106 protein-coding genes, 2 tRNA genes, 1 other RNA gene and 1 riboswitch (2 of these 110 cut by a window edge) are annotated in these 114779 nt (G+C 56.6%); of the genes, 73 read left to right on the top strand and 36 right to left on the bottom strand.

From position 1 onward, the window contains the following. Positions 1-247 carry the end of a helix-turn-helix domain-containing protein gene (locus ACO6TI_RS01050; RefSeq protein WP_055113880.1) on the top strand. The gene continues 698 nt to the left of window position 1, outside the view, so the window shows 247 of its 945 coding nt (coding positions 699-945); the start codon falls outside the window, past its left edge; its stop codon occupies positions 245-247. A gap of 169 nt (positions 248-416) precedes the next feature. Here the strand turns inward: ACO6TI_RS01050 and ACO6TI_RS01045 are convergent, their stop codons facing one another. Next, entirely contained in the window at positions 417-2069 is a 1653-nt protein-coding gene (locus ACO6TI_RS01045) for a tetratricopeptide repeat protein (protein WP_422384175.1), read from the bottom strand. An 81-nt stretch (positions 2070-2150) separates the two neighbouring features. Next, positions 2151-3101 (bottom strand): AEC family transporter, encoded by a 951-nt coding sequence (locus ACO6TI_RS01040; RefSeq protein ID WP_055113876.1) that lies wholly within the window; start codon positions 3099-3101, stop codon positions 2151-2153. 243 nt (positions 3102-3344) lie between these two features. On the opposite strand from ACO6TI_RS01040, the gene ACO6TI_RS01035 reads away from it, so the two are divergent. Further along, positions 3345-4748 carry a metallophosphoesterase gene (locus ACO6TI_RS01035; protein ID WP_422384174.1) on the top strand — a complete coding sequence of 468 codons (1404 nt, stop codon included), beginning with the start codon at positions 3345-3347 and terminating at the stop codon, positions 4746-4748. A gap of 76 nt (positions 4749-4824) precedes the next feature. On the opposite strand, the gene ACO6TI_RS01030 is transcribed toward ACO6TI_RS01035, so the two are convergent. From ACO6TI_RS01030 to ACO6TI_RS01015, 4 genes are all read right to left on the bottom strand, one after another. Then, a complete protein-coding gene (locus tag ACO6TI_RS01030; RefSeq protein WP_055113872.1) occupies positions 4825-5859 on the bottom strand; it encodes a peptidoglycan -binding protein in 1035 nt (344 codons plus the stop codon). A 6-nt stretch (positions 5860-5865) separates the two neighbouring features. Continuing rightward, positions 5866-6855, bottom strand: a complete 990-nt coding sequence (locus ACO6TI_RS01025; protein WP_055113870.1) for a hypothetical protein — start codon at positions 6853-6855, stop codon at positions 5866-5868. Between the two features lie 191 nt (positions 6856-7046). Further along, positions 7047-8801, bottom strand: coding sequence for an alpha/beta hydrolase (locus ACO6TI_RS01020; RefSeq protein WP_422384173.1), 1755 nt, complete (start codon positions 8799-8801; stop codon positions 7047-7049). Positions 8802-8899: 98 nt separating this feature from the next. Next, positions 8900-9787, bottom strand: a complete 888-nt coding sequence (locus ACO6TI_RS01015; RefSeq protein ID WP_422384172.1) for a phytanoyl-CoA dioxygenase family protein — start codon at positions 9785-9787, stop codon at positions 8900-8902. Positions 9788-10056: 269 nt separating this feature from the next. Between ACO6TI_RS01015 and ACO6TI_RS01010 the strand changes: the two genes are divergently transcribed. Next, on the top strand, positions 10057-10734 hold the full coding sequence (locus tag ACO6TI_RS01010) for a hypothetical protein (protein WP_196896538.1): 678 nt from the start codon (positions 10057-10059) through the stop codon (positions 10732-10734). An 83-nt stretch (positions 10735-10817) separates the two neighbouring features. Here the strand turns inward: ACO6TI_RS01010 and ACO6TI_RS01005 are convergent, their stop codons facing one another. The 9 genes from ACO6TI_RS01005 to tkt all read right to left on the bottom strand — a co-directional run bounded on the left by ACO6TI_RS01005 (position 10818) and on the right by tkt (position 20459). Further along, a complete protein-coding gene (locus ACO6TI_RS01005) occupies positions 10818-11618 on the bottom strand; it encodes an inositol monophosphatase family protein (RefSeq protein WP_055113862.1) in 801 nt (266 codons plus the stop codon). A 71-nt stretch (positions 11619-11689) separates the two neighbouring features. Next, positions 11690-12253, bottom strand: coding sequence for an elongation factor P (efp, locus tag ACO6TI_RS01000; RefSeq protein ID WP_055113860.1), 564 nt, complete (start codon positions 12251-12253; stop codon positions 11690-11692). A gap of 160 nt (positions 12254-12413) precedes the next feature. Further along, positions 12414-13520: a tetratricopeptide repeat protein gene (locus tag ACO6TI_RS00995; protein ID WP_196901169.1), complete on the bottom strand. Its 1107-nt coding sequence runs from the start codon at positions 13518-13520 to the stop codon at positions 12414-12416. A gap of 38 nt (positions 13521-13558) precedes the next feature. Continuing rightward, positions 13559-14200 (bottom strand): thiamine phosphate synthase, encoded by a 642-nt coding sequence (locus ACO6TI_RS00990; protein ID WP_196999999.1) that lies wholly within the window; start codon positions 14198-14200, stop codon positions 13559-13561. Positions 14201-14320: 120 nt separating this feature from the next. Then, complete coding sequence (fba, locus tag ACO6TI_RS00985) at positions 14321-15388, bottom strand: class II fructose-bisphosphate aldolase (protein ID WP_029064595.1); 1068 nt, start codon at positions 15386-15388, stop codon at positions 14321-14323. A 234-nt stretch (positions 15389-15622) separates the two neighbouring features. Then, positions 15623-15991, bottom strand: a complete 369-nt coding sequence (locus tag ACO6TI_RS00980; RefSeq protein ID WP_196896540.1) for a VOC family protein — start codon at positions 15989-15991, stop codon at positions 15623-15625. 25 nt (positions 15992-16016) lie between these two features. Next, entirely contained in the window at positions 16017-17210 is a 1194-nt protein-coding gene (locus ACO6TI_RS00975; RefSeq protein WP_197000000.1) for a phosphoglycerate kinase, read from the bottom strand. 107 nt (positions 17211-17317) lie between these two features. Continuing rightward, positions 17318-18328: a type I glyceraldehyde-3-phosphate dehydrogenase gene (gene gap / locus ACO6TI_RS00970; RefSeq protein ID WP_055113850.1), complete on the bottom strand. Its 1011-nt coding sequence runs from the start codon at positions 18326-18328 to the stop codon at positions 17318-17320. A 142-nt stretch (positions 18329-18470) separates the two neighbouring features. Continuing rightward, on the bottom strand, positions 18471-20459 hold the full coding sequence (gene tkt, locus ACO6TI_RS00965) for a transketolase (RefSeq protein WP_104700888.1): 1989 nt from the start codon (positions 20457-20459) through the stop codon (positions 18471-18473). A 443-nt stretch (positions 20460-20902) separates the two neighbouring features. On the opposite strand from tkt, the gene ACO6TI_RS00960 reads away from it, so the two are divergent. The 7 genes from ACO6TI_RS00960 to ACO6TI_RS00930 all read left to right on the top strand — a co-directional run bounded on the left by ACO6TI_RS00960 (position 20903) and on the right by ACO6TI_RS00930 (position 24612). Then, positions 20903-21181 (top strand): DUF4164 domain-containing protein, encoded by a 279-nt coding sequence (locus ACO6TI_RS00960; RefSeq protein ID WP_055114310.1) that lies wholly within the window; start codon positions 20903-20905, stop codon positions 21179-21181. 21 nt (positions 21182-21202) lie between these two features. Beyond that, positions 21203-21583, top strand: a complete 381-nt coding sequence (locus tag ACO6TI_RS00955; protein ID WP_055113847.1) for a cell division protein ZapA — start codon at positions 21203-21205, stop codon at positions 21581-21583. Positions 21584-21674: 91 nt separating this feature from the next. Continuing rightward, positions 21675-21829: non-coding RNA, 6S RNA (gene ssrS, locus ACO6TI_RS00950), on the top strand. Between the two features lie 52 nt (positions 21830-21881). Continuing rightward, on the top strand, positions 21882-22460 hold the full coding sequence (locus tag ACO6TI_RS00945; RefSeq protein ID WP_104700889.1) for a 5-formyltetrahydrofolate cyclo-ligase: 579 nt from the start codon (positions 21882-21884) through the stop codon (positions 22458-22460). A gap of 14 nt (positions 22461-22474) precedes the next feature. Further along, positions 22475-23305, top strand: a complete 831-nt coding sequence (locus ACO6TI_RS00940) for a TIGR00282 family metallophosphoesterase (RefSeq protein ID WP_055113842.1) — start codon at positions 22475-22477, stop codon at positions 23303-23305. A gap of 101 nt (positions 23306-23406) precedes the next feature. Next, positions 23407-24153, top strand: coding sequence for a YebC/PmpR family DNA-binding transcriptional regulator (locus ACO6TI_RS00935; protein ID WP_055113840.1), 747 nt, complete (start codon positions 23407-23409; stop codon positions 24151-24153). 144 nt (positions 24154-24297) lie between these two features. Beyond that, the gene (locus ACO6TI_RS00930) at positions 24298-24612 is read left to right on the top strand and encodes a MazG-like family protein (RefSeq protein ID WP_055113838.1); all 315 of its coding nucleotides are present in this window, start codon (positions 24298-24300) and stop codon (positions 24610-24612) included. Here the strand turns inward: ACO6TI_RS00930 and ACO6TI_RS00925 are convergent. Continuing rightward, positions 24601-25362: a TSUP family transporter gene (locus tag ACO6TI_RS00925; protein WP_104701299.1), complete on the bottom strand. Its 762-nt coding sequence runs from the start codon at positions 25360-25362 to the stop codon at positions 24601-24603. The two genes, ACO6TI_RS00930 and ACO6TI_RS00925, sit on opposite strands and share 12 nt — an antisense overlap. A 199-nt stretch (positions 25363-25561) precedes the next feature. On the opposite strand from ACO6TI_RS00925, the gene ruvC reads away from it, so the two are divergent. The 18 genes from ruvC (at position 25562) to serA (ending at position 45388) form a co-directional block, all read left to right on the top strand. Then, positions 25562-26077 (top strand): crossover junction endodeoxyribonuclease RuvC, encoded by a 516-nt coding sequence (gene ruvC / locus ACO6TI_RS00920; RefSeq protein WP_055113836.1) that lies wholly within the window; start codon positions 25562-25564, stop codon positions 26075-26077. Continuing rightward, complete coding sequence (gene ruvA, locus ACO6TI_RS00915; RefSeq protein WP_029064607.1) at positions 26074-26691, top strand: Holliday junction branch migration protein RuvA; 618 nt, start codon at positions 26074-26076, stop codon at positions 26689-26691. The genes ruvC and ruvA overlap by 4 nt, the downstream gene beginning before the upstream one ends. Further along, complete coding sequence (locus tag ACO6TI_RS00910) at positions 26688-26933, top strand: hypothetical protein (protein ID WP_055113834.1); 246 nt, start codon at positions 26688-26690, stop codon at positions 26931-26933. Before ruvA ends, ACO6TI_RS00910 begins: the two co-directional genes overlap by 4 nt. Further along, positions 26923-27963 (top strand): Holliday junction branch migration DNA helicase RuvB, encoded by a 1041-nt coding sequence (gene ruvB, locus ACO6TI_RS00905; RefSeq protein WP_055113832.1) that lies wholly within the window; start codon positions 26923-26925, stop codon positions 27961-27963. The genes ACO6TI_RS00910 and ruvB overlap by 11 nt, the downstream gene beginning before the upstream one ends. A gap of 118 nt (positions 27964-28081) precedes the next feature. After that, positions 28082-30193: a methyl-accepting chemotaxis protein gene (locus ACO6TI_RS00900; RefSeq protein WP_055113830.1), complete on the top strand. Its 2112-nt coding sequence runs from the start codon at positions 28082-28084 to the stop codon at positions 30191-30193. Positions 30194-30274: 81 nt separating this feature from the next. Beyond that, positions 30275-30742, top strand: a complete 468-nt coding sequence (gene ybgC / locus ACO6TI_RS00895; protein ID WP_055113828.1) for a tol-pal system-associated acyl-CoA thioesterase — start codon at positions 30275-30277, stop codon at positions 30740-30742. Positions 30743-31009: 267 nt separating this feature from the next. After that, positions 31010-31717, top strand: a complete 708-nt coding sequence (tolQ, locus tag ACO6TI_RS00890) for a protein TolQ (RefSeq protein WP_029064612.1) — start codon at positions 31010-31012, stop codon at positions 31715-31717. Between the two features lie 3 nt (positions 31718-31720). Next, positions 31721-32173 carry a protein TolR gene (gene tolR, locus ACO6TI_RS00885; RefSeq protein WP_055113826.1) on the top strand — a complete coding sequence of 151 codons (453 nt, stop codon included), beginning with the start codon at positions 31721-31723 and terminating at the stop codon, positions 32171-32173. A 6-nt stretch (positions 32174-32179) separates the two neighbouring features. Beyond that, complete coding sequence (locus ACO6TI_RS00880; protein ID WP_422384171.1) at positions 32180-33124, top strand: energy transducer TonB; 945 nt, start codon at positions 32180-32182, stop codon at positions 33122-33124. A gap of 43 nt (positions 33125-33167) precedes the next feature. Then, complete coding sequence (tolB, locus tag ACO6TI_RS00875; RefSeq protein ID WP_055113816.1) at positions 33168-34517, top strand: Tol-Pal system beta propeller repeat protein TolB; 1350 nt, start codon at positions 33168-33170, stop codon at positions 34515-34517. A 154-nt stretch (positions 34518-34671) separates the two neighbouring features. Beyond that, the gene (gene pal / locus ACO6TI_RS00870) at positions 34672-35157 is read left to right on the top strand and encodes a peptidoglycan-associated lipoprotein Pal (RefSeq protein WP_196916627.1); all 486 of its coding nucleotides are present in this window, start codon (positions 34672-34674) and stop codon (positions 35155-35157) included. A gap of 267 nt (positions 35158-35424) precedes the next feature. Continuing rightward, a complete protein-coding gene (ybgF, locus tag ACO6TI_RS00865; RefSeq protein WP_029064617.1) occupies positions 35425-36387 on the top strand; it encodes a tol-pal system protein YbgF in 963 nt (320 codons plus the stop codon). Beyond that, positions 36371-37747, top strand: a complete 1377-nt coding sequence (gene tilS, locus ACO6TI_RS00860; protein WP_422384170.1) for a tRNA lysidine(34) synthetase TilS — start codon at positions 36371-36373, stop codon at positions 37745-37747. The genes ybgF and tilS overlap by 17 nt, the downstream gene beginning before the upstream one ends. Positions 37748-37915: 168 nt before the next feature. Then, positions 37916-39835 carry an ATP-dependent zinc metalloprotease FtsH gene (gene ftsH, locus ACO6TI_RS00855; RefSeq protein WP_055113810.1) on the top strand — a complete coding sequence of 640 codons (1920 nt, stop codon included), beginning with the start codon at positions 37916-37918 and terminating at the stop codon, positions 39833-39835. Positions 39836-40005: 170 nt separating this feature from the next. Beyond that, positions 40006-41349: a phosphoglucosamine mutase gene (gene glmM, locus ACO6TI_RS00850; RefSeq protein WP_422384169.1), complete on the top strand. Its 1344-nt coding sequence runs from the start codon at positions 40006-40008 to the stop codon at positions 41347-41349. Between the two features lie 220 nt (positions 41350-41569). Then, positions 41570-42388 carry an outer membrane protein gene (locus tag ACO6TI_RS00845; RefSeq protein WP_035899980.1) on the top strand — a complete coding sequence of 273 codons (819 nt, stop codon included), beginning with the start codon at positions 41570-41572 and terminating at the stop codon, positions 42386-42388. Between the two features lie 159 nt (positions 42389-42547). After that, positions 42548-43726 carry a phosphoserine transaminase gene (locus ACO6TI_RS00840; protein WP_422384168.1) on the top strand — a complete coding sequence of 393 codons (1179 nt, stop codon included), beginning with the start codon at positions 42548-42550 and terminating at the stop codon, positions 43724-43726. Between the two features lie 75 nt (positions 43727-43801). Then, positions 43802-45388 carry a phosphoglycerate dehydrogenase gene (gene serA / locus ACO6TI_RS00835; RefSeq protein ID WP_422384167.1) on the top strand — a complete coding sequence of 529 codons (1587 nt, stop codon included), beginning with the start codon at positions 43802-43804 and terminating at the stop codon, positions 45386-45388. A 152-nt stretch (positions 45389-45540) separates the two neighbouring features. On the opposite strand, the gene ACO6TI_RS00830 is transcribed toward serA, so the two are convergent. Beyond that, the gene (locus ACO6TI_RS00830; RefSeq protein WP_196896549.1) at positions 45541-46446 is read right to left on the bottom strand and encodes a DMT family transporter; all 906 of its coding nucleotides are present in this window, start codon (positions 46444-46446) and stop codon (positions 45541-45543) included. A 172-nt stretch (positions 46447-46618) separates the two neighbouring features. On the opposite strand from ACO6TI_RS00830, the gene ACO6TI_RS00825 reads away from it, so the two are divergent. The 5 genes from ACO6TI_RS00825 to ACO6TI_RS00805 all read left to right on the top strand — a co-directional run bounded on the left by ACO6TI_RS00825 (position 46619) and on the right by ACO6TI_RS00805 (position 53600). Then, positions 46619-47890, top strand: coding sequence for an MFS transporter (locus ACO6TI_RS00825; protein WP_422384166.1), 1272 nt, complete (start codon positions 46619-46621; stop codon positions 47888-47890). A 196-nt stretch (positions 47891-48086) separates the two neighbouring features. Next, the gene (locus tag ACO6TI_RS00820) at positions 48087-49379 is read left to right on the top strand and encodes an adenylosuccinate synthase (RefSeq protein ID WP_055113796.1); all 1293 of its coding nucleotides are present in this window, start codon (positions 48087-48089) and stop codon (positions 49377-49379) included. 253 nt (positions 49380-49632) lie between these two features. Further along, positions 49633-51456, top strand: a complete 1824-nt coding sequence (locus ACO6TI_RS00815) for a hypothetical protein (protein WP_422384165.1) — start codon at positions 49633-49635, stop codon at positions 51454-51456. A 73-nt stretch (positions 51457-51529) separates the two neighbouring features. Continuing rightward, positions 51530-51636: riboswitch (TPP riboswitch) on the top strand. 244 nt (positions 51637-51880) lie between these two features. Beyond that, positions 51881-52636, top strand: coding sequence for an ABC transporter permease (locus ACO6TI_RS00810; protein ID WP_422384164.1), 756 nt, complete (start codon positions 51881-51883; stop codon positions 52634-52636). Positions 52637-52658: 22 nt separating this feature from the next. Beyond that, entirely contained in the window at positions 52659-53600 is a 942-nt protein-coding gene (locus tag ACO6TI_RS00805) for an ABC transporter substrate-binding protein (protein WP_055113792.1), read from the top strand. Between the two features lie 98 nt (positions 53601-53698). On the opposite strand, the gene rpoH is transcribed toward ACO6TI_RS00805, so the two are convergent. Both rpoH and ACO6TI_RS00795 read right to left on the bottom strand, forming a co-directional pair. Then, the gene (rpoH, locus tag ACO6TI_RS00800; protein WP_029064627.1) at positions 53699-54589 is read right to left on the bottom strand and encodes an RNA polymerase sigma factor RpoH; all 891 of its coding nucleotides are present in this window, start codon (positions 54587-54589) and stop codon (positions 53699-53701) included. A gap of 176 nt (positions 54590-54765) precedes the next feature. Then, a complete protein-coding gene (locus ACO6TI_RS00795; RefSeq protein ID WP_422384163.1) occupies positions 54766-55791 on the bottom strand; it encodes an RluA family pseudouridine synthase in 1026 nt (341 codons plus the stop codon). Here ACO6TI_RS00795 and ACO6TI_RS00790 point away from each other — a divergent pair. Next, a complete protein-coding gene (locus tag ACO6TI_RS00790; protein WP_029064629.1) occupies positions 55790-56146 on the top strand; it encodes a hypothetical protein in 357 nt (118 codons plus the stop codon). The genes ACO6TI_RS00795 and ACO6TI_RS00790 overlap by 2 nt on opposite strands. A 156-nt stretch (positions 56147-56302) precedes the next feature. Then, positions 56303-56378 (top strand) — tRNA-Glu (locus ACO6TI_RS00785). Positions 56379-56443: 65 nt separating this feature from the next. On the opposite strand, the gene ACO6TI_RS00780 is transcribed toward ACO6TI_RS00785, so the two are convergent. The 3 genes from ACO6TI_RS00780 to ACO6TI_RS00770 form a co-directional block, all read right to left on the bottom strand. Beyond that, positions 56444-57226, bottom strand: a complete 783-nt coding sequence (locus ACO6TI_RS00780; protein WP_029064630.1) for a DeoR/GlpR family DNA-binding transcription regulator — start codon at positions 57224-57226, stop codon at positions 56444-56446. Between the two features lie 61 nt (positions 57227-57287). Beyond that, the gene (locus ACO6TI_RS00775; RefSeq protein WP_209003417.1) at positions 57288-58670 is read right to left on the bottom strand and encodes a hypothetical protein; all 1383 of its coding nucleotides are present in this window, start codon (positions 58668-58670) and stop codon (positions 57288-57290) included. A 127-nt stretch (positions 58671-58797) separates the two neighbouring features. Next, the gene (locus ACO6TI_RS00770) at positions 58798-59403 is read right to left on the bottom strand and encodes a DUF1134 domain-containing protein (RefSeq protein ID WP_055113786.1); all 606 of its coding nucleotides are present in this window, start codon (positions 59401-59403) and stop codon (positions 58798-58800) included. A gap of 155 nt (positions 59404-59558) precedes the next feature. Here ACO6TI_RS00770 and ACO6TI_RS00765 point away from each other — a divergent pair, with 155 nt between their 5' ends. From ACO6TI_RS00765 to ACO6TI_RS00735, 7 genes are all read left to right on the top strand, one after another. Continuing rightward, positions 59559-60014, top strand: coding sequence for a YHS domain-containing (seleno)protein (locus tag ACO6TI_RS00765; protein WP_196896553.1), 456 nt, complete (start codon positions 59559-59561; stop codon positions 60012-60014). Positions 60015-60187: 173 nt separating this feature from the next. Next, entirely contained in the window at positions 60188-60832 is a 645-nt protein-coding gene (chpT, locus tag ACO6TI_RS00760; protein WP_055113784.1) for a histidine phosphotransferase ChpT, read from the top strand. Between the two features lie 133 nt (positions 60833-60965). Further along, a complete protein-coding gene (locus ACO6TI_RS00755; protein ID WP_055113782.1) occupies positions 60966-63764 on the top strand; it encodes a chemotaxis protein CheW in 2799 nt (932 codons plus the stop codon). Continuing rightward, positions 63761-64252, top strand: coding sequence for a chemotaxis protein CheW (locus ACO6TI_RS00750; protein WP_055113780.1), 492 nt, complete (start codon positions 63761-63763; stop codon positions 64250-64252). Before ACO6TI_RS00755 ends, ACO6TI_RS00750 begins: the two co-directional genes overlap by 4 nt. 33 nt (positions 64253-64285) lie before the next feature. After that, on the top strand, positions 64286-64651 hold the full coding sequence (locus ACO6TI_RS00745; RefSeq protein ID WP_029064636.1) for a response regulator: 366 nt from the start codon (positions 64286-64288) through the stop codon (positions 64649-64651). Positions 64652-64672: 21 nt separating this feature from the next. Continuing rightward, complete coding sequence (locus ACO6TI_RS00740; protein WP_055113778.1) at positions 64673-65890, top strand: protein-glutamate methylesterase/protein-glutamine glutaminase; 1218 nt, start codon at positions 64673-64675, stop codon at positions 65888-65890. Further along, a complete protein-coding gene (locus ACO6TI_RS00735) occupies positions 65887-66771 on the top strand; it encodes a CheR family methyltransferase (RefSeq protein ID WP_055113776.1) in 885 nt (294 codons plus the stop codon). The genes ACO6TI_RS00740 and ACO6TI_RS00735 overlap by 4 nt, the downstream gene beginning before the upstream one ends. A gap of 36 nt (positions 66772-66807) precedes the next feature. On the opposite strand, the gene ACO6TI_RS00730 is transcribed toward ACO6TI_RS00735, so the two are convergent. Next, complete coding sequence (locus ACO6TI_RS00730) at positions 66808-67731, bottom strand: LytTR family DNA-binding domain-containing protein (RefSeq protein WP_422384162.1); 924 nt, start codon at positions 67729-67731, stop codon at positions 66808-66810. A 305-nt stretch (positions 67732-68036) separates the two neighbouring features. Here ACO6TI_RS00730 and ACO6TI_RS00725 point away from each other — a divergent pair, with 305 nt between their 5' ends. Next, positions 68037-69005 (top strand): MBL fold metallo-hydrolase, encoded by a 969-nt coding sequence (locus tag ACO6TI_RS00725; RefSeq protein ID WP_197000012.1) that lies wholly within the window; start codon positions 68037-68039, stop codon positions 69003-69005. Between the two features lie 272 nt (positions 69006-69277). Here ACO6TI_RS00725 and ACO6TI_RS00720 read toward each other — a convergent pair whose 3' ends face one another. Continuing rightward, on the bottom strand, positions 69278-69964 hold the full coding sequence (locus ACO6TI_RS00720; RefSeq protein ID WP_082442654.1) for a helix-turn-helix transcriptional regulator: 687 nt from the start codon (positions 69962-69964) through the stop codon (positions 69278-69280). A 139-nt stretch (positions 69965-70103) separates the two neighbouring features. On the opposite strand from ACO6TI_RS00720, the gene ACO6TI_RS00715 reads away from it, so the two are divergent. Beyond that, complete coding sequence (locus ACO6TI_RS00715; RefSeq protein WP_104701301.1) at positions 70104-70598, top strand: RidA family protein; 495 nt, start codon at positions 70104-70106, stop codon at positions 70596-70598. 162 nt (positions 70599-70760) lie between these two features. Here ACO6TI_RS00715 and ctrA read toward each other — a convergent pair whose 3' ends face one another. Further along, on the bottom strand, positions 70761-71453 hold the full coding sequence (gene ctrA, locus ACO6TI_RS00710; RefSeq protein ID WP_029064643.1) for a response regulator transcription factor CtrA: 693 nt from the start codon (positions 71451-71453) through the stop codon (positions 70761-70763). A 372-nt stretch (positions 71454-71825) separates the two neighbouring features. Here ctrA and fliI point away from each other — a divergent pair, with 372 nt between their 5' ends. The 3 genes from fliI to ACO6TI_RS00695 all read left to right on the top strand — a co-directional run bounded on the left by fliI (position 71826) and on the right by ACO6TI_RS00695 (position 74238). After that, positions 71826-73151, top strand: a complete 1326-nt coding sequence (fliI, locus tag ACO6TI_RS00705) for a flagellar protein export ATPase FliI (protein WP_029064644.1) — start codon at positions 71826-71828, stop codon at positions 73149-73151. Positions 73152-73179: 28 nt separating this feature from the next. Further along, entirely contained in the window at positions 73180-73587 is a 408-nt protein-coding gene (locus ACO6TI_RS00700; protein ID WP_029064645.1) for a flagellar FliJ family protein, read from the top strand. A 216-nt stretch (positions 73588-73803) separates the two neighbouring features. Next, positions 73804-74238, top strand: coding sequence for a paraquat-inducible protein A (locus ACO6TI_RS00695; protein ID WP_029064646.1), 435 nt, complete (start codon positions 73804-73806; stop codon positions 74236-74238). A 16-nt stretch (positions 74239-74254) separates the two neighbouring features. Here ACO6TI_RS00695 and ACO6TI_RS00690 read toward each other — a convergent pair whose 3' ends face one another. Continuing rightward, positions 74255-75358, bottom strand: coding sequence for a DUF2336 domain-containing protein (locus ACO6TI_RS00690; protein WP_055113764.1), 1104 nt, complete (start codon positions 75356-75358; stop codon positions 74255-74257). Positions 75359-75651: 293 nt separating this feature from the next. Between ACO6TI_RS00690 and ACO6TI_RS00685 the strand changes: the two genes are divergently transcribed. The 13 genes from ACO6TI_RS00685 to ACO6TI_RS00625 all read left to right on the top strand — a co-directional run bounded on the left by ACO6TI_RS00685 (position 75652) and on the right by ACO6TI_RS00625 (position 90672). Next, positions 75652-77943, top strand: coding sequence for a mechanosensitive ion channel domain-containing protein (locus tag ACO6TI_RS00685; RefSeq protein WP_350185142.1), 2292 nt, complete (start codon positions 75652-75654; stop codon positions 77941-77943). A 531-nt stretch (positions 77944-78474) separates the two neighbouring features. Then, a tRNA-Gln gene (locus ACO6TI_RS00680) sits at positions 78475-78549 on the top strand. 307 nt (positions 78550-78856) lie between these two features. Continuing rightward, on the top strand, positions 78857-80377 hold the full coding sequence (glpD, locus tag ACO6TI_RS00675) for a glycerol-3-phosphate dehydrogenase (RefSeq protein ID WP_422384161.1): 1521 nt from the start codon (positions 78857-78859) through the stop codon (positions 80375-80377). A 74-nt stretch (positions 80378-80451) separates the two neighbouring features. Next, positions 80452-81945: a glycerol kinase GlpK gene (gene glpK, locus ACO6TI_RS00670; protein ID WP_422384160.1), complete on the top strand. Its 1494-nt coding sequence runs from the start codon at positions 80452-80454 to the stop codon at positions 81943-81945. A 296-nt stretch (positions 81946-82241) separates the two neighbouring features. Next, positions 82242-83846, top strand: a complete 1605-nt coding sequence (locus ACO6TI_RS00665; RefSeq protein ID WP_055113754.1) for an ABC transporter substrate-binding protein — start codon at positions 82242-82244, stop codon at positions 83844-83846. Positions 83847-83962: 116 nt separating this feature from the next. Continuing rightward, on the top strand, positions 83963-84970 hold the full coding sequence (locus ACO6TI_RS00660) for an ABC transporter permease subunit (RefSeq protein ID WP_029064651.1): 1008 nt from the start codon (positions 83963-83965) through the stop codon (positions 84968-84970). Positions 84971-84985: 15 nt separating this feature from the next. Continuing rightward, entirely contained in the window at positions 84986-85915 is a 930-nt protein-coding gene (locus ACO6TI_RS00655) for an ABC transporter permease subunit (protein WP_029064652.1), read from the top strand. Between the two features lie 4 nt (positions 85916-85919). Beyond that, a complete protein-coding gene (locus tag ACO6TI_RS00650; protein ID WP_055113752.1) occupies positions 85920-86756 on the top strand; it encodes an ABC transporter ATP-binding protein in 837 nt (278 codons plus the stop codon). A gap of 1 nt (position 86757) precedes the next feature. Continuing rightward, positions 86758-87588 carry an ABC transporter ATP-binding protein gene (locus ACO6TI_RS00645; protein ID WP_104700908.1) on the top strand — a complete coding sequence of 277 codons (831 nt, stop codon included), beginning with the start codon at positions 86758-86760 and terminating at the stop codon, positions 87586-87588. Positions 87589-87671: 83 nt separating this feature from the next. Continuing rightward, entirely contained in the window at positions 87672-89027 is a 1356-nt protein-coding gene (locus ACO6TI_RS00640) for an MFS transporter (protein ID WP_104700909.1), read from the top strand. Between the two features lie 85 nt (positions 89028-89112). Next, positions 89113-89466 (top strand): ArsR/SmtB family transcription factor, encoded by a 354-nt coding sequence (locus ACO6TI_RS00635; protein ID WP_108875915.1) that lies wholly within the window; start codon positions 89113-89115, stop codon positions 89464-89466. 28 nt (positions 89467-89494) lie between these two features. Continuing rightward, on the top strand, positions 89495-89983 hold the full coding sequence (locus ACO6TI_RS00630; RefSeq protein WP_281929308.1) for an arsenate reductase ArsC: 489 nt from the start codon (positions 89495-89497) through the stop codon (positions 89981-89983). A 14-nt stretch (positions 89984-89997) separates the two neighbouring features. After that, on the top strand, positions 89998-90672 hold the full coding sequence (locus ACO6TI_RS00625) for an MIP/aquaporin family protein (protein WP_196878638.1): 675 nt from the start codon (positions 89998-90000) through the stop codon (positions 90670-90672). A 31-nt stretch (positions 90673-90703) separates the two neighbouring features. Here the strand turns inward: ACO6TI_RS00625 and ACO6TI_RS00620 are convergent, their stop codons facing one another. Together ACO6TI_RS00620 and ACO6TI_RS00615 are read right to left on the bottom strand one after the other, a co-directional pair. Next, on the bottom strand, positions 90704-91141 hold the full coding sequence (locus ACO6TI_RS00620) for a GNAT family N-acetyltransferase (protein ID WP_422384159.1): 438 nt from the start codon (positions 91139-91141) through the stop codon (positions 90704-90706). Between the two features lie 78 nt (positions 91142-91219). Next, a complete protein-coding gene (locus tag ACO6TI_RS00615; RefSeq protein ID WP_055113740.1) occupies positions 91220-91867 on the bottom strand; it encodes a GntR family transcriptional regulator in 648 nt (215 codons plus the stop codon). A gap of 197 nt (positions 91868-92064) precedes the next feature. Between ACO6TI_RS00615 and ACO6TI_RS00610 the strand changes: the two genes are divergently transcribed. After that, positions 92065-92490, top strand: a complete 426-nt coding sequence (locus ACO6TI_RS00610; protein WP_196896558.1) for a hypothetical protein — start codon at positions 92065-92067, stop codon at positions 92488-92490. 72 nt (positions 92491-92562) lie between these two features. Here ACO6TI_RS00610 and ACO6TI_RS00605 read toward each other — a convergent pair whose 3' ends face one another. Then, positions 92563-93249 carry a DUF2270 domain-containing protein gene (locus tag ACO6TI_RS00605; protein ID WP_196896559.1) on the bottom strand — a complete coding sequence of 229 codons (687 nt, stop codon included), beginning with the start codon at positions 93247-93249 and terminating at the stop codon, positions 92563-92565. 278 nt (positions 93250-93527) lie between these two features. On the opposite strand from ACO6TI_RS00605, the gene ACO6TI_RS00600 reads away from it, so the two are divergent. The 5 genes from ACO6TI_RS00600 (at position 93528) to ACO6TI_RS00580 (ending at position 97801) form a co-directional block, all read left to right on the top strand. Further along, positions 93528-94133 (top strand): hypothetical protein, encoded by a 606-nt coding sequence (locus ACO6TI_RS00600; RefSeq protein WP_422384158.1) that lies wholly within the window; start codon positions 93528-93530, stop codon positions 94131-94133. Between the two features lie 163 nt (positions 94134-94296). Then, positions 94297-95043, top strand: coding sequence for a hypothetical protein (locus ACO6TI_RS00595; protein WP_196896561.1), 747 nt, complete (start codon positions 94297-94299; stop codon positions 95041-95043). A gap of 222 nt (positions 95044-95265) precedes the next feature. Then, positions 95266-95931, top strand: a complete 666-nt coding sequence (locus ACO6TI_RS00590; protein ID WP_422384157.1) for a hypothetical protein — start codon at positions 95266-95268, stop codon at positions 95929-95931. 227 nt (positions 95932-96158) lie between these two features. Then, positions 96159-96872, top strand: a complete 714-nt coding sequence (locus tag ACO6TI_RS00585; protein WP_422384156.1) for a hypothetical protein — start codon at positions 96159-96161, stop codon at positions 96870-96872. A 167-nt stretch (positions 96873-97039) separates the two neighbouring features. Then, positions 97040-97801 (top strand): hypothetical protein, encoded by a 762-nt coding sequence (locus tag ACO6TI_RS00580; RefSeq protein WP_422384155.1) that lies wholly within the window; start codon positions 97040-97042, stop codon positions 97799-97801. A 3-nt stretch (positions 97802-97804) separates the two neighbouring features. Here ACO6TI_RS00580 and ACO6TI_RS00575 read toward each other — a convergent pair whose 3' ends face one another. Continuing rightward, entirely contained in the window at positions 97805-100252 is a 2448-nt protein-coding gene (locus ACO6TI_RS00575; protein WP_422384154.1) for a Tex family protein, read from the bottom strand. Positions 100253-100655: 403 nt separating this feature from the next. Here ACO6TI_RS00575 and ACO6TI_RS00570 point away from each other — a divergent pair, with 403 nt between their 5' ends. Continuing rightward, on the top strand, positions 100656-101306 hold the full coding sequence (locus ACO6TI_RS00570; RefSeq protein WP_055113728.1) for a TetR/AcrR family transcriptional regulator: 651 nt from the start codon (positions 100656-100658) through the stop codon (positions 101304-101306). Here the strand turns inward: ACO6TI_RS00570 and ACO6TI_RS00565 are convergent. Together ACO6TI_RS00565 and ACO6TI_RS00560 are read right to left on the bottom strand one after the other, a co-directional pair. Next, entirely contained in the window at positions 101290-102411 is a 1122-nt protein-coding gene (locus ACO6TI_RS00565; protein WP_108875923.1) for an ATP-dependent DNA helicase, read from the bottom strand. The two genes, ACO6TI_RS00570 and ACO6TI_RS00565, sit on opposite strands and share 17 nt — an antisense overlap. Positions 102412-102511: 100 nt before the next feature. Continuing rightward, the gene (locus ACO6TI_RS00560; protein WP_055113725.1) at positions 102512-103843 is read right to left on the bottom strand and encodes an NAD(P)/FAD-dependent oxidoreductase; all 1332 of its coding nucleotides are present in this window, start codon (positions 103841-103843) and stop codon (positions 102512-102514) included. 282 nt (positions 103844-104125) lie between these two features. On the opposite strand from ACO6TI_RS00560, the gene ACO6TI_RS00555 reads away from it, so the two are divergent. After that, a complete protein-coding gene (locus ACO6TI_RS00555; RefSeq protein ID WP_209016662.1) occupies positions 104126-105043 on the top strand; it encodes a fatty acid desaturase in 918 nt (305 codons plus the stop codon). Continuing rightward, positions 105040-105867: a phosphate/phosphite/phosphonate ABC transporter substrate-binding protein gene (locus tag ACO6TI_RS00550; protein WP_422384153.1), complete on the top strand. Its 828-nt coding sequence runs from the start codon at positions 105040-105042 to the stop codon at positions 105865-105867. The genes ACO6TI_RS00555 and ACO6TI_RS00550 overlap by 4 nt, the downstream gene beginning before the upstream one ends. 26 nt (positions 105868-105893) lie before the next feature. Here the strand turns inward: ACO6TI_RS00550 and ACO6TI_RS00545 are convergent, their stop codons facing one another. Beyond that, positions 105894-106775: a LysR family transcriptional regulator gene (locus ACO6TI_RS00545; RefSeq protein WP_409857789.1), complete on the bottom strand. Its 882-nt coding sequence runs from the start codon at positions 106773-106775 to the stop codon at positions 105894-105896. 151 nt (positions 106776-106926) lie between these two features. Between ACO6TI_RS00545 and ACO6TI_RS00540 the strand changes: the two genes are divergently transcribed. The 3 genes from ACO6TI_RS00540 to ACO6TI_RS00530 all read left to right on the top strand — a co-directional run bounded on the left by ACO6TI_RS00540 (position 106927) and on the right by ACO6TI_RS00530 (position 108921). Then, positions 106927-107964, top strand: a complete 1038-nt coding sequence (locus tag ACO6TI_RS00540; protein WP_422384152.1) for a haloalkane dehalogenase — start codon at positions 106927-106929, stop codon at positions 107962-107964. A 27-nt stretch (positions 107965-107991) separates the two neighbouring features. Next, positions 107992-108468, top strand: coding sequence for an SRPBCC family protein (locus ACO6TI_RS00535; protein WP_055113718.1), 477 nt, complete (start codon positions 107992-107994; stop codon positions 108466-108468). A gap of 147 nt (positions 108469-108615) precedes the next feature. Further along, positions 108616-108921: a hypothetical protein gene (locus tag ACO6TI_RS00530; RefSeq protein WP_029064726.1), complete on the top strand. Its 306-nt coding sequence runs from the start codon at positions 108616-108618 to the stop codon at positions 108919-108921. 21 nt (positions 108922-108942) lie between these two features. Here the strand turns inward: ACO6TI_RS00530 and ACO6TI_RS00525 are convergent, their stop codons facing one another. The 3 genes from ACO6TI_RS00525 to ACO6TI_RS00515 are packed head-to-tail and all read right to left on the bottom strand — an operon-like array spanning position 108943 to position 114442. After that, positions 108943-110319: a M24 family metallopeptidase gene (locus ACO6TI_RS00525; RefSeq protein WP_422384151.1), complete on the bottom strand. Its 1377-nt coding sequence runs from the start codon at positions 110317-110319 to the stop codon at positions 108943-108945. Between the two features lie 53 nt (positions 110320-110372). Continuing rightward, positions 110373-112808, bottom strand: a complete 2436-nt coding sequence (locus tag ACO6TI_RS00520) for a GcvT family protein (RefSeq protein ID WP_422384150.1) — start codon at positions 112806-112808, stop codon at positions 110373-110375. 53 nt (positions 112809-112861) lie between these two features. After that, positions 112862-114442: a trimethylamine methyltransferase family protein gene (locus ACO6TI_RS00515; RefSeq protein ID WP_104701302.1), complete on the bottom strand. Its 1581-nt coding sequence runs from the start codon at positions 114440-114442 to the stop codon at positions 112862-112864. Between the two features lie 262 nt (positions 114443-114704). On the opposite strand from ACO6TI_RS00515, the gene ACO6TI_RS00510 reads away from it, so the two are divergent. Continuing rightward, positions 114705-114779, top strand: the start of a protein-coding gene (locus ACO6TI_RS00510) for a phosphotransferase (protein ID WP_422384149.1). The gene runs 843 nt beyond the window's last position; 75 of the gene's 918 nt are visible here — the first part of the coding sequence; its start codon is at positions 114705-114707; its stop codon lies off the right edge, out of view.

The following is a 114779-nucleotide window of genomic DNA, read 5'->3' as shown; positions in this document are numbered from 1 at the left end:
TGCGGAATTGGGGCTTTCGCTGCGCCGCCTGTCGGAAATCTATCAAAGTGACCAGAGGTCGATAGCATCGACGATCCGCGACATGCGGCTGAGCCGGATCGCCGCCGATCTCAGGGACGCCCGCTATGCCCGCCAGTCGATCAGCGACATTGCCTTCAGATGGGGTATCGAGAACCAGCAGAGCCTGACGCGAATGTTCAAAACGCGCTTCGGAACGGCCCCCCGGGATTATCGCTCACACGGATAAAGCATCAGCCAGAACCACGGTGCTTCACGCCCGGAGGCACCGGGAGCGAGGCGTCGCAAGGCGGAACCTTGCCCGGATTGTACGCAGCTGTTCCTGCCGGAAAGGCATGTCTTTGCCCATCAAGCGCCTGCAGCTGTCTTGCCAACCGTATTGCGAGAGTGCTTCAGCGTTATTGCGGGGAGTGTGTTCTCCGGCAGAAACAGGATGCGGTGATCGGCACATCCGCGCGGGCTGCTGCAATTTCCAGCCTCTGCGCGACAAGGGTTACTTCCAGGGTATCCCCGCGGCGCTTCAGGCACTCATGCAGGCCATGCAGGCTCCAGGGATTGTCTGGATGTTGGCAGGCACGGCTGAGCTCGCCATCCAGGCCGAGGTCAGCCCTGTAGACCGCTTCCGCCTCTTCAACCTGTCCCTGTTCAAGCAACAGAGCGCCCAGTGCGTGACGGGTAGGCTGCATCCAGCCCCAGGGTTCGTCATAAGGCAACGCGTCGTCAAGCGCGACTGACCGGCGCAGATGGGCGAACGCCTCCTCATGATTGCCCCGTCGATACTCGAGCTCTCCATCCAGCATTGCTTCGGCAATGGCCAGCAAATCCTGAAAGGTATTGTTGTGAACAAGGCGGGTATCGGGGACGCGTGCCTTTGCCTCCAGAAAGTGGGCGCGCGCGGCTTCAGCTTCCGGAATCTGGCCCAATGCGGAGTGCGCGACGCCCTTGGCGTAACAGGTCATCGCTGTGGTGCAGCTGTAAAGGTCGGCGTCGGCGGGCAGTTCCTGATCGATGATCTCCTGCCACTTTCCGAAACGCACAAGTACGTGCTGTTTCATTGCCAGGTAACCTTCCAGATAGTCCGCCATGGGCGGAGAAGGTGTTCGCAAGAGTTCTTCCGGTACGGTTCTGATCAGTTCCTCTGCAGCGCTCATGGCAGGTTCTAACTGACCCAGGAACATCGCGCCGAAAATGGCAAAATGATAGTTGTGGATCCGGTAGGCCGAGTAGAAATTCATCGGCCCTTCCAGCTCAAGATATTTACGGTCGGCCTCGATCGCTTTCTGATTCCAGTGCAGAACATTGCTGTATTGTCCGCAAAGCACGTCGATATGGGTCGGCATGTGGATCAAGTGGCCTGCATCGGGTACCAGCTCCCGCAGTTGATCACCGGCACGTAACGCCCGTTGCGGAAACGGTGACATTTCCATCAAGTGGACATAAAGGTGCAACAGGCCCGGGTGCTCCCAGGATGCCGGAATTTCGGCAAATGCACTTTCCAGAACATTCATTGCCTCGGCGGTACCAGCGCCTTCCGCGATACTCCCCGAGGCCAGATCCCACATTTTCCAGGGGGTCAGGTTCATGATGGCCTCGACAAAGAACGACCTGACATTCAGGTCGTCAGGATGCGCGGCATGAACCCTACGCATTGCGTCCGCAAAATCCCTGTCCCAGCCTCTCTGGTCCTCGATCGGTTCGCGTTGGGGGTAGCGTGCCGTCAACGCTTCGGCCAATTCCCTTTCGACTGGGGACAGGTTGCCGGCGCAGGCCGCCCGGCTCTCGTCATACGCACGCGCGAGCGCCTGGCCCTTGGCTTCCGGATCGAACAGGACCCAGGGCATGTTGTAATTGGGTCCGACCGCATAGGCGATGCCCCAATGCGCCATGGCGCAATCAGGATCTAGCTCAAGTGCCTTTTCAAAGCAGGCGATTGCTGCTTCATGATTGTATCCGAAACACCATATGAGGCCACGATCGAACCAGACCTGCGCTTCGGGGTTGCTGACGGAAACCTGCCAGGAAAACGTGCCAAGATCGTAGTATTCGGACATTCCAGACCTCACTTCTTTATGCGCGTTACGTTGCGTATCTTAGTATTTTCCAGCGCTTGAATCCTGTTTTGCATGCAAATCCTACATGACGAAGGTCAATACCAGCGGCAGGGCAATGAGACTTAGAAGATATGTCGCGACCACGAGCGTTGATGCCACAGCGCCGTCGCATCCATAGCGGACCGCCAGGACTGCAGCAATCGTTCCCGATGGCATAGCCGCTTCGATGACCAGCAATTCGCGATTGATCTTCGGCAGACTGAGCGCGTCCGCGATAGTCAGTGCCAGGGTCGGTTCAAGCACGAGTTTCAGGCCGACGACAACGGCAATGAGGGGGACAAGTTTCTTGAAATCAATTGGCCGAAGCATCAGACCAACAGCAAAGGCCACCAGGACATCCAGAGACGAGGCGATGACCTTGAGCAGGGAATATAGGAACTTCATCAACCAGGCATTCTGATCGAAGCCCATATGTGAGAATACGATCCCCAGGACCGTGGCAAGGAAGATCGGTGAGCGGAAAAACCTGACAAAAGATGCACCGAAACTGACCTCATCATCTTCCTTGCGGCCGAAATAAATGGCGATCATGATGCCGAAAGTAAAAAGCGGCAGCACGACGCCGAATTCGCCCATTGTCACAACCTGGTTCATCACTTCGTGGTTGTTGTTGAAGACGTTGCGAATGATCGAGTAGCCAAGCGTCGAGGAACTGCCAACACCTGCGACGAGGATCAGTGACCCGAGCACAGGCCGACTAAGTCTCATGGCGCGTCCGATCAACCATGCTACCAGCATCACGACGGCAATCGAAACAAACATCGACAAGGCGGGGAGGAGCCGGCTGACTGTGAACGGTTCGAGGCTGATTGTGCAAAATATCAGCGAAGGGAGTGCAAACTCGGTAACAAGCCGAGCAAATACGTCTTGTTCTTGCTTTAGTATTGATCCGCGGCCCCGCAAAATAATTGCCAGGCCACTCAAGCAGATTAGAACAAGAAACTGCTCCAGTGTCTTGTCGAATACAGACACGTTCAGTGCTCTCCTCAAAATGAAATAATCAATTTTACTAATGTAAATTAACGCAAATACGACGACGATTTACAATAGAAAACATCGTATGAATTGGCCATGCTTATAGGTATTCAAAAACGCATTGAAATGTGGGCAGCCGGTCGTAATGTCGTAGTCCGTTGCTGTCCAATGTCTGGGTATGCAGGTCAATGCAAGCGCATCCACAGGAGTTGAAGAATGGCATGTTGCAGGATTCCGCGGTTGCGCAGCAAAATTTTCGCTGCCCTCATTGCCATTGGATCGGCTGGCACTCTTTCCGCTGAAACTGTTGCCAATCCGCCATTTGAAATCGGGGAAAATCAGGGTGTCTTCCTGATTGTGACCGACATTCACTTTGATCCGTTCACAACGCCCTCCCTTGTCCCGGAACTTGATCGGAGTCCGGTAACAGACTGGCCGCATATCTTTGCGCAAGGATCGGGACAGAAGTTTCAGGGCTATGGCTCGGACGCGGGGTATCCCCTGACCCATTCGGCGCTTCGTGCGGCTGCGAAAACCGGGATAGCTTTTGACTATGTGCTTTACACCGGTGACTACCTGAGCCACGGGTTCGGCCGGAACTACCGCCGCCATGCCGGTCCGGGTGCAAAGGGCCTGGACAGTTTTTCGATCAAAACCGCCCGATTTGTTTCCAACGCACTTGAAAGTCATTTTCCGCACGTGCCAATTTTTGGTGCCCTCGGAAACACGGATGCGGTTTGCGGAGATTACATGATCGCACCTGGGAGCGACTTTACCGCCGGTTTGAAGCGTCAATGGCAAGGACTGAGCGGGCAGCCGGGCGCGTTCGAGAATTTTGACGCAGGTGGCTACTACAAGGTGGCGCATCCGACCGTGCCATCACACGACATCATTGTTTTGAACGACATATTCTGGTCCATCAAGTATGACGACCGCTGTGAACCGAAGGGAGGCAATCCTGGCAGGACTATGATGTCTTGGCTCGAGCGTGAACTTATGCAGGCGCACGCGAGCGGACGGAACGCACAAATCATCATGCATGTTCCTCCCGGAATAAACGCTTACTCAACTTCGGATCAGGGCGGAAAGTGCCCGGACCGGATTACGCCCTACTGGAAAGAGGAATATTCGAACGGCTTCATTGCGCTGATGCAGAAATATCCGGACGTCGTGAAATTCACCTTCTCCGGTCACACCCACATGGACAGCTTTGTCATCCTCAGGGACAAGGATAATCAGCCGGCGATTGCTGCTCACATTTCCCCATCCGTCAGCCCGGTTTTTGGGAACAATCCCGCCTTCACGGCGTATCTGTACGATCGCAAGGACGGGACAATTCTCGATGCTGCGACCTGGTATCTGACCAATCTTGCGGCGACACAGGCTGGCAAAGCCGCAAATTGGGCACTGGAATATTCTTTTGCTGCCGCCTACGCCGTGCCTGACATGACGGCGGGAAGCCTTATGAAGACAGCTCAGAAGATCAAATCCGACGATGCGGCGAAATCGCTGTTTACCCGATATTATGCCGTATCGGCCGGAACGACCAATCCGATCGACATTTCGAATTTTCGTGCTTTTTCGTGTGCACAGTCCGCCGTGACGAAACAGGCATATGCGGATTGCTATTGCACAGAAGACTGACGGTGAAAACGGGCGGGCAAAACAACGCAGGCTGCAGATCTCCTGACCCGGTTTCTTCCGGCTGGGCAGCTGCTCGTCATCGTTCGGTCAGCTTCAGCTCGATCCGGCGGTTCTTTGCAAGTGCGTCAGGGGTCTCGCCTTCTTCCAGCGGCTGGAATTCTCCGAAACCGGCGGCAACCAGACGCTTGGGTTCGACGCCTTTTTCAATGAGATACCGAACAACTGAAATTGCGCGGGCCGCGGAGAGTTCCCAGTTGTTGCGCAGGCGTCCCGCGCCGGAGAGCGGGCGGGCGTCTGTATGGCCGTCGACGCGCAGAACCCAGTTGATTTCGTCGGGGATCTGAGCACTGAGCTCCTGAATCGCCTCGGCGAGCTTCTCGAGTTCCTGCTCACCGGCTGGATTGATGTCTTCGGAGCCGGAATCGAACAGGACTTCGGACTGGAATACGAACCGGTCGCCAACGACGGAAATATCGGATCTCTGGGACAGGATCTCACGCAGGCGGCCAAAAAAGTCGGACCGGTAACGCGACAGTTCCTGCACGCGCTGGACGAGCGCAGCGTTGAGGCGGCGGCCGAGGCTTGCGATCTTCGCCTGACTTTCCTCTTCCTTGGCTTCGGAGGCTTCGAGCGCGGCATTGGCGGCTGCGATCTGGCGGCGAAGAGCTGCAATCTGCTGATTGAGCAACTCGACCTGGGCAAGGGCTTCCTGGCTGACCTGACGTTCGTCATCAAGGAGGTTTTCCAGCCGGGCGGCGCGCCCGCCGGCTGCATCGGCTGCGCCGGAACTGCTGTCGAGGAGGCCTAACAGTCGGGACTGCTCCGCTTCGGCGTCGGACAGGCTCGCCTGCAGGCCGAGGATCGTATCTTCAAGTTCACCGGACGATGCGCGTTCCAGCGCCAGCAACTCCGTCAGTTCGCTGATCTGTGTATTCAGCCGGTTCAGGACCGTGTCGCGACCCGACAGCTGCTGCGACAGGAAGAACTGCGCGATCATGAAAATTGACAGCAGGAAAATAATGACGAGAAGGAGGGTCGCCATCGCATCGACGAAGCCCGGCCAGTAGTCCGTTGTCTGGGCGCGGCGGCGGGCGCGCAGTCCTCCGGCCATCGGTCGTTACTCCTTCGCGCGATCAAATGCGGCGGAAATGGAGGTCAGCAATCCCTCGATCCGTTTCTGCTGTTCCCCCTGGGCTTCTGCCCAGTCCCGCATCATCTGCTGTTCGGAGCGCACATGCTTGACCAGTCCCTGGATTCCTTCGGCAAGATTGGCCATGGCCTGGGCGGCGTTCTTGCTGCCGCCGTCCTCGATGCTTTTCTGCAGTGACTGGATCGAGGACTGGATCTGCTCGACACCCGGTGCGTCCGGTGCGTTGAAGACGCCGTCTTCCGGATCGATGTCAGTGACCGTGGAAAGCCAGTCTTCCAATTCGTTGTAAAACCGGTTCTGGGCCTGACCGGCCTGAAGATCCAGAAAGCCGAGAACAAGAGACCCGGTGAGGCCGAAGAGCGAGGACGAAAACGCCGTGCCCATTCCGGAGAGCGGTGCTTCCAGGCCGGCCTTCAGGTCCTCAAAGATGACATTGGCGTCACCGGAGCCGACGTCGAGCGACTGGATCGTCGCGCCGACCGAGCTCACGGTCTGGAGCAAGCCCCAGAAGGTGCCGAGAAGTCCTAGGAAAACAAGCAGGCCTGTCAGGTAGCGCGACATTTCGCGGGATTCCTCGAGGCGCATGCCGATGGAATCGAGGATCGACCTTGCCGTTGTCGGCGTCAGGGCCATGTCGCCAGCCTTGTTGCCAAGGAGTGCAGCCATCGGGGCCAGCAGAACGGGCGAGCGGGTATCCAGCGCAGGATCGCCCATCCGGAAACTGTTGACCCAGGAAATTTCCGGAAACAGCCGGATAACCCTGCCAAACAGGAGAAGGACGCCGAAAACGCCAACCAGAACGATCAGGCCATTGAGGCCGGGGTTGCTTACGAAGGCGGTTGAAATTTGCGGAAACAGGATGAATGCGATGAAGGCGACGATCACCAGAAAGATGATCATGAAGGTCAGATATGCCTTCGGGCTGGACAGACTATAGGGGTCAAATTCACGGGCCATATTTCGCAATCAATCACCTGTTGCAGAGGTAAGTAATTGATAGCGTGATTTTTAACACCTTGGAAACCTCTTATCGCGGTCAAGGGGTAATAATGTCTGGAAAGCCTGAAGTGCAGGGCGCTTGCAAGCACCGCCAGGGACGCGGGGTTGGCGCGGCAAAACCGTCTGAAGCGGGACCTTCGGTTCCAGCATCATCTCCCGTTGGAACATCCCTTCTGGAATCCCAGATCACAATGAGCCTTCAGTCGTTCGGTGTCCTCGGCGGTCCAGCCCTCCGGATCAGTCACCTGCACCCACGGGACGATGTAGTCCTGTGCATAATATGCATGGCCGTGGCCAGCCGGCGCGCCGAATGCCAGTGCCATGTCCAGGGCGAGTTGAAACTGGGTGACAATCGGGATGAAGGTCAGATGGTCTGATACATCTTCGGCTGGCGGGTCATTCATCCACGGAGGTGCGCGCCACAGCGACAACGGATCGTAAAATACAATGGGGTCACTTGAATATTGCAGGAACACAATGCGCATCCGGCCCCATCCGGCTTCGGCTTTAGACGCATCCGCATAGTGCGACGCGTACCGGACAAGGGATCCTTCGCCGATCGTCGGCAACATCCAGGGGCTGCCGGGTTGCCGCGCATTTTGCACGTAATGCCAAAGGTCGGACGGAAATGGCGGACCCGCCCAGAAGGCACCGTTTATCGGATCGTCAACGAGCCGGAACAGGTTGGTCGCATACATTGAAGACCATGCACCAAGGCTGAGGCCATGTGCATAGAGCCTGGGGCGGTCGTTCTCAGGCAGCGTTTTCCAGTACTTGTGCACGATTTTCAAAAGGGCGGTCGCCTGATCAAGTCCAGCGCGGGTTTCAAGGATCAAAGCAAGCGGTGACTGCAAATAGGAATACTGTGCGCTCACAGTCGCGATATCGCCACCATGCATGTATTCGAGAGGATCGTGTGATCCCGGATCCATCCAACCGGTTCCGGTCGGACTTGTGACGATCAATACCTCGCGCTCGAATGCGTTGAGCCGTTTGAGCTCTGCCAGCGCAAGTTCTGCGCGTTCGTTGGGCGTATCACCGTCTGCGCGGCCGACATAAACCCGGATCGGGTCGAGGGCCGGCTTACCGGTGAAAGCCGAAATTGCCTCGGCATCCGGTCCTGACGTCACAAAGTCCCTTCCGGGCTGTCCCATGGCTCGCCAGTCGATAAACGAAGCCGATGAGCCGGTCTGGTTCGGGTCTGCAGGTGGTGGTGGGGCGGAATCGAAAAGCTTTTGTGCTGCCTCGTAGCTCTCGTCGAGCCCGGTCACGACCTGATCCAGAATACCGTTGCGTGAGACGACGAACAGAAGCAGGACAACCGTTACCACGCCGAGGACATTTGCACGCCGGGCGGGCATGAAACGATAGAAGCGGGACCGGATCCATCGGAACAGGGTTGCGACCACCGCGCCGATTACATACGCAACCGCGAACGTCGCTGCGGCGCAAAGCAGGATGGTTGCCAGATGCTGGGCTTCCGCAGGTTCAAGCCCCATCTTGCTCCGCAGCTCGTTTTGCCATTTGAGACTGGATGTCGTCGTCCAAACCGCAAGGAAGATCACGGTGGCGGCCAGCAGGATATTGCCAACAAGAGCCGGTCTGCCGCGCGAACGCGGCAGATCCGCCGCCCGCCATATCAGGTCGATGATCTTGCCCAGCAAATAACCGATAGCGATGACTATTCCCCCGAGCACACCTTGTACAAATGGACCGCGAGGGATGAGTGAGGGGGTGAGTGAGGCAATGAAAAACAAAAGACCGAGCATGAGGCAGGGAATGGAAATCCCCGTAATCAGTGAGCGAACCCAATGCATTGCACTCACTTCCCTACGCTTGGTGTTGCAGTGGCAGGTGCTCGATTGCTTGATGCTTTCATCGCGGAAACCTCTTCTCGCGGTCATGATCACCTAGGTCAGGCTGTCGGTTCTTGGATCGTTCGTATTGATCTGGTGCCTGACGCGACAGCCTTTTCCTTTTGTCTCGTGGCCAATGCGGGTCATCACTTGCAGGTGTCGAACGCACGCTTTTTCAACCCTTTCTGGATTTCATAGATAGAGATCGGCACATCGGGCTGAGGCTGCGGGATGCGGATCGGGATGTCCTTGAGACGCGGCTGGAGCGTCGGTTCACCGCAAAGCATCCGTGTGTCGTAATCTTCAATCCCGTCCCATTTGGTCATTGAACCCACTATGGGAAATGCGTCAGCGGCCATCATTTCGTAGAACAGAATGCGCCGCGAGCGTTCGGATGTGTTCAATGCCGAACCGTGGATGATCCGCCCGTGATGAATTGAAATCGACCCCGCCGGTCCTTTCAATTCGACTGCATCGGACGGGTTCAACCCGACTTCCTCAGGGATGAACGCGCCGGCGAAAACACCGTTGACATGGTGGTCATGAACAGGTCCCCTGTGGCTTCCGGGATAGACTTTCAGCGGGCCGTTCTCGCTTTCCATATCGTCGATAATGACGCCGATGGCCAGGATGTCATCATTGGTGTGCGGATAGAAGGCATAGTCCTGATGCCATTCGACAGCAGCGCCGTAACCGGCCGACTTCATGTTGAGTTTTGTCGTATGCAGCCTGAGATCAGGCCCGATCAGGTCCCGGGCGGGGGCCAGAATTAGGTCCGAAAACATCAATTCACGCGCGACGTCGCTGATTTTGTGGGGCAACTTTATGCGTCTCAGGCGCGGCCGGTCCGGGGTGTGAGTGTCTTCAAGGTCCAGACGGTCATTGGAAGCGGTCATGCCGCGCGCTTCGGTCTCGAAACGGCTGATCTCGGCGCGAATTTCCGCCAAGACAGTCTCCGGGAGATGGCGTTCCAGAACCAGGTATCCTGTTTCACGATAAGACGCGATCTGGGCATCGGACAGAATTTCCGGCATGTGTCTTGCTCCTTTGCGACAGATTGGGGCGCGTGAATTCAGCTGTCAATTTCTAACGTCCAGCCACATGCTCCCGCTGTTTCAACGGCATTGCGCCTTGCCCGTACGAATTCTCCTGAGATTCGTATCAATCGACTATCGCCTAACCATACGCTGTCTTGAGTTGTAGCTTGAAGTTCTGCCCACACGAGTGGAAACTGTGGCTTTCACGCGAAACAGACAATCATTGCCGTCTGTACATATGTTCAAGTGTTTCAGGATTGATTGATATGCAGCGCAGAAAATTTCTTCTCGGAGTGCTGGCGCTTGGCGGTTGCCAGTCGGGCAATTTTCCCTTCAACACTACTTTGCGACCCGCACAGACCGACTATGACTTCGAAGGCTATGACGTCCTTCATGTGAAGGATGTGAGCCGCACGGACCTTGGCGGTACGGTGATCTATGACGAAGTCATCCCCTTCGATGCGGGAAGTCATACGCCGCCGAATGGTACCAACGGTCCGACCGGGTCAGGCGGCCGGATCACAGGTGCCGTTCAAAGTCGAGTGGTTCGATCCGACAATACCAAAACGCTGATTTTTGCGTACCGGTTCCGCGACATGACTTTTTTTCCCGGCACCGGGCCACAGAAAAAGGGCAGCCAGTTGGTCAATGTTGAAATCGTCAATATCAGCGGTTTTCCAAAGACAGCATTCCCGGTCGAAATGTATGCACTGGACAAGAGCCAAAGCCTTGGCGCCGAAACATTGAAAGGGTTTTATAGCGGAAGCGGAGGGTTCGAATTCAACACTTTCCTGACCGAACCCCAGGGCACAACCTTTTTCGAGGTGCTGACCAAGGCATCGAGGTACAGGACCGGCCAATATCTTTCACTGGAAGTCGATGCCCGCGGAAACGGCGGTGGTCAGCATGTCGTCAACCTGTCGCGGATCGCCGTTCCTGCCTGATACCAGGGAAAGTTTGTGGAGCCGCGGTCAACGGTTCATGACGGTGGAAGGCTGTTTCAAACCTGAATGAAACCTCGTTCAACCTAAGCTGCGTCTTCGGCCTGTTTCAGAAGGCGGAGCAGGTGCCTGTGGGCGTATTCGTTACCAACCAGTACGTCGCCTGATTCCAGCATCTTGTTCTTGCCTTGAAGGTCGCTGACAAAACCACCGGCTTCGCGCACCATCAGAATTCCGGCCGCGATGTCCCAGGAATTCAGATTATGTTCCCAGTAGGCGTCGAGCCGTCCGGAAGCGGTCCAGGCAAGATCGAGAGCGGCGGCACCGGCACGACGGACGCCGGAGACCTCAGGCATGACATAGCGCAGCTCACGGAGGGCGCGGCCGTGATCGCCATGTCCGATGAAAGGCATGCCGGTACCGATCAGCATTTCCGGCAGTTCCGTGCGACCTGCAACCCGAAGCCGGCGATCATTCAAATAGGCGCCCCGGCCTCGCTCTGCCGTGTAGAGTTCATCCATCACCGGATTGAAAATGACACCGGCGACGATCTCACCAGCTCGTTCAAGCGCAATAGACGTGGCGAAAATCGGAATGCCATGCAGGAAATTCGTAGTACCGTCGAGCGGGTCAATGTGCCAGCAATGCTGGCCGTCGGAGCCTTCGACAACACCGCTTTCTTCCATCACCAGCCCGAAGGTCGGGCGTGCCCTGGAGAGTTCGCCACGCAGGATATCCTCCGCACGGCGGTCGGCAGCCGATACGAAATCACCTGGTCCCTTGCGGGAGACCTGAAGATTTTCCACTTCACCGAAATCGCGGACCAGACTGCGTCCGGCCTTGATCGCGGCTTGAACCATCACGTTGAGGAGTGCTGTGCGGGCCATAGATTGTCACTTGTTGTTGGGCGCTGCCCGGGGTTCCGGGCGCACCAGGTCTTCTTGTTCAATGTCCGGCTCTATTCGGCGCGGCGAACATATTCCAGCGTGCCGGTATCGACGATGATCCGCTCACCGGCAGTAATGAAGGGGGGCACCATGACGCGGACACCGTTTTCCATCAGGGCCGGCTTGTAGGAAGACGATTGCGTCTGTCCCTTTACAACCGCATCCGCTTCGCTGATTTCAAGCGTGACATGCTGCGGCAACGTGATCCCGATCGGGCGTTCTTCATGCAGCTCCACTGTCACCATCATGCCATCCTGCAGGAAAGCGGCACGGTCGCCGACAAATTCCGATTGCAGTTCCAGCTGCTCGTAGGTTTCCGTGTCCATGAAAATCAGCATGTCGTCCTGAGTGTAAAGGTACTGAAAGTCCTTTTGCTCGAGGCGGACGCGCTCGACCTTGTCTTCAGAGCGGAACCGCTCGTTGAGTTTGCGGCCGTCGAGCAGGTTCTTCATCTCGACCTGTGCGAACGCACCGCCCTTGCCAGGCTTCACGTGCTGAACCTTGACGACAGCCCAGAGCGTGTCCTGATGCTGCAGCACGTTACCAGGCTTGATTTCGTTACCGTTGATTTTCATGGAACGACCGATTTTATCAATTGTTAGGATCTGGAGCAGAGCGGTCCCCGGCATTCAAACCGAGGCGCCAGAAATTGCTCGCGCCTGTCCACCACAAAAGCCGGGCTGTTTCAAGGAAAAAAGGCAAATTCTCCTCCGATTGACCGGCTCGGAGTGGATTTTATGGCGATTCAGCTGCTGGATCTTCCGTCGGTGCCATGAGTGTCGCTGCGTGCTGTTCCGCAAGTTTGCGGGCGTCTTCCATGGTCTTTTCGTCGAGTGTTTCGACGATCCTGTCGAGATTGTGGTCGGGAACACCGTTGGTGCGGGCAGCAAGATGCCAGCCTGCTGCTGCTGCAAAATCCTGCTCTCGTCCGCGGCCGTAGGCATAGATACGGGCCAGCCGGTTCATCGCGACCGGGTTGCCTGCCGTCGCGGCCCGCTCGAACCAGTCGGCTGCCTCGGCCTCGTCCGGATCCACACCTTTGCCCTGGTGCCGCAGAATGCCATAGTAGACCTGAGCAGACGTGTGTCCGCGCCGTGCGGCACGACCAAGCCAAAAGGCACCCTGGCCCGGATCGTTCAGACCGGTCTGCGATTCAATGAAGGACAGTCCGAGAGCATATTGTGCTTCGGGATCGTTCATGGCGGCTGCTTCTTCCAGAAGTTCGCGGGCCTTGGCTTCGTTGAAGGGGCGTCCCTCACCTTCCTGATAGAGGATCGCGAGGTTGTAGATCGCGGACGCGTTTCCTGCCCCGGCAGCCTGTTCGAAAAGATCGGCCGCCTTGGCCTTGTCAACGTCAACGCCTGTCCCGAGAAGGTAGAACTGTGCCAGTTGCATGGCGGACCCGCTGTCGCCCGCGTCGGCGGCCAGGGAATACCAGTCAGCTGCCTTGGATTTGTCCAGCCTGATGCCGAGACCTTTCTCGTGGAGGACACCAAGCAGGGCCTGAGCCGCCTTGTCGCCCTGTTCGGCAAGTGGCGTGGCCAATCCGAGTGCCGTCAGAAACCATCCGCGCTGGAAGGCCGAATAGGCTGTCTCGGCTGTGACGGTTTCGCTCTCGTCAAATTTCGGCGGCCCATCGTCCACGATGCTGAAGAGGGTCTTGTCCCGCGTGGTGACATCGATGAGTGCAGGCTCGGCGGCCGTATTTTCGTCGGCATTGACCGCGTCGAAATTTGCCTCCTGAGCGGATGCATTCAGGACTGTTTGCCCAAGCAGGAACGCACAGATTACCACGAACATGGTCCGCAATGTGTCGTGAGGACGGGCGCTTCTGGTCGGCATCGATCCTACTCCCTGCCTGGTTGGTGGCTCCCGGCAAATTACTCCATTTCCGGAAACGGATGGGCCTCAAGAATGCGATTGGCTTCGGCGACCACGGAGGAAACATCTGCATCTGATTGCCAGACGGCATCCTTCAGAGCAACAAAATCCGCGCCTGTCTTTGCCACTTCTGCAAGTGTCTCCATCGAGTTGCCCGCCATCGCGACGCAGGGCGTCTCGAAAAGTTCTGCCCACCATGAGGCGCCGGAGAGCGTCTTGTCGTGAGACTTTTCCTTTTCATCGAGGCTGAGCTTGCCGAAAAAAATGTAGTCAACGCCGGTTTCGGCCGCTTCCATCGTATCGTGTTTGAGCTTGGTTCCGCCTGTTCCGACGATCCGCTCCGGCTGGAAGCTTTCCACGGCGAGCTTGATGTCCTCCAGGGAAGTGTCGACATGCACCCCGTCCGCACCGCTGCGACCTGCCGCCTGGGTATCCCCGTAGACGAGAGCGGCTGCGCCCCCTTGCTGGATAACCGGAACCAGTATTTCAGCAGCTTCCTGAACAGCCTTTGTTCCGGCGCCTGGCAAATAGATCAGAACGCATGCAACATCACCTCCGGCAAATGCCTGTTCAAGCTTTGCCGCCATGTCAGAGATGTCGAATTCCGGAGGCGTTACAAGAAAGAGGCGCGGGCGATTCACGTTCGGGATCCTGACTGAAGGGATTGCTATTGGGTTTCTTGTCCCTAAAGACGGCGAAAGAGGGACGCAAGGCCCCTCTTTCAATAAAGTGAGTGAATCAATTGGGCAGAACGGCGCCTGTCAACCGATTTTCGGGTCAAGGCTGCCATCCTGATAGCGGCCGGCCATTTCGGCCAATGTGATGATTTTCGTGATCTTGGAAGCCTGACCTGCGGTGTTGAAAGCCTCCAGACGCTCAACGCACAGCTTCTGCATGGCTTCGCGGGCGGGCTTCAGATATTTGCGCGGGTCGAACTCGCCCGGGTTTTCACTGAGCACACGGCGGATCTGGCCGGTCATTGCCATCCGGTTGTCGGTGTCGATGTTGATCTTGCGCACGCCGTTCTTGATACCGCGCTGAATTTCCTCGACCGGCACGCCCCAGGTTTGGGGCATTTCACCGCCGAACTGGTTGATGATGTCCTGAAGGTCCTGAGGAACGGAAGAGGAGCCATGCATGACGAGGTGAGTTGCCGGCAGGCGGCGGTGAATTTCCTCGATCACGTGCATGGCCAGGATTTCGCCGTCTGGCTGACGGGTGAACTTGTATGCGCCGTGACTGGTTCCCATCGCGATTGCCAGTGCGTCGACCTTTGTTTCCTGCACGAACTTGACCGCTTCGGCGGGATCGGTCAGCAGCTGATCGTGGCTGAGTTTGCCTTCCGCGCCATGGCCGTCTTCCTTGTCGCCCATCCCGGTTTCAAGCGAGCCGAGAACACCCAGTTCTCCTTCCACGGAGATGCCGCCGAGATGAGCCATGTCGGTCACGGTTTTGGTCACGTCGACATTATAGTCCCAGTTGGCCGGGGTCTTGCCGTCCGCTTCCAGGGAACCGTCCATCATGACGGATGTGAACCCGGCCTGGATCGCGGTCATGCAGGTCTGCGGTGCATTGCCGTGGTCGAGGTGAACACAGACAGGGATATGAGGATAAATCTCGACGACAGCATCCATCATATGCTTGAGCATCACGTCGTGAGCGTAGGAGCGGGCGCCGCGGGATGCCTGGATGATGACAGGTGCATCGGTCTGATCGGCGGCAGCCATGATCGCAAGGGCCTGCTCCATGTTGTTGATGTTGAACGCCGGAACGCCGTAGTCGTTCTCTGCGGCGTGATCAAGCAACTGGCGAAGGGTAATACGTGCCATCAAGTGTCTCCCAAGGATCCGGTTCCGTGTTCCGCCCGCCAGCCGAATTGAATTGACTGGCCAGTTTGGCGGCGCGTAAATCTTCGGTCGTTCTAACAATATTTTCGGTTATGGAAAGAGCGGCGCGACCGCTTAAATCAATTTAAATACAAGGCACTGACGGAAATATTGCACACACAATTAATTCGGCCTTCAAATTAATCATGCGTGTGGCTGGAACAGGGCAAAAGCTTGTTACACCAGTGAGCTGATGTCAATGAAGGTTCCAGCCGGATCCCTGACAATCATCCGGCGTTGCCCGTATGGCATATCGGTCGGAGCTTCAACGATGTCGGCGTTGGAAGCGATCGCCCGCTGATGGATGGTGTCGCAGTCGTCCACGACAAAGGTGAGGATCACGCCGGCCGGCGCCTGTCGGGCACTGGCCGGAACGATTTCGTTTGTCCGCTGCAGAATCCCGAGTTCCAGGTCCGGATTGCCGGGATCTGCCAGATTGACGAACCAGTCGGAAGAGAACTTCGGCTTCAGGCCGAGCAACGTTTCGTAGAATGCCGCGGTTTGCGCCACGTCCACGGCGAGAATGTTTGTAAAACCGCGCTGCATATCTTTTCCCCTTCTTTGCGGATCTTCAGGTATCGAGCGCCTTGACGCCCGGAAGTTCCTTGCCTTCCAGCCATTCCAGGAAAGCGCCTCCCGCGGTGGAGACATAAGAGAAGCCTTCAGCAGCACCAGCGTGGTTCAGCGCCGCGACCGTGTCGCCGCCACCGGCAACGGAATTGAGCTTGCCGGCACGGGTGTTTTCAGCAGCATGTTTTGCGGCTGCGACCGTTGCCTTGTCGAACGGTTCGATTTCGAATGCTCCCAGAGGTCCGTTCCAGACCAGGGTTTTCGCCGAATCGATCTTGGATTTGACGGTCTCGATGGAGGCCGCGCCGACGTCGAGGATCATGCCATCGGAGGGTATGGCATCAAGCTCGACTGTCTCGTTGGCGGCTCCTGCCTTGAATTCCCGTGCAACCACAGCATCGTCGGGCAGTACGATGTCGCAGTTTGCCGCCTCGGCAGCCACCATGATTTTCCTGGCCGTATCGGCCAGATCATGCTCGCAAAGCGATTTGCCGACATCGGTGCCCTTTGCGGCCAGGAATGTATTGGCCATGCCACCACCAATCACCAGCATGTCGACCCTGGAGACCAGGTTTTCCAGAAGATCGATCTTCGAGGAAACCTTCGCACCGCCGACGACTGCAAGGACCGGGCGAACAGGGTCGCCGAGCGCAGATCCGAGCGCTTCCAGTTCGGCCTGCATGGTTCGGCCCGCGTAGGCCGGGAGAAGCCTGGCAATGCCTTCGGTCGAGCCGTGTGCCCGGTGCGCGGCGGAAAAGGCGTCGTTGACATAGATATCGCCGTTTGCAGCCAGGGCCCTGGCAAAGTCCGGATCGTTCTTCTCTTCGCCCCTGTGATAGCGGGTGTTTTCCAGCAGCAAAACACCGCCGTCCGACATGGCGTTCACCATTTCAGTTGCTACGCCGCCGACGCAATCGTCTGCAAATGCAACCGGTTTTCCAAGCAATTCGGCGACGGCGGGTGCCACCGGCGCAAGAGACATATCCGCAACGCGTTCGCCCTTCGGCCGGCCGAAATGGGCCAGCAGAATGACCTTTGCTCCTTTTTCGGAAAGCTCGCGAATGGTCGGCAGCACACGTTCGATCCGCGTCGTGTCGGTGATCCTGCCGCTATCCATCGGCACGTTCAGGTCGACACGGACCAGAACCCGTTTGCCGGAAATGTCGTTCAGGTCGTCGAGAGTTTTGAAAGCCATGGAACTTACCTGTCGTCGGAAACAGTTCAAACAATGAAAAGGCGGATGCAGAAGACCTGCAACCGCCCTTGGTACTATGACGGATGTCTTGGCATCCGATCCACTGCTCAGATCAGCTTCGACATCGCCACGGCGGTGTCCGCCATGCGGCAGGAGAAGCCCCATTCGTTGTCATACCAGGACAGGATACGAACGAAGGTGCCGTCCAGAACCTTGGTCTGATCCATGTGGAAGACCGAGGAATGGCTGTCATGGTTGAAGTCCATGGAAACCAGAGGCTCTTCCGTGTAGCCCAGGATGCCCTTCAGTTTGCCGTCCGCAGCCTGCTTGATCGCTGCATTGATTTCCTCGACGGTGGTTTCTCGCTTGGCGATGAAGTTGAGGTCAACGACGGAAACATTCGGTGTGGGAACGCGGATGGCAACGCCATCCAGTTTGCCATTGAGTTCCGGCAGAACCAGACCGACGGCCTTTGCCGCACCTGTGGAAGTCGGGATCATGGACATGGCTGCCGCGCGGGCGCGGTAAAGATCCTTGTGCATGGTGTCCAGCGTCGGCTGATCGCCGGTGTAGGAGTGGATCGTCGTCATGAAGCCCTTTTCGATGCCTATGGTCTCGTTGAGAACGTAGGCAACCGGCGAGAGGCAGTTGGTGGTGCAGGATGCGTTGGAGACAACGAGGTCGTCGGCGGTCAGCGCACTGTCGTTGACACCGAACACGATGGTCTTGTCCGCACCGGCAGCAGGCGCTGAAACCAGAACACGTTTCGCGCCTGCCTCCAGATGCATGGCTGCCTTTTCCTTGGCAGTGAAGATGCCGGTGCATTCCAGAGCGACTTCCACTCCGAGTTCGCCCCAGGGAAGTTCTTTCGGGTCGCGTATGGCCGTTACCTTGATCGGCTTGCCACCGCCAACGGAGATGGTATCGCCGTCGACACTTACCTGTGCCGGAAAACGGCCATGAACGGAATCATAGCGCAGCAGATGTGCGTTGGTTTCAACCGGACCGAGATCATTGATCGCCACGACTTCAATGTCCGTGCGGCCACTTTCCACGATGCCACGCAGGACATTCCGACCGATGCGACCGAAGCCGTTGATTGCTACCTTGGTTACCATTTTCCACTCCCGCAATCTCTAGCGCCTTTCAGGGTATGACGCTGATTGGTACGCCACCAGAGGTGGCTGCGTTTGAGAGCACATTCGTGCTCGGGGACCCGGCGGCTTCTGGAGGATCGCGAGCTGCCGGGATTAATCTTTATCAGGCGCCGAGCCGTTCCCTTGCGGCGGCGACAACGGCATCCTTGGTGATACCGAAATGCTCATAAAGAGCCTTGTAGGGCGCACTTGCACCGAAGCCGGACATGCCGACGAATACGCCATCATTTCCGATAAACCGGTCCCACCCCATGCGGATACCGGCCTCAACGGCGATCTTGACCCCGCCGGAGCCGATGACCGCAGCCTTGTAGTCTTCGGACTGTGCTTCGAACAGCTCGAAGGATGGGACGGAAACGACCCTCGCGGCAATACCGTCTTCGGTCAGTTCCTTGTGAGCATCGAGAGCGATTTCGATTTCGGAGCCCGATGCGAAAATCGTGACGGCTGCCTCGTCGTCACTGTCGGCGAGAACGTAAGCACCCTTGGCGCACAGGTTGCCTTCCTCGAAGGTCTTGCGAACCGAGGGAAGGTTCTGCCTGGTGAGTGCCAGAACCGAAGGTCCGTCCCGGCTTTCAAGCGACAGCTGCCAACATTCCAGTGTCTCGGTGATATCGGCCGGACGGAAGAATGTAAGGCCCGGAATTGCGCGAAGAGCCGCGAAATGCTCCACCGGCTGGTGGGTCGGGCCGTCTTCGCCAAGGCCGATGGAATCGTGCGTCATGACGTGAATGACGCGTTGCTTCATCAAGGCCGCAAGGCGAATTGAAGGACGACAATAGTCCGAGAAGATCAGGAACCCACCGGAATAGGGAATGATGCCACCGTGAAGCGCCATGCCGTTCATGGCGGCGGCCATGCCGTGTTCGCGGATCCCGTAGTGGATGTAGCGGCCCGAGAAATCGTCCGGTGTCACCGGCAGCGTCTGAGGTGTCTTGGTATTGTTGGAGCCCGTCAGGTCGGCAGAACCGCCGATCGTCTCCGGGACCACTTCATTGATGACACCGAGAACAGCTTCAGATGCCTTGCGGGTCGCCATGGTCGGCTGGTCCTCGGCAAGCTTCTTCTTGTAGTCAAGAACAGCCTGCGTGAATCCTGCGGGAAGGTCGCCACGATTGCGGCGCTCGAAATCTGCCCGCGTTTCCGTGTCGGCATCGGCAAATCGTTTCTGCCAGTCCTTGTGAGCATGAGCGGATCTGAGGCCGGCGATGCGCCAGGCGTCCAGGATGTCGCTTGGAACTTCGAATGCCTCATGGGGCCAGTTCAGGGCATCGCGGGTGCCGGCAATTTCGTCAGCACCGAGCGGCGCGCCGTGAACCTTCGCCGTACCGGCCTTGGTCGGGGCTCCGAAACCGATGGTCGTCTTCGCCGCGATCAGTGTCGGGCGATCGCTGGCCTGAGCCTGGCGGATCGCGTCGGCGATTGCTTCAGGGTCATGGCCGTCGATGTCGATCGTGTTCCAGCCTGAGGCGGCGAACCGTTCCTGCTGGTTAGTGCTGTCGGTGATCTCGACCCTGCCGTCGATGGAGATGCCGTTGTCGTCCCAGAAAACAATCAGCTTGTTGAGCTTGAGATGGCCTGCAAGCGTCAGAGCCTCCTGGCTGATGCCTTCCATCAGGCAGCCGTCGCCGGCAAGAACATAGGTATAATGGTCGACAAGCTCCTTGCCGAACCGATCCCTTTGCAGGCGTTCGGCGATCGCCATGCCGACAGCATTGCCGAAACCCTGGCCCAATGGGCCGGTCGTCGTTTCGATACCGGCGCCGTGGCCGTATTCCGGGTGACCTGCAGTGCGCGACCCCAGTTGACGGAAGTTTTTCAACTCGTCCAGCGAAAAGTCATCGCTTCCCAGCAGGTAAAGCAGGCTGTAAAGCAGCATGGAGCCATGTCCGGCGGACAGGACGAACCGGTCGCGGTCGGCCCAACTCGGAGCGGTCGGGTCGTATTTCAGGAATTGGGTAAACAGGACTGTTGCAATATCGGCTGCGCCCATGGGCAGTCCGGGGTGACCGGATTTCGCCTTTTCCACGGCATCAATGGCAAGAAAGCGGATCGCGTTTGCCATGCGCTGGTGTTTTTCAAGATCGGTCATTATCTTCCCGTTGCTTGCTTTGGAGCCTCTTTAACCAGAGCGGACCGTCCGGCAAGGCAAATTCGAGGTGTATCTCTCAGACACTGACTGTTGTCAGTTCCGTTCAGGCGCCAGACAAATATCAGGAACGCGCACCGAGTCAATAAAGCTGCCGAATCGGCATGCGGGAACAAAAAACCGCTTCCGCAGGTTATAGAGTTGAGGATTCTGCCAAGGGTGCCATTGACTGAGGGAAGATGCGTTGCCTAAGCTCCACGGTCTAGTATGGATTTGCTTTTTCGCAGCACCAAGCGTGCTTGGACGCGCCGGGCAGCGCCGGTTTCAGGCAATTTTGCCGCAAGGTGAGGCGAAAGCGCCAAATCTCCAATTACAGGGAATGGGAAGTTAGGGCGGGCCGCCGCAAAAGATCGGGACAATTTAATAAAATGGCGGAAATCGACTGCATGGAAAAAACCAGCATCACCGATGCGGTGAAACGGCTGGATGCGGCTGTCGGACATCTGGAAACAGCGGTTCAGCGACGCATGGACGCGGACAGGTCCTTGAATTCTCTTCAAGATGACCTGCAAAGGCTTGGTGAGGACCGGTCGCAGCTGGCAGCTTCGCTTGACGAGAGCGAAGCCCGCGCACTGCGGCTTGAAGAAGCCAACAAGGATGTCTCCAGACGGCTGGTATCGGCAATGGAGACCATCCGGAGTGTTCTGGACGCTCACGGGGGCTGATTCACGGGAGACCGACGACGGATGACGCAGATAACAGTCACGATTAACGGCAAATCGTTTCGCATGGCCTGCGACGACGGCGAGGAAGACCGTCTGATGGGGCTGGCAGACCGATTCGATGGCTGGATATCGGAGCTGAAGGGCTCGTTTGGAGAAATCGGTGACCAACGCCTGACGGTGATGGCCGGGATCATGGCGACTGACCAGTTGTCGGAACTTGAACGTAAAGTGAAGTCGCTTGAGCAGGATCTGGCGAACGCAAAGCAGCAACAGGTGGCTGCGCTGGACAACATGAGCCAGAACGAGGAAGAGCTATCCAGGGCTGTCAACACGGCGGCTGCGCGGATCGAAAGCCTTGCCGACGGTCTGACCAAGAGCCTGCGGTCCCAGGAACCGTCATAATCGTTCCCGGTTTTGATTTCAGAAATACTTCGTTTGTGACGAAATCGATGTCGCTCTGGTAATTGCCGGAGCGCGGGTCTATATGCGGTAGTTGCGGCTGCCCGATACGTCAGGAACATTATCCCCGGGGCCTTACGCATTCCTTCGGGAGCTGTCCCTGCTCTGGGCCGTGGTCCGTTGCATACGGCGCCCACCTACATTGTAGGTTTCCCGGGATTGCAATTCCAACGGTCGGACGGCTGCGCTTGCCTTTGTTGATGGGGCAATCCGGGCAGGACAACGAAATTCTTGAGAGCCCATGACAGACGTAACGACACCTGCCGCCAAAAAAGATGCACTCAGAAAAGAGGCACTGGCCCGCCGCACGGCTATGGACGAGCTTGAGCGCATTGAAAAAAGCCTGCAACTCGTCGATCACAGTGATACCCTGCCGCTTCCCGAAGGGGCGGTGGTCGCAGGTTTCTGGCCGATACGCGACGAGATCGATCCCAGGCCGCTACTCGACAGATTGCGTCAAAGGGGACACAGGCTCAGCCTGCCCGTGATGACGGGCCCCAGCCTGATCTTCAGGAGCCTTGAAAGGGACACGGAACTGGTTTCTGCCGGTTTCGGCTGCCGCGAACCGGGGCCGGACGCGATGGAACTTCGCCCTGATGTCCTCCTGATGCCGCTGGCGGGCTTCGATGCCTCAGGCAACCGCATCGGATATGGCAGGGCCTACTACGACACCACTATTTCAGGGCTTGAGAAGACCGGGGCTCTTCTGTGTATCGGCATTGCCTTTTCCCTTCAGGAGGTTGACCGCGTGCCGACAGAAGCGCATGACAAACCTTTACACGGAATCCTGACCGAACAGGGCTACAGGTCGTTCGGCTGATCTGGCGAGGGTTTATGCGAATTTTGTTTCTTGGCGATCTGGTCGGCCGCACGGGACGCACCGCCGTAATCGAGCAGCTTCCGGAAATTGTGGAAACCAACAGACTCGATTTCGTAATCGTCAACGGCGAAAACGCGGCTTCAGGCTTCGGTATTACCGAGGCCATCCTGCAGGATGTTCTGGATGCCGGCGCGGATGTGGTGACCACCGGCAATCACGTCTGGGATCAGCGAGACACGCTCGTCTACATTGAGCGGCAGGATCGCTTGTTGCGACCGGTAAACTATCCGGCAGGCACACCTGGCCGGGGAGCCCATCTGTACACTGCGCGCAATGGTGCGCAGGTGATGGTCGCAAATGTCATGGGCAGGGTGTTCATGGACGCGATGGACGATCCCTTCGCCGCGATCGACAAGGTGGTCGGCGAGTGTCCGCTCGGGCAGGTGGCCGATGCCATTGTCATTGACATGCATGCAGAAGCTACAAGCGAAAAACAGGCGATGGGTCACTTTCTGGACGGGCGCGTTAGCCTGGTCGTGGGAACCCACACCCATGTTCCGACCGCCGATCACCAGATCCTGGAGCAAGGGACGGCCTTCATGTCGGATGCTGGTATGTGCGGGTCCTATGACAGTGTGCTCGGGATGGAAAAAGAGGAACCGGTCAACCGCTTTCAGCGCAAGATTCCCGGATCCAGGTTCACACCCGCCACAGGTGTTGCAACGATTTGCGGTATCGCCATCGAAACTGACGATCGCACGGGCCTTGCGGAACGGATTGAACCGCTTCGGATCGGCGGCCGGCTGGAACCGGTGCTGCCGTCATTCTGGAACACAGCCGGCTGATCAAGTCCGTAGCTGCGTCTCACCGCTGGATTTTCGCAGACAATTTGCCTATAAGCGGCCCAGTTTTCGTCAAGACCATCCTCAAAGAACCGAGAAGAGCCATGGCAGGCCATTCAAAATTCAAGAACATCATGCACCGCAAGGGCCGTCAGGATGCCGCGCGGTCCAAGACGTTCTCCAAGCTTTCCAAGGAAATCACCGTTGCCGCGAAGATGGGCGACCCGGATCCGGATTCGAACCCGCGCCTGAGGCTGGCCGTGCAGAATGCCAAGGCACAGTCCATGCCGAAGGACAACATTCAGCGGGCAATCAACAAATCCCAGACCGGCGATGGCGACAGTTACGAAGAAATTCGCTACGAGGGCTATGGTCCTGCAGGCGTTGCCGTTGTCGTTGAGGCCTTGACCGACAATCGGAACCGGTCCGCGTCGAATATCCGTTCCTATTTTACAAAGTGCGGTGGGTCGCTCGGAGAAACCGGATCCGTTTCCTTCATGTTCGATCGCGTCGGCGAGATCGTGTACAAGCTGGAAGCCGGTGAGGCCGAAGCGGTGCTGGAAGCTGCGATCGAAGCAGGCGCTGAAGATGTCCAGTCCGACGAAAGCGGTCACACAATCTATGCAGCGTTCGAAGATCTCAACGATGTCGCCAAGGCATTGGAAGAAGCGCTGGGAGAAGCGGATTCCACCAAGATCATCTGGAAGCCACAGAACCTGACACCGGTCGATGCGGACAAGGCCCAGACCCTGATGAAGCTGATCGACATGCTCGAGGATGACGATGACGTGCAGAACGTCTATTCGAATTTCGACGTCGATGAGGAAACAATGGAAGCCCTGGCGTCCTGACGTTTCGCGATTGCGGTTTCAAGACCCCGGCCCAGCCGGGGTTTTTTGTTTCGAGGTCCGGAGGCACGCCCCACCCTGATCTCCCTTCCCCTTTTCGGAACAGGGGAGGTTAAGTTGAACTTCCGAATAGACTGGAGAATTTCAATGTTCGGAATCTACGAGCTCACAAAGACAGATCCGAAATCGTTGCAGGAACGAGCCCTGAAACTGTCTGAAGAAGCCGGCGAACTGGCGCAGGCCGTGCTGTCGGTAACCAACGCACCTGGCAGCGCTTACAAGAACCATTCGATTGATGATGTGCGTGAAGAAGCTGTTGATGCTGCAATCGTTGCCCTGAGCCTGCTGGCGCATACCACCGAAACCCGCGAGGAATTCGAAAACGAACTGCACCGGCTCATGATCGGAAAATGCGCAAAATGGAGCGAAAAAATTAGTCCCCGGAGAGACTTACCGGAGTAGAGGGTCGAGCGCCGGCATGCTGGTCAGCGCTGCCACCGCGATCAGGACATAGGCGAATTTTCTGTAAACCGCAGGATCAGCTTTGCTGAATCCGCGCGCGCCGGCGAAGATCGCCAGGCCATAGACCGGGACGGCCATGATCAGCAGGCGAAAAACCTCCTGCGTGAAAAACCCATTCAAGGTGTAGGCGACGAATGTCCCGACGCTTGCCAGCGTGAAAAAGACAATCATGTTGGCTCTCACGATTGCCGGATCATTCGCGCTGGACAGCCACATGGCGACCACCGGCGGTGCGGAGACCTGTGAAATGCCGCCAAGAACTCCCGAAACGCTGCCAGTTGCAAATGAAACCGCTGCTGCAGGCTGCCTGTGATACCGCCAACCGGAAATCAACAGTGCCAGGAGACAGGTGACGATTGCGAAAATCGCCCACCGCAAGATCAGGACGTCGGTACTCGCAAGCAACCAGGCGCCCAGATGAACGAAAATCACGGCGCCAAAGGCAGCCGGCAGAACGGTTGCCCAATTGCAGTGCCTGACTGCACGGATCAGCAGGGGCAGGGTCACGATGCTGTCAATGAACAGAAAAGTGGCCGCCGCAGTGGCTGGAGCAACGACACTTGTTGCAACCGGAATGAAAATCATTCCTGCACCAAATCCGGAAAACCCCCTCACGCAACCCGCCACAAAGAGAACCGATGCAAGAAACAACAGCAATTCAGGTGCGAAAGGGTCAAAAATTCCAAGCATGAACACGCACCAGCGGATAGTTACAGATCGGCTGCAAAACCGGACATGATTGTGGTCGGCGGCATTGCGGCGAAGGCCCGGACGAAACAGTCCCCAGTCTTGCCGACGCAGCCGTACCGCCGGGTTTTGGACAGGCTTTCCGGTGGTAAGCCGCGCTTTCGCTGGCGTCAACGGGGAAGTTTTGTTACCGGTTTGTTCCATGACACATGCGATTCGATTGCTCGGAATTGATCCGGGATTGCGGCGCACCGGCTGGGGCATGATAGAAACGGCCGGAAACCGGCTGTCTTTCATTGCGTCCGGGACGGTCACCTCCGACAACAAGAAGAGCCTGGCCGAGCGGCTCGTGGAGTTGCACGACGGGCTTCGCGAGGTTGTCAGTCGGCATGACCCAATGGAAGCTGCGGTCGAGCATACCTTCGTCAACAAGGATGCAGGAGCGACATTGAAGCTTGGGCAGGCGCGCGGTATTGCGTTGCTGGTGCCATCGCTTGCCGGATTGCCGGTTGCCGAATACGCGCCGAACCTGGTCAAGAAAACCGTCGTTGGCACGGGCCATGCGGAAAAGGACCAGATCCGGGCCATGGTGAAGATCCTCATGCCGAAGGCAACTTTCAATTCAGACGATGCTGCGGATGCGCTTGCCATCGCCATCTGCCATGCACAGCACCGGGGCAGTGCGTCGGCGCGTCTTGCAGCGCAGGGGGCGGCATGATCGGCAAACTCAAGGGAACGATCGACAGTTACGGCGAAGACCACGTGATCCTCGATGTTCACGGCGTCGGCTATCAGGTTCATTGTCCTGCGCGTATTCTGCAGGGATTGCCGCGCGCGGGAGAAGCAGCGGTGCTCTTCATCGAAACGATTGTGCGCGAGGACATGATCAGGCTCTACGGTTTCGGGCACGAATCCGAACGGGAATGGTTCCGTATTCTGATGACGGTTCAAGGCGTGGGTGCCAAGGTCGCGCTGGGAATCCTCGGTATCCTCAAGGCGAGTGAGGTTGCCAATGCGATTGCGCTGGGTGACAAAGCCACGATTTCACGCGCGCCGGGTGTCGGCAAACGGGTGGCGGAGCGACTGCTGACCGAGCTCAAGGACAAGGCTCCGGGACTTGCAAGTGTCGATCAGGGCACGATCGCTGTATCGCAGAGCGTTTCGGAAAATGTGGCGGCCCGGCCTGTTGCGGAAGCGGTTTCCGCGCTAACAAATCTGGGCTATGCACAGGCGCAGGCGAGTGCGGCTGTTGCCAAGGCCATGCAATCGGCTGGCGAGGACGCATCGACCGAGACACTGATCCGCCTCGGCTTGAAGGAATTGGCTGTATGATAGCCTTAACCTACACGGTTATTGCGATTGTTTTTGTAACCCTTGGCATCGGCGGGATCATGTATCTCGATCACCGCTTCTCCCAGTCTGTCGGAGACCGGCAATTTGCCATGAAAGGACGCCGGATCGATACCGACGACCCGTTTGTGCGCAGTCAGTTTCGTAAGTTCCATGCGCTCAGGGTTGCCTGGTCGATCCTGCTGATCGTGCTCTTGTTTGTGGTCGTAAGCCATGTCGGATGACAGCCGTATCGTTACGCCGGAAATCCGCGGCGATGAAATCGACAGCACCATGCGCCCCCAGGTGCTGGACGATTTTGTCGGTCAGGCGCAGGCACGTGCCAACCTGAAGGTTTTCATCGGGGCGGCAAAAGCCCGCGGCGAAGCACTGGATCACGTGCTCTTCGTAGGTCCTCCGGGCCTGGGCAAGACCACGCTGGCCCAGATCATGGCGCGTGAACTCGGTGTCAATTTCCGGGCAACCTCCGGACCGGTTATCGCAAAGTCGGGAGATCTTGCGGCGCTGCTGACCAATCTGGAAGAACGGGATGTTCTGTTCATCGACGAAATCCATCGTTTGAACCCGGCAGTGGAGGAAGTGCTCTATCCTGCGATGGAGGATTATCAGCTGGACCTGATCATCGGAGAAGGGCCTGCTGCACGTTCGGTCAAGATTGACCTTGCAAAGTTCACTCTGGTTGCCGCAACAACGCGCCTCGGGCTTCTCACCACCCCGTTGAGGGACCGTTTCGGCATACCCGTGCGCTTGCAGTTCTATACAGTCGAGGAACTGGAACACATCGTCAAACGCGGTGCCTCGATCATGGGGATCGGCATAGCCGAAGACGGTGCACGCGAGATTGCCAAGCGATCGCGCGGGACACCACGTATCGCCGGCCGCCTGCTCAGACGGGTCCGGGATTTTGCCATCGTTGAGGGTATTGAAAGGGTCGACAGGGCGCTTGCCGACAGGGCTCTGTTGCAGCTCGAAGTGGACAGCGCCGGCCTCGACGGTCTCGATCGCCGGTATCTCAAGCAAATCGCCGTCAATTTCGGTGGCGGACCGGTCGGCATCGAAACGATTGCGGCGGCATTGTCGGAGCCCAGGGATGCAATCGAGGAAATTGTTGAGCCCTATCTGATCCAGAACGGGTTTTTGCAACGCACTCCACGCGGTCGCCTTCTGACGCCAATGGCCTTCGCTCACCTCGGTCTTGCAGTCCCCGAGCGGTCCGAAATTTCGCAGATGGGGCTGTTTGCCGACCCTGAATAGAAGGGTCACCTGAAAGAATGCGCGCAACTCGTCTAAATTGTCGGAAGACGCGCCTTCTCGGTTAAGTCTTTGTTGGCGAATCTCTTCGTATTGTCCCGTTAACTATGCGGGGGACACTATGCGTAAGCGGCTTTCATCTAAACTGGCTCTTATGTTCTTGGCTGGCGCACTGACGATGTGCGTGGCTATTGTTACGGTTACGTCAACTCTGTCACGCGACGTGGCGAACGGTCAGGCGGACAACAGCCTGCAAAGCGCGACCAAGGCGAAACAAAAGGTTCTGGAACTGGCGCTGGACCAGATCACCTACAGTGCGAAGTTCTTCGTTTCGCTCGAAGAGGCCAAGGACAGCCTCATGAAGACGATGGTCGGCTGGAAGAACCTGAAGGAGGGGCAGCAGGAGACGCTCCGCAAGATCTTCGTGGCGGATAATCCGCATCCGCCGCATGAGCGTCATCTGCTCCTGGAACCGGCGGAATCGAACTATTACGTGAACAATCACAAGGTCGTTCACCCGGTTTATCAGGACGTTATTTCCCAGGGACTATTCTCCGACGCGGCACTCGCCAATCCGGATGGCTTCATTACCTACAGCTATCGAAAGGGCCCTGAATTCGCATTCCATGTCGAAGACGAAGAGATCAGCGGCAATCCCGTCCAGATGGCAATGGGCAAACTGTATGAAGCTGCCAATGCCGGGACGCTTGCCGCGGGCCAGATCTATTCATCCGGTTTCGTCGCAGGCAAGCATGGCAAGGTTTCGCTGGTACTTGCTGCTCCGGTCTTTTATCTGGACCGCTTTTTCGGAGCTGTTGCCTTCAGCACGGACATGCAAAAGCTGGCTGCGCTCCTGAACGAACCGACGGGCATAGGCGAAAGTGAGCAGATCTTTCTTGTCGACGCGGCGGGAACGCTGGTGCAACTGGATCAGACCGGCGGGGCCGCTGCTGTGTATTCGCTCGCCGAAATCGCTGCAGGAGATCGCCTCATTGCACTGAATGGCAGCGATTACCGGTACGCCGAAGCGCAAAACAGTTTCGAGAACACGCCGTATGGAGTGGTTGAAGCTGTCAAGCAGACGGAACTGGCTGCTGCTGCGGATCGCATCACTTACGGCGCGATCATCTCAGGCTTTCTTTGTCTTGTCCCTGTTGTCGGCCTCATCTGGTGGGTGACGCGGCGCATGTTCGCACCGATGGAGCACCTTTCGGTTGCGGCAAGCAAGATTGCCGATGGGGATCTCGAGGTGGCCGTGGATGCAACCGAACGGCAGGATGAAATTGGCCGCATGGCGCGGTGTATCGAGGTCTTCAAGGACAATTCCCTCGAACGGGAACGTCTCGCCTCGGAACGCAAGGTCGGGCACATCGCGCGTGAAAAACGCGAAAAGCTGATTGATTCACTGATCGCTGATTTCCGGGCCGAATCGCAATCCGTGCTGGAACTTGTCGAAACCAATATTTCCAGGGTCGAGGACGTATCGTCCGCTTTGAACGAACGCTCGACATCTGCGACCGAACAGGGTCAGGCGGCTGTTTCAACATCCGAAAACGCATCTTCCAACGTCGAGGCCGTGGCATCGGCAACGGAAGAGTTGAATGCTTCCATTTCGGAGATCTCCCGACAGGTTGAAACGACCGCTTCAATTGTCGAGCAGACCACCGCCGCCGCGCAAGGGTCCAATGCCAAGATCTCCGGACTTGCCGAAGCTGCCAACAAGATCGGAGACGTGTTGTCCCTGATCTCGGAAATTGCGGAACAGACCAATCTGCTCGCGCTGAACGCGACGATCGAGGCGGCGCGCGCAGGCGATGCCGGCAAGGGATTTGCCGTTGTTGCGTCCGAAGTGAAGTCGCTCGCCGGACAAACGGCAAAGGCAACGGAAGAGATTTCAGCACAGATAGCGGCGATCCAGGCCTCAACGTCGGAAGCTGTTGAAGAAATCGCGCGGGTTTCGGAATCCGTCGAAGAAGTCAATTCCTACACCATAACGATTTCCGAAGCCGTACAGCAGCAGGGGTCCGCGACGGGTGAGATATCCCGAAATGTCGCCGAAGCCGCCGATGGAACGCGCAGCGTTGCGACGACAGTTGCTTCCCTGAACGAAGGCGTTGCGGAAAATTCTGCCGCAGTCGGCGACATGCTGACTGCGACGCTGGAAATGAAGCAGCAGGCGGAACAGATCCGCGCATCGGTGGAGAAATTTCTTTCCGAGGTTGCAGCTGCCTAGTTGCGAACCTAGGTATGCGACGGGCCTTCCGGTCAGGAGACCGGGGGCCTTTTGCATGTTTTCAATTGTGAGGAAAGCGCCGTGACGGAATGGCCGGACCTGTCGGGTCGCCTGGAAGAAGGTGGCCATGTGCTCCCAGTGCGCGTGTATTACGAGGACACCGATTTCACCGGTATCGTCTATCACGGTGCCTATGTGCGTTTTTTCGAGCGCGCACGGTCCGATTTTCTTCGACTGATGGGTATTCATCACAAGGAGCTGGCGGAAGGCGCGCACGGCAATGCGCTGGCCTTCGCGGTCCGTGGGATGACGCTCGACTTTCAAAAACCGGCGCGGATCGACGATATCCTTCAGGTTCACACCAGTCTGTCGGAATACAGGGGCGCCAGAATCAAACTCGACCAGCTTGCCTACAGAGGTGAAGAACTGCTCGTTTCCGCCGCTGTTACCGTCGCCGTGATCACGAATGAAGGCAGGCCGACACGGTTGCCGGTCAAACTTTCCGAAAAACTTGCCCGTCATGCTCCGGACGATTTACTCGATGGATGAATGATTTGCGGGTAGCGTCGGACCGACCTGCGTCAAGAATTCGGTAAATTATTGTAAAACAGATTCTGACGTTAATCTTGCAGTAACCTTAATTGATTCCTTTTAAGAAGAGCTCGCTTTGCTCGGCGAAGTCCCAGTTTTGACAAATTCAAACGTCAGAGAGGCGGCTGGATATCGAAAGCTGGCGTTTTGATTCCGGACAGCTGCTTCAGTCTCCGGAGACATGGATAGACAACAACGTCAGACGGCCCAGGGGTCATTGAATTTATGGAAACACTTGTCCAATCGACATTGGCGGCGCCGGAAGGCGACATTTCTTTTTTCTCGCTGTTCTGGCAAGCGCACATCGTCGTCAAGATCGTGATGGTCGGCTTGCTGGTTTCATCCGTGTGGTGCTGGGCGATCATTGTCGACAAGGTGATGCTGGTCGGAAGGACTCGGCGCCAGATGAGCCGCTTCGAAACGGTGTTCTGGTCGGGTCAGTCCCTTGAGGAGCTCTACGGCACGCTGCACAACCGGGTGAACCACTCGATGGCTGCGCTGTTTGTCGCCGCCATGCGCGAGTGGAAGCGCAGTCACGAAGGACCACGTCCGGCAATCGGATCGCTGCAACAGCGAATCGACCGCGTGATGGATGTGACCATTCAAAGGGAAGCGGAGCGGCTTGAAAGCCGATTGCTGATCCTGGCGACCGTCGGATCCGCGGCTCCGTTTATCGGCCTGTTCGGAACGGTCTGGGGGATCATGACCGCCTTTCAGGCGATTGCGGCCTCGGAAAGCACGAACCTTGCCGTTGTTGCTCCCGGGATCGCCGAAGCCCTGTTTGCAACGGCGCTCGGTCTTCTTGCCGCGATTCCGGCCGTGATCGCCTACAACAAGTTTGCTTCCGATGTCGGCAAGGCCGTCGCGCGCATGGAGGGGTTTGCGGACGAGTTTTCAGCGATCCTTTCGCGCCAGATCGACGAGAGGGGCTGAGCGATGTCCATGCAGGTCGGTTCCGGTCAGGCTGGTGGCGGACGGCGCGGACGGCGGCGAAAGCGCACTGTTCTGATGACCGAGATCAACGTGACGCCTTTTGTTGATGTCATGCTGGTCCTTCTGATCATATTCATGGTGGCGGCACCGTTGCTGACGGTTGGCGTGCCCATCGATTTGCCGGAAACGCAGGCCAAGGCGCTTGAAGGTGACACCGAGCCGATAACCATTTCAGTGAGCTCTGCCGGCGAGATCTTCATTCAGGATACGGCCATCGCCATCGACGAAGTGGTTCCCAAACTCGAGGCAATTGCTGCCAACGGCTATGAAGAACGCATTTACGTGCGCGGCGATCAGGATGCCGACTACGGCACAATGATGAAACTCATGGGCCGCATCAATGCGGCCGGGTTCAAACGTCTAGGACTTGTCACTCTGGAAGAACGGGACTCGTAACGCGTCATGCGCGCAGGTCTCATAGCGTCTTTGGCCGGTCATTCGGCAATACTGGTCTGGGGCCTGATCGCCTTTCCGGACGCGGAGAGTTTTTCCGTCCCGCAAGTGGAATCGTTGCCGGTGGACCTGATTCCGGTCGAAGAATTCACGCAGCTTCGCCTCGGCGAGAGGACGGCGGAAATTCGTGAGGTCGCTGCGATAGCACCAAGTGAAACCGAGACCGAGGAACCGCCGCAACCCGCCGACAAACCGGGTGAAAGCCAGGTACAGCAACCGTCGCCACCGACCCCTTCTCCAGAACCGGAACCTACACCGACGCCTGAACCGGAGCCGGTCGCAGAACCCGAGCCTGCGCCCGAACCGGAACCGGCCCCGGCACCTGAACCCGTGCCGGCTGCCGAGCCGGAGCCTGCTCCCGAACCGGCGCCCCAACAGGAAGCTGCTCCCACGCCACAGCCGATCGTGACGAGTGCCACTCCGCGATCCAAACCGAAACCGCCGCGCCGCGCGCCGGAACCGCCGAAGGACGACTTCGATTCGACCGAGATCGCCGCGCTGTTGAACAAGGTCGAACCGGCAACGCAGCAGGGGAATGCGTCGGAGGAACCGGCTGCCCTCGGGTCACGGCAGGGCGCGCAGAACATTCGCATGAGCCAATCGGAACTCGATGCGCTCAGGGGGCAGGTCGCCCAGTGCTGGAACCCTCCGGTCGGTGCTGTCGGAGCGGAAGATCTCAAGGTTCGGGTCCGGTTCAGTCTCTCGCAAAACGGCCAGGTATCGAGCAGTCCGGAGGTCCTGAATTCAAACGGGAATCCTGCTTTTGGCGCCGCTTCGAGCAGCGCGGTCCGCGCGATAATGCGGTGTCAGCCATATTCTCTGCCAATTGCCAAGTATGAAGCATGGCAGGAAGTGATCATCAATTTCGACCCAAGGGAAATGCTTGGGGGTTAGTCAGTCCCTGATAGGGATTTTTCGACAAGGGAGCTTAGTGCTCATGCATGGAATACTAAAAACGCTCTTCAATCCGGCTGGCCTCAGGGCCTGCGGACTTGCTGTTCTTGTGTCCCTTGCTGCTGTTTTTGCTCCCCCCCCGGCTTCGGCTCTGGTCGAAATCGACATCACCCAGGGAAACATCGAACCTTTGCCTATCGCTCTTCCTGCGTTTTCGGCTGAGGGTGGGGACGGCAAACTTGCGGCGGAAATGACCGGTGTGATCGCGTCCGACCTGAAGCGTTCCGGTCTCTTCAACCCGCTCGATCCGGCAAGTTTCATTCAGAAGAACATGAGTGTCAATTCGACACCGCGGTTCGGCGACTGGCGTCAGATCAGTGCGCAGGCGCTGGTTACCGGCACGGTGACGAAGCAGCCAGATGGACGGCTTCGCGCCGAATTCAGGCTATGGGATGTCTTCGCCCAGGAGCAGATGCTCGGTCAGCAATTCTACACAACGCCGGAAAACTGGCGCCGGCTTGCGCATATTATCGCGGATGCAATCTACGAGCGCCTGACAGGTGAAAAAGGCTATTTCGATACCCGCATCGTCTTCGTCGATGAAACAGGAACCAAAGACAAACGGGTCAAGCGTCTTGCTATCATGGACCAGGACGGGGCCAACGTCCGGTACCTGACCCGTGGCGATGACCTTGTTCTGACCCCGCGCTTTTCACCGACCAGCCAGGAAATAACCTACATGTCCTACGGTGGGGCGGATCCGAGCGTTTATTTGCTGAACATCGAAACCGGTCAGAGGGAAATCGTCGGTAACTTCCCGGGCATGACTTTTGCCCCGAGATTTTCTCCTGACGGGCAAAGTGTCGTCATGAGCCTGCAGCAGGGCGGCAACGCCAATATCTTCAAGATGGATCTGAGGTCTCGGCGGACAACACGTCTGACGAACACAGCGGCGATCGACACGAGTCCGTCGTTTTCACCAGACAGCCGGCAAATCGTGTTCGAATCGGACCGGGGCGGTACTCAGCAACTATACGTCATGAATGCCAATGGCGGCGAGGCGCGCCGAATTTCCTTCGGTCCGGGCCGGTATTCGACGCCTGTCTGGTCGCCTCGCGGAGATTTGATCGCCTTTACCAAGCAGCACCAGGGCCGTTTCATGATCGGGGTCATGAAGCCCGACGGCAAGGGCGAGCGCATTCTGACCGAGGGCTACCATAATGAAGGACCGGCCTGGTCGCCGAATGGGCGCGTGCTGGTGTTTTTCCGTGATACGCCCGGGGCAACCGGTGGGCCACAGGTCTGGACGGTCGATCTGACTGGCTACAACGAGCAGCGCGTGGATACGCCGGCTTTTGCGTCGGATCCGTCCTGGTCGCCGCTCATCAACTGATCACGCAATGGATGGGCCCGCCTTCAGGTGGCGCGGTCAGACCTTGTTAACCAGGTTTGCAAAGACTGCCTTAACCAAGTTTGGCTAGAAAGTGTTTACCTAAAGCCGGACAAGCGGATGTCGGGTTGACGGGCTGGGGATGTAGGAGACGGGAATGTTCAATAGAGATACTGCCGGCCGGGGCGCGCGCTGGATTGTTGTCTGTTTCGCGCTGCTTTTCGTGGCGGCATGCGCCCAGAATAAGCCAGACGGGCTTTCAAGCAACGTGAAACCGGGAACCGGTCAGGACTTTGTCGTGAATGTCGGCGACCGCGTTTTCTTCGAAGAGGATCAGTCGGTCCTGAACGCCAAGGGGCAGTCGACGCTCGCAGGTCAGGCCAAATGGCTCAACCGTTACTCGCAATATACGATCACTGTCGAGGGGCACGCGGATGAGCGCGGTACCCGGCAATACAACATTGCTCTGGGTGCACGGCGAGCGGCAGCAGCGCGCGACTACCTGGTGTCGCAGGGCGTGAGCGCGTCGCGGATCAAGACGATCTCCTATGGCAAGGAACGCCCGGTGGCGGTCTGTAACGACAGCAGTTGCTGGTCGCAGAACCGGCGCGCCGTCACGGTGCTGAACAACGCCACGAACTGATCCTCGGGTCCCGAGACCCGAATTTGACAAGAGGCCGGGCAATTTGTCCGGCCTTCGGCATTTCGGGTGCGCAAAATGGGGCTTTCTGCGAAACCCGGGGCAGATTGTCAAAATTTAGCCGAAGTCCGGGCGCTCTGTGCCCTTGAGTGCAGAGCCGGGCATGTTAAGACTTCACGCATGAGGGGCTGACGAGCAATCGTGCACCTGGCCCGCTTGAAGGGCGGTTTCGAAGTTTCGTGCTCGTGAGTCTCTGAACCGGAGGACCGAATGCAGAATTACAAGGCACTTGCAAGTATCTTTCTGGCGCTGGTTTTGACCATTGCGGCCACACCGTCCGAGGCTCAGTTGTTCGGGCGGAAAAAAGACGATTCATCCGTCAGGATCGGTCAGCTTGAAGAACGGATACGGGCGCTGACAGGACAGATCGAGCAACTGTCCTTCCAGATGCGGGAAATGCAGGATCAGATGCGCCGCATGCAGGAAGACAACGAGTATCGGTTTCAACAGCTGGAAGGCGGGACACCAGGAAAAAGATCCGGGCTTGAGCCAAGCGGTGCTCCAGGCAGCACGGCCCCGGGGCTTGCCGCCGATGGCACACCCCAGGGCGGAAATCTGGTCACTCCTGACGGCGGACTGGCAACTCTTTCGGCGAACGGATCCGGCGACGGAAACTGGTCCGATACAGGCGGATATGAAAACGGCGGCGGATTGCCCTCCGACGGGCCGATCAATCTGGAACAGTTGGCCAAGGGGCTTGAGACGGTCCCCGGGGCCGGCCTTGACCTTGCACCCGACCCAAATCTTGCCACCGATGACGACGCGATCGCCGGTATCATTGGAAGCGGAGATCCGAGGTCGGACTACGACGAAGCCTATTCGCTTGCGGTCAACGGTGATTATTCAAACGCTGAACGGGGCTTCAGAACATTTCTGGAAACATATCCCGACAGTGATCTCACTCCCAATGCCCAGTACTGGCTCGGCGAAAGCCTTCTGGCGCAACAGGATTATCGCGGAGCGGCAGATGCCTTCCTGAAAACCTATACGGATTTTCCCGGTAACAGCAAAAGCCCGGACAGCCTTCTGAAGCTGGGTGTCTCGCTGCGTGGACTTGGGCAGTCCGCCGCCGCATGTGCGACATTTTCCGAACTTTTGAACAAGTATCCTGATGCAGCGCCGGCAGTTCTGTCAGAAGCGCGGGACGAACGCCTCCGTGCGCAATGTTCCTGACCAACCGGTCGAGACGCCCGGGCTCCCTGATGATGCCGTCGACGCGCTCTTTTCCGGACTGAATTCCTTTTCCAATCTTTCACTTGCGGTGTCCGGCGGAGCCGACTCCCTTTGTCTCTTGGTACTGTTCGGCGAATGGAGCCGGCGGGTCTCCTGGAAGGGTCGCGCGGAAGTCATTGTTGTCAATCACGGCCTCCGTCAGGAGAGTGATGCGGAAGCCCGTTTCGTGGTCGACGTTGCGAAACGAAGCGGATACGCAGCATCAGTGCTCCGATGGGAAGGCGAAAAGCCGCAAAGCAATGTGCAGGAGGCGGCGAGAACGGCCCGCTATTGCCTGATCGCCCGACGAATGAAAGCGACCGGTGCCGAGGCGCTCCTGCTCGGGCATCACCTTGACGACCAGGCCGAGACATTCCTTGACCGACTGACACGCGGAAGCGGCATTTCCGGATTGAGCGCAATGGCTGCCGATGAACGCGACGGGCCGGAGGGGTTGCGTTTGTTGCGTCCTTTCCTGAGCGTCAGGAAATTGCGTCTGGAAGCCAGTTTGCGCGAACGCGGCCAGGACTGGTGCACGGATCCTTCCAATCTCGACATGAAGTACAAACGAAGCAGACTCAGGAACATCCTCGGTCTGCTGAACGAAGAGGGCCTGTCGGTGGAGCGCGTCGCGGAGACCGCAGCACACATTCGACGGTCTCGCGATGCACTTGAATTCGCCGTTCGGGATGTCGTGTCGAGGAAGGTCGAATTCCATTCGGCAGGACCTGCAAGACTGAACAGAGAGGTTTTTGCCGCGTTGCCCGATGATCTGCGTTTGCGGCTTCTCAACGAGATCATGACACATGTCACAGGCGTTCGGGCGAGGCCGCGCCTGGCAAAGCTGCAGTCCCTGGACGCCGCCCTGAATTGCGGTGAAAGTCTCCGCCAGTCGCTTTGCGGAACGATGTTCGAAGCAGGTGCCGAAACGATCTGGTGCTGGCGTGAACCCGGGCGGGTCCCTCCTATGACGCTCAGCAAATTCTACAGGCAAGGTATCTGGGACAACCGTTTCGCCTATTCTGTGCTGGTTGATCGGCAGAGCATCGACGAACCGGACGGATTGCGACTCGGTCCCTTGTGTCATGCTCCGGCGGGCGCGGCGGACTTTGTCTGGCCTGAAGGCTGGCCGAAAGCGGCATTTGATTGCTCGCCGGTTGTCTGGTCACCGGATGGTCTCATTTTCACCCAATCTGCATCACTTCCTGTTCAACCGGGTAAAAATAACCATAGCTGCACCTTGGATTTGGCGAGATTGCCGATCCGGGGTAAATTATCGGACAACAGTCGGGACAATGGGGACGTTTGCGGGGAAATCTAGAGTTTTCCTCTTGTTAATCTTCTGATAGACGTCCGGGCTTAACAAATTAGTCAGCGCATATGCGCATTATGGCGCACCGCCTTGGCAGCGGGCTCTGGGCGACCTATCTACGCTCTGAGGAATTGTAACCGCGTGCAGTATGACGCGTTGGGCGGTTAAGGGAACGAAATGAACGCACATTTTCGCAACTTTGCTCTTTGGGTGATAATCGCCCTGCTTTTGATCGCATTGTTCCAGCTGTTTCAAAGCCCTGCGCAACAGGGTGCAACCAATGACATCGCCTATTCCGATTTCATGAGACAGGTTGACAATGGCGAAGTCAGATCCGTGACAATTCAGGAACAGAAGATCACCGGTCTGTATAACAGCGGTGGAGCCTTCCAGACCTATGCGCCGGACGGGGCCCAGTATGTCGACGAACTTCGCGGCAAGGGCGTCCTGATCAAGGCCACTCCGCCGGCTGAAAATTCTCCATTGCTGAGCGCCCTGTTCTCCTGGCTGCCGATGCTGATCATTCTGGGTATCTGGATCTTCGTGATGCGCCAGATGCAAGGGTCGGGCGGCAAGGCGATGGGTTTCGGCAAATCGAAGGCCAAACTGCTGACCGAGGCGCACGGACGGATCACTTTTGAAGACGTTGCGGGCATCGACGAAGCCAAGGAAGACCTTCAGGAGATCGTCGAGTTTCTGCGCGATCCGCAAAAATTCCAGCGCCTGGGCGGCCGTATTCCGCGCGGCGTGCTGCTAGTTGGTCCTCCAGGGACCGGTAAGACGCTGACTGCGCGTGCCGTTGCGGGTGAAGCAAACGTTCCGTTCTTCACGATTTCCGGTTCCGATTTCGTGGAAATGTTCGTTGGCGTGGGCGCATCGCGTGTCCGCGACATGTTCGAACAGGCCAAGAAAAACGCTCCCTGCATCATCTTCATCGACGAAATCGATGCCGTGGGCCGTCACCGCGGTGCTGGCCTCGGCGGGGGTAACGACGAACGCGAACAGACATTGAACCAGCTGCTGGTCGAGATGGACGGGTTCGAGCCCAACGAAGGCATCATCATCATCGCGGCGACCAACCGACCTGACGTTCTCGATCCGGCGCTGCTGCGTCCGGGCCGTTTTGATCGTCAGATTGTCGTGCCGAACCCGGATATCACTGGCCGCGAGAAGATCCTCAAGGTTCATATGCGCAAGGTTCCGCTGGCACCTGACGTGGACGTCAGAACGCTGGCGCGCGGCACCCCCGGTTTTTCCGGTGCGGATCTGATGAACCTCGTCAACGAGGCAGCTCTCCTGGCGGCACGCCGGTCCAAGCGGCTTGTCACGATGGCCGAATTCGAAGACGCCAAAGACAAGGTGATGATGGGCGCCGAACGCCGGACTCTGGTCATGACCGAGGAAGAGAAGAAACTGACGGCCTATCACGAGGCGGGCCACGCACTCGTTGCGCTTCATCAGGACGCCTCCGATCCTATCCACAAGGCGACCATCATTCCGCGCGGACGAGCGCTTGGCATGGTGATGCGTCTTCCGGAAAAGGACCAGGTGTCTTTGACGCGTGCCAAGTGCAAGGCCGACCTTGCCGTTGCCATGGGTGGCCGGGTCGCAGAAGAAATGATCTTCGGCTACGAAAAGGTTACCTCCGGCGCGACGGGTGATATCCAGATGGCAACCAAGCTTGCCCGTGCAATGGCCACGCAGTTCGGGATGTCCGACAAGCTGGGTCCGCTGCTCTACGGAGAGAACCAGGAAGAGGTTTTCCTCGGCCATTCGGTTGCGAAGAACCAGAATGTCTCCGATGAGACCCAGAAAATCGTTGATGCGGAGATCAAGTCCTTCGTCAATCAGGGATATGAAACCGCGAACAAGATCCTGGGCGACCATGAAGATCAGCTCCATACGATCGCGAAAGGTCTTCTGGAATACGAAACCCTGTCCGGAGACGAGATCAAGGACCTTCTTGATGGCAAGCCGCCCGTGCGCGACACCGATGACGACCAGCCGATCGGGCGTTCGTCTGCGGTGCCCACGGCCGGAGCCAAACGGGGTGGTGACGAGGCCAGTGGCGGAATGGAGCCGCAGCCCCAGTCCTGATCCTTTCTGCTATCAGGTACAAGATCAGGCAGCCCGGCATTGCCGGGCTGCTTTTTTGCTGATGGTACGGATCGTCAGTGAATAGTAATATTTGCTCACATATTTTGAATAACGCTTCATTTCATTTGCGCTAAAAGGGCGCAACGCAACCGATCAGACAGGTTCGATAGATGCGCAAGTTTTTCGGTACCGACGGAATCCGTGGTCAGGCCAACTCCTATCCCATGACCGCCGAGATGGCATTGAAAGTCGGCATGGCAGCTGGTCTTGCATTCAAGAATGGCGGTCATCGTCATCGCGTCGTGATTGGCAAGGATACGCGCCTTTCCGGATACATGCTGGAATATGCCATGGTTGCAGGATTCACGTCGGTCGGAATGGATGTCTTCCTGCTTGGTCCAATGCCGACGCCTGCGGTCGCGATGCTGACCCGGTCGCTGCGGACAGATCTCGGTGTGATGATCTCAGCGTCGCACAATGCCTTCCATGACAACGGCATCAAGTTTTTCGGACCTGACGGTTTCAAGCTCAGTGATGATATCGAACGGCAGATCGAGGATCTCATCGAGACCGATCTGACATCCCGTCTTGCGGGAACGCGCGATCTTGGACGTGCAAAGCGTATAGACGGCGCCCAACAACGCTATATCGAATTCGCAAAGCGTACGCTGCCGCGGGAAATGAGCCTTGAAGGTCTTCGCGTCGTGATCGATTGCGCCAACGGTGCAGCCTACAAGGTTGCACCGGAAGCACTCTGGGAACTTGGCGCCGACGTCATCTCCATGGGAGTAACGCCGGATGGCTTCAACATCAACAAGGAGTGCGGATCGACCTCGACCCATGCTCTTTCCAGAAAGGTGCACGAAGTCCGGGCCGATATCGGTATTGCCCTCGACGGGGATGCGGACCGGGTCATCATCGTTGACGAAAACGGCCGACAGGTTGACGGCGACCAATTGATGGCTGTTGTGGCCCAGTCCTGGCATGCCAATGACAGGCTTTCCGGTTCCGGGATCGTCGCGACCGTGATGTCGAACCTGGGACTTGAGCGATATCTTGGCAGCATCGGACTGGATCTTGCCCGAACCAAGGTTGGTGACCGGTACGTGGTTGAACACATGCGTGCCAACGGCTTCAACGTCGGAGGGGAACAGTCCGGCCATATCGTCTTGTCGGATTTCGCCACGACAGGCGACGGGCTGATCGCTGCGTTGCAGGTTCTGGCTTGCGTGAAGGATCAGGACAAGCCCGTATCCGAGGTTTGCCGCCGCTTTGAGCCAGTTCCGCAAATCCTGAAAAATGTGCGTTACAGCAGCGGAAAGCCGCTCGAACAGGACCAGGTCAAATCCGCGATTGAGGAAGGGGAAGCCCGCCTCGGAGCCGCAGGCCGCCTGGTAATCCGTGCTTCCGGAACCGAGCCTCTCATCCGTGTCATGGCGGAAGGTGATGATGCCGATCTCGTCAATGAGGTCGTGGACGACATAGCCGGCGTCGTGGCGTCCGTTGCTGCCTGAGACAAAAATTCAAGTAAAAATCTTCGATTAAAGCCGCCTCGAAAGGGTGGCTTTTTTTAACTACTTGCAGATGTAAATTCGCGTTAAAGGTTCCTTAAGGTAAAAAAACTCGGTTAAAGAACAGAGTTAAGCGACCTTTAATGAATTCCCGTCACTATGCCTTCAAGTTTGATGTGTCCGGCACCCGACAAGCGGACGCTCACTGGAAGAGGACGAGGACATGAACTCATTTTTCAAGCGTTTGTCTTTGACCGGCTTTGCAGTCGCGCTTTCCACCGCAGGCTATGCCGCGGATCTGCCGGCTCCGGTCATTGAGCACATTCCCGAAGTGCCCGCCGTCGGTGGCTTATATCTCCGCGGCGATATCGGTTACAAAATTTACAACGACCCGAGCGGAAGCTTCAATGACCCCGTTATCGGAGATCTGCGCTTTCAACGCGAGTCGTTGGACAATGCCTGGATGGTCGGCGTCGGTGTCGGCTACAAGTGGAACAGGTATCTGCGAACCGATCTGACACTTGACTATGAAACCCCTGCACAGGTGAAAGGGTATGCGGTCTGTGGCACATGCGCAGGCGGGTTCTCCGAAGAGTCAACAGACATCGACATCTGGACGTTCATGGTGAACGGGTATGTCGACCTGGGCACGTGGAACCGGATCACGCCTTACGTCGGCGCAGGTATCGGTGCATCTTACCTCAGGACCGACAACACATATTCGATCAATCCCGGCGGTACCGGACGAACGGATTATGATGGGCAACAAAGCCAGTGGAATTTCGCATGGGCGCTGATGGCAGGTGCTTCCTATGCGGTGACCGACAACTGGGAAATCGACGCCGGATACCAGTATCGCGACCTCGGTGATGCGAAAACCGTGAAATTGCATGATGCAGGCACCGGTGAAACCCGGGTTGAATGGGATGACCTGACTGCGCACGAGATCCGTCTCGGCATACGCTACAATTTTGGCGGCCGCAGATCTCCGGCAGCTCCGGTCTATTACGAGCCGCAAGGTCCGATCCAGAGCAACTTCTGATCAGGACTGCACAAACACACTTGGAAAAGGCCGGTCGTTCAGACCGGCCTTTTTGCGTCTGAACCGGATTTGAATTGACCAGGCACGGATAAAGTCCTATTCCCGCAGGTGGGACACCCCTCCCCAACGAGGGGCAACTATCTGCGAGGGTAGACAGATATGACTGATTTTACCGCCAAGCCGGACGTGCGTCCGGCCAATCCCAATTTTTCGTCCGGTCCCTGTTCCAAGCGCCCCGGCTGGTCGCTCGAAGGGCTTTCCGATGCTCCGCTCGGCCGCTCTCACAGGGCGAAACCCGGCAAGGCCAAGCTGGCCGAAGCGATAAACCTGACCCGAAAAATTCTGGAAATCCCGGAAGACTATCGCATCGGTATCGTGCCCGCGTCAGATACTGGCGCCGTTGAGATGGCGCTCTGGTCGCTGCTCGGCGCTCGCGGTGTCGACATGCTGGCCTGGGAAAGCTTCGGCGCAGGCTGGGTGACCGACGTGATCAAGCAACTCAAACTCGAGAATGCGAGAGTTCTTGACGCTCCGTACGGAGAGTTGCCGGACCTGTCCACCGTTGATTTCACCAATGATGTAGTCTTTACCTGGAACGGCACCACTTCCGGCGTGCGTGTGCCAAACGGCGACTGGATACCGGCCGACAGGCAGGGGCTGACGATCTGCGATGCGACGTCCGCCGCCTTTGCGCAGGACCTTGCCTTTGACAAACTGGATGTCGTTACCTTCTCCTGGCAGAAGGTTCTGGGCGGAGAGGCCGCACACGGTGTCCTGATATTGAGCCCGCGGGCCGTCGAACGCCTTGAAACCTATACGCCGTCCTGGCCACTGCCGAAGATCTTCCGACTGACAAAGGCCGGCAAGCTGATTGAGGGCGTTTTCAGGGGCGAGACCATCAACACGCCGTCGATGCTTTGCGTGGAAGATTATCTCGACGCCCTGAAATGGGCCAACGGTGTTGGCGGGCTGTCCGGATTGCGTGCGCGGGCTGACGCTAACCTGCGCGTGTTTGCGGACTGGGTTGCCGAAAGCCGCTGGGCGGACTTTCTTGCCGTCGACCGAGACACCCGTTCCAACACTTCGGTTTGCCTGAAGGTTGTCGATCCCGACATTCTCGCACTTGACGATGACCGTCAGGCTGCCTTTGCGAAGGCAATCACTTCACGTCTTGATCTGGAAGGAGTGGCTTATGACATCGGCGCTTACAGGGATGCGCCGTCAGGCCTGCGTGTCTGGGCCGGAGCCACGATCGAGACGGATGATCTCAAAGCGTTGACGACCTGGCTCGACTGGGCCTACGCCGCTGAAAAAGCGAATCTGTCTCAGGCTGCCTGAGCATTTTCTCCTCTCATGAAAATCTGCCGGGCGGCCTGCTGCCCGGATCGCATTTGCATTCAAGGAGACGCTCACATGGCGCCCAAAGTACTCATTTCAGACAAGCTTTCACCTGCTGCCGTTCAGATCTTCAAGGATCGGGGTATCGATGCGGACTTTCTGCCCGACGTGGGCAAGGACAAGGAACGGCTGCTTGACATCATCGGCCAGTATGATGGCCTGGCGATCCGCTCCGCAACTAAGGTGACGGAGAAAATCATTGCTGCAGCGGACAATCTGAAGGTTGTCGGCCGCGCGGGGATCGGCGTCGACAATGTCAATATCCCCAAAGCGACGGCGCGCGGTATCATCGTCATGAACACGCCGTTCGGCAATGCCATCACTACCGCTGAACATGCGATCTCCATGATGATGTCCGTGGCGAGGCAGATCCCGGCAGCGGACGCTTCGACACAATCGGGAAAGTGGGAAAAATCCCGCTTCATGGGGCGTGAACTTACCGGCAAGACCCTCGGGCTCGTCGGGTGCGGCAACATCGGTTCCATTGTCGCGGACAGGGCCATCGGTCTCAGGATGAAGGTGATCGCTTACGATCCCTTTCTGACACCGGAAAGAGCAGTCTCCCTTGGTGTCGAGAAGGTCGAGCTTGACGACCTTTTCGGCCGATCCGACTTCATCACGCTGCATACGCCGCTGACCGACAAGACCCGCAACATCATCAACGCCGACTCGATTGCCAAGATGAGAACCGGATCCTACCTGATCAACTGTGCCCGGGGTGGTCTGGCAGATGAAGCTGCTGTCCGAAAAGCGCTGGACGAAGGCAAACTTGCCGGCGCGGCCTTCGATGTCTTTGTCGAGGAGCCTGCAAAGGACAATGTGCTGTTTGGTGCGAAGAACTTCGTTTCCACGCCGCATCTGGGTGCGTCGACGTCCGAAGCTCAGGAAAACGTGGCGCTGCAGGTCGCTGAGCAAATGTGTGATTATCTGCTCGACGGCGCCGTTCGCAATGCGATCAACATGCCGTCGATCACCGCCGAAGAGGCACCCAAGCTTGCTCCATTCGTCCGGTTGGCTGAGCAGCTTGGCTCCTTTGCCGGTCAGTTGACGGAAACAGGTATCGAGGGCGTCAAGCTCGAATATGCCGGTGCGGTTGCAGAAATGAACGTGCAGGCCTTGACGGCCGCAGCGCTTACAGGACTGCTGACACCTCTGTTGCAGACCGTCAACATGGTCTCCGCTCCCATCCTGGCTAAGGATCGCGGTATCAAGGTTGAGGAAATCCGGCGCGAAAAGCAGGGTGCCTACGAGACCTATATCCGTTTGACGGTGGTCACTGAACGCCAGGAACGGTCTGTTGCCGGAACCGTCTTTGCGGACGGCAAGCCGCGGATCATCCAGGTGAAAGGCATCAACATGGAAGCCGAGCTTGGTGAGCACATGCTCTACATCACCAACGAGGACAAGCCCGGTTTCATCGGCCACCTGGGGATGGAACTCGGCGACAGCGGCGTCAACATTGCAACTTTCAATCTGGGCCGGCTCGCACCAGGCGCAGATGCGATCTGCCTCGTGGAGATCGACAATGATGTGTCGGCCGACGTGATGGCGAGACTGGAAGCCGTTTCCCACGTGAAACAGGTAAAGACATTGAGATTCTAGTTTCCCTGCCAAACGCGCTTTCAATGCATTCGGGTTTGTCGGGCTCAGCTCGACAAACCCGGCGTGATAGGCCGGAGTAGCCTATTTCGACAACCCAACAGCCTGGAACGTGTCGTCTTTCTTTCGGTCGACGGCTTGATACCTCCCACCGCTCAGGTTTTTTCTGGAACTTGCCGGTTGTTCCGGCGCAGGATCCGCCCGTCGAGTACAATCAACCCGACCAAAAGAATCGCGAACCCGCCGAGTTGCAGCGCGCTGAGATTTTCACCGAGGATCAGCCAACCGAAGAAGAGTGCGCTTGCCGGGACAATCAACGTGACCAGCGATGCATTGGTCGCTCCCGCATCGCTCAGCAACTGGAAAAAGATGAGATAGGCCAACGCCGTGGCGAAAACACCAAGTGCCAGAACATTTGCCCAGGCGGTCAAGCTCGTGCCGGAGGCGGTCCAGCCTGTGCCGAAGTAAAGTGCAATCGGCAGCATGATCAGGCTCGAGCCAAGAAGCTGGCCAGTGGCGGCGACCTGAGGCTGTACCGCCTTGAAACGGCGTGCGTATGTTGCAGCGCAGGCATATGAAACAGCCGCTCCAAGGCAACTCAACTGCGCCCAGACCGGGTCATTGGCAACACCGGACAAGCTGCTCGACAGCATGACAGCAACCCCGATTACCCCCAGAAGCACACCACCGATCTTGTTCGCGCTCAAGGTCTCCTGCTTCACCAGCACTCCTGCGACAACAACGGTGAATATTGGTGTTGTCGCGTTCAGGATGGATGCCAGTCCTGCACCGATTTCGGTCTGCCCGAGAAAGAGGAGTGAAAACGGGATCGCGTTGTTCAGGATACCCATGATCAGAAAGGGGATCGCAAGTTCGAAAGAGAGCTTCCGTAGAAGTTTCTGATACCAGAGCACGAGCAGGAGAACCGCGCAGGCACTGGAAACCCGGAAGAATACCAGCACAAATGGCGGAATTTCGGCGACGGCAACCTTGGCGAACAAGAACGAACCGCCCCAAATCGTTCCAAGAACGATCAGCATTACCCAGTTTCGAAGAGGCATCGAGTTACCCTGACACTTTGAAGACCGACCCGGACTATCACGACAGCAGAGGGGCAGACACCCGAAAAGTGAGAATAGGTTCGGTTTGGTGGCTTGCACCGAAGTCACAGTCTGGCAAAGTGTACATCACGCCTTTTCGATACTTCAGGCGGATTCAGAAAGCCTGTCTCCCATGACACAGATTGTCCAGTCAGCCAGAGAAACCTCTCTTGCCGGTCGACTCGCTCCACTGCTGATCGCTGCAGCCTGCCTGCTGGCGGCGAACGGTCTTGCGATGACCATGATAGCGGTGAGGGCGAAGGTGGAAGGACTGCCCGACGGCCTTATCGGCCTGCTTGGATCACTTTACTATGCGGGTTTGATTTCGGGTGTACTCTTTACCCCCTACCTGATTGCCCGGGCGGGTCATATCCGCGTGTTTGCAGCGCTTGCTTCAGTCAGTGCGATTGCGGTTCTTGCCATCGCCTTTGCGCCGGCCGGCTGGCCCTGGATGCTTGCCCGTTTTGTCAGCGGAGCGGCGTTTTGCGGGACGGCAATGGTTCTGGAGAGCTGGTTGAACTCGATGGCCTCCAACGCATCGCGCGGACGAATTCTCTCGATATACAGGATTGTTGATCTCGGAGCAGTCATGGGCGGGCAGTTCATGCTGCCGGCGTTCGGGGCAACCGGCACCGATATCCTTATGGTTCTTGCCGTCCTTTTTTGCTTTGCGGTTGTGCCGATTTCCCTGGCCCGTGGCGGGAACCCGCCGGCACCACCGGCAAAAATCGTCAATCCGCTGATGCTCTGGCGCGTCTCGCCGGTCGCCATGGTGGGCATTTTCACGATCGGACTGACAAACGGGGCTTTCCGAATGATCGGGCCAATCTACGCCGAAAGCATTGGGCTGGGCCTGGAAACCGTCGCTGCCTTCATTGCGATCTGGGTTTTTGCCGGGGCGATTTTTCAATATCCGGCGGGATGGGTCTCCGATCGCGTGGACCGTCGCCTGGTGCTGATCGTCTTCACGATCGGCGCCGGACTTGCCTGTCTGTTTATCTCCCGATCGGTGTCGCAGGCAGATCTGTTCGTCGGTGTCTTTTTCTTCGGTGGCTTCGCGCTGCCACTTTATTCCCTGTCTGCGGCACATGCCAATGATCATGCCCAGCCGGGCCAATTCATCGATATCGCCGCCGGAACAATGCTTGCCTTTGGAGTTGGGGCGATGATCGGGCCATTTGTCGCATCCTTGCTGATGGGTTCCTTCGGCCCGGCGGCATTCTTCGTTTATACCGCCACCCTGCATCTGATGCTGGTCCTGTTTATCGTAATCCGGATGTTCCGCCGCGAAGCCGTTCCTGCCGACCGGCGGCGTCGATTCGTCTGGCTGCTCAGGACATCACCAATGATTAACCGGCTCGCACGCAGTGAAAAAACGGATGAGAAGCCCGCGCCGCCAAAATAAAGCCAAAGACCTGCTTATAAGCGGTATCCAAATGCGTTCGACCGCACCATATTTTGGCGTCGAAGACTCGCATGCGCGGGGAAACCTGTCTATAGTCCGCGCCGTTTGCCCCGGTCAGCTTCGCCGGGGCTTGTCGTGTCGACACACCGGATTGTCCAGGTGATGCAGAAGCAGCTTTCAGGAGAGCAAAGACTAGATGGCGAATGTGGTTGTTGTCGGTTCGCAATGGGGTGACGAAGGCAAAGGCAAGATTGTCGACTGGTTGTCGGAACAGGCCGATGTCATCGTGAGATTCCAGGGCGGACACAACGCCGGACACACGCTTGTCATCGATGGCGTCAGCTACAAGCTTTCTCTATTGCCGTCCGGAGTTGCACGCGAAGGCAAGCTGTCGGTCATCGGCAATGGTGTCGTGCTCGACCCGCACGCACTTGCAGAAGAGGTCGAACGGCTTGGCAAGCAAGGTGTCGTGGTTACACCGGAAACCCTGCGCGTTGCCGAGAACGCAACGCTCATTCTGTCTATCCATCGGGAACTGGATGCCCTGCGCGAGAATTCAAACAGCGGCACTCGGATCGGCACGACGAAACGGGGTATCGGACCGGCATACGAAGACAAGGTCGGCCGTCGCGCAATCCGTCTGATGGACTTGAAGAACCTGACGACGCTGCCGGCGAAAATCGATCGCCTGCTGACGCATCACAACGCGCTACGCCGTGGGTTGGGTCAGGATGAAATTTCCGCCCAGGCAATCTATGACGAACTCGCCAGCGTGGCGGACAAGGTGCTGCCTTACATGGACAAGGTCTGGTATCTGCTGGACGATCTTCGCCGCAAGGGCAAGCGCATCCTGTTTGAAGGTGCCCAGGGCGCCCTTCTGGATATTGATCACGGCACCTATCCCTTCGTCACGTCGTCAAACACGGTTGCGGGCCAGGCCGCGACTGGTTGCGGTCTGGGTCCTGGTTCGGTCGATTTCGTCCTCGGCATCACGAAGGCCTATACGACCCGCGTCGGCGAGGGGCCGTTTCCAACGGAGCAGGAAAACGAGGTCGGTGAGTTCCTCGGCACGCGAGGCCATGAATTCGGCACTGTCACCGGTCGCCGCCGCCGCTGTGGCTGGTTCGACGCGGTTCTGGTGCGCCAGACCGTCTGCACTTCGGGCATCAACGGTATCGCGTTGACGAAGCTTGATGTTCTGGATGGCCTTGATGAAATCAAGATCTGTATCGGGTATGAACTTGACGGCGAACGGATCGATTATCTGCCGGCATCCCAGGGTGCCCAGGAGAGGGTTGTTCCGATTTACGAATCGCTGCCTGGCTGGAAGGAGTCGACGGAGGGCGCCCGCACGTGGGCAGAGTTGCCTGCCCAGGCGATCAAATATGTCCGCCATGTTGAGGAATTGATCGGCGCACCGGTGGCGCTGCTGTCGACCAGTCCGGAACGTGATGACACAATTCTTGTGCAGAATCCTTTCCAGGATTGAGATCTGTGACCGAAAAAGCTCAATATTACGCAGCGTGTACGCTTCACGAATCACGATGCGCTGTTATTGAGATGCTGGACGCAAGCTTGAAAGCCGTCCAATAGACAGTTGTAGGAATGAGCTTTGCAGGGTTCTGTTTTCGAGCAGGTAGGAAGAATTGGCGCCAGTCTTCAAAAACTTGCTATAAGCCTGAGGTGATTACGAACCTCAGGCCAGCAGAACAGAATCATGCAAATGGCCGGTAGGCAGGAAGATGGCTGATTATTATTCAATATTGAAGAAAACGATCGCGTCTTTGCCCGAAAGCAACGGTGCCGCGCGCAGGAGTGTCTATAGCCGGGCGCGCAATGCTATTGTCAATCAGCTCAAGGCATATGAGCCACCTCTTTCTCCGTCTGAAATCACGGCGGAGCAACTTCGCCTTGAAGAAGCGATCCGGAAAGTCGAAGCGGAAGCAGCGCGTGAAAGCCTGGGCTTGACACCTGCGAGTGTGGCGACATCCTCTCGCGTCGAAACACCGGCACCGCAACCTGCCGCTCCAGTTGATGAAGTCCCGTCGCCGGAGGCTGCCGAGCACCCCGAGCAAGCTGAACCTGCAGTAGAAGAATACGCGGAACCGGTTGCGACTGAACCGCAACCGGGGGAGCAATCGCCGCCTGAGCCACATTCGGAGCCACATGGCGCGGTCGAAGAAGACGTTCCTTCTCCCCTGAAGGAGACCCTTTCGGAAGCAGAGGCTCTTGGCACCGCAGCCACGCAGGCTGTTCAAACCGTCAAGGAGGTTGTGGAGCCTTCCACCGGCCATTCCACGCCTGCCCCAGAACCACGCCAGGAACCGATATTTGAAAACAAAAGCCCGGATGATGCCGGGTTGTTTGCAGAAGAGGCCGGCGGAAACGCGCCCGGCGAGAAGCCTCTCTATTCTGACGAGCCTGAAGCAACCCCTGCGCCGAAAGGCCGTTCGCGGCGCGAGCGCCCTTCGGCATCGGACGCACTAAGAAGCAAATCTTCATCCGGCCGTTTCCTGCCGATCGCTCTGGGGGTTCTTTTCCTCGTCGTTCTGCTGGGAGCCGGTGCCTATTTCCTTCTTCCATTGGACGATCTTGTTTCCGTCAATCGCCAGCAAACCGAAACAGGTGAATCTCAGGCAACAGGTGCCGGTCGGACCGAAGATGCACCAGTGGCGTCATCCTCCGGGACAACGTCCGACGATCCCGAGTCTTCAAAGAACACCGATCGTCTCCTTGACGGCGGTGGAGACGATGTTATCGCGCCTGACGCGAGAACCGTGACGACAACGACCATCACCCCCCAGTCCACGGGACTGGAGCCGGTTCCTTCCGCGCCGGCGATCGTGACAAATCCCCAGATTGAACCGGTGCCGGAAGCGCCCGTTCAGCCGCAGTCGGGCGTGGTATCGCCTTCCGCGACTGGTGATGATGCGCCTCTCGCCGTTCCCCAGGACAACCTGGCGGCAATTGCGCCGGAACAGGCTGCTCCGGAAGAGCCGTCCGCCGGTCTTGCCGCCAGCGACGGTGTGCAGCGCTCAATTCTCTACGAAGAAGGCGAGGATACCGGTGGCGAGGGAACCGCGTCCCAGGGGGCTGTTGTCTGGGGCCTTGAAGAGGAAACCAATCTGGACGGTCAGCGGCAGTCCGTGCTGACTGCTTCAATCGATATTCCGGAACGGGATGTGAAGGTCGACATTCGCATCAAGCCGAATGACGACACGTCCTTGCCGGCAAGTCATCTTGTCGAAATAAAATATGATTTTCCCGAGAGTTTTGCGGCCGGAGATGTTGTGAATGTTCCGGGCCTCGTCATGAAACCGACGGAGGAAGCACGGGGCGATGCCCTGATAGGTGCGTCCGTGAAAGTCCAGCCCGGATTCTTCTGGATCGCCTTGTCGAACCTTCCGAACGAACAGCAGCGCAACCTGAATCTTTTGCGTGAACGGGGCTGGATCGATATCCCGATGCTCTACGAGAACGGCAAGCGCGGCATCCTTACGCTTGAAAAGGGACCCGACGGCGCTGTCGCTGTCGAAAAGGCAGTTACCGACTGGCAGGCCGGCTAAGTCCCGGAGACTATCAGCCAAAAAAGATATCGCACGGCGGGTTGCCTTTTTTGTTCAGGCAAGGCATGTTCCGCCTTGGTCCGAGGGGTGTTCCGGTTAACGGAACTGAGATGGCTTTGAGCCGAACCCTTAGAACCTGATCCGGGTCATGCCGGCGAAGGGACGGAATCCTTAGCCTATTCCCGGATCTCCATTGTCATTTTCGGCAAGATCAACGGACAACCGATCGAAGATCGGGCATCCAAGTTGATCGCGTTCTAAATGCTGGAGCATTTATGTGCGTTTGAGACATCGCACGGTGCGCCAGTCCGAAGACGGGAGATCCTATGCGTTCTTGTCTGCAAGGGCAGCAATCGCCGCATGTGCGAAGATTGTCTGCCGCACAAAATGTCCACTATGCGCCAGGTGCCACCGGAGAGTTGGCATGAAGGTGTTGCTGCAAGTGGGCATGAGATTCCTGTTTTCAGTCTTTGCCGTCCTCGCGGTCTGGGCGTTGCTTGTGGCCGCCTTCCAGCCACCCTCGTTCATGTTGCCTGGACCGGTGGAGGTGATCCTCACATTTCCCGAACACGCCGGTTTCCTGTTTCACCATGCGGGTATAACGGCTTCCGAAACGGTTATCGGCTTTGTTCTGGGTGTCCTGTGCGGTTCGACCCTTGCGATTGCCATCTGGCTGTTTCCCTTGGCTGGACGTGTGATCATGCCGACCATTCTGGTTACGCAAGCACTTCCCGTCTTCGCTATAGCTCCCGTGTTGGTTCTCTGGCTCGGCTTTGGAATGTCTTCCAAAATCGTCATGGCCATTCTGGTTATCTTTTTTACCGTCACTTCAACGGTATATGACGGGTTGAGGCGACTTGATCCCGGACTTTCGGATCTGGCAAGGCTCTATCGCGTGTCGCGATTTCAGGAACTGATAATGTTCCGTGCACCAGCAGCGCTGCCGGCATTTGCGTCCGGTATTCGCGTGGCTGCAGTCTTTGCGCCTATCGGTGCAGTCGTCGGCGAATGGGCCGGCGCCAAGGGTGGCCTTGCATTCATCATGCTGCAGGCCAATGCGCGCGGAAATGCAGACATGTTGTTTGCTGCCGTCATCCTTCTTGCTCTGATGGTGCTGGCCATGCGCTACGCCGTTGAACATCTCACCCGAATTCTCGTTCCCTGGCAGGTCGAAGTCTGACTGCCGTACACTGGAGGATTGAATGAAAAAACTACTGGTGTCCCTGTCTGTCGCTGCCGCGCTGTTTGCGAGCGCTCCGGTTCAGGCTGCTGAAAAACTGACAGTTCTTCTGGACTGGTTTACGAATCCTGATCATGCGCCGGTGATTACGGCCCAGACGTTGGGGTTTTTCGAAGCCGAAGGCCTCGAGGTCGAGTTGATCGAGCCTGCCGATCCTGCCATGCCGCCGAAACTGGTGGCTGCCGGACAGGGTGATATCGCGATTTCCTATCAGCCGACCCTGCACGCGCATGTTGAAGAAGGCCTGCCGGTCTCCTGGGTCGGGACGCTTGTCGAGACACCGCTGAACTCCCTGATTGTTCTGAAAGACGGTCCCATCAAGGAACTGAAGGACCTGAAAGGCAAGACAATCGGGTTTTCGGTTTCAGGTTTTGAGGATGCCATGCTCGGGCAAATGCTGAAATCCGTGGGCCTGTCGATGGATGACGTTGAACTGGTCAATGTCAACTTTGCCTTGTCTCCAGCACTCATGTCCGGCCAGGTGGATGCCGTTATCGGCGCCTATCGCAATTTCGAACTCACACAACTCGAAATCGAAGGCAAGGAAGGGACTGCATTCTTCCCGGAAGAAAACGGCGTGCCGATTTTTGACGAGTTGATCTACGTGGTGAACAAGGATCAGACAGATGATCCGCGGTTCGTCAAGTTCCTGGCCGCTGTTGAAGCAGCGACGATCTATCTGACCAATCATCCCGAGGAAGCGTGGAACGCGTTCATCGAGGCTTATCCGCACCTGAATGACGAATTGAACAAGCGCGCCTGGGCCGACACACTGCCGCGGTTTGCCAAACGTCCCGGTTCCCTGGACGAAGGTCGCTATCAGCGATTTGCAGAATTCATGGCCGAAGCCGGGCTGATCAGCAAAGTTGTGCCGGTGGATACATACGCGGTCGAGATCCGATAGACACGAGGTTTGACGCAGCGCGTTCCACCCTCGGTTCAAAATGAAAAAAACGCCGGAGATGTCTCCGGCGTTTCCAATTCAATGCAGTGCGTAACGTGTCAGGTGACCGGTTGCTGGTGTTCCTGTGCCCGGGCATTGTTGCGCACGGCCTTTTGCACCTTTTCAAAGGCGCGCACCTCGATTTGGCGAACACGCTCGCGGCTGACGCCAAATTCGCCAGAGAGATCTTCCAGCGTCATCGGGTCTTCTGACAGCCGGCGTGCCTGGAAGATGCGCCGTTCGCGTTCGTTAAGCACGTCCATTGCGTCGCTGAGCAGCTTGCGGCGCATATCAAGTTCTTCCTGATTTGCCAGCAAGGTCTCCTGGCTGTCGCTTTCATCGACAAGCCAGTCCTGCCATTCTCCGGCGTCGGCTTCCGCGCGTACCGGTGCGTTCAGGCTGGCATCACCGCCCAGACGGCGGTTCATTGACACCACTTCCTCTTCCGAAACACCGAGGCGGGTTGCGATTTCCTTGACCTGATGTGGCTTCAGATCGCCTTCATCAAGGGCCTGAATCTTGCCTTTCAGACGACGCAGGTTGAAGAACAGGCGTTTCTGGTTCGCAGTGGTCCCCATTTTGACGAGGGACCAGGATCGCAGAATATATTCCTGAATGGCGGCCTTGATCCACCACATGGCGTAAGTCGCCAGCCTGAAACCCTTGTCCGGTTCGAAGCGCTTCACGGCCTGCATCAGACCGACATTGCCTTCAGAGACAACCTCGCCGATCGGCAGTCCATAGCCGCGGTATCCCATTGCTATTTTTGCAACGAGGCGTAGGTGGGAATTGACCAGGCGTTCGGCGGCTGCAGGGTCCTCATGCTCTTTATACCGCTTGGCGAGCATGTACTCTTCCTGCGGCTGCAGCATTGGAAATTTACGAATCTCATCCAGATAGCGGCTCAGACCGCCTTCCCCGGCTGTGAGAGTAGGTACGTTTTGGGCCATTGCATGCACCCCCTTTCGTAAGGTTGCGACCTCTTCCTCCCGCTGCTCCGCAGTGTTACGCAAGCAAGCCCTGTCAAAGGAAAGGCGGACGCATAGTCGTGTCCATAAAGGCACACAAGAGTTTTTAATATAGGTTGGAAATTGCCGATTGCATGGCAAGATTGCAGAAATTCATCCTAAAAATTTTGTAATGATAACAAAAGATTTGCAAAATCAGCCGGGTATGGGCTCTCAAAACGCAATGTTTTCCCATTAACCGGATGTTCGAAGGCGAGCAGGCCTGCATGCAGTGCCTGGCGATCGAAAGCTCCAACGACGGTTTTGAGAGGTTCGTCGAGACGATTGATTTTGGTTTTGAACCCTGAACCGTAGTCATCATCGCCAATCAGTGGATGGCCGATATGGGTCATATGAACGCGGATCTGGTGCGTGCGGCCGGTTTCCAGGCGGCATTCCATCAGTGAGGCGAGGGCAGGTTGGTCCGCAGCGCCGAACCGCTCCCTGACCTGCCAATGCGTTACCGCTTGGCGGCCACTTGTCTTGACGACGGCCATTTTCTGCCGGTTAGACTGCGAACGGGCAAGATTTGTATCGATCGTGCCCTTGAGATTGGAGGGCGCGCCCCACACGAGAGCTGCATAGGAGCGTTCAAGCGGACCTGTTCGGCCATGATCAGCAAATTGCGCTGCCAGACCCTGATGTGCCTGATCGGTTTTCGCAACAACCAGCAGGCCAGACGTATCCTTGTCGATCCTGTGAACAATGCCCGGGCGTCTGACACCGCCTATGCCGGACAGACTGTCACCGCAGTGATGGATCAGGGCGTTAACGAGCGTGCCTGTCCAGTTACCGGCGCCGGGGTGCACGACAAGACCCGCCGGTTTGTCGACTACTATGAGATGCTCGTCCTCGAATACAACGGCGATCGGTATGTCTTCACCGCTGGGTTCCGGATCCTCCGGCTCGGGGAGGGAAAGCGCAAGTGGATCCCCTTCATTGACCCGGAATTTAGGTTCCACTACCTTCGCGCCGCCGACGGTGACGTCTCCTGACCTGATTAGAGACTGGATCCTATTGCGGCTAAGCGCGTCGATATGCGCTGCCAGAACCGCATCCAGCCTTTTCCCGGCATCGGCTGCATCAACTGTTAATCTGAAATCCGTGTCGAATTCGGCAGGATCTTCATGGGAATTGTCTGTCATGTCACAACCTGATTTTCGGGAAGAAGACCAGAAGGAAGCGCCGCTAGATCCGGCAGCCGAACGCGTTCAGGCGAGATTGAAACGTCTCTTGTTCGGATCCACTCTTATCATGTTCGCCGGTTTGATCGCTGTCTTTGCAGCAATTCTCTACAAGATCAATACCAATGAGTCCGGCGTGCCCTCGGATGCGTTTGCTTCGACGGTCGTCATCGGGCCCGATGCCGAAGTCTTGCAGGTGACTTTTGCCGAAAGCATCATGTTGGTGCTTGTGCGGGAAGGCAGCAAAACCGCGCTGCTGCGCATTGACCCGCTTTCGGGAAAACAGATAGGCCGCACGGAATTTGTTGCGCGGTAACCCTGTGCTTCTGCCATCCTGTGCCGAGCCGTCCGCCCTCGCTCTGAGCTGTTGTGAACAGGCGCGTGCCAAAAACCGAAAAAAGGGGTTGCGTCTTCACTCATGCAGCCTTATACGCACGGTCCTCGGCCTGAAACAGAGTTTTTCAGGTATTGCGCGCCCATCGTCTAGCGGTCTAGGACGCCGCCCTTTCACGGCGGAAACACGGGTTCGAGTCCCGTTGGGCGTGCCACTCTTTTTCCAATTGCAGTTTAATCGAATTGCACCGGTTCTTCTGGCTGTCGGCGTCGATATTGTTCAGAGCCGGGCAGTTTCCAGCCGCTGCCCGGTCTCAATGAGATTTACTTCTGCTTCGGCGGCGATCTTTGCAAAATTCGGATCGGTGCAATAGTCGGTTACAAAGGTGGTGACCTGTGACAGATGCCCGACCCTTACCGGCGCAGTGCGTTCGAATTTTGTGCTGTCGGCTGCAAGAATGACATGGCGCGCATTATCCATGATGGTCTTGGTGACCTTGACCTCGCGATAGTCGTAGTCGAGCAGGGATCCGTCCGGATCGACCGCAGACGCACCGATGACCGCAAAATCGACCTTGAACTGCCGCATGAAGTCGACGGCAGCCTCGCCGACAATACCGCCGTCCGAATGCCGCAGGACACCTCCCGCGATAACAACTTCAATCTGAGAATATCCGCGCATAAGGCTGGCGACATTGATGTTGTTGGTGATCACCATCAGGCCACGATGCTGAAGCAGCGCCTGGGCAACGGCTTCCGTGGTTGTCCCGATGTTTATGAAGATCGAGGTGTTGTCCGGAATGAGTGCCGCAACGCTCTCGCCGATATCCGCCTTTTCCTTGCTGGATATAATTCTTCGCGCTTCATAGCCAACATTCTCGATGCCGGAAGACAGCAGGGCGCCACCATGCGTTCTGGCCAGCAGTCGGCGGTCGCACAGTTCGTTCAGATCTTTGCGGATTGTCTGCGGGCTGACATCGAAACGCCTTGCAAGATCATCGACGCTGACGCGTCCCATCTGCCGGGCGAGTTCCAGGATTGCGTTGTGGCGTTCAATCAGCATTTATCGAAAGCTCTTCAGGTGTCGACACATTCACCTAAAAGACCGTCCTTGTCCCCTAAGATCAAGCCACATCTTTCTTTTTTTGTTTGACGGATTTTGTTTGGGACTCTGCATCAGGCTCTGTACCGGTACTTGTATCCGTCGTTTCCGCCGCTTTGCTGTCGTCGGCACTTTCTTCCCGCGTCGTCTTGCGATTGGAGGCGACGACCCTGCTGACAAGCGCTTCTGCCGCTGATGCGATATCGGCAGATTTTGGTGCCTGGGAATTTTCGTCGGGCGGACTGACTTTCGAAACACTGACCTTGATTGTCGCAGGTTTCTTTATCTTGTCTCCGGGAACAATGACACGCTGTGTCCGCTTTTTTTGACCTGGCTGCGGTTCCCCGCTTTTCGCAGGTTCGACAAGGGCGGTTTCGACTTCAGCGACGGGCAGCGTTGTGTCTTCACCCGATTTTGCGTCTTTCGCATCGGCTGAAATTGCATTCGCTCCGGCAATCTTGGCAGCCAGTGCGCGGAATTCTTCTCGGAGCTTGGAAAGGGCCGGGGTATTTGCCAGATCGATCTTGAGTTTTTCGACCTGTCCGGTCGCACGTTCGAGTGCGCGTTCCTTGTTGTTCAGTTCGGACCTTTGCTGCGCGTTTTCCCTGGTGAGTTCCTCAAGCTGATCGGTCAGATCTTCCTTTGGCTCGGAACCGCCGGCACCGGCGCTGCTCAGCAGGTGAGAAAGCCGGGTTACTTCCGCCTGCGCCGACACGTATTTCGAATTCGTATCCACCAATTGAGCTTCGAGTTCCGACAGCCGCGATTTTTCCATCTTGCCGGCAGAAGTTGCGATTTCTTCCGCGACGATCGGTTCGTGCTTGGCCAGCCTGGATTTGAGCGTGGCGACTTCAGCTTCCAGACCCGTGATCGTCGCCAGGGTCATCGTGTCTGCTGCAGGCAACCAGTCGCTACCGTCTTCGTCTTTTTCAGGCATCCTGGTTTCAATCTTGCCGTCATCGGGCAATTTCCAGCTTTCAGCAAGTGCCTTTTCGGAGTCTGCCAGCTTCTGCTTGAGTGCGGTTACCTCAGACGTCAGGAGGTCGACGGCTCTCTGATCACCATGAAGGGAGCCCAATTTCGTTTCAAGATCGGATATCTGTGATTTGTGAGACCGGTTCAGTTCGTCGATTTCTGTTCGTAGCCGCGCAGCTTCCAGGTGATGCCTGGCAGCTTTCGACCGTTCGCCATCAAGTTGACGCTCCACCCGCCTGAGCTCGATCGCATGACGGGCCCTTGCCTGATCCTGAGCGGCTCTGACTTCGGCGTAGCTGGAAGGATTGACCGCACGCAGTGCTTCCTCGGTCAGGCGTGCCGCCCTGCGGTAAAAAGCAGGCAGGATTGCCAAGCCGATCAGACCGGCCGTGCAAAACCCCAGTGCAACATACATTACCGCTTCAATCACATCGGGCTCCCGGTCGTTCTCCCAAGCCGATACTTAATCATTAGACGACACCGGCCTCGCAGCCAAGAGCTGTCGAGCCGTTGGCTGATCGGCATGTTACATGTTCTGCCGAGACTTAGCTTGCCAATTAAAAAGGATTCCAGGTCGGTTTGGGAGTGAACTTCAGGTAACCCATGTTCAGCCCGAGGCGCGCACCAACACCCGCTTTGACGGGAACAAGGACGGTTTCGTTTCTGAGCAGAACGGTCATGCCCGCGCCGCCGACGAGATAGGCCGACCCATTGACGCCCGCAAATCGATCATAAATCGAATCAACGGCTGGAAGCCTGTAGACCAGCATCATGACGCGCGCGCCGTCGGCGCCGAAATCCCACCCAAGCGAAGGGCCTTGCCAGAAGACCTTGTGATTGCCCGCGTTGCGCGTGTAGAGGTGCCCCTCGCCATATCGGGCGCCGGCAACGAAAGCGCCTGATCCTTCTTCGCCCAGGATGTAGCCGTTCGGCTCGCCGTATCTCGAAAAGGCGCGTTCGATAACAGAGGCCAGACCACCGGAGACCGAACCGAAAAATTCATGGCCGGTTTTCAGGATCTCGTCTTCATCGTAGGTCTGTGCACTATCGATCGGTGCTGCGCCGGACGTTTGAGCCATGGCTGAGTTTGGAACGGCAATCAGACAAAAGCACAAAATCGCAGCTTTCAACAGGGATGCTACTTGCCAGTCTCTTTTCGCCATTAATTGGGACTCCTCATCATCTGCCGGATGAGGCGCATTGTTTTAAAGTGCCTCAGCCCGTACGCTGGAACGCAATAGAATCAAACTGATTCGCGCAAGCCTCGGTACTCTTCATAGCCGAATCAATGAAAAGCTGGCCTGAAAAAAAGACGTTGATGTGTCTTTCCATTGCCGTGATGGCTGTTCTGGGCATATTTGCCGGAAAAGGCATCGCGCGTCCCCAGCTTTTCGTCCCCGATCCGATTACCGGCTATGCAATTGGCGGAAATGATCCTGTCAGCTACTTCGTGGACGGGCAGCCGCGCAAGGGAGATCGCCGGCACGAACTCAGCTGGGGCGGTGCCGAATGGGTCTTTGTCAACGAGGGCAACATGGCCGCGTTCGAGCGAAACCCGGAAACTTATGCCCCCATGTTTGCCGGATGCGGCGGATATGCGTTGTCGGAAGGGTTCGCCACCGCAGGCAGCCCGTACATTTATGCCGTCGTCGAAGGGCGCCTCGTCTTCTTTCACTCGGTCGTCAACCGTTTTCTGTTCGTCGTCAATGGCGGGCAACTTGTGAAGGACGCCCAAGAGAATGCAGCCAGCGTCGGCTGCATGCCGGAAAAGTAGTCATTTTCCGCCTAGGTATTTCGCATGACCGGTAAAAACGGCAACTTTCATCTGGATGACCCGGCTTGCAGCCGGCCGCCGCCTTGGCAGCAGCTTTTAGGATGTGTAACGCTTGCGAGAATTATTGCGAATCATAGTTTCGCTTGGACCCTGTAGAAGAGCCTTACACCGCCATGTCCGCACTTAAAGAGCTTACCTCTCTGGATCTTGCCGCTTTGGTTGCCAGCCGCGTTTGTCACGACATCATCAGTCCGGTCGGTGCAATCACGAACGGTCTGGAAGTCCTCGACGAAGAAGGTTCGGAGGACATGCGCGAGTTTGCGATGGACCTCATACGCAAAAGCGCACGTCAGGCCTCCGCCAAATTGCAGTTCGCACGTCTGGCATTCGGGGCCGCCGGTTCGGCGGGGGCAGAGATAGATCTGGGTGACGCACAAGTCGTTGCCACAGGATTTATGGAAAACGAAAAATCTGATTTAGTTTGGCAAGTTTCCAGGCACCTGATGCCGAAAAATTACGTCAAGCTTCTGCTTAACCTTATCCTGATCGCCAATCAGTGCGTTCCGCGTGGTGGCGAAATCAAGGTTGAGATGGAGGGGGATCCGAAATCGCCATCCTTCACGTTGCTGGCAAGCGGTCTCAATCCGCGCATCCCACTGGGAATGAAGGAAACTCTTGACGGACAAGAGCCGGAAAGGGTCGATGCCCACTCCGTTCAACCGATCTACACTTTGCTGCTCGCCCGTGAATCCGGCATGGTATTAACAATAGATAAACAAGAAGAGTCAGTAAAAATAACGGCCCTCCCGAAGGTCTAAAAGTCGAAGTTAAAAGTCTCCATACGTTTCAGCGTATCTTAACTCTTTGAGGTCAACCTACTCTCATGGACTTTTCGGTCCAGACATCCGTTTCCGGATGCGGAACCAGTAACAAGTCGGGTGAGAGCAGGCCATGGACGACCTCCTCAGGGAATTTATTACCGAGACGAACGAGAGTCTCGATGTTGTTGACGTTGAACTCGTAAAATTCGAGCAAGAACCGAACAACGCAACCATTCTGAATAACATTTTCCGCCTGGTGCATACGATCAAGGGTACCTGTGGTTTCCTGGGCCTTCCCCGGCTTGAAGGAATTGCGCATGCGGCTGAAACCCTTATGGGTAAATTCCGTGACGGCGCCCCTGTCACTCAGGAAGCAGTGTCGCTGATCCTGATTTCGATCGACCAGATCAAGGACATTCTTGCAGAACTTGAAGCCGCCGAAGGCGAAGAGCCGCAAGGGGACGACAGCGAGCTGGTCGGTAAACTCGAGGACATGTCTGCCAAGGCCGATGCGGCAATGGCGAGTGGCGCCGAACCCGAAGCCGAGGCAGCTGAAGAAGCGCCGGCCGAGGCGGACGCTGCCGATGACGACGATCCGGATCAAACCCTTGAACGTCCGCTGCGGCCTGGTGAGGTTTCTCTCGACGAACTGGAACGTGCGTTCCAGGAAACCGAGATCGAAGTCGAGGTCGCGGACGTGGAGATCGTCGAGGCCGAGGACATTGCAGAAGAGGTGGACGAACCTGCCCCTGCACCGGTTGCCGCGAAGACCGAAGCCAAAGCCGAGCCCCTGAAGAAAGCCGCTGCGCAGAAATCGGGTACTGAAGGCGGTGAAAAGAAGGCTGCCGGCGGCAGTGTTTCAAACAAGAGCATTCGTGTCGCCGTAGATACGCTCGAGCACCTGATGACCATGGTGTCAGAGCTTGTGCTGACGAGAAACCAGCTTCTCGAAATCGTGCGTCGTCACGAAGACAGTGAATTCAAGGTTCCACTGCAACGGCTGTCCAATGTGACCGCGGAATTGCAGGAAGGGGTCATGGCGACCCGGATGCAGCCGATCGGCAATGCCTGGCAGAAGTTGCCGCGCATCGTGCGCGACCTCAGCCAGGAACTGGAAAAACCGATCGAACTGGAAATGATCGGTGCGGATACCGAACTGGACCGTCAGGTCCTTGAAATGATCAAGGATCCCCTGACACACATGGTCCGGAATTCGGCGGACCATGGTCTGGAAGGCCCTGATGAGCGCCGGGCTGCCGGGAAACCGGAAAAGGGCACCATTACTCTTGCCGCCTATCATGAAGGCGGACATATCATCATCGAAGTCCGCGACGACGGTAAGGGCATCGATGTCGAGAAAGTGAAATCCAAGGTTCTGGAACGTGGCCTGGCCACGGAAGCCGAATTCGAGAAGATGACGGATTCCCAGATCCACAAGTTCATCTTCGCGGCCGGATTCTCTACCGCTGCCGAGGTAACCAGCGTTTCCGGACGCGGTGTCGGCATGGATGTCGTGCGCAACAACATCGAACTGATCGGCGGTACCGTCGATTTGCGCTCGACAACCGGCAAGGGCTCCAGCTTCATTATCAAGATCCCGCTGACGCTTGCCATCGTGTCGACGCTGATCGTCGAGGCGAGCGGTGACAGGTTCGCAATTCCGCAGTTGTCCGTCGTGGAACTTGTCCGCGTCCAGACAAACTCGGAGCACCGCATCGAGCGGATCAAGGACACGCCGGTACTCAGGCTTCGAAACAAGCTTCTGCCGCTGGTTCACTTGTCCCAGCTCCTGGGTATCTACGAAGGCGAGGACGTCGATCAGGCGATCGATTCCGACAACGGCTTCATTGTTGTCATGCAGGTCGGCAGCCAGACGTTCGGTGTCGTGGTCGACGGTGTTTTCCATACGGAAGAAATCGTGGTCAAACCGATGTCTTCCATGCTGCGCAACCTCAACATGTTCTCCGGCAATACCATCCTCGGTGACGGTTCGGTAATCATGATCATTGATCCGAACGGTATCGCCGGTGCAATGGCAAGCCACGCTTCGAGCTCGGTCGCTGAATCGGAGGACGAAGAGCAGGAAGGCCTGCAGCGCAAGTCCATGTCCAGCCAAAACGCAATTTCGCTTCTGCTGTTCCGTGCCGGTGCGCCGGAGCCAAAGGCCGTGCCGCTGTCACTGGTCACGCGCCTGGAGGAATTCGAAGTTTCCAAGATCGAACGCTCAAACGGCAGGGATCTTGTGCAATATCGCGGTTCCCTCATGCCATTGGTTTATGTCAACGACGGGGATGGCCACAAAACCGAAGGTACCCAGCCGATGCTGGTGTTCTCGGACTCCGGCCGTTCCATGGGTCTGGTCGTCGACGAAATCGTCGATATTGTCGAAGACCGCATGAATATCGAAGTCGGTTCCGAACGTCCTGGGGTCTTGGGATCTGCAGTGGTCAAGGAACGGGCGACGGAAATTCTGGACCTTGGCTACTACCTGCCTCAGGCCTTCGAAGACTGGTTCATGCGCAAGGAAATGGACATCGAGGCGCTGACGAAAAAGGTCCTTTTCGTCGACGACAGTTCCTTCTTCCGCAACATGCTGACACCGGTATTGAAAGCGGCAGGTTACGACGTGACAACCTGCATCGGTCCGCAGCAGGCATTCGAGTTGCTGGAGAACGGTGACAAGTTCCACGCAATCGTCAGCGATATCGAGATGCCGGAAATCAACGGGTTCGAATTCTGTGAATCCCTGCGCCGGGATCCTCGCTTCCGGAACATTCCGATCCTGGCATTGTCTTCGATGGTGACACCTGCATCGATCGAGCGCGGCCGTCAGGCCGGCTTTGATGACTATGTCGCCAAGTTCGACCGTCCCGGCCTGATCGCGGCTCTTAAGGATGTCTTCTCCAACGAACTGGGAGTTGCAGCATGAGTGTGCTCGAACACAAAACCAATTCGGACGCCGGCACCGCCAGTGACATGATCCAATACGTGACAGTGGTCATAGGAGGTCAACTTTTCGGCCTGCCGATTTCCCAGGTCCATGATGTGTTCGTTCCCGAGAGTGTGACGCGGGTTCCAATGTCTGCTCCGGAAGTCCAGGGCGTACTCAATCTGCGCGGACGCATTGTCACTGCAATCAACATGCGTCGCCGCCTGCATCTGCCGCCGTTGGAGGACGAACAGATGATGGCGGTCGGCATCGAGTACAAGCTGGAGAGCTATGGCCTCGTCATCGATACCGTCGGTGAAGTGCTGACGTTGCCGGCAGCTTCCTCAGAGCCGAATCCGTCAAACCTGGATCGTCGCTGGGCCGAGATTTCGGGCGGCGTTCATCGCCTGGACGGTCAGTTGATGGTGATTTTGGATGTCGATCGTCTTCTAGGTGCAATGTTTACCGAACCGATGGTAGCAGCGTAACGGCCGAACGGCCCATGAGTGGAGTAACGCCCGATGAAACAGTGCCTTGTAGTTGATGACTCCAGTGTCATCCGTAAGGTGGCACGCAGGATACTCGAAGACATGAACTTCGAGATTACTGAAGCGGAGGACGGCCAGCAGGCTCTCGACGCGTGCAGAAGCACGATGCCTGACGCCATTCTGCTGGACTGGAACATGCCGGTGATGGACGGTCTGGAATTTCTGACAAGCCTTCGTGCCGAAGATGGCGGAGAAAGCCCGGTTGTCGTGTTCTGTACGACTGAGAACGACGTTGCACATATTGCAAGGGCGATCCGTGCAGGAGCGAATGAATACATCATGAAACCGTTCGACCGGGAAATTGTCGAAGCCAAGTTTCAGGAAGTCGGCCTTATTTAGTATTGAGTTGGACGGTCATTAATGGCATTCGCGCAAAGAAGTGTTTCTGCTGGCGCCAGCCCGAGCAGCGACCCGATCAAGGTCATGGTTGTCGATGATGCTGTGGTCATTCGCGGTCTTCTGACCCGCTGGCTCGGGGAAGACAAGGGCCTCAAAGTTGTCGGTTCCCATAGGAACGGCAAGCTAGCTGTAGAAGATATCGAAAAAAGCAATCCGGACGTCGTGGTACTCGACATCGAGATGCCGGAAATGGACGGCATGACCGCCTTGCCGCTCATGCTGGCGAAAAAGCGGGACCTGGTCGTGATCATGGCGTCGACCCTGACACGCCGCAATGCGGAGATCAGCCTGAAGGCTCTTTCGCTCGGCGCTGCCGACTATGTGCCAAAGCCCGAGTCGAATTCCGAGGTCACGACATCTATCGATTTCCGTCGCGAGCTTATCGAAAAGGTAAAGGCGCTGGGTGCGCGTGCCATTCGTATGCGTGGACCTGCCAGGACAATGCGCGCCGAAACGCGCGCGGGAAAGAGCTCCCAGCCGGTCAAACCCGTTTCGGCCCGTCCCACTACGGATACGCGTGCAAGCTTTCGAGGTGCCGCACAGCCTGCCGCTGCCGCGGCTCCCAAGTTCCAGACACGACCATATTCTTCCGTGCGGCCACGCATTCTTGCGATCGGCTCGTCAACCGGCGGTCCACAGGCGCTGCAAGACGTCATGAAGGAAGTCGGCACGGCTATGAACGACGTGCCCGTCGTCATCACACAGCACATGCCGCCGACATTCACCTCCATTCTTGCGGAACATATGGGCAAGGCTGCTCTTCGTCCTGCCAAGGAAGGCGAGGATGGTGAAGTCCTCAAGCCCGGCACTATTTACGTTGCCCCGGGTGGTAAACACATGATCCTGGAGAAGGACGCCGGCGCAGTGAAAGTCCGTCTGACGGACGACCCGCCGGTCAACTTCTGCAAACCTGCAGTCGATCCTTTGTTCGACAGCGTTGCCAAGGCCTACGGTTCTGCGGTTCTTTCGGTGATTCTTACCGGAATGGGACATGATGGCGCTGACGGCGTGAAAACGATTGCTTCCGGTGGCGGCAGTGTGATCACGCAGGATGAGGCCACCAGCGTCGTCTGGGGCATGCCAGGTGCTGCGGCACAAACCGGGGTTTGTTGTGAAATCCTGCCGCTCAACCAGATTGGGCCGAAGATTGCACGCGTATTGAAGGGGAATACACGATGACTCCAGGTGAGTTTGAATTCCTCAAGACCTTTCTCAAGACGCGCTCCGGACTGGTTCTTTCGAGCGACAAGCAGTATCTGGTCGAAAGCCGGTTGCTGCCGATCGCCAGAAGCTCGAAACTGGAGACCCTGAGTGCCGTGATACAGACGTTGCAGCGCGGATCAAACCGGACGCTGGAAACCGATGTTATCGAAGCGATGACGACCAACGAGTCGTTCTTCTTCCGGGACAAGACGCCGTTTGATCATTTCAAGGAGACGATGCTGCCTGCCCTGAAGGAGGCGCGCGCATCGCGCCGGCAGCTCAAGATCTGGTGTGCGGCCGCCTCGACCGGCCAGGAACCCTATTCGCTGGGTATCTGTCTGAAGGAAGAGGCTTCCAAGCTACCAGGGTGGCGAACGCGGATTCTCGGGACGGACCTGTCGCTGGAAGTTCTGGAAAAGGCAAAAGCCGGTCTCTACAGCCAGTTTGAAGTCCAGCGCGGCCTTCCGATCCAGATGCTTCTGAAATATTTCGATCAGAAGGGCGACATGTGGCAAATCACGGCCGAGATGCGGTCAATGATCGAATGGAAGAAACTCAATCTTCTTGAAAGCTTTACGCATCTGGGAGAGTTCGACATTGTCTTTTGCCGGAATGTTCTGATCTATTTCGACCAGACCACCAAATCGGAAATCCTGGGCCGTCTTGCAAAGACGCTTCCAGATGACGGATTTCTGGTTCTCGGTGCAGCGGAGACAGTGGTCGGGTTGACCGATGCGTTCAAGCCGGTACCTGGAAAACGGGGACTGTTTCAGAAGAAACAGGCCGTGCAGGCAGGAACAGGTTCTGCTGCAGGTCCGAGACTGGCTGTCGGTGGCGGTGTCGGGTTCCGCCGGTAACCGCACTGTCATGACAGATGTTTTCTTGAAAGGCGGTCAGTTGACCGCCTTTTTCGTATCCGGAGACAGCTGGCTGATTTTCTTGCGAACCTTTTCGGCATATTTCCGGCTCACGGGAACCTTTGTTCCCTCGGTCAGTTCGAGCCAGGTCCGACCGTCCTCGCGGACAACCCGAGCCATGGCCTGGAACGTCACCCAGTGGCTGCGATGAACCTGCATGCCGTCCTCGCCGGGCAATTCGGAGACAATGTCGTTGAAACGGTAAAGCACCATCCGCGTTTCACTGACCGTGACCAGGCGGACATAGTGTTCCTGAGCCTCGACACGCAGAACCGGAGCATCGAGAGGGGTGTCCAGGTGCCTTTGGAAGCCCATTTCCCCGGGGCGAACGGAATGTATCCGGTTGTCGTCCGCAGGAGAGGTGGCGATTCGAAGATCACGGTTTTTCATTTCAAACGGAAGCGTCTGGTTTGATGCCGCCTCTTCAGTGCTTGCTGCCGGCGTTGAGCCAGAAAGCTGCAAAAAGGGAATTGAAAGCAGGAAGCAGAGCACAAGATGATTGTCTGAAAGATAGACGAGTTCGAGGAGGAAGGACCCGATATGGGTCCGACCTGTCACGGAGTTGCCGGCTTCGACCGATGCACCCGATCCTACAAGCTCACCGAGTTCCGGTAATCCCAGGATAAGATCGAGCGCGGTTACCGCAAGAGCAAAGGGAACGAGGCTGACAAGTGCTGCAACGACCGCGTTCAGCCTGAAGCGGTCCCTGAGACCGGGCAATCTTGCAAACAATTCAAGAAAGGCGACGAACAAGCCGGCTTCCAGGAGAATTCGAACGGACCAATAGAGGTAAAGACCAGCGAGAGACCAGTTTTCGGGGCGCTGGATCTGCGTCGAAGCGAGAAGCCAGGCGGCAGCCAATGCAAGAAGAAAAATCTGTATGTTTTTGTCGCGGATCATTGCGTGGCTCGTGTTTTCAGCCGCTCAAAGTAGGCTGCAACTGGCGCGTCATTCAAGAAGCATGAAAAATTTATAACTTAAACTGTTGTAAAAAATACAATATTCCTCTGATCGCCAAGTTTGAAGAAGTCGCGAAATAACGCGTCTTTGAAGAAGTAGCGGGTTTCCTTTCGTTTTCGTTGCGCCACTTTGACCGCAAGGGCACAGCGATGGGCGAAACGTGATCGTCCATCCGCGCAGTATTCGGGATGTCCCTGCTGCCTTGGCCCCCACCGTTAATATGACAGGCTACCGGAGTGATTGACATGGGATTGAAAGTTGAACTGACACGGCGCTCCGCGCTGCTGGGCGCTGGAGGTGCAATTGCCGGCGCGAGCCTGATGACATCAAATCTTGCACAGGCTGCAGCGGAAAAACAGGGAGCCATGACCGCGCCTGTTGCGCGCTACCACGTCGGCGAGTTTGAAGTGAACACGCTTCTCGACGGTGCTGTCAGCGTCAAGGAACCGCAAAAAACGTTCGGCATGAATGTCGATGCGGATACGTTTACAACGACATCTGCAGAGAACTTCATCCCGGCAGACGCTTTCAAGGCCTACTTTACGCCGACGCTCGTGAATACCGGCAGCGAACTGATCCTGTTTGATACAGGGGTCGGTGAAGGAGGCCGTCCCGCACGCGGCAATATGAGGGCTGCACTGCAAAGCGCCGGTTACACGCCGGAACAGGTCGATGTGGTCGTCATTACTCACATGCATCCTGACCATATCGGCGGTTTGATGGAAGCTGGGGCTCCAGCCTTTCCGAACGCCCGCTATGTCACCGGGCAAACGGAATACGACTTCTGGTCAGGCATGGATCCCGAGGCCAATGGCGTTACAAAGCTGATGGCCAAAAACGTCAAGCCGCTGGCTGAAAAGATGACGTTCCTGAAGGGTGGCGAATCGGTCGCATCGGGTATCACGGCAGTGGATGCTCATGGGCATACACCTGGACACACCGTTTACATGCTTGAAAACGGTGGTCAGCAACTGCTGCTGGCAGCGGACACGGCCAATCACTACGTCTGGTCGCTGGCGCGTCCTGACTGGGAAGTTCGTTTTGACATGGACAAGGAAGCGGCCGCTGCGACCCGCAAGTCGCTCATCGGAATGCTTGCGGCAGACAAGATTCCGTTTGTCGGATATCACATGCCGTTCCCCGCGGTCGGCTATGTGGCCAGTGACGGCGCAGGTTTCCGGTATGTCCCGGCGTCTTACCAGATGCATCTCTAGACAAAGCGATAGTGACAAACGGGAAAGGGCGGGTTTGACGCCTTTTCCAGGACGGATATGTGGTCCGCTGAGTATTTCTCGGCGGACCACACTCTGGTTCGTGCCGGGTTTTCCGAAGAGACAGTCGTCTTCACAGGCACCCATGAGAACAGACTGCGATGAGTGACCGATCAGTTTGATTGGCCTGTGTCCATCCGGATGTGAATGTGTTTTGGCAAATACATGACCGGACCGATATCGGTCGCGTTTGCACGGCGGGCGCCGGTACCAGGTCATTCACATTCTTTTTCTCTTTCAAAATACTCGCGCAACAGTCCCACACGTTTCGGACGAAAGAATTCGTCGAGGAACTCCATCGAGCGGATCCGATCCAGGCGAAACATGCGAAAATCCTGCCTCAGGCAACACCAGGCGATCAACGCCTGTACTTCATTGAAAAAATAGATGGTAAGCGGCCAGACTTTTCGTTTCGAACATCGATCATTCAGGTCAAAATATTCGAGGAAGACCGCCTGCTCGTTCCAGATTGATTCGCGAAGCCCGGAAAAGTCGGCTTCGGAGAAAGGTGTATTGCGCATGATATGGCTGCCAACCGTCGCATGTCTCAACCGTTGACGCATGTTTTGGGGAAGACTTGCCTCCAGCTTCACCAGCGCATTTTGTGCCGCATGGGTGAATTCGGAATTGCCCAGTTTTGATACGGTATGCAGACCGAGAGCGAGTGCGTCCACCTCGTCGGCGTCAAAATGCATCGGTGGCAGCGAAGGATCTTCCGTCAGGGTGTAACCAAAGCCCGCCTCGGCGTCGATAATTGCTCCTGACGACCTGAGACTTTGAATGTCGCGGTATATGCTGCGTTCCGAAATCTCCATTTCCTCGGCCAGCCGTGATGCTGTTACCGGGGAAGGCAATCGTCGCAATACCTGCATCAGGCGAATAAGACGATCTGAACGACTCACGCAAATCCTCCGGTTTTCATTTCAACCCGTTTGAGTGAATTTGAGCATAGAGCTACTGACAGGAATTGTCAGGAGGTGGCGAATATCTATGGGCAGCGCAGAAAAATCCACCCCAGAACAGCAGGTCAAGGAGACCAGCATGTCCCGTCTGACAACGATTCTCTCAATTCTAGGACCCCTGACAATGATGCCCACATTCCCAAGCCTTGCCGACGCCGGCAACAATCAGGACAAGCTCGCCATCGTCAATCCGGACAAGCTTCATGATCCTTCGGACCATGGTTACAGTGTGGCTGTGGTCGCGCCGGCCGGTGCGCGGCTTGCATTTGTTTCCGGACAAGGTGGTGTCAGTGCCAACGGGACCTATTCGGATGACTTTTCGGAGCAGGTTCAACAGGCCTATGCCAACCTGAAAACGGTTCTTGATTCGCTGGGCGCATCACCGGATCAGGTTGCAAAACTCTCTGTCTTCGTGGTCGATCACGATCCGTCGAAGCTTGGGGTCTTGACGGAAAATGTCAGGAACATGTTCGGCGAAACACTCCCTGCACAAACTCTGATACCCGTTCCGAAGCTCGCTATCGACCCGATGCTGTTCGAAGTGGAAGCCATCGTTGTTCTGCCTCAACAGTAGCGAACAAACGACATGCGCCGAGGATGATTATCCATCCTGAAACACTTTGCCACCAGCGCCATCCAGGAGCCTGGTTGGCGAAATCAACGGGTACAAGGCGCTCCATGCAATAGAAAAGCCCCGGAAAACCGGGGCTTTTCAAATTCTTCAGTTGCCTTGGTGTCAGGCCGCAGCCTCGACTTCCGGTTCACGCAGAACATATCCACGGCCCCAGACCGTTTCGATGTAGTTCTTTCCGGAGGTCGCGGAAGCCAGTTTCTTGCGGAGTTTACAGATGAAGACGTCGATGATCTTCAACTCCGGCTCGTCCATGCCGCCGTAAAGGTGGTTCAGGAACATTTCCTTGGTGAGTGTCGTGCCCTTGCGCAACGAAAGCAGTTCGAGCATCTGGTATTCCTTGCCGGTCAGGTGGACGCGCTGGCCCCCAACTTCCACGGTCTTGGTGTCCAGATTGACCTTCAAATCGCCGGTTACGATCACCGACTGAGCGTGGCCCTTGGACCGGCGGACGATCGCATGAATGCGAGCGACCAGTTCGTCCTTGTGGAACGGCTTGGTCATATAATCGTCAGCGCCAAACCCCAGGCCGCGAACCTTGTCCTCGATGCCCGCGTTGCCGGACAAGATCAGGATCGGTGTCTTGACCTTGGACACACGCAGTGTCCGCAGAACCTCGTATCCGGACATGTCCGGCAGGTTCAAATCCAACATTATAATGTCATAATCGTACAGTTTGCCGAGGTCGATACCTTCCTCGCCAAGATCTGTCGTGTAGACGTTGAAGTTCTCGGACTTCAGCATCAACTCGATGCTCTGCGCCGTGGCGCTATCATCCTCAATCAACAATACACGCATGCCAATCCCCTTGTTCTGCCTTTCCTGGGCAAGTCGCAACGGCTCTGTCGGTGCCTGCTACGAAGGACTGTTGTTAACCCCGACTCAAAGCTACCGGTTAATGGTTAACAAAATATGATTCGCAGCGGCAAGCTCCAGCGAAATGAATCTGTGAACAACCAGCAACTTGTTGAATCCCAATAAAAAACGCAGATTCATAAAGCTTAATGTTGAACATTAAGAAATCGGCATAACCGATTCCGTTCAGATTCCTTTCGACAAAGCCGGTTTGACTTCGAAATGGCTCTCGCTTGTCAGCCTTCCAAAGGTTAAGATTAACCAGAGTCGTAAACGAAAGATTACCAAAACCGTTAACTACGAAAGGAATCTTCCTTGAAGGCGCTTTTCGCCGAAATTGATTCGCACATGCCGACCGAGATTTACGGGCGGGTTACTGCGGTTCAGGGGCTCCTCGTGGAGATCGCGGGACCGATTCACGAGATGAGTGTCGGCTCGCGTCTTTTAATCGACAGCGGTGAGGATAACCCGAAAGTTCCCGCTGAAGTGGTCGGTTTCCGCGACGGACACGCGCTCTGCATGCCGTTTTCGGGTCTCGAAGGTGTTCGGATGGGCTGCAAAGCCGTCATCAGTTCCCGCGAGAGCGTGGTGCATCCCGGCAATGCCTGGCTTGGCCGGGTGGTGAATGCACTTGGCGAACCGATCGACGGCAAGGGCGAGGTTGCGAACGGCGGTGTGCCTCGCAAATTGCGAAGCGCTCCGCCGCCGGCGTCGGAGCGCAAGAGGGTCGGTCCTCCACTTGACCTCGGCGTAAGGGCGCTGAACACGTTCGTGACCTGTTGCGAAGGCCAGCGCATGGGGATTTTCTCCGGATCGGGTGTCGGCAAGTCCGTCCTGATGTCCATGCTGGCGCGCAACACAAACTGCGACGTGGCCGTTATAGGCCTTATCGGCGAGCGGGGGCGCGAAGTTCAGGAGTTCATTGAAGACGACTTGGGAGAGGACGGACTTGCGCGCTCCGTTGTCGTTGTCGCAACTTCCGATGAAAGTGTTCTCATGCGCCGTCAGGCGGCATATCTTGCCATGACGGTCGCCGAACATTTTCGTGACGAAGGCAGCAACGTCCTTTGCATGATGGATTCCGTCACCCGTTTCGCAATGGCCCAGCGGGAGATCGGGCTGTCTGTTGGAGAACCTCCGACGTCCAAGGGTTATACACCGACTGTGTTCACCGAATTGCCCCGCCTTCTGGAAAGAGCAGGTCCCGGCAAAACGGGTGATGGTTCGATCACGGGCCTGTTCACCGTCCTTGTGGAAGGAGACAACCACAACGAGCCGGTGGCCGACGCGGTCCGCGGCATCCTTGACGGGCACGTGGTGATGGAACGGGCGATTGCGGAGCGTGGACGCTATCCGGCGATCAACGTTCTGAAGTCTGTCTCCCGGACCATGCCGCGTTGCGTTCCGCCCGAACAGCTGCCGGTCCTTCGCAAAGCCAGGCAATTGCTGTCGACATATACGGATATGGAGGAACTCATTCGCCTGGGAGCCTACAGGAAAGGTTCAGACCCGACCGTTGACGAGGCCATCCATCGGTTTACACTGATCGATGACTTCCTGAATCAGGGAAAAGACGAGGCGACGTCACTTTCTGACGGATATTTTCAACTCGCCAACCTTTTGGAAATGACTCAGGGGTAGACTGCCCAGGTTAGGGGAGTATTGAGTTATGAAAACCCGCGACAGTTTGATCCGTTTGAAGCGGTTTCAGGTTGATGAAAAGCGACGGCAACTTGCTCAGATCGAGAGCATGATTGCCGAGTTTAATCGAATGGCCGATGAGCTGGATGTCCAGATCACGACCGAGCAGGAACGCGTCGGCATCACCGACGTGACGCATTTCGCGTATCCGACATTTGCAAAGGCCGCAGCGGATCGGCGTGACAACCTGCGCAACTCGGCGCTTGAGCTTGATGACCAGTTGCAACGAGCTCAGGACGAGCTCAGTGAGGCCATCGAAGAACTCAAGAAGTTCGAGCAGTTGGAAGAGCGCGATCATCAGCGCGAAAAGACTGCGCAGGAGATTGCCGAACAGGATGAGCTTGACGAAGTCGCTGCGCGGGTTCGGCTGCGCTAACAACAAATGTAGCCCGGGCAGAGAGGTTTAGCGGGTCACTCGAGCCCAGGCGGGCATGTATTTCGAATGCCTGATTGCCAAGACCGGTGATCAGGCTTTGTCGTTTTGAGAGATTGAAATAAAACCCTCAGCGTGCTGCCTCGTTGAAATTCGACCGTGGCATGAACACTTGTTTGTGAACTGTTTCGTTCGATCTTCTGGGGGCATGCTCATTCTATGCGACTTTTTCTGGCATTGCTTTTGCCGTTGTCCACGTTCTCCTTCGCTCTCGGGCTCACTCAGCCACTCATGCGTTTTGAACGTCTGTATTTTCTGGAAGATCGCCCAAACCTGATCGAAATGATTACGGAGTTGTGGCGTCAGGAAGACATGGCGCTGGCCACGATCGTCGGTCTGTTCTCGATCGGATTTCCTGCCGCGAAAATCCTGCTGATTCACATCGCTGCCATGACGGGTGGAAATTCCCGGTCGCTTGCCCTGCTGTCGATGGTCAGCAAATGGTCAATGCTTGACGTGATGCTGGTTGCGCTGGTTCTGTTCGCGGCCAAGACCAGCGGTCTGGCGGCGGCGGCAATCCTTCCGGGCCTCTGGTTTTACGCGGCGGCGACATTGTCGACAGCCTTTGCGGCGAGTCTATGCACGCGGGCCTGAAGCGTTCACCGGAAACTCATGCCGGCTGGGTGCGGCTGGGTTCCCTTGCGGTCTTGTCCCGGCGGCGGGCCTGAAAGTCGTCGCAGCGTCCCTGTCTTGCATTGGCTGCATTCGCGATCTGTTTGACATAGGCGGAAGTCCATTCCGCTCCCTGCGCGGCAGGCAGTTTGAGATGCGTGCACCTTGCCTTGGCCAGCAAGGCGAATGCGGGGACGTCCAAACCCGCCTTTGCCGCAGTTCTGAGGACGACATCCCGTTTGCCATTGAACATGGCGTCCTTGAGTGCGGATTGTGCAATCCTGCCTCTTGTGCTGAGCAGTTCGATCGCGTGGTTGAAACGACCGTCCTGCAGCAGCAGGATAATAAGTTCGTCAAGCGTTACCGCGGAACGCTCGGCTTCGCGCCACAATATGCCGATGTCCGGATTGTTCAAAGTGTCGCCGAATGTCTTGCGAAGGACTTTCAGTCTTGCGATCTGGTCCAGCTGTTCCTGGGAAAGCGAGCCTTCGATAATGCTGCGCAGACGCTTCCTGGTTTCGTCGTCGACAAGCGGCAGCAACTCCTGACATACGGCAGGAGAAAGATCAGAGCGAAGCGAGAGGTCCTCCCTCAGGACCTCATCTTCCGCTGCAAGCTTGACAAATTTGAGCATTGTCTGGCGCGACAGTTTCGTTTCCTTGTTGCCGGCCAGTATGCGGTGAACCGCGATGTCGCCCTTGGCAGCCAGAACGTCTGAAACCTCGGTTGGCAGATCCTTGCGCCGCGCCAGCACCTGCATGTGGGCGCTGCTTACCTGTTCGATCAGGAGAAGGAGATCATCCCGGGTCAGGAGCGGGCACTCCGCCAGGACCGGCATCGCAACATTCACCTCATCCCTGGCAATCCTGTGCACCAGATCCGCAGGGCTTTGCGCGCAAGGCGCAATCTTCTGCGCCAGAAGCAATCGGTCGTTTGCAGCGCCAGTGCTGTAGATCTTCAACATTACCTGGGCGAAAAGTTCCAGTTCCCGGCCCGATCTTTCGTCAAGATCGGTTGCGACGAGTTTGCTCACCTCGGCAAACAGCTTTTGCCGCGCCTCGACTGTCTCATCCTCCGCGAGCCTGATGAGTGAACTTGTCATATTGCCTCCGTTAAGAGGAAGAATTAGCCAATATTGTTATTTTTACGTTACCGAAAAGTGGAATCTCGAAGTAATTACCTTACGTTAGTTTTTCTAGATTTGTGCAATCCAGAAAAAAAAGAGAATTATTTGATTTGGTGAAATAAAAACTGAAACTGGTTTCAGTTTTTCTTTCCCGGGCATGAAAACCGTTGAACGGTGAAGCGGATGGCTTTCCTTTGGGTCTGGTTCTTTCCTATTGTCGGAGCGAGAGAACGGTACGGTCCTCTGTCATTAAGTGAAACGGGTAGGACATGAAACTACTGCGCCTGTGCCTTGCAACGCTCCTGGGGGCATTCCTTCTTGCCGCTGTTCCGGCAGCCGGTCAGAGCGAAAGCGCAGCCCCGGTTGAAACCGCCGATGTGAAACAGGCAAGTGAAGCACTCATCAAGGTTCTCAACGACCCCGACAGCCGCAAGGAGCTGATCGAACTGCTGCAAAAAAACGCCACCGATCCCGGGTCTGGCCCGGCTTCAGAGGCGAAAGAGGGAGATGCGACACAGTCAACAGGTTCAGAAACCACCGAACCCAGCTCCGCCGGGCAGAGTTTCGTCATTCGTGTTGGCGAATACACGCGAGCTCTGGCGGACGAGATCGGGGTCGTTCTCGACCGCTCGCGTCACTCACTAAAGGGATTGCTCCTGATTTTCCGTGGAGACATTCCAATAAAATGGGACCGTGTCGAAGAGGTCCTGTTGCAGGTCGCGATTGTTCTGGCGAGTGCCTACGCGGCGTTCTGGATCGGACAGTACATTGCGCGCCGGATTTATCCGAAAATGGCCGTCCGTGCACGGTACGGCGGCGGATTGATGCGGGCGTTCATCCTGGTGGTATCGACCGTTATTGACGGCCTGACAGTCGCGCTTGGACTGGGGGTTGGCTATTTCGTTGCACTGACCGGGTATGGCGGGCTTGAAACAGGCGTCACGATCCAGGAGAGCCTGGCGCTGAACGCGTTCTTCATTACCGGAATGTCGAATGTCGCCCTGCGGTTCGTCTTCGCCCCTCGCAGACCGGAATTGCGGCTCCTGCCATTTGCGGATGGCGCCGCCGATTATTGGTACTCTCGGTTACGTATCTACATGTATTGGAACAATTTCGGTGTGTTCCTTGCTGTCCCTGCCGCGAATCTGGCCGTTTCCTTTGTTCTCGGCAACGCGTTGAGGTTCATTGTCGTCCTCACGGGAATGGTTTACCTGATGGTTCTCATCAAGCAGAACAGGGTCAGGGTTCGCGAAGGCGCCAAGGCCTATGCGGAAACCATGCACAGCGTTCTGGCGAAAAGAGCGCTCGCCAATCTCGGCAACCTCTGGCACATCGGTGCCTATGGCTACATTATTGCGGTCTTCATCGTCTGGGTGACGCGCCCCTTCGATGCGACCACGATCATCTTGCGGGCAACCGGCCTTTCGATCATCACCATCATGGCCGGCATGCTGATTTCACTCGTCATGACGCGTGCCATCAAGGGCGGTATCAGGCTGCCCGATGACATTCATCAAAAACTGCCTGCGCTTCAGTACCGACTTAATGCTTTCGTACCGCGTCTTCTCAAGATCATTCGCTTTGTGGTGTTCCTGGGAACGATCCTGCTGCTTATGGACATCTGGGGCCTGCTCAGCGTGCTTGACTGGTTGTACAGCGAAGCCGGGATCAGGCTGGTGGGCAGCTACGGATCAGCCATCGTCGTAATACTGGTCGCCTTTATTGTCTGGCTTGCGGTGATGTCATGGGTAGACCTGCGCCTGCAATCACGCGCCGGGTACATTGTCAGCGCACGCGAACGAACCCTGTTTCAACTGTTCCGGAACGCGTTCACGATCGTCATCATGGTCATGGCGCTGCTGCTGGCATTGTCTGAAATCGGTGTGAATATCGGGCCGCTGATCGCCGGTGCGGGTGTTGTCGGACTGGCAATTTCCTTCGGTGCGCAAACGCTCGTTAAGGACATCATCACCGGGGCCTTCATCCAGATCGAAAACGCGATCAATGAAGGTGACGTCGTCACGGTTGCGGGTATTACCGGAACGGTCGAGGGCATTACCATCCGGTCGGTGCGGATCAGGGACCTGGACGGCACGACACACATCATACCGTTTTCCTCCGTCGACATGGTGTCGAACTTCATGCGCGGCTATTCCTATCACGTCGCGCTCATCGGGGTGTCCTACGATACGGATATCGCCTACGCCAAGGAGGCGATGCTTGAAGCGTTCAGGAGACTGCAGGAGACCGAATTCAAATCCAAGATTTTCGGTGATCTGGAAATGCACGGCGTGACGGCCTTCGGTGCCAGTTCAATCGACATTCGCGCGCGCATCAAGACGAATCCCGGAGATCAATGGGGCATCGGACGTGCGTATAACGAATTCATCAAACAAGTGTTCGACGAACGAAACATCGAAATCCCGTTCCCGCAAGTCACGTATCACGCGGCAACACCTCCCTTCGCGGAGGAAAACGATGTGCCGGATGCAGGTCGCAGGAAGAAGGTCAAGCAAAGCGAACCGACGGACGATGCGCCGCCGGAGAGTGAAGAACACTAATCACGCGTGTCATGTATCGGTTTCAGGAACGGCGACGCGGGTCTGCCAGGACGTCGAAAATTCATCCGTCCATCTAAACCGGCCAGGGCAATGACCAGAACTCCTGTTGACACTCGAAGCGGAAAAAGGATAAAGACCTGCCAGCCGCAGCAGGGCTTTGTCTGTTCGTTGGCATTTGGAGCATTTGATGTTTGTTTTTTTGTCCAGTTCGCAACGCTCGCAATCCTGGCCCTCCAGCCGGGCCGATAGCTCATGCGGGCTGAACATGAAGACAATCTCGTAGCAAACGTTGTCATCATTGTTCCTGTTAACCCGCCTCTGAGGCGGGTTTTTTCGTTTTCAGGGCGTAATGAATACAGGAAGCGTGGCCAGGTGGCTTAAGACTGCGGCTTGCTAAGTCGCAGGACCCTTTCCGGGCTCCTCGGGTTCGAATCCCGCCGCTTCGGCCAACTTTCAGGCGTGTGAGGGGAAGAAGTTGCAATGCATTTTTCAATCAAACGTTCGACCTCCCTTTCACCGTATTTGGTTTTCTCTCCGTTCGTCTAACCGGCAGGACACCCGATTTTGGATCGGGAAATCGAGGTTCGACCCCTCGACGGAGAACCAGGGATGGATGTGCGGCTGAGTGGCCATTGGCATTCGTTCTGGAAGCTGAGAACATCAAAACGGAGATCCGTGGCTTCAAATCCCGAAGCTTCCGTCAATTCATTTCCTTTTTTTGTGAATTAACAACAAGATGCGCCAACCGCGTAGCCTCTCGAAACTCCCGTTTCCCAAAGAACGTATTGCAGGACCGAGCCCGTCCTGAGAACGAAGCCGAATAGAATCGAATTGTTGATTGAATTTCACAATCTTTCGCTTTATTTTCGTTTCTTGAATTTCTTGCATTTCATTTCGAGCCGGAGACAAGCCTATGGCGGCGGACTACGACCTGCTGGTTATTGGTGGTGGAATTAACGGAACCGGGATTGCCCGAGACGCGGTTGGACGGGGAGCATCGGTCCTGCTGGCCGAGATGGGAGATCTTGCCAGCGCGACTTCTTCAGCCTCCACCAAGCTGATCCATGGCGGCCTGCGGTACTTGGAATATTATGAGTTCAACCTGGTCCGTAAAGCTCTCAAGGAGCGGGAGGTTCTCTGGCATCTTGCACCACATATCGCCTGGCCGCTCCGGTTCATCCTGCCGCACCACAAGGACCTGCGACCGGCCTGGCTGCTCCGCCTCGGCCTGTTCATGTATGATCATCTCGGTGGACGGAAGCTGTTGCCGGCAACCAAGACGGTACGTCTCGATCAAGCGCCCTATTCGCAAGGCCTCAAGAAACTCTTCCTAAGGGGTTTTGAATATTCCGACTGCTGGGTCGACGATGCGCGGCTGGTTGTTCTGAACGCGCGCGACGCGGCCGACCGCGGTGCGAAGATCCTCACACGGACAAAGTGCGTGAGCGCGCGGCGTGATGGAGACAAGTGGTCGGTGGTGCTGAAGGACCTTGCGACGGGTAAAGAGAAAACGGTCACGGCAAGCGTACTTGTCAATGCCGCCGGTCCCTGGGTCGCTGATTTCCTGCATGGGGTTGTCGGGGAAAACGACACGTCGGGCATCCGTCTGGTCAAGGGCAGCCACATCATAGTGCCGCGCCAGTTCGAACACGACCGTTGCTTCATCTTTCAGAACGGCGATGGTCGGATCGTGTTCGCGATTCCCTACGAGCAGGATTTCACCCTGATCGGCACAACCGATGTCGATTATCAGGACGATCTCGGTGATGTTCGCATATCGGAAGATGAAATCTCGTACCTTTGCGCCGCAGCGAGTGAGTATCTTGAAAAGGAAATCACACCCGAGGATGTCGTTCATACCTATTCGGGTGTCCGGCCGCTCTATGATGACGGTGCCAAGGACGCCAAGGCGGCGACCCGTGACTATGTTCTGGAGCTTGACGGCGGCGGAGACACGCCCGCCGTCCTGTCCGTCTTCGGCGGAAAGATCACGACCTATCGCAAGCTCGCCGAGCAGGTTCTTGCAAAACTGGAGGGTCTTCTGCCGTTCAAGCGCGGACTTTGGTCCGGAAGTGAACCTTTGCCTGGCGGTGATTTCAGCGTTGACGCCTTTGACAGGGAAGTCTCCGGTCTCGAGCACGACTATGCTTTCCTGGACAAGCGCTTTGCGACGCGGTTGACTCGTCTTTACGGCACGGACGCCCGGCGTCTGCTTGGTGGTGCCAAATCTCTTGAGGATCTCGGCAAATCCTTCGGGTTCAATCTCCATGAAGCGGAAGTGAAATGGCTGATGAACCGGGAATGGGCCCGTACCGCAGAAGATGTGTTGTGGCGGCGGACAAAACTGGGCCTGCGTCTCAGCCAGCAGGAAGCGGCAGATCTGGAAAGCTATATGTCCAGCCACCTTGCAGAACAGGCCGGCGCTGCTGCATAGTTTGAAAAACCATCTGACCTGCCGGGCTCTCCGGCAGTTTTCTTGAATAAGCCTAAGATAATGGGAGGTGTGCCATGGCCGGATGTGTTTTGGCGATAGACCAGGGCACGACGTCAAGCCGCGCGATCGTTTTTGACGGCGGTTTCAGCCCGACCAGCGTGGGACAGCAGGAATTTCCGCAGCATTTCCCGAAGTCGGGTTGGGTGGAACATTCGCCTTCGGACATCTGGACCAGCACACTGCGCGTTTGCCGTGAAGCCATGGAAAAGGCTCCGGACAAAGGTGCGGGTGTCGAGGCAATCGGTATCACCAACCAGCGTGAAACCACGCTGATCTGGGATCGGACGACGGGTGAACCGGTCTACAATGCGATCGTCTGGCAAGACCGGCGTACGGCGGAATTCTGCGCCGGGCTGCGCGAAAGAGGCCTGGAAGACACATTTACGTCGAAAACCGGGTTGTTGCTCGATCCCTATTTTTCGGGAACCAAGATCGCCTGGATTCTCGACAATGTCGACGGGGTACGTGCGCGGGCCGAACGCGGGGAACTGGTATTCGGCACCGTCGATACCTGGCTGATATGGCACCTGACCGGTGGAAAGGTTCATGTCACCGACGCGACCAACGCGTCACGCACGCTGATCTACAACATTCATGAAAACTGCTGGGATGAAGAGCTGTGCAGGTTGCTCGGCATACCGATGAACCTGCTTCCGGAAGTGAAGGACTGCGCCGACGATTTCGGAACGACCGAGGCGGAACTGTTCGGCAGACCATTGCCCATCTTGGGAGTGGCGGGCGACCAGCAGGCTGCCACGGTCGGGCAGGCCTGTTTCAGACCCGGCATGGTGAAGTCGACCTACGGCACGGGTTGTTTTGCTCTGATGAACACCGGCGAGACAGCTGTGCGGTCGAAGAACCGCATGTTGACGACCATTGCCTATCGTCTTAACGGCGAGACGACATATGCGCTTGAGGGCTCGATCTTTGTTGCCGGTGCAGCGGTTCAATGGCTGCGTGACGGGCTGGGTCTCATAGAGAGCGCAGGTGAAACCCAGACGCTTGCCGAGCAGGCGGATCCGAATCACGACGTTTTCCTGGTTCCTGCATTTGTCGGATTGGGCGCGCCGCATTGGGATGCCGAGGCGCGCGGAGCGATGTTCGGGCTGACGCGCAACACGGGACCAAGGGAGATCGCCCGCGCGGTCCTGCAAAGCGTGGGCTACCAGACAAGCGATCTTGTCGAAGCCATGCAGGCCGACTGGCCTGACGCGGAAAAACCCGTTCTGAGGGTGGATGGAGGCATGACGGCCTCCGATTGGACGATGCAGTTTCTGGCAGACATCCTGGGGGCGCCAGTCGACCGTCCGACCGTTCCTGAAACAACGGCTCTGGGCGCTGCATGGCTGGCCGGATCCAAGGCTGGTATCTGGCCGGGCGAAGACGCGTTTTCCGCCGAATGGAAGCTTGAAAAACGCTTCGAACCGCAGCTTGACGAAGAGCGCCGACAACAGTTGCTGGCCGGTTGGCAGGATGCAGTCAATCGAACGCGCACCGATCAGGACTGAACGCTTTGAAGGCTCTCGCACCTGTGAGAGCCTTCAGTGTTTCAGTGACTTAGAAACTTCAGCAACAAGCTTACGCCGCGGTATCACATTTCCTTGAACGGTCCTGAAAGTGTTAAAAATTACGTCAACAAAACTTACCTAGCAAAAATATTTCAAAATCAGGGTAAAATTAGAAAGATGTTGGTGCTTGATTTTCTGCCAAAAAAACGCCTTAGTTTGCGCTGGCTTGGACTTAACTCCTTTGCACACTTCAATGATGCAAGGTCCATGCTCTTCATCAAGGGGAGAACAGATTGATGAATTTCAAAAAAACCTTGAAGGCAACCCTTCTTGGCGCCAGCCTTGCCGTGATCGCGGCAACAGGTGCTTCCGCAAAGACCTTGGTTTATTGCTCCGAGGGGTCTCCTGAAGGCTTCGACACGGCGCTTTACACCGCCGGCACGACGTTCGACGCGTCCTCCAAGCCGCTCTACAACCGGCTTGTCGAGTTCAAGCGCGGCACGACCGAAGTGCTTCCGGGTCTGGCGGAAAGCTGGGAAGTTTCCGAAGACGGATTGGAATACACCTTTAAGCTGCGTAAGGGCGTAAAATTCCATACCACCAGCTTCTTCACGCCATCACGTGACTTCAACGCCGATGATGTGGTTTTCTCGTTCGAGCGCCAGCTGAACAAAGACCATGCGTGGCATGAATATACACCGGGCACTGCCTGGGAATATTTCAACGGCATGTCCATGCCGGACCTGATCAAGGAAATCGTCAAGGTCGACGACAACACCGTCAAGTTCGTGCTGAACCGTCCGGAAGCTCCGATGATTGCCAACCTGGCCATGGATTTTGCTTCAGTCGTTTCGGCCGAATACGCCGATCAGCTGGCGGCCGCCGGTTCCAAGGAGCAATTCAACCAGCAACCTGTGGGAACAGGCCCGTTCTCATTTGTCGGTTACCAGAAAGATGCGGTGATCCGTTATGCGGCTCACCCGGATTACTGGAATGGCAAGGAAAAGATCGACAACCTGATCTTCGCCATCACGCCTGATGCTGCGGTTCGCCTGCAGAAGCTGAAAGCGGGTGAATGTCATGTCATGCCATATCCGGCACCGGCCGACATTGCCGACATCCGCGACGACGGCAACCTGACCCTTCTGGAACAGCAGGGCCTGAATGTCGGGTATCTCGCCTACAACACGAAAGTGGCTCCGTTCGACAAGAAGGAAGTCCGCAAGGCGCTGAACCACGCAGTCAACAAGCAGGCGATCCTCGACGCTGTTTTCCAGGGCTCCGGCCAGGCAGCGAAAAACCCGATCCCGCCAACGATGTGGTCGTATAACGAAGCCGTTGAGGACGACGCCTACGATCCGGATCTGGCCAAGGAAATGCTGGCGGCAGCCGGTGTTGAAAACCTCGACATGAAGATCTGGGCGATGCCTGTTCAGCGTCCGTACAATCCGAATGCCCGCCGCATGGCCGAGGTTATTCAGGCAGACTTCGCCAAAGTCGGCGTCAATGTCGAGATCGTTTCCTATGAATGGGGTGAATATCTTTCCCGTTCCAAGGACGAGAACCGTGACGGAGCAGTTCTGCTCGGCTGGACCGGCGACAATGGCGATCCTGACAACTTCCTGGCCGTTCTGCTCGGCTGTGATGGCGTCGGCGGTTCCAACCGTGCCCAGTGGTGCAATGACGACTTCCAGGCTCTCATCGAGAAAGCCAAGACCGTGACCGACAAGGCGGAGCGCACGAAGCTCTACGAAGAGGCGCAGGTTGTCTTCAAGGAAGAAGCTCCTTGGGCCACGATCGCGCACTCTGTGGTCTTCATGCCGATGTCCTCCAAGGTCACCGGCTACGTGATGGACCCGCTTGGTGGCCATTGGTTCGACGGCGTGGACATTGCGGAGTAATTCCGCTTGAAATTGGGAGGCGCTGGCGGTTTTGCCGGCGCCTCAGACATTTTGACCGGCGGATGCTCTCATAATGTGTGACAGTTTCCGCTGGTTCTTCGTATCTGGAACCTGACATGCTCCGCTTTCTTCTAGGCCGCCTCGGCCTGTTGATTCCGACATTCATCGGCGTCACCTTCGTCGCCTTCACCTTCATCCGGCTTTTGCCCGGCGATCCAGCTGAACTTCTGGCCGGTGAGCGTGGTATCACACCGGAACGCAAGGCCGAGGTGATGAAGCAATTGGGTTTTGACAAGCCCTACTGGCAACAATATCTCGACTATATTCTCGGGATCTTTCAGGGTGACCTGGGCACTTCGTTCTCTTCGAAGAAGCCGGTGCTGGACGAATTCATGACGCTCTTCCCGGCCACTGCCGAGTTGGCACTCTGCGCCATCATTCTGGCCGTTTGTATCGGAATTCCGGCCGGCATCTTCGCAGCGGTGAAGCGCGGTTCCATTGCTGACCAGGCCATCATGGGCACTGCTCTTGTCGGCTATTCGATGCCGATCTTCTGGTGGGGCCTGCTGCTGATCATCTTCTTCTCCGGCATCCTTCAATGGACACCTGTTTCGGGGAGAATTTCGCTCCTCTATTTCTTCCCGCAAGTGACGGGCTTCATGCTTATCGACAGCCTGTTGTCAGGCGAAAAGGGTGCCTTTCTCTCGGCTGTGCGCCATCTCATACTGCCGTCGATCGTTTTGGCGACCATCCCGCTGGCCGTGATCGCCCGCCAGACACGCTCGGCCATGCTGGAAGTCCTTGGCGAAGACTATGTGCGTACCGCGCGGGCAAAGGGCCTGGCACCGCGCTCGGTTATCGGGCTCCACGCGCTTCGCAATGCCCTGATTCCGGTTGTGACGACCATCGGCCTTCAGGTTGGTGTGCTGTTGGGTGGGGCAATCCTGACAGAGACCATTTTCTCGTGGCCGGGAATTGGAAAGTGGCTCTTCGACAGCATTTCCCGTCGTGATTATTTCGTGGTGCAGGGCGGTCTCCTGCTGATTGCCGGAATTGTAATGCTGGTCAATCTGATTGTGGACGTGCTGTACGGCCTCATCAATCCGCGCATCCGACACAATTGAGCCGAGGGTAATAAGATGACAAATACCTCTCCGGCAGCAAGTGCCGATGCAGACAAGGTCCAGGCTGCCAGTCGAAGCGCGACCTTGGCCAATCTCGCCGAGTTCTGGTACTATTTCTCGCGCAACAAGGGCGCGGTGATCGGATTGATCATCTTTTTCGCGCTGGTTGCCATAGCAGTGCTTGCTCCCTGGATTTCACCACATGATCCAGACATGCAGTATCGGGACAGTTTTCTGGTTCCGCCTTTCTGGGAAGAAGGGGGCAAATCGACTTTCATTCTCGGAACGGATGCTGTCGGGCGTGATATTCTATCGCGTCTGATGCATGGTGCCGCCTATTCACTGTCAATCGGTGTCATCGTCGTCATCATTTCGCTCTCTGTAGGTATCGTGACAGGTTTGATCGCCGGCTATGCCGGCGGAGTGGTCGACACCTTCATCATGCGCCTGATGGATATTATTCTGGCGTTTCCTGCGCTCCTTCTTGCGCTGGTTCTTGTCGCCATTCTGGGTCCCGGGCTTACCAATGCGATGATCGCGATCGCGCTTGTTCTGCAGCCGCATTTCGTTCGATTGACACGTGCGGCGGTATTGTCTGAGCGTTCCAGGGACTACGTCGTTGCAGCGCGTCTGGCAGGTGCCGGCCATATTCGATTGATGTTCAAGACGATCCTGCCGAACTGTGTTGCGCCCTTGATCGTCCAGGCGACACTGTCGTTTTCCAATGCAATCCTTGATGCCGCAGCGCTCGGATTTTTGGGCATGGGTGCGCAGCCGCCGGCATCGGAATGGGGCACGATGCTTGCCGAGGCCCGAGAGTTCATCCTGAGTGCGTGGTGGGTCGTGACCTTTCCCGGTTTGGCCATCCTGATAACCGTCATTGCCATCAATCTGGTCGGCGACGGCCTGCGGGATGCGCTCGATCCCAAGCTGAAGAGGAGCTAACTCAATGTCTCTTCTGGAAATCAGAAACCTGAGGGTTGAATTCGATACCGCGAAGGGTCCGTTCAGGGCGCTTGACGGTGTCGATTACCTGGTCGATGCCGGTGAAGTTCTGGCGATTGTCGGCGAATCGGGTTCCGGCAAATCCGTTGCCATGCTGGCAACAATGGGTCTGCTGCCGGACACTGCGACGATTACCGCAGACAAGATGGACTTCGAAGGCCTTGACCTGAGATCGTTGTCGGCAAAAGAGCGCCGCAAGGTAATCGGAAAAGATGTCTCGATGATCTTCCAGGAACCGATCGCGAGCCTCAACCCTTGTTTTACGGTCGGGTTTCAACTCGGCGAAACGCTCAAAGCGCATACGGACCTGAAAGGCAAACAGGTCAAGGATCGGGTCATCGAGCTAATGACTTCGGTCGGCATTCCCGATCCTGGGGGACGCGTCAATGCGTTTCCGCACCAGATGTCCGGCGGCCAGTGCCAGCGCGTGATGATCGCGATGGCGATTGCCTGTGCGCCAAAACTGCTGATCGCGGACGAGCCGACAACAGCGCTTGATGTGACGATCCAGAAACAGATCCTGGACCTTCTCGTCAAGCTTCAGCAGGACAGCGGCATGGGTCTGATCATGATTACCCATGACATGGGTGTCGTTGCTGAAACGGCCGATCGCGTGATCGTGCAATACAAGGGCCGCAAGATGGAGGAGGCGGACGTGCTGTCTCTTTTTGAAAACCCGAAAAACCCATACACCAAGGCGTTGCTTTCGGCGTTGCCGGAAAACGCGACCGGCGACCGGTTGCCGACCGTGAGCGACTTTGCCGAAGCGGGAGGATTCTGACTTGTCCGAAGATGTGATCCTCAAGGTCCGCGATGTCTACCGGACGTATGACATCAAGGGCGGCCTGTTCAAGCCGGCATCGACGCTTACCGCGGTCAAGGGTGTCAGTCTTGATGTCGCGCGCGGTTCCACGCTCGCGGTTGTTGGCGAAAGCGGCTGTGGCAAGTCCACGCTAGCCCGCATGTTGACAATGATAGACGCACAGACTTCCGGTTCCATCGAGATTGACGGTTTGCCTATCGACATTTCGAAGACAGGTATTTCCCGGGAAATGCGGCAGAAGGTGCAGATTGTCTTCCAGAACCCCTACGGGTCGCTGAATCCGCGCCAGAAGATCGGTCATGTTCTGGAAGAACCGCTCCTTTTGAATACCGACATGCCGGCAGCGGAAAGACAGGACCTTGCGCTGCAGATGTTGCAGAAGGTCGGATTGCAGCCTGAACATTACGGACGCTATCCACACATGTTCTCAGGTGGTCAGCGTCAGCGTATCGCGATAGCACGCGCAATCATGATGAAGCCGAAACTTCTGGTGCTCGATGAGCCGGTGTCCGCGCTCGATCTCTCCGTGCAGGCGCAAATCCTCAACCTTCTTGCCGACTTGCAGGACGAAATGGGCCTGACCTACGTGTTCATTTCGCATGACCTTTCCGTGGTGCGTTACATCGCCGACAAGGTGATGGTCATGTATTTCGGTGAAGTGGTGGAATACGGCACGCGCGAGGAGGTCTTCGATAACCCTCAGCATGACTATACCAAGACGCTGTTTGCCGCGACCCCGCAGGCCGATATCGAGAGCATCAGAAAACGGTTGGCGGCGAAGGCAGCTTAGCGGGCTGGCCGCTTGTCGAGACCGGAAGTGTTTTTCATCCGCCTGAATTGCGATAGGCTCTCGGACTTGTGCCGAGGGCCTTTATGCATCTGATCGACGAACAAAATCGCAAATGGTGGCTTCTGGGTGCGATCAGCTGCGTGCTTGGCATCGTCCTTCTGGACGAAACCGTTGTCGGGGTGGCGCTGCCGACCATTCAAAAGTCTTTCGGCCTGTCGAATACAGAAGCCCACTGGGTCGTCAATGCCTACCTTCTGACGTTTGCTGCGTTTGTTGCGATCGGAGGACGGCTGGCCGACCTGTTCGGCACGCTACGCGTCTTTCTGACGGGCCTGACAATCTTCAGCGTGTGTTCTCTTGTCTGCGGTTTTGCGCCAACCGGTTCCATTCTGATTGCAGCGCGCGCAGCGCAGGGTCTGGGTGCAGCTATAATTTTTCCGCTCTACGTGGCCATGATCGGCATGACCTTTCCCAAAGAACAGCGCGGCTTTGGTCTCGCGGTCGGCGGAGCGGTCGGAACAACTTTTCTGGCACTTGGACCCTTAACTGGCGGATTGCTGACAGAACTTGTCTCCTGGCGTTGGATCTTCTGGATCAACCCGCTGATTGCGGTCGGAGTCGGTACGATCGTGGCCCTGACCTGGCGCGAGATCGATCGCCCCGCCGGTCAAAGGATGGACTGGATCGGGTTGCTGCTGATTGCAGTGGGCATGTTCTGCGTGGTGTTTGCGCTGATGGAGGCCAACAACTGGGGCTGGGAAGATCTACGCATTCCGGGGTTTCTGGTGGCTGGAGTTGCGCTGCTTGTCTTGTTCTGCCGTGTTGAAGTCAGCCGGAGAACACCGCTGATCGAAGTTCAACTGTTTCGAGACATGGTCTTTACAAGCAGCAACCTCACCATCCTGATGGCGCAATATTCGAAGATCATCCTGTTTGTTTTCATCGCCCTTTACGCGCAGACCGAGTTGGGCCTTGGACCCTTGCAGGCTGGTGCGCTGGTCATGCTGTCACCGATCCTGCAGCCTCCGGCTGCGCTTGTTTGCGGGCGTATGACCAAGAAAATGTCCTACAAGGGTCTTGTTCTCATCGGCATCACGGGACTTGGCGTCTGTCTGATCTGGTTAACGGTGGTTGCGCCTTTGAAAAACCTCCTGCTGGTAGCGTGCATTCTTCCCTTGTCCGGCGCGGTGTTTCCTTTCGTCATGATCCCGACAAGAGCAGCTATCCTTGCCATGCTGCCGGAACACAAACACGGGCAGGGTGGGGGTGTTTCCATGGCTTCACAGATATCGGGCGGAACGATCGGCCTTGCGATCTCGAGCGCTGTCTTTCCGTTCGGCGGCTACCAGGCCGTGTTCGGGGTGGCAGCTGCGCTGTTTCTTGCGTTGCTCTGTTTCACGTTGCTGGTGTTCCGCACCGGTCCGCGCGAAAACGCCTGATCCGATCATCCGAAACCCCCTTCTGAAAACCACCTTGGTGCACAAATTGAATTGCATTGTTCGTTATTTCGAGTATTCTCGAATAATGGAAAAAAACAAAGCCCTTGATGCTCTTGCTGCCCTTGGTCAGGAAACGCGACTCGATGTGTTTCGCCTGTTGGTGAAGGCGGGTAAAGAAGGCATGACTGCCGGTGCCGTCGCAGATGCGCTTGAAGTCCGCCCGAACACCCTGTCGACCCATCTGGCTGCGTTGTCGCGAGCCGGTCTTGTTCAGGCAGAACGCGACGGGCGCTCCATTCACTACAGTTCCGATCTGACGACAATGCAGTTTCTGGTGACCTATCTCCTGCAGGATTGTTGCGGTGGCAATCCGGAACTCTGTGCTCCGATCGCCGATCTGTTCACTTCCGGTTCGTGCTCGAAAGCCAAGGCTCTCTGATTTCAAAATCCAGGTGGACATTCCAACAATGCGCAATGCTCTAGTTTTATGTACGGCGAATTCCGCTCGTTCCGTGCTTGGAGAAGCACTGCTTCGCCATCTCGGGCAGGGCAGGTTCGCTGCCTTTTCTGCCGGATCGACACCGAGAGGCTCAGTCAATCCGGACGCACTGGCCTGTCTTGAGCGCCGTGGCCTGTCGACAGAAGGGTTCCGGTCGAAAAGCTGGGAAGAATTCGCGGGCGTTGATGCCCCGGCAATGGACCTGATCATCACTGTCTGCGACAGCGCGGCGGGTGAAGCCTGCCCGGTCTGGCCTGGTCATCCGATGGTCGTGCATTGGGGCATTCCCGACCCGGCTTCTGTCGAAGGGGACGACGCAACCCGCGGGGCGGCATTCGATCTGGCCTACCAAAGGCTGGAACGGCGCATCAATGACATGCTCGCGCTTGGCGACGAGGTATTCGAGGCCGAAGACGGCAAATCCAGGCTGGCGGCGATCGGCACTTCTTTCAACTAGTTGGGAAATTTTTCATGTCAGAATTCAGTTTGTCCCGGCGCCTGGCGGCGGAGGCGCTCGGGACTGCAATGCTTGTCGGCACGGTAGTCGGTTCGGGGATCATGGCCGACAGACTGTCGGACGATGTCGCCGTTTCCCTGCTCGGCAACACGATCCCGACGGGTGCTATCCTTGTGGTTCTGATCACCATCCTTGGGCCGATTTCGGGCGCGCATTTCAACCCGGCGGTGACCTTCGTGTTCTGGCTCAAACGGCATCTTGGTCTGGTGGTCGGTCTCAGCTATATCAGCGCGCAAATCATCGGTGGCATCTGCGGTTCGCTGATTGCACATGTGATGTTCGAACTGCCGGTGTTGCAGGCATCGACGACCGTGCGGACCGGTGTCGGGCAGTGGGTGGCTGAAATTGTTGCGACTTTCGGGCTGCTTGCCAGTATTCTGGCCGGGATACGGTTTCGGGAAACTGCAGTGCCATGGCTGGTCGGACTTTACATTACCGCCGCCTACTGGTTCACCGCATCGACGTCCTTCGCAAATCCGGCAGTCGCCATTTCCCGGGCCTTCACCGATACATTCGCCGGCATTCGTCCGATCGATCTGCCCGGCTTCATCGTGGCGGAAGTTGCCGGCGCTGCCCTGGCACTCGCGTTCTTTTCCTGGTTGCTGAGGTCCGAAAAGCCGTCAGACTGATAGAACAGACGTCCGGTTCATCGTCGCCTGGTCAGAGATCCTTCTTCATGAACCAACGGCGATGATCCGGCAGGGCCTGATCCGGCCTGTTTCCCAGAATCCCGAAATCCTGGTACCCGAGGCCCTGATAGAATTTGCGGGCTGTTTCATTCGAAGTGTCCAGCCATGCGCCATGACATCCAAGCCGTCTTGCTTCGAGTTCAGCCAGTTCGACAAGCCGGCTGCCGAGCCCGCCGCCCCTGACGGCGTCATCCACCCAAAGGGTCTTGATCAGCAGCCAGTGGTAGGACGTGCTTGCGCGCAGGCCACCCAGCAGGTGCCCGTTTTCATCGGTCGCCTTCAGGATGAAGTCATCATTGTTCGCCTGCTTGTTTTCCTTGGCCAAGGACTGGAGCAGGCGATCCTCGATCGCCCTGGAAGTAGACGCCTTTTCCGCTTCATCGGCAAAGGAGATTTCGACATAGCTCATTGTGGTTCCGCAACCTGACTGTCCGGCTACAGCATCTCCCAAATGGCAAACTGGCGTCAATAACTTCACGCAGCCGGACTATCGTGGCCCGCTCATAAGGGCTGTCGCCTGCCTGCGGAGATACAGCATCAGGTTTTCGATCTGTTCCATGGCCTCTCCCTCGTCGCCATTGGCAATTGCCTGCATAACTTCCAGGTGGCTCCAGGCGGCCGGATTGAGATCCGCCCGGCCGAAATGCCGGTACCAGAACCTGCGGCTATGGGTCTGAAGGGGAGCCAGCGCCTTTGCCGCGAAGGGATTGCAGGCGGCCTGCGCGACAACTTCGTCAAATGCCTTGTCGAGGCGCAGATATTCCTCGACATCGGGAACAGAACCTGCGTCCCGCATGTCTTCGGCGATTTGTTCAAGTGTCCGACGTTCGTCCTGACTCGCAAGGCGAGCAGCCGACCCGGCAACAAGGCGTTCCAGGGCGTGCCTTGCGTCCAGCACCTTGATGAAATCCGCCGGGTTCATTTCCGCAACAATGACACCGAGACGCGGACGGATGCTCAAAAGACCTTCAAGGCTGAGTCGCAACACGGCCTCCCGGATCGGTGTGCGGCCCAGTCCGAAACGCTGTGCAAGAGCAACTTCTGTTACCGCTTCACCGGGTTTCAGTTTCAGTGTCACGATTGCCTCTTCCAATTGCCTGTAGGCCTGGGCGGATTGGCTGAGGTCACCTGTCATGTTGAGTTTAGTCCTGTCCACAAGAGATGTGCGCTTGATATATCAGCTGTCGGTAAAAGGGAAGCTTCTTCTGAATTAGTGAATTTGTCCGGGTGTGATCCTGTGCCCGCTGGAGGGCAATTGAAGATGTGTGACAGCTTGTGCGTGTAGCGCGTGTCTGCTACCGCTGATGCGATCTTTGCTGCCGAGAGTATCCCGTGAAACTTTGTTTATTGATTCTTGTTTTTTCTCTTTTGCTTGCCGGCTGTCAGACCAGCAACGAAACGATTGAGTTCGGAAACAAAACCGTTGTTGCCTTTGATGAAGAACACGGTGTGCAGGTTGCTTACATGTCGCAAAATCGACGCTCTTATCTTTGGTATCCGGGCAACGATCAGGTCACGAGAGGAAAATGGGAAACGCGCAAAATTGGGAGTGAAATCTGTTTCAAATATCCTAACGGTTACAACCCGGTTACAAAGAAATCTGGCGGATTTTGGAGCTGTCTCGTCAGATCTGCATTTAAGAGAAAGTTGCACGCTTCATGTGTCGGAGACCCGTTCGGCCTGGAAAGTGGAAAAATTCCGTTTGTCCTTGAAAAAGGGCGCGTCCAGCTTGGTCAGCTCAAAAAGACCTGTTCTTGAAGTCACGCTGCTCAACAGACCGCGGCAACGCCTGTCTTTTCAGGATCAAATCAAGGGGATTGGAGACTGGCTCTAGATCGCCTGCATGGGGGATTTGCGTTTTTTGCGATAGCGCTTGTCGAGCCTGAGCGTGACGATGGCAAAGATGATCCAGCTTGTGTGAAACACCACACCGGCCAGGAACACGAGATATCCGGGAACCGGGCCAATGGCTGCGCGCTCGAATGCCTGGGAGAATTCAGTCAGCGGAACGGGATGAATGGCAAGCTTGCCGAAATAGGCGATGGCCTGGATAGCGAGGATCCAGGAATAATTGCTGCGCAACCGTCGTCCGGCGGCCCTGACAAGGCTGATATGATAATGCGGCGTCTCGTAGTCGTCAGCGAGCATTCTTGCCCAGGTTCCGTTCGTCGAGCTGCTTTTTCCAAGAAGGAGCGGAGCATAAAAATCAGACTCCAGCAGCCGTGCGCGCGCCCGGAACATGTTGTAATACCGATAGCGCCGGGCCTCAAAAATCAGGAAAACGGTGACCAGCAAGCCGACCAGTACCATCGGCAGCGGCGAGGCATCCCGGTTGGAAAACGTGGCGGACAAGGCGATGCCGGTCGTGACGACGGCCCAGTTCGTCGTGTTGTCCAATCGCGAGCGCCAGTGGGTGCTGCGGAAAACCTCAGCGCGATAAAGATGGGCGATTGCCCCAATGGTACCGGGGTCCATCTCCTTCTTCGGCCTGTCCTCCTCGGCATTTTCGTCCGTCATGTTCCAGACCTTACCTCCCTCTCACTTAACTTAGGGTGAAGTTCCAGCCGGTCGAGGATATGGCGACGATTTGAATCGAGGTAGCTTCGACAAACTTGGAACAGGACAACCTGCTCCAGCTTTTGAAGTACCTTGTGACTTAACAATACCCGTTATCATTGTTTTATTTCGGTTATCAATCTTGCGGTGAGCCGGCCATTCGCCTATCAAAGCATATGTTTCCCTATCCCGTATTGTTCTGGTTGACAGCTGTTTTGGCCATTGTCTGGAATGGCTGGATGTATGTCAGTTTTGCAGTTGGCGAGGTCTATCATCCCAATGCCTCGTTGGGTGATTTGCTGCGACCACTCAAGGAGGCAGCATTATTTTTTCCAATTATTGTTATAGTGTTTGTATTTCTCCTTTGGCTATGGCGTCGGCCGTTGTCAGATAAACCGTATGAAATCGGGCTTGTACTGTTGATAGTCGCAATGATCTTGCCATGGTTTCCGAGGATCGACAGCGGTTTTCGGCAGGAATACTGGCTCGCCCAAACACCGCATGAAATTCCCTGGCAGTATTCACCCTTCAATGGAAGCAAGAAGCCTGGGGGGAGGTCCTTTCTCGTGAGGGTCGCGTTACCGGACCTTCTGCCGGAATACGAAACTTCCGAGCCGACGGTGATCATTGGAAAGGCCGTGGATTTCAATCACGGGAAAGGTGGAGCGGTCCCGGAAAATACATGCATCAAGGACCGTGACAATGCACGGTGTGAATGGCGGCGGGGGGAATTCGTTTATTCTGCCTCTGGCAGTTCCAAAGCGATCCCTCCTGACCTTCGTAGTTACATGGATTCAATTGCCAATTTGCTGGATGGGTTTGAAATCACAGAACCGGAAACCTGACTCGCGTCGAGTGCACAGGCGACGAAACCCAACTTGATACGCGTCTGAATCAAAGAAGTTTGAACAAGATAAATGTTCTATAAGGTTCGGAATTGCAAGTGATTGCAATCTGCTAGCGGTCATAGAAAATATTGAAAATCAACTATGAGGAGGAGAAAGATTTTTGAACGATTCACTAAATGCAAGAGACCTTTATGTTGACGTTCTTGTTGTATCGGGGAGGTATTGGATCGTTTTTATTGCTCTTGTAGTGTTGAATAACCTCAACTATTGGTCCTTTGAATTTGCAGAAGATCTATCTGAATTTGTATTGCTGCTCCCACGTCTTGTTCTTTTTGCTGTCGCTGGTTTTTTTGTATGTGCTGTGACAGTCAATCGGCGAAGCGGTGATAAGGCGATACTTGGGAGCTTTAAAGGGTTCATTATTAGGTATTGTATTGTTGGAGCGCTTTTTCATTTGTTTTTTTACACGCTCGTTTCGAATATATTTCAGTCATTTGAGCAGAATGTTATGGGTAATTATTTGATTTATACCGGATACATTATGCTGATTAGCATAATTTATCTGGTTTTTTTTGGAACTTACTTTCCTTCGTACCTGAAAAATGGAAATTCGAGCGTGATTGCTTCAACGAAGAACGGATGCAGATACTTTCGCGAACTGCTCATTCTTTATACCAAGGGTGTTGTCCCGGTAGAGCTTTTGATGATACTGGCGGGAGCTATATTGTCTGTTTTCTTTGCGGTTTTCGAAGGCTCCGCCCTTGGAGATTTCCTGCTTGAAGTCAGACTAACCTACTTCATTTTCGCAATTTTCGATGCCGTTTTGGACGTCATGTTTTTTGCAATAGCAGCCCGCCTTTATTGGATTAGCAAAGGGGCATTGCCGAATGCGGCGATTTTCGACTAATTCGATGGAGTTCAACTTGTCCGCGAGAACGGGAAGGTGTTGAGTGCGCGACTCCAAGCGGCGTGACCGGTCAGTCGTAAATAAGAGCGCCTTGGCGGAAATTGTGTGAGGTTGCCTCCTTGCATTTGTACCTTGTTCGGCAAAGTCTCGGGCCCGGAGCTCATTCGTCTTAATGCCGTTAACCGTCTTGCGATTTGCCAATTGTCTCTTTAACTGAGTGTCATGATACGCCTTTCCACCCTGTTCTGGCTCGCAGCCCTCCTGTCCGCCATCTGGAATGCGTGGACGTTCATAAACTATTCAATCAGAAAGACTTTTCACCCCATGGCCGCGAAGGGCGATATGCTGTGGCAAGTCAAGGAAGTGGCTCTGCTCGCTCCGATCCCCATTGCGATCATCATGTTCCTGTTCTGGCTTTGGCGCCGACCGCTCACAGACCGGCCCTATGTCACCGGTCTTGTCTTGCTCGTGGCCGCGACGCTCCTGCCGTGGCTGCCGCGTATCGAGGGTAATTATCGTGAGGTTTACTGGCTGGCCGAGACGCAGCACGAAATCCCATGGTACTACGCGCCGTATAACGGCAGTTCCGAGCCCGGTGGCAAACTTTTCTGGGTGAGTGTTTCCTTTCCGAACCTTGAGCCGCGATACAAGACCCGAGACCCGTTGATTACTGTCGGCAAAGCCGTCGATTTCAACAACGGCAAGGGAGGCGATGCGCCTCAGGAGCCCTGCACGACATACGAGACGTATATCAAGTGTGAGTGGCGACGCGGGAACTTCGTGTACATGGTGAGCACCATCCCGGAGCACTTTCCGTCCGACATTTCGGCGTTCATGGTCGAGGCCGCGAACCTGCTCGACGTCTTTGAGGTGACAAAGGCCGACTGATCTTCACTTGCCGATCCTGAAAGGCACGTCCATTGCACCTGGATTGACGCGGGCGACAGCCGGGAGGCTGAGGCTCGATCGGTTGATTTGTAGCCAGGTCGAGACTGCGTGCAATGCAAATTTCAGGTTGCAATTCCGTTGAAACTATCGAATATCGGTAAAAACAACAGTGTGCGATCTTTGACGTGTATCAGACCAGAAACTTGTTCTCGGAGGTCTTCGGAACCTTGTACGCGCTACGTTGGCTAACGCTGGCGTATGTGGTGGCCAACTGCGTGATTACGATAGCCGATACCTGGTTCGAAGACACTTGGTATTTTATGTTTTTGTATGCTCCGTTCGGCACTGTTTTTTGGTTTTGCTTTTATTGGAAACTATTGGGAGCTCCCAGGCTTCAGAAACGTTTTAAGCAGTTTGGCAGTTTCGCAATTTGGAATTTTTTGCTGATTTATTTGCTTCCAATTGGGAGCGCTGAGCTGATTTTGGTGCTCTTTGAGGCAGCGCCCGCCGAGACAATAGAGCAAAGTTTCTGGGCTCTAGGCTATTTTCTTTTGATAATGCTTGTTTTGTATTTGCCATATTATTTGTTTGGGACGTTATTTCCGGCAATGATCTTAAAGAGATCCGACACTGTTCGGTCGGCGTTAGCAAGATCGCCTCGCCAAGCCGGATATCTGCTGCCGAGGTTTTTTGGGATTTTTCTTCCTATTTCGATTTTGTCCGCTGTTTTGTACACGGTGGTGCAATTTGCTGACGCAGATATGCAACCGATCACGACCGCCGGTGACATTAACTCGTTCAGTCTGTTGTTAATGGCGATTTCAGTCCCATTGTCGGTGTTGAGCGAAGCAGTTTTTATGGTCATTTCAAAAACTGCCTATCTGAGGAATCTTCGGGAACTCGGAGACCTTCCCGAATTTGATGCTGAAGTGTTTGCGTAAGTCGACTCTAAACTTTGAATATCCTGTCTGATATCAAAGCATTGCTTTAGCCCACTGCGAGGGACTGGCCACCGAGATTGCCGGGAGGCGGGAAGTCTACATAGGCGCCGAAGTCATTTTCAATCTAGGGCTTAATATGACATGGCGTTACAAATTAGAGGTGAGCCTTGAGGCCTGAGCTGAACATCTTTTCGCAAGCTTTCGCGGCGATTGCGGCGTGCTGGAGGTACTTTTTCGGTTTGGTTGCCGCGATCTACGTTCTGGAAACGGTGAGCGTTCTCTTCGATCTCGGAACCGGATTGACGATAGCGCGGGCATTCGTGGAAGCCGGAACCGTCTTCTATCTGTGTGCAAGCCTGCTGGGGCTGGATCTGAAATCCAAGGAAACGAGCAAAAAATACACAGGATTCATGATCCGCTACATTCTGCTGCTCTACCTGCCGGTGTTTGTGGTCGCAATGGTCGTTGTGTTCGGTGCCATGGCGACATCTGCGGGTGGTCTGCTGGATCAGGAGTTCTTTCTTGTCGTGATGTTTCTGACCGGCGGGGGCGTTGCCTTCCTGACCACGTTTCTGTTCGGAACGGTTTTCCCCGCGCATCTGATTGGTGTCGGCGCAGGGATCGGAACTGCGGCCGGCAGATCATTCCGACAAGCGGGTTACATGCTCCCCAGGCTCCTATTCGGTGCCGGTTCGATTGCAGGCCTTGGGTTCGTGATCCTGATTTTCTTTGAGAACATCGGGATAGGTTCTGATCCGATCACACCTGCGGGAGCGCCAAACATCCTTGGCGGACTCGTTCTGCTGTTGGTCAAACTGGTGGTTGGATACAGTTTCGCTGTGTTCTCGGTCATCGTCTGCCGGGCCTATCTCAAGGACCTGGAAGAACGGGGTGAATTGCCGGTGGCCGAAGCGGACGTCTTCGCCTGAAGACTACTTCCGCTTCTTGTTCATGGCCGCCGCAAGGGCCGCGGCCATGGCATTGTTGCCGCCATCATTTCCCGCACCCTTCGGAGCACCGCCTTTTCCACCTCCGTGCGGACCACCGCCACCGGGTCCGTGGCCACCTTGCCCGCGTTGTTCCTGGTTCCGGTTGCCCGTTCCGGGCCGCTGGTCGCGGTCCGGCCGCTCGCGCTGGCCCTGATAGTCGGCCTGAGACTTCATGGTCATCGATATCCGCTTGCGCGGCACGTCCACGTCCAGGATGGTGACCTTGACGATGTCGCCTGCCTTGACCACTTGGTGCGGGTCGTCGACGAAACGGTCGGCGAGCTGGGAGACATGGACGAGGCCATCCTGGTGAACGCCGACATCGACAAACGCGCCGAAGTTGGTGACATTGGTGACCGTGCCTTCCAGTTTCATGCCCGGTTTCAGGTCGGAAATTTCCTCAACACCATCCTGCAGGGCTGCGGTCTTGAACTCCGGGCGTGGGTCGCGGCCGGGTTTTTCCAGTTCCAGCAGGATGTCCCGGACGGTTGGCAGGCCGAATTTCTCATCCGTGAATTCAGACGGCTCCAGAGCCTTCAGAACGGAGGCATCTCCCATCAGCTGACGCACGTCGCGGCCGCAGGCTTTCACGATCCTCTTGGCAAGCGGATAGGCTTCCGGATGGACCGAAGAAGAATCGAGCGCTTCCTTGCCGTCGTTGATGCGCAGGAAACCGGCGCAGAGTTCAAATGCCTTAGCCCCCAGCCTTGGCACATCCTTCAGCTGTGTCCGCTTGTCGAAGCGCCCGATTGTCTCGCGGTGCTCGACAACGGCCTTTGCAAGACTGTCTGAAAGGCCTGAAATCCGGGAAAGCAGGGCGGGTGAAGCCGTGTTGAGATCGACACCGACGGCGTTCACCGCATCTTCGACGACAGCATCGAGTGCCCGTGCGAGCCTGGACTGGTTGACGTCGTGCTGGTACTGGCCAACGCCGATCGACTTCGGTTCGATCTTGACGAGTTCGGCAAGCGGGTCCTGCAAGCGCCGGGCAATGGATGCCGCACCGCGAAGGGAGACATCAACGTCAGGCATTTCCTTTGCCGCCAGTTCCGAGGCCGAGTAGACCGATGCTCCCGCCTCGTTGACGATCACCTTGACCGGACGCTGGGCCGAAGGAATGCCAGCAAGCACATCACCGGCAAGCTTGTCGGTCTCGCGGCTTGCCGTACCGTTGCCGATGGCGATCAGGCCGACCTTGTGTTTTGCAATCAGGGCCAGCAGCGCGGCGCGGGATCCCGAGACGTCGTTGCGTGGCTGAAACGGATAGATAGTGGCGGTGTCGACCAGTTTGCCCGTGTCATCGACGACGGCGACTTTCACGCCTGTGCGAATGCCCGGATCGAGACCAAGCGTCGATTTGGTGCCGGCAGGGGCTGCGAGAAGCAGGTCCTTCAGGTTTTTCGCAAATACCTGGATTGCCTCTTCTTCCGCCTTGTCCCGAAGGACACCCATCAGGTCGAGTTCCAGATGCAAAGCCAGTTTCACCTTCCAGGCAAAACGCGCCACGTCCATCAGCCACTTGTCTGCCGGACGGCCCCGGTCGGCGATGGCATACGTGTCGGCAACCATCTTCACTGCCGGCAGGACAGGTGAAACGTCGTCGGCATCGACCGTCAGATCCACCGACAGAATGCCTTCGTTCCGTCCGCGGAACAGGGCAAGTGCCCGGTGGCTCGGGATCTTTGACCATTTTTCCGAATAGTCGAAGTAGTCGGCGAATTTCGCTCCCTTTTCCGACATACCGTCGATGAGTTTGGACTGAACGATACCGCGATCTTCGACATAGCGGCGCAGGCGACCGACCAGTCCGGCATTTTCGGCGAACCGTTCCATCAGGATCTGGCGGGCACCATCGAGAGCTGCCTTTGTGTCGCCGACGCCCTTGCTCTCGTCCACAAAAGCCGCTGCCTCGATTTCCGGCGTTTTTGCAGGATCGCCGAGCAAAAGATCAGCGAGCGGTTCCAGGCCGGCTTCCCGGGCAATTTGGGCCTTGGTCCGCCGTTTTTTCTTGTAGGGCAGATAGATGTCTTCCAACTGGGACTTGGTTTCCGCAGCCTGAATGCCGATGTTCAGCTCGTTTGTAAGCTTTCCCTGTTCCTCGATCGACCTGGTGATCGCGACGCGGCGATCTTCAAGTTCGCGGAGATACACCAGTCGTTCCTCCAGCTTCCGGAGCTGGCTGTCATCAAGGCCGCCCGTGGCTTCCTTCCGGTACCGGGCGATAAAGGGAACGGTCGAACCTTCATCGAGCATTTGAACGGTCGCATTCACCTGTCCGGCCTTGCACCCGATTTCGTCTGCGATCCTGTGTGCAATGCGGATGGCGGTGTCCGCCGACGGAACCGTCCTGGCGGTCGCCGATGCAGAACCTGTGTCGGGAAGGCTGGTCATGAATGCAATAACTCTCGGACAGGGAAGACTTGAAGCGGCTGAAGATATTCCGCCTTAATCGGGCGGAAAAGAGACCTGATACCACCATCCACCGGCAAATGCCGATTGGCGAGACCAATTTCAGGTGATGCGCTCGTTTTTCTGGTCAATTCTTGATCCGCAGCAAAAAAATCTTGTAAATATCGCAATCGTACTACACTTTCTGATTGTTAACTGGCCATAGCTTGAACGAACTGCAACAAAATGCGTATTATGCATTGCGTGTTTGACGTTATTCTTTTGCCAAATTGTCATGATCGAGTTGGCTTTACATCAACGTATCAAGTGTGACGGGCGCAACAGACGGTGAAATGATCTTCGGCTCTGATCTTGAAACGGGGTTGTAAACAAGGAGTGCAAACTGATGGCACGCGGACGGCCGAGGAAAGTAGATACAAAAGATGCCTTGCAGTCGGTGATGATTGCGTTCTGGCAGAACGGATACTCCGGCACCTCGATGAATGATCTTGCCGAAGCCTCGGGCATGGCAAAACCGGGTCTTTACGCCGCCTTCGGCGACAAGGAGGCAATTTTCGAAAAGGCGCTGCTGCACTATTTCGAAACGTATGGCGGGCCGGTGTTTTCCAGGCTTCAGGAAGCCAGAAAACACTTTGTCGACGATTTTCGTGATTTTCTGGGTGCGATCGCCGATCTGACGCTCGACGCAAACACCCCGTCGGGCTGTTTTCTGGTGAATGCCATTGTCGATTGCACGTACGGAGCCGAACGCCATCAGGAAGTGGTCAATGGATTGCGGGAGTCCCGCTACGCGGCCATCAAGGAACGTCTGATCAAGGCTGCCGCGGCCGGACAGATGCCCGCCGATGCCGACATCGAACGAGCCGCGACTTTCCTCGACGGGCAGTTTTCGGCAATCGCAATGCTGGGCCGGAGCGGTATCAGTGAGCCGGATCTGAAGACTTTCATTGAAACAGGCCTTCGGGCCTTGCCGGTCAGCGATCCTGACGGTTTTTTCGAGCAACGCGTCCTGAACGTGCCTATTTTACGACAGTGATGCGTTCGGCCGCCCTGGTGACAGCCGTATAAAGCCAGCGGCTCTTGTGCTCGCGGAAGGCCCAGCTTTCGTCAAATAGAATGACGTCGTCCCACTGGGAGCCCTGGGCCTTGTGGACGGTCAGCGCGTAGCCATAGTCGAATTCATCCGCCTTGCGCCGGATGGCGTAGGGGATACTCTCCGCGCCGTCCTCGAACATCGCGGGAAGAACTTTCACCTTGACTGTCGTCCTGGCTATATCCTCTTCGGAGACGACGTCGAACCGCAATGTGTTGCCGCGCGGCTGGCGCAAGCGCTTGACTGCCCACAGACCTCCATTCAAGAGGCCCTTGGTCTTGTCGTTGCGGAGGCAGACCAGTTTGTCTCCAACGGCAGGCATGGGTGTGGTGAAGTCTTTCAGTTCACGGATACGGCTGTTGTAGAGACGCCGGGTCTTGTTCGTGCCAACCAGAACCTGATCGGTGGAAAGGATCTGGTCCTTGTCGATCTCGCGCCGATGAATGACCTTGCTTTCGCCGAATGTCCCATAATCCAGTTGTCCGCCGTCCCGGATGGTCATGGACATGCGAACGATCGGATTGTCCTGCGCCTGCCTGTGCACTTCGGTCAGCATCACGTCCGGATCGGCTTCAGTGAAGTATCCGCCTCCCTTGACCGGAGGCAACTGTGCTGGATCACCAAGCACCAGTACCGGTGTTCCGAATGAAAGGAGATCCTTGCCGAGTTCCTCGTCGACCATTGAGCATTCGTCGATCACAATCAGTTTGGCAGTTGCCGCCGCGCTGTCTCGCTTGATCGCGAATTGCGGGCCGGTGTCCTCTTCGTCGTCATCCAGATCTTCCTCTTCCTTCGCAGAGCGAGGACGGTAGATGAGCGAATGGATGGTGCCGGCGTCCTCGCAACCCTTCTGACGCAGAACATGGGCTGCCTTTCCGGTGAAGGCGCCGAAGCAGACGTCCCCGTCGATATCCTCGGCAAGATGCCGCGCAAGGGTGGTCTTGCCTGTACCGGCGTAACCGAACAGGCGAAAGACCTGCCGGTCGCCCCGCTTCAGCCAGGCTGCGGCCTCTTTCAGGGCGTCATCTTGTTGTGGGGACCAGGCCACTGGAATGCTCCCGAGAATTGCAGACCCGGATGCTTACCCTGATTTGTCCGATTCCGCCAAGGACGAATTCCAGACTGAGCCTTTCAACGGATGGACGCGGCTAGCCCAGTACCGAGAACGAGCTTTCCCTCGTCAATTCTCTCTTGCGGGAGAAGGTGGCCGTGTTGAGCGTGTGGTTGACATGTGTCAGCTGCAACTGCAGGGGAGTGCCGTCATGATCATTGCCGCTCTCGCAATAGTCGATCAGTTTCGTCATCAGGCGTCCGGCGACAATTGCATTCTTGAACTGGTTGCCACTTGTGCCGATGGCAAGATAATAGCCGTCAATATCGCTCCGGTCATAAATCGGCAACCAGTCGTCGGTGGCATCATAGAGATCCGCAACACCGACAGGGTGTTGCGACACACCGAGATCGGGCAAGCGCTGGGAATAGCGGTAGGCATAAGTAAGCGCGCGGTCAGTGAGGTCCCTGCGGAAGTCGTCGGGATCTTCCTCGATATGCGCGTCACATGCCGGATTGAGACTTCCGATCATCAGCTGACCACCGCTTCCGGGCTTGACGTAAACACCGACATCGTTGTCGGCGACTAGCAGACCCTCACGCGAATATCCGAGTGCTTCCGGCGGTTTGACCTGCACGACTTCCTGGCGCAGGGGACGATGCCCGATCCTGACGCCCGCATCTCCCTCCACCAGAGCGTTTACCTTGCCCGAATGGGGACCTGCCACGTTGAGAACAACACGGGAATGAAAGATGCTGCCATCGTCACAGATCACGCCCGTCACCCGATTGTCTTTCACGGGGATTTTCACGACCTTGGTGTTGAAGCGGAACTCCGCTCCGTTGCGACCCGCCGCGTCTTTCAGGTTCCTGGCAGCTATCTGTGGGTCGTCGACGTATCCGCCGGCGTGAAAGTAAATTCCGCCGTCCAGGTGTCCGCCGGTAGGGGCGCCGAAAGTGTCGTCTTCCATCGTCTTGACCGGGGCAAAACATTCCAGGTTGTAGCCGGGCAACCGTTGCGTGATCTGTTCTGCCGACCAGTGTTCGTAGGAAATTCCAAGCGCGTCGGAATGCTGCAGAATCCGATCCATGCTATCGGCGGCCGTTTTCATGACGAGCGTGCCGGTTTCGACAAACCGCGCAAGACCGTCTTCGGTATCTGCACCGACTGTCTGCTGCCAGTTTTTCCAGTCGTGGTAGCCTTCGTAGGCCATGGCAGTGCCGTCGAGCGTGGAGTAGTAGGTCCGGATCACGGCGGCTGAACTCGAGGTCGACCCGTACCCAGCGGCAGGCAACGCATCAATGTTCAGTGTCTTCAATCCTTTCCGGGCCAGATTGAAGGCGATCGCGCAACCGACCACGCCGGCGCCGATAATGATTGCGTCATACGTCTTCGCAGAATGGTCCGTATTGGGTGAGGGGGGATGCATTGGGGTAATTCCTTTGATATCCGGATCAGATCAGACGAGACGACTGATTTTGTCCAGAAACATATCCGCCATCCTGTGTTCTGGATCAGCCAAGCGCGTTGAAAAAATCAAGCTATTTGGAGTTTTTGTGAACGCATGGTGAATTAATTCACAAGTCTGATGATTTTGGAAAATTTTGCAGAGTTTGTGCCATAGTCTCAAATTGCGTACTGTCCGGTGTGCGGGCATTCTGATTCCAGAGTTGCCGGATTTTCCGGTTCTTTCAACAATTTGGAGTGAAATGTGCCGCCCGCTTTCTTACGCGAATGGCCGACGCTGGCATTGCTTTTAGCCGCGTCGGTTACCTGGATGCTGTTGATCGGTTATTATTCGGAGCTTGGCGGATGGGTGGTCTGCCCGTTGGCCGCAGTCCTCGTCACCTTGCAATCGTCTCTGCAGCATGAGGTATTGCACGGCCATCCGACACGAAACCCGGCCGTAAACGAAGCGCTTGTGTATTGCTCACTAGGCCTGTTCATTCCCTATCGCCGCTTCAAATCCCTGCATTTGCGCCATCACAACAACGACCGCTTGACCGATCCCTATGACGATCCGGAAACATTCTACCTCGCCTGGACCGATTGGGAGAGATTGCCGAAAGCACTCCAGATCGTCTTGACCATCAACAATACACTCCTTGGCAGGCTGCTGATTGGCCCACTTGTCTCGATGGTGGGTTTTCTCGGGGCCGAACTGCGGATGATGTCAAAGGGCGACACGGCTGTCATGCGCGCCTGGCTGCATCACCTTGGGGGCGCGATTCCGGTCCTGATCTACATAACAGCTGTCGGGAAAATGCCCATCTGGCTGTATATTCTGTGTGTTTCCTATCCCGCGATGAGCCTCCTGATGCTGCGAACCTATGCCGAACACCGTGCGCATGAACATGCCGAGGCGCGGTCGATCATCGTTGAGTTCTGCCCTGTTTTTTCGTTGCTGTTTTTGAACAACAACCTTCACATCGTGCATCATGCCCATCCGCGCGCGCCCTGGTACGAACTGCCTGCAATGTACGATAGTGCGAAGGAAGACTGGCAGCGCAGAAACGAGGGTTACGTTTTTTCAAGCTACGTTCAACTCGCCAGAAGATATTTGTTCAAGGTCAAGGAGCCGGTTCCGCATCCGTTGAAACGTCGTCATTCCGATGGAGCGGCTTCTTGAGCAACGGAACTTATCATCCGGTTCGGCTGCCGATGTATGACTGGCCGGAAGTCCGTGTTGCGACAACGGAACTGGAAAGCGCGCTTCATGCAGCGCTGGTCGACGCGCTCGGATTGCCCCCTGCGGACATGATTTCCTGGCCGAACGAAATCGACGCTCCAGCCATGTGGGATGACCCAGGCGTATTGCTGGTGCAGACATGCGGATATCCGCTGACCCACGCTCTGAAGGGCAAGGTGAGGCTCCTCGGCGTGCCGCACTATTCCGCCGACGGGTGCGAAGGGCCTCGTTACTGCAGTCAACTGGTGGTTTCCAGGACCAGCGGTCATGAGCGCCTGGAAGACCTGCGGGGTCTGAAAGCAGCCTACAACGGTCCGGACAGCCAGTCGGGCATGAATGCCTTCCGTCATGCCGTTGCCCGGTGTGCCGGTGGGACGCCGTTTTTCTCACAGGTGTTCGAAAGCGGCAGTCATCTTCGATCGCTGGAGGCAATTGCCGATGGCCAGGCCGATGTCGCCAGCATCGATGCGGTCTGTTGGGCGCTTGCCTGCCAGGAACTGCCTGCACTGACGGCAAATCTGAAGTGCATCGGACACACTGAAGGGGCGCCGGGACTGCCATTGATCACCTCCACCGGGTTTTCACAGGACGAAGCCCTGAAAATGACGGAAGTCATAAGGTTGGTCCTGTCGGACCCGTCAACTGCCGAATGCCGCAAACGCCTGCGCATTAGCGGGTTTTCGAGCGCTTCTGTTGAAGATTATGATCCGATTCTGAAAATGGAGCTGGAGGCCGTCAAGCTCGGGTATCCGGACCTGGCTTGAGCGCTACGCCCGTTTTCGTTGCAATTCTACTGGGTAAACAGGCGTTCGTTGCTGGTGAAATAGTCGATTGCAAAATCGACAAATGCCCTGACCCTGGCGACCCGCCGCAGATCTCCGTGATAGAGGAGCCAGATCGGATATCCGGACTGCAGCGGAACGTCCGGTACGCGGACAAGGCGGGGATCAGCGTCTCCGACAAAGGCCGGTATCTTGACGAGACCCAAATTTCTTGCCGCGGCTTCGATCTGCATGGAGACCTCAGGCAGAACGTGCCGAACCCTTGCCTTCGGAAAAGGGCTTTGCGCAACCCACTCGTGATGGCTGCTCCATGCGATCCAGTTTGCGCCCTCTCCGCCGCTTGCAAGAAGATTCCTGTGCTGTTTCAAATAGTCGGGCGACGCGAATACGGCCTGGACAAAAGTGACAATCTTACGTCCAAGGACATCCTCATCCACGTTTCTGGCAACGCGCAGCGAGATATCCGTTTCCAGTTTCTGCAGATCGGAGACGCGATTGGTTGATATGGCATGCACGGAGATTTCCGGATAGAGCCGCGTGAACCTTGAAAGCATGTCGGAAAGAAGACCGTGTGACAGGGCAGGCGGGAGGCTCAGGCGGACAGACCCAGAGGGAACCAGATCCAGTCCCGTCAACTTGCGCGTTATTCTGTCTGCCTGGGACTCCATTTCCTCGGCGGGTTCGATCAATGCCTCGCCTGACTGCGTCAATTGCAGTCCGCTTGTCGTGCGGTCGAAGATGCGTGTCCCGAGATCTTTTTCCAGCGCTGAAATGGCCCTGTGCACCGTTCCATGATTGACCCCGAGTTTCTCGGCTGCCCGTCTGAAACTGCCGGTGCGTACCGCAACGAGAAATGTACGCAAGTGGTCCCAATCAAGGTCTCGTTTCATTCCATGTCCTGCCGCGTCATCTGAATCAAGTGGATTGTTTTTAATCCACGATGGTCAATTTGATCGTATTCAAATCGAAAATCAATCCGCCAAATTCCCCCTTGAAGGCGCGTGCGGCGGGCCAGCAACAATTGACAGAGGTGGAAACACGATGAGTGACAATCCAATATTCAGTGCAAGCAGGCGGACTTTGTTGACGGGTGCCTTGGCAAGCGGTGCGGCGCTTGCGCTGGCTCCCGCTAACCAGGCCGCAGCACAGTCGCCGGAAAAACAGCTTGGCACAGACCCTTCTTCACCTTACGGCCTTGCCATCGAGGCAAGTTTTCCCTTTCAAAAGAAGGAAATGCCTGTTCTCGGGTCGTCCATCAGCTATGTGGATGAAGGGCAGGGTCAGCCGGTTGTCTTTCTGCACGGCAATCCGACATCTTCCTACCTCTGGCGGAACATTATTCCGCATCTTCCGGACGGGTACCGGGCGATCGCACCCGATCTGATCGGCATGGGCGGCAGCGGCAAGCCGGACATCGGCTATCGATTTGAAGATCATGCAAGCTATCTGGATACTTTCCTGGATCAGCTGGACCTGACCAATACGATCCTGGTTGTCCATGACTGGGGCTCTGCCCTTGGCATGCGCTACGCTCGCCTCAACCCGGACAGGATTGCCGGACTGGTTTTCATGGAAGCGATCGTACCGCCGGTTCTTCCCGTTGCGTCCTTTGACGATATGCCTGGCCCGCTTGCCGATTTTTTCCGCCTCATGCATAGCGACCAGGGTGCCGACATGGTGCTCAACCAGAATTTCTTCGTCGAGGCAGTGCTGCCGCAGATGGGAGTGGTGCGTCAGATGTCGGAAGCGGAGATGGATCACTATCGCCGACCTTTCCCGACGCCGGAGAGCCGCAAGCCGGTGCTTGTCTGGCCACGCGAGGTTCCGATCGAGGGCAAACCCGCGGATGTGGTTGAAGAGGTCAGGCTGAATGGCGAATGGCTCACTTCAAGCTCCATCCCGAAGCTGATGTTTTACGCAGAACCCGGTGCGCTGATACCAAAACCTGTTGCCGACTTCCTGGTGGCTGAAGTGCCGAACCTTGAGGTGCGTTTTGTCGGAGCCGGAACGCATTTTCTTCAGGAAGACCACCCGCATGTGATCGGACAGGGGATCACCGACTGGTTGAGGCGAATCTGAAACACTCCAAAGACCGAGGAATTCAAAATGGCAGAAGTTGTCGTTACCCAGGTGGTGAATGCCCCGCTTGCCGATCTTTGGCACAGCTGGGACAATTATGACGAGATCTACAGGTTCAATCCGGTGATCAACCAGTCTCCGCTCCTTCCCGGAAGCGCGCAGACCGGGATCGGTGCGGAACGGATTTGCAAACATGTTGATGGAAAGACCTATCTCAAGGAACGTATCATCGGGTATCAGCCACAGGAGCTCATTGTCGTCGACATATTCGACGCCAATATTCCGCTCAAGAAGGCGATCGTAACCCTCGACTTCAAGGCAATGAAGGACGGCCGCAGCCGCGTGACGATGCGTATCGGCTTCACGCCCAAATTCGGGCCGTTGGGATGGTTCATGACGCCGTTGATCAAATCCCAGTTCAGAAAAGGTTTGACCGAACTGTTGTCTGCAAACGCAACCTTCGTGGAAAAAGGTGTCGAAACGCATCCCAAAGCGGCGGCATAAGTCTTGAAGTGTCTCATTATAAGACAACCATTAACGATGTTCTTTGTTGGAGAGGCACTTTTCTGATGAAATCGGCGGGAACACTGGCGCAGATGTTAACAAAGGGTTACGATTCCCGGTAAACCAATAGTTAACAATGAGTGCGTCATGAAAACGGTTCTTAAATCACTCGTCGCTGCTTCCGGTCTCCTCGCCGTTCTGGGCACCGCTGCCTACGCTGAAAGCGGAACGACCCGCATCGTTCACGATGAACCTTACGGGGCGATCGTGACCAAGGAAGCCGGTGTCCTCGTTTTCCGTGGACTGCCGCCGACCCGCAAGGTCATCGTCAATCCGGAAGGCAAGACACCGCTTGATCTGAAGCTGACCGAAGTTCGTGAGACCAATGTGGTCGTCTTCAGTCAGGACGACTACGTTCGCGGACTGGGCTCCAAGATCCTTCGCGTCAGATAAACTTTTCCGATTGCTGGGCCGTCAAAACCGACGACCCAGCAACCTTTCGTCTAACGGGTATGTGCTGAGGCACTCGTATCCGCTTTCGGTGATCAGGACCTGATCTTCAAGCTTGACACCCTCATGACCGCCATGCCGGCCGACATAACTCTCCACACAGACAACCATGCCCGGTTCCAGAACACCGTCGTAGCCGCCGCTTTCCCAATCCGAGGGATAGGGGACGGCGGGATATTCATCGCATAAACCGACACCGTGGAAGAGAACAGAGTAGCGGTTGGCGAGATAGTCTTCCGGCAGGCTCGTGCCGTCGTGAGACAGTTCCCTGAACGATCTGCCGGGCGCAAGCATTTTCATGTTGGCTTCGATCTGGTCGGAGGCCATCTGGTAAAGCGCGCGCTGCTCGTTGGTCGGTTGACCGTCTCCACACAGCCAGGTTCGTGAGATATCGCAGCACATACCGTATGGACCCACCAGATCCGTATCAAAGGCAAGAAGATCACCGGCCTCGATTTCACGTGACGATGCTTCCTGGAACCATGGATTCGTGCGAGGACCTGAAGAGAGCAGATGCGTTTCGATCCATTCTCCCCCCCTGCGGATATTGCCCGCGTGCAGCAGCGACCAGAGATCCCACTCCGTCATGCCCGGCACGAGCGCCTCTTCCATTTCCCGCATCGCAGCTTCACAGGAAGCGATCGACCGGCGCATGGCCTTGATTTCGTCGGGACACTTGATGGCGCGGGCAAGTTCCATCACTTCTTCACCGTCGTGCAACTGCAGGCCATGGGCTTCCAGAGCCGTCACGCCTTCGCGGCGAACCTTGTCAACGGCGATCCGGCTGTTGCCGCCGCCATGGGTCCTGACAAGGTCAGCCAATTCGTCCGCCCATTTCACCGCTAGTTCCGCTGACCGCGGTCCCGCTTCGAAATAGAACCACGGAATTCCATGCCTCATCTCGTCGACAAGGAGGTTGTGCGCTGACAAGTGTTCACAATTGTGAAAATCGAAGGCAACCACCGGTCCTTCCAGGGCAACGAACGTATAGCGCACGGCATTGTGCGTCGACCAAACCTGCATGTTGGTCGAGTCGGTTGCGTAGCGGACATTCAAGGGATCGCACAAGATGGCCGCGCCCAGGTCGCGCGCCCCGAGTTGCTGGCGGATCCGTCCGAGCCGGTATTTCCGGATGGCTTCGAGATCGGGAGCGTCCAGTCCGAGTGCTGCCCATTCTCCCTCCACGAATTCGCCATAGCCGAGCACATGCCGGTTCAGCAGCGTCGCCTTTTCGCTCGCGTAGGCGGAAAGTGTTGCATAGTCAGCCTGGTCGCCAGGATGGGACGGCAGTTCCACCGGCATGATCTTTCGTCTGTGACGGCCGAAATGTTCTGTATTCATCTATGCCCTGCGCCTCCTCCGCGCGTCGGCTCTTTCCTTGTTTGAAAGGGTGGTTACATGCGCATGCGTTGCGCTTGCGGATCGAAAGGCGGTTCGGACAGGATGGTCGCCTTGCACATTTCACCCAGTATTTCGATTTCAAATGCACCTTCGGTGGTATCCCCGGCAAACTCGGCCGGAACATAGCCCTGGGCGAGTGACTTCCCGACCCAGTGGGCGAAGCCACCCGACGTAATCCAGCCGATGACTTCGCCGTTGTGCCAGATCGGTTCGTCGCCCATGACATCGGCGTCCGACACCTCGACAGCAAAGCTGGTCCTCAGGCGTTTTGGTCCGTCCTCGAATTCCTTCCGGGCCGCTTCCTGGCCGATGAAGGGGTTTTTCGAGAGTTTGACGAAACGGCCAAGGTCCGCCTCATACGGGCCGTAGATCGGACGGAACTCGCGAAACCAGGTGCCGAAGTTCTTTTCAAGACGCATGGACAGAAGGGCGCGCATACCGAAGTTCCTGATATCGAATTCGACTCCGGCCTCCATCAGGGCTTCATAGACCTGGCGCTCATATTCCGGGGCCATCCAGATCTCGTATCCGAGGTCACCGGTGTAGGTGATGCGGTTGACCTTGCACGGTGCGTTGGAGACATCCATTTCGCGGAAATCCATGAAACGGAAAGCCTCATTGGAAACGTTCTCTCCAGTGACTTTCTGCAGGACCTTTCGGGAATTGGGACCCGCGATCGAAAGGCCGACCCAGCCGAGGTTGATGGCCTTCAGGGTTACCGATCCGTCCTGTGGCAGATGCTTTTCGAACCACCGCATGTGATAGATCTCAGCCTGGGACGATCCGAACATGTAGAATTTTTCGTCCGCAGCGCGGGCGATTGTGAAGTCGCCTATCAGCTTGCCGTTTTCGTTCAGCATCGGTGTCAGGACAATGCGTCCGATCTTCGGCATCGTGTTGGTCATCAGCATTGACAGAAAGTCTTCGGCGCCCGGTCCGCTGATTTCGTATTTCGCGAAATTGGCGATCTCGGTAACACCGACACTTTCACGCACAGCGCGGCATTCTGCGCCCACATGCTCAAAATCGTTTGAGCGGTGGAAGGAGAAGACGTCCCTTGCTTCCACGCCTTCCGGAGCGAACCAGAGCGGCGTTTCCAATGCCCAACTGTCACCCATCACGGCTCCTTGCGAGAGCATTCGGTAGTAAAGGGGCGTGGTCTGATGCGGCCGGGCCGCAGGGAGTTCCTCGTTCGGGAACCGGATGCGGAACCGGCGGCGATAGTTCTCGCGCACCTTCGCGTTGGTATACGAAAGCGTTGCCCAGTCGCCGTAGCGGGCAACATCCATCCCCCAGATGTCATAGCCCGGGTCGCCGTTGATCATCCAGTTGGCAAGCGAAAGACCGACGCCACCACCCTGACTGAATCCGGCCATGACACCGCAGGCAACCCAGTAATTCCGAAGACCCCTGACCGGACCGACCAGCGGGTTGCCGTCCGGCGCGAAAGTGAACGGACCGTTGATGACCTGCTTGATGCCGGCATTCTGAAGCGCCGGGAAGTGTTCGAAGCCGACCTCCAGTTCCGGTGCAATCCTGTCGAGATCCGGCGCAAGCAGCTCATGGCCGAAGTCCCAGGGGGTTTGGCGCGGGCTCCACGGGCGGCAGTTCTGCTCGTAGGTTCCAAGCAGCATGCCCTTGCCTTCCTGCCGGGTATAGATCTCGCCGCCGAAGTCAAGAATGCCGATCAGTTCCTTCCCCGTCGCTTCGTTGTGGGCGACGACTTCAGGCATTTCGTCGGTGAGCAGATACATGTGCTCCATCGCAAGCACGGGAAGTTCAATGCCGACCATGCGCCCGCATTCACGCGCCCAGAGCCCTCCTGCATTGACGACGTGTTCGGCCCGGATGGTTCCCTTGTCGGTTATGACATCCCAGCTGCCATCGGGTGTCTGCACCAGTTCCTCGACCTTGGTGTGCCGATGGACGGTTGCACCGTTGATGCGCGCCGCCTTGGCATAGGCGTGTGTCGTGCCGGAGGGATCCAGATGGCCTTCGACCGGATCCCACAGGGCACCTATGAAGTGTTTTTCGTCGAGCATCGGGAACATGGTCTTGGCTTCTGCGACCGAGATGAGTTCCAGTTCCATGCCGAGATAACGGCCCTTGGCCTGCGCCAGGCGGAGAAAGTCCATGCGCTCCGGCGTATCGGCGAGCATGACGCCGCCTGTCAGGTGAAGGCTGCAGGATTGTCCGGAAATCTCCTCCAGCTCCTTGTAGAGGTCGACCGTATAACTCTGGAGCTGTGCGACGTTCGGGTCGCCATTCAGGGTGTGAAAGCCGCCTGCGGCGTGCCAGGAGGATCCTGATGTCAGTTCGTCGCGTTCAACCAGCGTGACATCTTTCCAGCCAAGCTTGGTCAGATGATAAAGAACACTGCAGCCGACAACGCCCCCGCCAATGACAACGACTTGAGTGTGAGTTTTCATGCAAATACTCCGGCATCCCCGACCCTGGCAGGCGGGGTTTGAAATTGGTGGGATCAGAAATCGGTCGGTACGCCGCCTTCGGCCTTGCGCCGGTCGACAAATTCGGAAATCTCTTCGTCGACCGCCGGATCGAGCGCGGGCTGCTCATAGGCCTCGAGGGCTTTCTTGTAGAGCATGTTGGCCTTGTCATAAGCGGTTGGGCTGCCGGCCTCCGCCCAGGTCTCGTAGTTGCGCCAGTCCGATACGATGGGCGGATAGAAAGCGTCCTTGTAGCGGGCTTGCGTGTGTTCTGTGCCGAAGAAGTGTCCGGCCGGTCCGACATCCCGGATTGCATCGACCGCGAGCGATGCTTCGGAGACATCGAGAGGTGTGAGGTACTCCGCGATCTTCTGCAGCAGGTCGATGTCGGCAATGAATTTCTCAAAGCCCGCACTCAGACCGCCTTCGAGCCAGCCGGCTGCGTGTTTGATGAGATTGCCGCCGCCGTTGATCGCCCCCCATTCCGACAGGGTCGTTTCCAGGGCGGCCTGGTAATCGACGGTGTTGGCCGCGCAGACACCGGAGGACCTGAAGGGCAAGTTGTACCGTCTGGCGAGCTGACCGCTCACAAGAGCCGCTTGCATATATTCGGGTGTGCCGAAGGCGGGCGCCCCTGATTTCATGTCGACATTGGAGGTGAAGCCGCCATAGACCACTGGTGCACCGGGACGCACGAGCTGAGCAAAAGCGATCCCCGCAAGGGCTTCGGCATTCTGCAGTGTCAGGGCACCGGCGACAGTTACAGGAGCCATGGCACCGGCAAGTGTAAACGGTGTGACGACCGAAACCTGCCCGGCCCTGGCCATTTCGATGATCCCCTGGAGCATGGGCGTGTCCAGACGCAACGGCGAAGACGTGTTGATCACGGTCAACGTGCAGGGGGTCTCGACGAGTTCCTCAGGTGTCAGGCCATTGGCGATCCGCGCGAGTTCGATGCCATCGTGATTGCGTTCCTTGCCGAGCGAATAAAGGTGCAGGACCTTGTCCGTCAGCCTGATGGCGTCGGCAATACAGTCGAGATGGCGAATGGAGGCATGAATATCGACGGGTTCGACCGGGTATCCGAGCGGTGCATGGATGATGTTGAAGAACTGGCCGAGTTTCAGGAGTTTCTGAAAGTCCTCCCGGTTGCCCGGTCGGCGACCACCATCCCGGTCGACGACGTTCGGTGTGCTTGCGACACAGGAAAAGACAATCGCGTCTCCACCGATCCTGAGATCGTGGTTCCTGTTTCGCGCGCGCAGCATGAACTCGGACGGTGCCTTGGCGACCAGTTCTTCCACCATGGCACGGTCCATCCGCACCCGGTCCTCGCCCGGTTTCACCTGCGCGCCGGCGGCTTTCAGCATGGCCCTTGCTTCTTCGTGGAGAAAATCCATGCCGATTTCCTCCAGAACGCGCATCGAGGCGTCGTGGATGGACTCCAGCTCGTCGGCAGAAATGGCTTCGATCGGTTTGAAGATATGACGCGGTTGCCGGAAAGGTTTTTGCGGGAATAGGTCGGGACCCGATTTGCCACCGCCACCCCTACGGCGGCGTCCGCGCCGTGCCGGGGCCGTTTCGTTCAAGGATGCCGTTTCAAGGTCAGCTGTCATCCGATCCGCCGTGGTTTGGGTCTGAAGCGGGGTCAAGGACTTGTCCCGCTGCTTGCTGCGGAGTCAATTTCCGCGCCAATCTCATGACTGTAGCGGAGAGGGCAAATTTCAGACGCAGTCTGAGAGCGACGGTGAGTGCCTCAACTCCGACATGGCCGGTATTCGGTCGGGTCCTTGACGGTTGACTTTGGAAGTTCGACTTGACGAACGGTATCCTGAAGGCGATCAGAGACCTGTTGATGTCAAAACGGACAAACCTGACGTGACCGAACAGCTTTCCGATTCAGTTCTTCTGGCGTTTCTGAAGGACCAGCTTTCCGTGCGGGATTGGAGCACG

It is taken from the genome of Roseibium album (genome assembly GCF_965233825.1).
GTDB lineage: Bacteria > Pseudomonadota > Alphaproteobacteria > Rhizobiales > Stappiaceae > Roseibium > Roseibium album.
This window is presented reverse-complemented; position numbering and strand designations above follow the sequence as displayed.

What these genes read in the sequence shown, in the direction of transcription:
- ACO6TI_RS01045 (WP_422384175.1), bottom strand. Translation starts at nt 2,069, where the DNA reads ATGTCCGAATACTACGATCTTGGCACGTTTTCCTGGCAGGTTTCCGTC.
- ACO6TI_RS01030 (WP_055113872.1), bottom strand. Translation starts at nt 5,859, where the DNA reads ATGGCCGGAGGACTGCGCGCCCGCCGCCGCGCCCAGACAACGGACTAC.
- ACO6TI_RS01025 (WP_055113870.1), bottom strand. Translation starts at nt 6,855, where the DNA reads ATGGCCCGTGAATTTGACCCCTATAGTCTGTCCAGCCCGAAGGCATAT.
- ACO6TI_RS01020 (WP_422384173.1), bottom strand. Translation starts at nt 8,801, where the DNA reads ATGACCGCGAGAAGAGGTTTCCGCGATGAAAGCATCAAGCAATCGAGC.
- ACO6TI_RS01015 (WP_422384172.1), bottom strand. Translation starts at nt 9,787, where the DNA reads ATGCCGGAAATTCTGTCCGATGCCCAGATCGCGTCTTATCGTGAAACA.
- ACO6TI_RS01010 (WP_196896538.1), top strand. Translation starts at nt 10,057, where the DNA reads ATGCAGCGCAGAAAATTTCTTCTCGGAGTGCTGGCGCTTGGCGGTTGC.
- ACO6TI_RS01005 (WP_055113862.1), bottom strand. Translation starts at nt 11,618, where the DNA reads ATGGCCCGCACAGCACTCCTCAACGTGATGGTTCAAGCCGCGATCAAG.
- efp (WP_055113860.1), bottom strand. Translation starts at nt 12,253, where the DNA reads ATGAAAATCAACGGTAACGAAATCAAGCCTGGTAACGTGCTGCAGCAT.
- ACO6TI_RS00995 (WP_196901169.1), bottom strand. Translation starts at nt 13,520, where the DNA reads ATGCCGACCAGAAGCGCCCGTCCTCACGACACATTGCGGACCATGTTC.
- fba (WP_029064595.1), bottom strand. Translation starts at nt 15,388, where the DNA reads ATGGCACGTATTACCCTTCGCCAGTTGCTTGATCACGCCGCAGAGAAC.
- ACO6TI_RS00980 (WP_196896540.1), bottom strand. Translation starts at nt 15,991, where the DNA reads ATGCAGCGCGGTTTTACAAACATTCTCGCCGTGGACGTGGCGCAAACC.
- ACO6TI_RS00975 (WP_197000000.1), bottom strand. Translation starts at nt 17,210, where the DNA reads ATGGCTTTCAAAACTCTCGACGACCTGAACGACATTTCCGGCAAACGG.
- gap (WP_055113850.1), bottom strand. Translation starts at nt 18,328, where the DNA reads ATGGTAACCAAGGTAGCAATCAACGGCTTCGGTCGCATCGGTCGGAAT.
- tkt (WP_104700888.1), bottom strand. Translation starts at nt 20,459, where the DNA reads ATGACCGATCTTGAAAAACACCAGCGCATGGCAAACGCGATCCGCTTT.
- ACO6TI_RS00960 (WP_055114310.1), top strand. Translation starts at nt 20,903, where the DNA reads ATGGAAAAAACCAGCATCACCGATGCGGTGAAACGGCTGGATGCGGCT.
- ACO6TI_RS00955 (WP_055113847.1), top strand. Translation starts at nt 21,203, where the DNA reads ATGACGCAGATAACAGTCACGATTAACGGCAAATCGTTTCGCATGGCC.
- ACO6TI_RS00945 (WP_104700889.1), top strand. Translation starts at nt 21,882, where the DNA reads ATGACAGACGTAACGACACCTGCCGCCAAAAAAGATGCACTCAGAAAA.
- ACO6TI_RS00940 (WP_055113842.1), top strand. Translation starts at nt 22,475, where the DNA reads ATGCGAATTTTGTTTCTTGGCGATCTGGTCGGCCGCACGGGACGCACC.
- ACO6TI_RS00935 (WP_055113840.1), top strand. Translation starts at nt 23,407, where the DNA reads ATGGCAGGCCATTCAAAATTCAAGAACATCATGCACCGCAAGGGCCGT.
- ACO6TI_RS00930 (WP_055113838.1), top strand. Translation starts at nt 24,298, where the DNA reads ATGTTCGGAATCTACGAGCTCACAAAGACAGATCCGAAATCGTTGCAG.
- ACO6TI_RS00925 (WP_104701299.1), bottom strand. Translation starts at nt 25,362, where the DNA reads ATGCTTGGAATTTTTGACCCTTTCGCACCTGAATTGCTGTTGTTTCTT.
- ruvC (WP_055113836.1), top strand. Translation starts at nt 25,562, where the DNA reads ATGACACATGCGATTCGATTGCTCGGAATTGATCCGGGATTGCGGCGC.
- ruvA (WP_029064607.1), top strand. Translation starts at nt 26,074, where the DNA reads ATGATCGGCAAACTCAAGGGAACGATCGACAGTTACGGCGAAGACCAC.
- ACO6TI_RS00910 (WP_055113834.1), top strand. Translation starts at nt 26,688, where the DNA reads ATGATAGCCTTAACCTACACGGTTATTGCGATTGTTTTTGTAACCCTT.
- ruvB (WP_055113832.1), top strand. Translation starts at nt 26,923, where the DNA reads ATGTCGGATGACAGCCGTATCGTTACGCCGGAAATCCGCGGCGATGAA.
- ACO6TI_RS00900 (WP_055113830.1), top strand. Translation starts at nt 28,082, where the DNA reads ATGCGTAAGCGGCTTTCATCTAAACTGGCTCTTATGTTCTTGGCTGGC.
- tolQ (WP_029064612.1), top strand. Translation starts at nt 31,010, where the DNA reads ATGGAAACACTTGTCCAATCGACATTGGCGGCGCCGGAAGGCGACATT.
- tolR (WP_055113826.1), top strand. Translation starts at nt 31,721, where the DNA reads ATGTCCATGCAGGTCGGTTCCGGTCAGGCTGGTGGCGGACGGCGCGGA.
- ACO6TI_RS00880 (WP_422384171.1), top strand. Translation starts at nt 32,180, where the DNA reads ATGCGCGCAGGTCTCATAGCGTCTTTGGCCGGTCATTCGGCAATACTG.
- tolB (WP_055113816.1), top strand. Translation starts at nt 33,168, where the DNA reads ATGCATGGAATACTAAAAACGCTCTTCAATCCGGCTGGCCTCAGGGCC.
- pal (WP_196916627.1), top strand. Translation starts at nt 34,672, where the DNA reads ATGTTCAATAGAGATACTGCCGGCCGGGGCGCGCGCTGGATTGTTGTC.
- ybgF (WP_029064617.1), top strand. Translation starts at nt 35,425, where the DNA reads ATGCAGAATTACAAGGCACTTGCAAGTATCTTTCTGGCGCTGGTTTTG.
- ftsH (WP_055113810.1), top strand. Translation starts at nt 37,916, where the DNA reads ATGAACGCACATTTTCGCAACTTTGCTCTTTGGGTGATAATCGCCCTG.
- glmM (WP_422384169.1), top strand. Translation starts at nt 40,006, where the DNA reads ATGCGCAAGTTTTTCGGTACCGACGGAATCCGTGGTCAGGCCAACTCC.
- ACO6TI_RS00845 (WP_035899980.1), top strand. Translation starts at nt 41,570, where the DNA reads ATGAACTCATTTTTCAAGCGTTTGTCTTTGACCGGCTTTGCAGTCGCG.
- ACO6TI_RS00840 (WP_422384168.1), top strand. Translation starts at nt 42,548, where the DNA reads ATGACTGATTTTACCGCCAAGCCGGACGTGCGTCCGGCCAATCCCAAT.
- serA (WP_422384167.1), top strand. Translation starts at nt 43,802, where the DNA reads ATGGCGCCCAAAGTACTCATTTCAGACAAGCTTTCACCTGCTGCCGTT.
- ACO6TI_RS00830 (WP_196896549.1), bottom strand. Translation starts at nt 46,446, where the DNA reads ATGCCTCTTCGAAACTGGGTAATGCTGATCGTTCTTGGAACGATTTGG.
- ACO6TI_RS00825 (WP_422384166.1), top strand. Translation starts at nt 46,619, where the DNA reads ATGACACAGATTGTCCAGTCAGCCAGAGAAACCTCTCTTGCCGGTCGA.
- ACO6TI_RS00820 (WP_055113796.1), top strand. Translation starts at nt 48,087, where the DNA reads ATGGCGAATGTGGTTGTTGTCGGTTCGCAATGGGGTGACGAAGGCAAA.
- ACO6TI_RS00815 (WP_422384165.1), top strand. Translation starts at nt 49,633, where the DNA reads ATGGCTGATTATTATTCAATATTGAAGAAAACGATCGCGTCTTTGCCC.
- ACO6TI_RS00810 (WP_422384164.1), top strand. Translation starts at nt 51,881, where the DNA reads ATGAAGGTGTTGCTGCAAGTGGGCATGAGATTCCTGTTTTCAGTCTTT.
- ACO6TI_RS00805 (WP_055113792.1), top strand. Translation starts at nt 52,659, where the DNA reads ATGAAAAAACTACTGGTGTCCCTGTCTGTCGCTGCCGCGCTGTTTGCG.
- rpoH (WP_029064627.1), bottom strand. Translation starts at nt 54,589, where the DNA reads ATGGCCCAAAACGTACCTACTCTCACAGCCGGGGAAGGCGGTCTGAGC.
- ACO6TI_RS00790 (WP_029064629.1), top strand. Translation starts at nt 55,790, where the DNA reads ATGTCACAACCTGATTTTCGGGAAGAAGACCAGAAGGAAGCGCCGCTA.
- ACO6TI_RS00795 (WP_422384163.1), bottom strand. Translation starts at nt 55,791, where the DNA reads ATGACAGACAATTCCCATGAAGATCCTGCCGAATTCGACACGGATTTC.
- ACO6TI_RS00780 (WP_029064630.1), bottom strand. Translation starts at nt 57,226, where the DNA reads ATGCTGATTGAACGCCACAACGCAATCCTGGAACTCGCCCGGCAGATG.
- ACO6TI_RS00770 (WP_055113786.1), bottom strand. Translation starts at nt 59,403, where the DNA reads ATGGCGAAAAGAGACTGGCAAGTAGCATCCCTGTTGAAAGCTGCGATT.
- ACO6TI_RS00765 (WP_196896553.1), top strand. Translation starts at nt 59,559, where the DNA reads ATGTGTCTTTCCATTGCCGTGATGGCTGTTCTGGGCATATTTGCCGGA.
- chpT (WP_055113784.1), top strand. Translation starts at nt 60,188, where the DNA reads ATGTCCGCACTTAAAGAGCTTACCTCTCTGGATCTTGCCGCTTTGGTT.
- ACO6TI_RS00755 (WP_055113782.1), top strand. Translation starts at nt 60,966, where the DNA reads ATGGACGACCTCCTCAGGGAATTTATTACCGAGACGAACGAGAGTCTC.
- ACO6TI_RS00750 (WP_055113780.1), top strand. Translation starts at nt 63,761, where the DNA reads ATGAGTGTGCTCGAACACAAAACCAATTCGGACGCCGGCACCGCCAGT.
- ACO6TI_RS00745 (WP_029064636.1), top strand. Translation starts at nt 64,286, where the DNA reads ATGAAACAGTGCCTTGTAGTTGATGACTCCAGTGTCATCCGTAAGGTG.
- ACO6TI_RS00740 (WP_055113778.1), top strand. Translation starts at nt 64,673, where the DNA reads ATGGCATTCGCGCAAAGAAGTGTTTCTGCTGGCGCCAGCCCGAGCAGC.
- ACO6TI_RS00735 (WP_055113776.1), top strand. Translation starts at nt 65,887, where the DNA reads ATGACTCCAGGTGAGTTTGAATTCCTCAAGACCTTTCTCAAGACGCGC.
- ACO6TI_RS00730 (WP_422384162.1), bottom strand. Translation starts at nt 67,731, where the DNA reads ATGATCCGCGACAAAAACATACAGATTTTTCTTCTTGCATTGGCTGCC.
- ACO6TI_RS00725 (WP_197000012.1), top strand. Translation starts at nt 68,037, where the DNA reads ATGGGATTGAAAGTTGAACTGACACGGCGCTCCGCGCTGCTGGGCGCT.
- ACO6TI_RS00715 (WP_104701301.1), top strand. Translation starts at nt 70,104, where the DNA reads ATGTCCCGTCTGACAACGATTCTCTCAATTCTAGGACCCCTGACAATG.
- ctrA (WP_029064643.1), bottom strand. Translation starts at nt 71,453, where the DNA reads ATGCGTGTATTGTTGATTGAGGATGATAGCGCCACGGCGCAGAGCATC.
- ACO6TI_RS00700 (WP_029064645.1), top strand. Translation starts at nt 73,180, where the DNA reads ATGAAAACCCGCGACAGTTTGATCCGTTTGAAGCGGTTTCAGGTTGAT.
- ACO6TI_RS00695 (WP_029064646.1), top strand. Translation starts at nt 73,804, where the DNA reads ATGCGACTTTTTCTGGCATTGCTTTTGCCGTTGTCCACGTTCTCCTTC.
- ACO6TI_RS00690 (WP_055113764.1), bottom strand. Translation starts at nt 75,358, where the DNA reads ATGACAAGTTCACTCATCAGGCTCGCGGAGGATGAGACAGTCGAGGCG.
- ACO6TI_RS00685 (WP_350185142.1), top strand. Translation starts at nt 75,652, where the DNA reads ATGAAACTACTGCGCCTGTGCCTTGCAACGCTCCTGGGGGCATTCCTT.
- glpD (WP_422384161.1), top strand. Translation starts at nt 78,857, where the DNA reads ATGGCGGCGGACTACGACCTGCTGGTTATTGGTGGTGGAATTAACGGA.
- glpK (WP_422384160.1), top strand. Translation starts at nt 80,452, where the DNA reads ATGGCCGGATGTGTTTTGGCGATAGACCAGGGCACGACGTCAAGCCGC.
- ACO6TI_RS00665 (WP_055113754.1), top strand. Translation starts at nt 82,242, where the DNA reads ATGAATTTCAAAAAAACCTTGAAGGCAACCCTTCTTGGCGCCAGCCTT.
- ACO6TI_RS00660 (WP_029064651.1), top strand. Translation starts at nt 83,963, where the DNA reads ATGCTCCGCTTTCTTCTAGGCCGCCTCGGCCTGTTGATTCCGACATTC.
- ACO6TI_RS00655 (WP_029064652.1), top strand. Translation starts at nt 84,986, where the DNA reads ATGACAAATACCTCTCCGGCAGCAAGTGCCGATGCAGACAAGGTCCAG.
- ACO6TI_RS00650 (WP_055113752.1), top strand. Translation starts at nt 85,920, where the DNA reads ATGTCTCTTCTGGAAATCAGAAACCTGAGGGTTGAATTCGATACCGCG.
- ACO6TI_RS00640 (WP_104700909.1), top strand. Translation starts at nt 87,672, where the DNA reads ATGCATCTGATCGACGAACAAAATCGCAAATGGTGGCTTCTGGGTGCG.
- ACO6TI_RS00635 (WP_108875915.1), top strand. Translation starts at nt 89,113, where the DNA reads ATGGAAAAAAACAAAGCCCTTGATGCTCTTGCTGCCCTTGGTCAGGAA.
- ACO6TI_RS00630 (WP_281929308.1), top strand. Translation starts at nt 89,495, where the DNA reads ATGCGCAATGCTCTAGTTTTATGTACGGCGAATTCCGCTCGTTCCGTG.
- ACO6TI_RS00625 (WP_196878638.1), top strand. Translation starts at nt 89,998, where the DNA reads ATGTCAGAATTCAGTTTGTCCCGGCGCCTGGCGGCGGAGGCGCTCGGG.
- ACO6TI_RS00620 (WP_422384159.1), bottom strand. Translation starts at nt 91,141, where the DNA reads ATGAGCTATGTCGAAATCTCCTTTGCCGATGAAGCGGAAAAGGCGTCT.
- ACO6TI_RS00615 (WP_055113740.1), bottom strand. Translation starts at nt 91,867, where the DNA reads ATGACAGGTGACCTCAGCCAATCCGCCCAGGCCTACAGGCAATTGGAA.
- ACO6TI_RS00605 (WP_196896559.1), bottom strand. Translation starts at nt 93,249, where the DNA reads ATGACGGACGAAAATGCCGAGGAGGACAGGCCGAAGAAGGAGATGGAC.
- ACO6TI_RS00600 (WP_422384158.1), top strand. Translation starts at nt 93,528, where the DNA reads ATGTATGTCAGTTTTGCAGTTGGCGAGGTCTATCATCCCAATGCCTCG.
- ACO6TI_RS00590 (WP_422384157.1), top strand. Translation starts at nt 95,266, where the DNA reads ATGATACGCCTTTCCACCCTGTTCTGGCTCGCAGCCCTCCTGTCCGCC.
- ACO6TI_RS00575 (WP_422384154.1), bottom strand. Translation starts at nt 100,252, where the DNA reads ATGACCAGCCTTCCCGACACAGGTTCTGCATCGGCGACCGCCAGGACG.
- ACO6TI_RS00570 (WP_055113728.1), top strand. Translation starts at nt 100,656, where the DNA reads ATGGCACGCGGACGGCCGAGGAAAGTAGATACAAAAGATGCCTTGCAG.
- ACO6TI_RS00560 (WP_055113725.1), bottom strand. Translation starts at nt 103,843, where the DNA reads ATGCATCCCCCCTCACCCAATACGGACCATTCTGCGAAGACGTATGAC.
- ACO6TI_RS00545 (WP_409857789.1), bottom strand. Translation starts at nt 106,775, where the DNA reads ATGAAACGAGACCTTGATTGGGACCACTTGCGTACATTTCTCGTTGCG.
- ACO6TI_RS00540 (WP_422384152.1), top strand. Translation starts at nt 106,927, where the DNA reads ATGAGTGACAATCCAATATTCAGTGCAAGCAGGCGGACTTTGTTGACG.
- ACO6TI_RS00535 (WP_055113718.1), top strand. Translation starts at nt 107,992, where the DNA reads ATGGCAGAAGTTGTCGTTACCCAGGTGGTGAATGCCCCGCTTGCCGAT.
- ACO6TI_RS00530 (WP_029064726.1), top strand. Translation starts at nt 108,616, where the DNA reads ATGAAAACGGTTCTTAAATCACTCGTCGCTGCTTCCGGTCTCCTCGCC.
- ACO6TI_RS00525 (WP_422384151.1), bottom strand. Translation starts at nt 110,319, where the DNA reads ATGAATACAGAACATTTCGGCCGTCACAGACGAAAGATCATGCCGGTG.
- ACO6TI_RS00520 (WP_422384150.1), bottom strand. Translation starts at nt 112,808, where the DNA reads ATGAAAACTCACACTCAAGTCGTTGTCATTGGCGGGGGCGTTGTCGGC.
- ACO6TI_RS00515 (WP_104701302.1), bottom strand. Translation starts at nt 114,442, where the DNA reads ATGACAGCTGACCTTGAAACGGCATCCTTGAACGAAACGGCCCCGGCA.